General features: G+C 70.0%; 102 protein-coding genes, 3 tRNA genes, 1 other RNA gene and 2 pseudogenes (1 of these 108 cut by a window edge). 44 read left to right on the top strand and 64 right to left on the bottom strand.

Going from position 1 to position 113,956, the window contains the following annotated elements; genetic code table 11:
• Positions 1–278: the 5' portion of a proteasome assembly chaperone family protein gene (locus LOK55_RS06745; RefSeq protein ID WP_141379675.1), read on the bottom strand. It extends 646 nt beyond the left edge of the window; the window shows 278 of its 924 coding nt (coding positions 1–278); it begins with the start codon at positions 276–278; its stop codon lies beyond the left edge, outside the window.
• A gap of 113 nt (positions 279–391) precedes the next feature.
• Here LOK55_RS06745 and LOK55_RS06740 point away from each other — a divergent pair, with 113 nt between their 5' ends.
• The 3 genes from LOK55_RS06740 to sucB all read left to right on the top strand — a co-directional run bounded on the left by LOK55_RS06740 (position 392) and on the right by sucB (position 5,063).
• Positions 392–1,861 carry a leucyl aminopeptidase gene (locus LOK55_RS06740; protein WP_229934762.1) on the top strand — a complete coding sequence of 490 codons (1,470 nt, stop codon included), beginning with the start codon at positions 392–394 and terminating at the stop codon, positions 1,859–1,861.
• Positions 1,858–3,228 carry a dihydrolipoyl dehydrogenase gene (gene lpdA, locus LOK55_RS06735; RefSeq protein WP_229934761.1) on the top strand — a complete coding sequence of 457 codons (1,371 nt, stop codon included), beginning with the start codon at positions 1,858–1,860 and terminating at the stop codon, positions 3,226–3,228. Before LOK55_RS06740 ends, lpdA begins: the two co-directional genes overlap by 4 nt.
• 65 nt (positions 3,229–3,293) lie before the next feature.
• On the top strand, positions 3,294–5,063 hold the full coding sequence (gene sucB / locus LOK55_RS06730; RefSeq protein WP_229934760.1) for a 2-oxoglutarate dehydrogenase, E2 component, dihydrolipoamide succinyltransferase: 1,770 nt from the start codon (positions 3,294–3,296) through the stop codon (positions 5,061–5,063).
• 15 nt (positions 5,064–5,078) lie between these two features.
• On the opposite strand, the gene LOK55_RS06725 is transcribed toward sucB, so the two are convergent.
• On the bottom strand, positions 5,079–6,653 hold the full coding sequence (locus tag LOK55_RS06725) for a hypothetical protein (protein WP_229934759.1): 1,575 nt from the start codon (positions 6,651–6,653) through the stop codon (positions 5,079–5,081).
• 161 nt (positions 6,654–6,814) lie between these two features.
• Between LOK55_RS06725 and LOK55_RS06720 the strand changes: the two genes are divergently transcribed.
• Positions 6,815–7,525 (top strand): DUF4191 domain-containing protein, encoded by a 711-nt coding sequence (locus tag LOK55_RS06720; protein ID WP_229934758.1) that lies wholly within the window; start codon positions 6,815–6,817, stop codon positions 7,523–7,525.
• A 17-nt stretch (positions 7,526–7,542) separates the two neighbouring features.
• Here LOK55_RS06720 and LOK55_RS06715 read toward each other — a convergent pair whose 3' ends face one another.
• Positions 7,543–7,944 carry an RDD family protein gene (locus LOK55_RS06715; protein ID WP_229934757.1) on the bottom strand — a complete coding sequence of 134 codons (402 nt, stop codon included), beginning with the start codon at positions 7,942–7,944 and terminating at the stop codon, positions 7,543–7,545.
• Positions 7,945–8,097: 153 nt separating this feature from the next.
• Here LOK55_RS06715 and glnA (LOK55_RS06710) point away from each other — a divergent pair, with 153 nt between their 5' ends.
• Complete coding sequence (gene glnA / locus LOK55_RS06710; protein WP_196325364.1) at positions 8,098–9,522, top strand: type I glutamate--ammonia ligase; 1,425 nt, start codon at positions 8,098–8,100, stop codon at positions 9,520–9,522.
• Between the two features lie 151 nt (positions 9,523–9,673).
• On the opposite strand, the gene LOK55_RS06705 is transcribed toward glnA (LOK55_RS06710), so the two are convergent.
• The 16 genes and pseudogenes from LOK55_RS06705 to LOK55_RS06630 form a co-directional block, all read right to left on the bottom strand.
• Positions 9,674–10,567 (bottom strand): alpha/beta fold hydrolase, encoded by an 894-nt coding sequence (locus LOK55_RS06705; protein WP_229934756.1) that lies wholly within the window; start codon positions 10,565–10,567, stop codon positions 9,674–9,676.
• Positions 10,564–12,279 (bottom strand): cyclic nucleotide-binding domain-containing thioredoxin-disulfide reductase, encoded by a 1,716-nt coding sequence (locus tag LOK55_RS06700; protein WP_229934755.1) that lies wholly within the window; start codon positions 12,277–12,279, stop codon positions 10,564–10,566. The genes LOK55_RS06705 and LOK55_RS06700 overlap by 4 nt, the downstream gene beginning before the upstream one ends.
• Positions 12,276–12,476, bottom strand: coding sequence for a UBP-type zinc finger domain-containing protein (locus tag LOK55_RS06695; protein WP_268252382.1), 201 nt, complete (start codon positions 12,474–12,476; stop codon positions 12,276–12,278). The genes LOK55_RS06700 and LOK55_RS06695 overlap by 4 nt, the downstream gene beginning before the upstream one ends.
• Positions 12,477–12,532: 56 nt before the next feature.
• Positions 12,533–12,985, bottom strand: a complete 453-nt coding sequence (trxA, locus tag LOK55_RS06690; protein ID WP_229934754.1) for a thioredoxin — start codon at positions 12,983–12,985, stop codon at positions 12,533–12,535.
• Positions 12,982–15,606 (bottom strand): ATP-dependent chaperone ClpB, encoded by a 2,625-nt coding sequence (clpB, locus tag LOK55_RS06685; RefSeq protein WP_229934753.1) that lies wholly within the window; start codon positions 15,604–15,606, stop codon positions 12,982–12,984. The genes trxA and clpB overlap by 4 nt, the downstream gene beginning before the upstream one ends.
• Positions 15,597–15,908, bottom strand: a complete 312-nt coding sequence (locus tag LOK55_RS06680) for a chaperone modulator CbpM (RefSeq protein WP_229934752.1) — start codon at positions 15,906–15,908, stop codon at positions 15,597–15,599. Before LOK55_RS06680 ends, clpB begins: the two co-directional genes overlap by 10 nt.
• Positions 15,905–16,792, bottom strand: a complete 888-nt coding sequence (locus LOK55_RS06675; protein ID WP_229934751.1) for a DnaJ C-terminal domain-containing protein — start codon at positions 16,790–16,792, stop codon at positions 15,905–15,907. Before LOK55_RS06675 ends, LOK55_RS06680 begins: the two co-directional genes overlap by 4 nt.
• A gap of 3 nt (positions 16,793–16,795) precedes the next feature.
• Positions 16,796–17,338: a nucleotide exchange factor GrpE gene (locus tag LOK55_RS06670; protein WP_229934750.1), complete on the bottom strand. Its 543-nt coding sequence runs from the start codon at positions 17,336–17,338 to the stop codon at positions 16,796–16,798.
• A 19-nt stretch (positions 17,339–17,357) separates the two neighbouring features.
• Complete coding sequence (gene dnaK / locus LOK55_RS06665; RefSeq protein ID WP_229934749.1) at positions 17,358–19,226, bottom strand: molecular chaperone DnaK; 1,869 nt, start codon at positions 19,224–19,226, stop codon at positions 17,358–17,360.
• Between the two features lie 666 nt (positions 19,227–19,892).
• The gene (locus LOK55_RS06660; RefSeq protein WP_229934748.1) at positions 19,893–20,120 is read right to left on the bottom strand and encodes a hypothetical protein; all 228 of its coding nucleotides are present in this window, start codon (positions 20,118–20,120) and stop codon (positions 19,893–19,895) included.
• A gap of 200 nt (positions 20,121–20,320) precedes the next feature.
• A complete protein-coding gene (locus LOK55_RS06655; protein ID WP_229934747.1) occupies positions 20,321–20,677 on the bottom strand; it encodes a helix-turn-helix domain-containing protein in 357 nt (118 codons plus the stop codon).
• 77 nt (positions 20,678–20,754) lie between these two features.
• A complete protein-coding gene (locus tag LOK55_RS06650) occupies positions 20,755–21,249 on the bottom strand; it encodes a tyrosine-type recombinase/integrase (protein WP_374107627.1) in 495 nt (164 codons plus the stop codon).
• 287 nt (positions 21,250–21,536) lie between these two features.
• Positions 21,537–21,653: pseudogene (locus LOK55_RS14405) on the bottom strand (hypothetical protein); the annotation flags it as partial.
• Positions 21,654–22,454: 801 nt separating this feature from the next.
• Complete coding sequence (locus tag LOK55_RS06640) at positions 22,455–25,451, bottom strand: bifunctional [glutamine synthetase] adenylyltransferase/[glutamine synthetase]-adenylyl-L-tyrosine phosphorylase (RefSeq protein WP_229934744.1); 2,997 nt, start codon at positions 25,449–25,451, stop codon at positions 22,455–22,457.
• A gap of 6 nt (positions 25,452–25,457) precedes the next feature.
• Positions 25,458–26,795, bottom strand: coding sequence for a type I glutamate--ammonia ligase (gene glnA, locus LOK55_RS06635; RefSeq protein WP_229934743.1), 1,338 nt, complete (start codon positions 26,793–26,795; stop codon positions 25,458–25,460).
• Positions 26,796–26,846: 51 nt separating this feature from the next.
• Entirely contained in the window at positions 26,847–27,077 is a 231-nt protein-coding gene (locus LOK55_RS06630; protein WP_229934742.1) for an SPOR domain-containing protein, read from the bottom strand.
• A gap of 70 nt (positions 27,078–27,147) precedes the next feature.
• Here LOK55_RS06630 and ppgK point away from each other — a divergent pair, with 70 nt between their 5' ends.
• Positions 27,148–27,915, top strand: coding sequence for a polyphosphate--glucose phosphotransferase (gene ppgK / locus LOK55_RS06625; protein WP_229934741.1), 768 nt, complete (start codon positions 27,148–27,150; stop codon positions 27,913–27,915).
• 5 nt (positions 27,916–27,920) lie between these two features.
• Here ppgK and rnpB read toward each other — a convergent pair.
• Positions 27,921–28,294, bottom strand: an RNA gene (gene rnpB, locus LOK55_RS06620) — RNase P RNA component class A.
• A 101-nt stretch (positions 28,295–28,395) separates the two neighbouring features.
• Here rnpB and LOK55_RS06615 point away from each other — a divergent pair.
• Positions 28,396–29,055 (top strand): LPXTG cell wall anchor domain-containing protein, encoded by a 660-nt coding sequence (locus LOK55_RS06615; RefSeq protein ID WP_229934740.1) that lies wholly within the window; start codon positions 28,396–28,398, stop codon positions 29,053–29,055.
• Positions 29,048–30,817: a DUF4012 domain-containing protein gene (locus tag LOK55_RS14235; RefSeq protein WP_229934739.1), complete on the top strand. Its 1,770-nt coding sequence runs from the start codon at positions 29,048–29,050 to the stop codon at positions 30,815–30,817. The genes LOK55_RS06615 and LOK55_RS14235 overlap by 8 nt, the downstream gene beginning before the upstream one ends.
• Positions 30,818–30,829: 12 nt before the next feature.
• Here LOK55_RS14235 and LOK55_RS06605 read toward each other — a convergent pair whose 3' ends face one another.
• Both LOK55_RS06605 and LOK55_RS06600 read right to left on the bottom strand, forming a co-directional pair.
• Positions 30,830–32,605: a bifunctional 3'-5' exonuclease/DNA polymerase gene (locus LOK55_RS06605; RefSeq protein ID WP_229934738.1), complete on the bottom strand. Its 1,776-nt coding sequence runs from the start codon at positions 32,603–32,605 to the stop codon at positions 30,830–30,832.
• 13 nt (positions 32,606–32,618) lie between these two features.
• Positions 32,619–33,350: a zinc ribbon domain-containing protein gene (locus LOK55_RS06600; protein ID WP_229934737.1), complete on the bottom strand. Its 732-nt coding sequence runs from the start codon at positions 33,348–33,350 to the stop codon at positions 32,619–32,621.
• A 106-nt stretch (positions 33,351–33,456) separates the two neighbouring features.
• On the opposite strand from LOK55_RS06600, the gene LOK55_RS06595 reads away from it, so the two are divergent.
• Both LOK55_RS06595 and LOK55_RS06590 read left to right on the top strand, forming a co-directional pair.
• A complete protein-coding gene (locus LOK55_RS06595) occupies positions 33,457–34,959 on the top strand; it encodes an amino acid permease (protein WP_229934736.1) in 1,503 nt (500 codons plus the stop codon).
• 13 nt (positions 34,960–34,972) lie between these two features.
• Positions 34,973–35,045: transfer RNA gene (locus LOK55_RS06590), tRNA-Val, on the top strand.
• A gap of 29 nt (positions 35,046–35,074) precedes the next feature.
• On the opposite strand, the gene LOK55_RS06585 is transcribed toward LOK55_RS06590, so the two are convergent.
• The gene (locus LOK55_RS06585) at positions 35,075–35,869 is read right to left on the bottom strand and encodes an MOSC domain-containing protein (RefSeq protein WP_229934735.1); all 795 of its coding nucleotides are present in this window, start codon (positions 35,867–35,869) and stop codon (positions 35,075–35,077) included.
• 159 nt (positions 35,870–36,028) lie between these two features.
• Here LOK55_RS06585 and aceE point away from each other — a divergent pair, with 159 nt between their 5' ends.
• The 6 genes from aceE (at position 36,029) to LOK55_RS06555 (ending at position 43,769) form a co-directional block, all read left to right on the top strand.
• A complete protein-coding gene (gene aceE / locus LOK55_RS06580; protein ID WP_229934734.1) occupies positions 36,029–38,758 on the top strand; it encodes a pyruvate dehydrogenase (acetyl-transferring), homodimeric type in 2,730 nt (909 codons plus the stop codon).
• Between the two features lie 8 nt (positions 38,759–38,766).
• Positions 38,767–39,978 (top strand): CdaR family transcriptional regulator, encoded by a 1,212-nt coding sequence (locus LOK55_RS06575; protein WP_229934733.1) that lies wholly within the window; start codon positions 38,767–38,769, stop codon positions 39,976–39,978.
• Positions 39,979–40,130: 152 nt separating this feature from the next.
• The gene (locus tag LOK55_RS06570; RefSeq protein WP_229934732.1) at positions 40,131–41,063 is read left to right on the top strand and encodes an ACP S-malonyltransferase; all 933 of its coding nucleotides are present in this window, start codon (positions 40,131–40,133) and stop codon (positions 41,061–41,063) included.
• An 11-nt stretch (positions 41,064–41,074) separates the two neighbouring features.
• Positions 41,075–42,076 (top strand): beta-ketoacyl-ACP synthase III, encoded by a 1,002-nt coding sequence (locus LOK55_RS06565; protein WP_141379541.1) that lies wholly within the window; start codon positions 41,075–41,077, stop codon positions 42,074–42,076.
• Between the two features lie 97 nt (positions 42,077–42,173).
• Entirely contained in the window at positions 42,174–42,422 is a 249-nt protein-coding gene (locus LOK55_RS06560; RefSeq protein ID WP_141379469.1) for an acyl carrier protein, read from the top strand.
• A gap of 108 nt (positions 42,423–42,530) precedes the next feature.
• On the top strand, positions 42,531–43,769 hold the full coding sequence (locus LOK55_RS06555; protein ID WP_229934731.1) for a beta-ketoacyl synthase: 1,239 nt from the start codon (positions 42,531–42,533) through the stop codon (positions 43,767–43,769).
• 181 nt (positions 43,770–43,950) lie between these two features.
• Here LOK55_RS06555 and LOK55_RS06550 read toward each other — a convergent pair whose 3' ends face one another.
• The 3 genes from LOK55_RS06550 to LOK55_RS06540 all read right to left on the bottom strand — a co-directional run bounded on the left by LOK55_RS06550 (position 43,951) and on the right by LOK55_RS06540 (position 46,131).
• Positions 43,951–44,463, bottom strand: a complete 513-nt coding sequence (locus tag LOK55_RS06550) for a DUF3145 domain-containing protein (protein ID WP_229934730.1) — start codon at positions 44,461–44,463, stop codon at positions 43,951–43,953.
• Between the two features lie 127 nt (positions 44,464–44,590).
• Positions 44,591–45,547 (bottom strand): PDR/VanB family oxidoreductase, encoded by a 957-nt coding sequence (locus tag LOK55_RS06545; RefSeq protein ID WP_229934729.1) that lies wholly within the window; start codon positions 45,545–45,547, stop codon positions 44,591–44,593.
• Positions 45,544–46,131 carry a helix-turn-helix domain-containing protein gene (locus tag LOK55_RS06540; protein ID WP_229934728.1) on the bottom strand — a complete coding sequence of 196 codons (588 nt, stop codon included), beginning with the start codon at positions 46,129–46,131 and terminating at the stop codon, positions 45,544–45,546. Before LOK55_RS06540 ends, LOK55_RS06545 begins: the two co-directional genes overlap by 4 nt.
• Before the next feature lie 235 nt (positions 46,132–46,366).
• On the opposite strand from LOK55_RS06540, the gene LOK55_RS06535 reads away from it, so the two are divergent.
• The 10 genes from LOK55_RS06535 to LOK55_RS06490 all read left to right on the top strand — a co-directional run bounded on the left by LOK55_RS06535 (position 46,367) and on the right by LOK55_RS06490 (position 56,441).
• Positions 46,367–47,608, top strand: a complete 1,242-nt coding sequence (locus LOK55_RS06535) for an amidohydrolase family protein (RefSeq protein ID WP_229934727.1) — start codon at positions 46,367–46,369, stop codon at positions 47,606–47,608.
• Positions 47,605–48,342, top strand: a complete 738-nt coding sequence (locus LOK55_RS06530; protein ID WP_229934726.1) for an ABC transporter ATP-binding protein — start codon at positions 47,605–47,607, stop codon at positions 48,340–48,342. Before LOK55_RS06535 ends, LOK55_RS06530 begins: the two co-directional genes overlap by 4 nt.
• On the top strand, positions 48,342–49,235 hold the full coding sequence (locus LOK55_RS06525) for an ABC transporter permease (protein ID WP_229934725.1): 894 nt from the start codon (positions 48,342–48,344) through the stop codon (positions 49,233–49,235). Before LOK55_RS06530 ends, LOK55_RS06525 begins: the two co-directional genes overlap by 1 nt.
• Before the next feature lie 64 nt (positions 49,236–49,299).
• Positions 49,300–50,475 carry an ABC transporter substrate-binding protein gene (locus LOK55_RS06520; protein WP_229934724.1) on the top strand — a complete coding sequence of 392 codons (1,176 nt, stop codon included), beginning with the start codon at positions 49,300–49,302 and terminating at the stop codon, positions 50,473–50,475.
• A gap of 45 nt (positions 50,476–50,520) precedes the next feature.
• Positions 50,521–51,264: an SDR family NAD(P)-dependent oxidoreductase gene (locus tag LOK55_RS06515; RefSeq protein ID WP_229934723.1), complete on the top strand. Its 744-nt coding sequence runs from the start codon at positions 50,521–50,523 to the stop codon at positions 51,262–51,264.
• 40 nt (positions 51,265–51,304) lie between these two features.
• On the top strand, positions 51,305–52,639 hold the full coding sequence (locus LOK55_RS06510) for an FAD-binding oxidoreductase (protein ID WP_229934722.1): 1,335 nt from the start codon (positions 51,305–51,307) through the stop codon (positions 52,637–52,639).
• Complete coding sequence (locus LOK55_RS06505; protein WP_229934721.1) at positions 52,636–53,415, top strand: creatininase family protein; 780 nt, start codon at positions 52,636–52,638, stop codon at positions 53,413–53,415. Before LOK55_RS06510 ends, LOK55_RS06505 begins: the two co-directional genes overlap by 4 nt.
• A gap of 2 nt (positions 53,416–53,417) precedes the next feature.
• A complete protein-coding gene (locus tag LOK55_RS06500; protein ID WP_229934720.1) occupies positions 53,418–54,059 on the top strand; it encodes a pyridoxamine 5'-phosphate oxidase family protein in 642 nt (213 codons plus the stop codon).
• The gene (locus LOK55_RS06495) at positions 54,049–55,125 is read left to right on the top strand and encodes a methylenetetrahydrofolate reductase C-terminal domain-containing protein (RefSeq protein WP_229934719.1); all 1,077 of its coding nucleotides are present in this window, start codon (positions 54,049–54,051) and stop codon (positions 55,123–55,125) included. The genes LOK55_RS06500 and LOK55_RS06495 overlap by 11 nt, the downstream gene beginning before the upstream one ends.
• Positions 55,122–56,441, top strand: a complete 1,320-nt coding sequence (locus LOK55_RS06490; RefSeq protein WP_229934718.1) for an amidohydrolase family protein — start codon at positions 55,122–55,124, stop codon at positions 56,439–56,441. The genes LOK55_RS06495 and LOK55_RS06490 overlap by 4 nt, the downstream gene beginning before the upstream one ends.
• Positions 56,442–56,567: 126 nt before the next feature.
• Here the strand turns inward: LOK55_RS06490 and LOK55_RS06485 are convergent, their stop codons facing one another.
• From LOK55_RS06485 to LOK55_RS06475, 3 genes are all read right to left on the bottom strand, one after another.
• Positions 56,568–57,767, bottom strand: a complete 1,200-nt coding sequence (locus LOK55_RS06485) for a glycosyltransferase (RefSeq protein WP_229934717.1) — start codon at positions 57,765–57,767, stop codon at positions 56,568–56,570.
• Positions 57,768–57,986: 219 nt separating this feature from the next.
• A tRNA-Ile gene (locus LOK55_RS06480) sits at positions 57,987–58,060 on the bottom strand.
• A 28-nt stretch (positions 58,061–58,088) separates the two neighbouring features.
• On the bottom strand, positions 58,089–59,150 hold the full coding sequence (locus LOK55_RS06475; protein ID WP_229934798.1) for a DMT family transporter: 1,062 nt from the start codon (positions 59,148–59,150) through the stop codon (positions 58,089–58,091).
• A gap of 58 nt (positions 59,151–59,208) precedes the next feature.
• On the opposite strand from LOK55_RS06475, the gene def reads away from it, so the two are divergent.
• Positions 59,209–59,775, top strand: coding sequence for a peptide deformylase (gene def, locus LOK55_RS06470; protein ID WP_229934716.1), 567 nt, complete (start codon positions 59,209–59,211; stop codon positions 59,773–59,775).
• Between the two features lie 59 nt (positions 59,776–59,834).
• Here the strand turns inward: def and LOK55_RS06465 are convergent.
• The 5 genes from LOK55_RS06465 to dusB all read right to left on the bottom strand — a co-directional run bounded on the left by LOK55_RS06465 (position 59,835) and on the right by dusB (position 65,290).
• Positions 59,835–59,907: transfer RNA gene (locus LOK55_RS06465), tRNA-Asn, on the bottom strand.
• A gap of 81 nt (positions 59,908–59,988) precedes the next feature.
• A complete protein-coding gene (locus LOK55_RS06460; protein WP_196383837.1) occupies positions 59,989–60,753 on the bottom strand; it encodes an ATP-binding cassette domain-containing protein in 765 nt (254 codons plus the stop codon).
• A 127-nt stretch (positions 60,754–60,880) separates the two neighbouring features.
• Positions 60,881–62,776: a DNA primase gene (gene dnaG, locus LOK55_RS06455; RefSeq protein ID WP_229934715.1), complete on the bottom strand. Its 1,896-nt coding sequence runs from the start codon at positions 62,774–62,776 to the stop codon at positions 60,881–60,883.
• On the bottom strand, positions 62,776–64,164 hold the full coding sequence (locus LOK55_RS06450) for a deoxyguanosinetriphosphate triphosphohydrolase (protein WP_141379482.1): 1,389 nt from the start codon (positions 64,162–64,164) through the stop codon (positions 62,776–62,778). Before LOK55_RS06450 ends, dnaG begins: the two co-directional genes overlap by 1 nt.
• On the bottom strand, positions 64,154–65,290 hold the full coding sequence (gene dusB, locus LOK55_RS06445) for a tRNA dihydrouridine synthase DusB (RefSeq protein WP_229934797.1): 1,137 nt from the start codon (positions 65,288–65,290) through the stop codon (positions 64,154–64,156). Before dusB ends, LOK55_RS06450 begins: the two co-directional genes overlap by 11 nt.
• Before the next feature lie 128 nt (positions 65,291–65,418).
• Between dusB and LOK55_RS06440 the strand changes: the two genes are divergently transcribed.
• The gene (locus LOK55_RS06440; RefSeq protein ID WP_229934714.1) at positions 65,419–65,928 is read left to right on the top strand and encodes a glutathione peroxidase; all 510 of its coding nucleotides are present in this window, start codon (positions 65,419–65,421) and stop codon (positions 65,926–65,928) included.
• 25 nt (positions 65,929–65,953) lie between these two features.
• On the opposite strand, the gene LOK55_RS06435 is transcribed toward LOK55_RS06440, so the two are convergent.
• The 3 genes from LOK55_RS06435 to recO form a co-directional block, all read right to left on the bottom strand.
• A complete protein-coding gene (locus LOK55_RS06435) occupies positions 65,954–66,616 on the bottom strand; it encodes a DsbA family protein (RefSeq protein WP_141379486.1) in 663 nt (220 codons plus the stop codon).
• A gap of 113 nt (positions 66,617–66,729) precedes the next feature.
• Positions 66,730–67,533: an isoprenyl transferase gene (locus LOK55_RS06430; RefSeq protein WP_141379488.1), complete on the bottom strand. Its 804-nt coding sequence runs from the start codon at positions 67,531–67,533 to the stop codon at positions 66,730–66,732.
• On the bottom strand, positions 67,530–68,267 hold the full coding sequence (gene recO / locus LOK55_RS06425; protein WP_229934713.1) for a DNA repair protein RecO: 738 nt from the start codon (positions 68,265–68,267) through the stop codon (positions 67,530–67,532). The genes LOK55_RS06430 and recO overlap by 4 nt, the downstream gene beginning before the upstream one ends.
• A gap of 91 nt (positions 68,268–68,358) precedes the next feature.
• Between recO and LOK55_RS06420 the strand changes: the two genes are divergently transcribed.
• Positions 68,359–69,066 (top strand): trimeric intracellular cation channel family protein, encoded by a 708-nt coding sequence (locus LOK55_RS06420; protein ID WP_196324949.1) that lies wholly within the window; start codon positions 68,359–68,361, stop codon positions 69,064–69,066.
• A gap of 124 nt (positions 69,067–69,190) precedes the next feature.
• Here LOK55_RS06420 and leuA read toward each other — a convergent pair whose 3' ends face one another.
• The 9 genes from leuA to hrcA all read right to left on the bottom strand — a co-directional run bounded on the left by leuA (position 69,191) and on the right by hrcA (position 78,561).
• On the bottom strand, positions 69,191–70,951 hold the full coding sequence (gene leuA / locus LOK55_RS06415; RefSeq protein ID WP_229934712.1) for a 2-isopropylmalate synthase: 1,761 nt from the start codon (positions 70,949–70,951) through the stop codon (positions 69,191–69,193).
• Positions 70,952–71,182: 231 nt separating this feature from the next.
• Positions 71,183–72,076, bottom strand: coding sequence for a GTPase Era (era, locus tag LOK55_RS06410; RefSeq protein ID WP_229934711.1), 894 nt, complete (start codon positions 72,074–72,076; stop codon positions 71,183–71,185).
• Positions 72,073–73,413, bottom strand: a complete 1,341-nt coding sequence (locus LOK55_RS06405) for a hemolysin family protein (RefSeq protein WP_229934710.1) — start codon at positions 73,411–73,413, stop codon at positions 72,073–72,075. The genes era and LOK55_RS06405 overlap by 4 nt, the downstream gene beginning before the upstream one ends.
• A complete protein-coding gene (gene ybeY / locus LOK55_RS06400; RefSeq protein WP_229934709.1) occupies positions 73,410–73,874 on the bottom strand; it encodes an rRNA maturation RNase YbeY in 465 nt (154 codons plus the stop codon). The genes LOK55_RS06405 and ybeY overlap by 4 nt, the downstream gene beginning before the upstream one ends.
• Complete coding sequence (locus LOK55_RS06395) at positions 73,871–74,947, bottom strand: PhoH family protein (RefSeq protein ID WP_141379545.1); 1,077 nt, start codon at positions 74,945–74,947, stop codon at positions 73,871–73,873. The genes ybeY and LOK55_RS06395 overlap by 4 nt, the downstream gene beginning before the upstream one ends.
• 61 nt (positions 74,948–75,008) lie before the next feature.
• Positions 75,009–75,356: an HIT domain-containing protein gene (locus tag LOK55_RS06390; RefSeq protein WP_196324199.1), complete on the bottom strand. Its 348-nt coding sequence runs from the start codon at positions 75,354–75,356 to the stop codon at positions 75,009–75,011.
• A gap of 157 nt (positions 75,357–75,513) precedes the next feature.
• Positions 75,514–76,317, bottom strand: a complete 804-nt coding sequence (locus LOK55_RS06385; RefSeq protein WP_229934708.1) for a 16S rRNA (uracil(1498)-N(3))-methyltransferase — start codon at positions 76,315–76,317, stop codon at positions 75,514–75,516.
• Between the two features lie 5 nt (positions 76,318–76,322).
• Positions 76,323–77,435, bottom strand: a complete 1,113-nt coding sequence (gene dnaJ / locus LOK55_RS06380) for a molecular chaperone DnaJ (RefSeq protein ID WP_229934707.1) — start codon at positions 77,433–77,435, stop codon at positions 76,323–76,325.
• A 64-nt stretch (positions 77,436–77,499) separates the two neighbouring features.
• On the bottom strand, positions 77,500–78,561 hold the full coding sequence (gene hrcA / locus LOK55_RS06375; RefSeq protein WP_229934706.1) for a heat-inducible transcriptional repressor HrcA: 1,062 nt from the start codon (positions 78,559–78,561) through the stop codon (positions 77,500–77,502).
• 79 nt (positions 78,562–78,640) lie between these two features.
• Here hrcA and LOK55_RS06370 point away from each other — a divergent pair, with 79 nt between their 5' ends.
• On the top strand, positions 78,641–78,823 hold the full coding sequence (locus LOK55_RS06370) for a carboxylesterase family protein (RefSeq protein ID WP_229934705.1): 183 nt from the start codon (positions 78,641–78,643) through the stop codon (positions 78,821–78,823).
• Between the two features lie 128 nt (positions 78,824–78,951).
• Here the strand turns inward: LOK55_RS06370 and hemW are convergent, their stop codons facing one another.
• Positions 78,952–80,169, bottom strand: a complete 1,218-nt coding sequence (gene hemW / locus LOK55_RS06365; protein ID WP_229934704.1) for a radical SAM family heme chaperone HemW — start codon at positions 80,167–80,169, stop codon at positions 78,952–78,954.
• Positions 80,169–80,819: a DUF1990 family protein gene (locus LOK55_RS06360; protein ID WP_229934703.1), complete on the bottom strand. Its 651-nt coding sequence runs from the start codon at positions 80,817–80,819 to the stop codon at positions 80,169–80,171. Before LOK55_RS06360 ends, hemW begins: the two co-directional genes overlap by 1 nt.
• Positions 80,820–80,899: 80 nt before the next feature.
• Between LOK55_RS06360 and LOK55_RS06355 the strand changes: the two genes are divergently transcribed.
• Positions 80,900–81,634: an AAA family ATPase gene (locus tag LOK55_RS06355; protein ID WP_196324193.1), complete on the top strand. Its 735-nt coding sequence runs from the start codon at positions 80,900–80,902 to the stop codon at positions 81,632–81,634.
• Between the two features lie 4 nt (positions 81,635–81,638).
• Here the strand turns inward: LOK55_RS06355 and lepA are convergent, their stop codons facing one another.
• Entirely contained in the window at positions 81,639–83,483 is a 1,845-nt protein-coding gene (lepA, locus tag LOK55_RS06350) for a translation elongation factor 4 (RefSeq protein WP_229934702.1), read from the bottom strand.
• 251 nt (positions 83,484–83,734) lie between these two features.
• On the opposite strand from lepA, the gene LOK55_RS06345 reads away from it, so the two are divergent.
• The 3 genes from LOK55_RS06345 to rpsT all read left to right on the top strand — a co-directional run bounded on the left by LOK55_RS06345 (position 83,735) and on the right by rpsT (position 90,205).
• The gene (locus LOK55_RS06345; RefSeq protein WP_308066645.1) at positions 83,735–88,516 is read left to right on the top strand and encodes an ExeM/NucH family extracellular endonuclease; all 4,782 of its coding nucleotides are present in this window, start codon (positions 83,735–83,737) and stop codon (positions 88,514–88,516) included.
• 90 nt (positions 88,517–88,606) lie between these two features.
• Positions 88,607–89,353 carry an alpha/beta fold hydrolase gene (locus LOK55_RS06340; protein ID WP_229934701.1) on the top strand — a complete coding sequence of 249 codons (747 nt, stop codon included), beginning with the start codon at positions 88,607–88,609 and terminating at the stop codon, positions 89,351–89,353.
• A gap of 591 nt (positions 89,354–89,944) precedes the next feature.
• Positions 89,945–90,205 (top strand): 30S ribosomal protein S20, encoded by a 261-nt coding sequence (gene rpsT / locus LOK55_RS06335; RefSeq protein WP_196324190.1) that lies wholly within the window; start codon positions 89,945–89,947, stop codon positions 90,203–90,205.
• Between the two features lie 165 nt (positions 90,206–90,370).
• Here the strand turns inward: rpsT and holA are convergent, their stop codons facing one another.
• The 5 genes from holA to LOK55_RS06310 all read right to left on the bottom strand — a co-directional run bounded on the left by holA (position 90,371) and on the right by LOK55_RS06310 (position 98,785).
• The gene (gene holA / locus LOK55_RS06330) at positions 90,371–91,417 is read right to left on the bottom strand and encodes a DNA polymerase III subunit delta (RefSeq protein ID WP_229934700.1); all 1,047 of its coding nucleotides are present in this window, start codon (positions 91,415–91,417) and stop codon (positions 90,371–90,373) included.
• Between the two features lie 9 nt (positions 91,418–91,426).
• A complete protein-coding gene (locus LOK55_RS06325; RefSeq protein ID WP_229934699.1) occupies positions 91,427–93,997 on the bottom strand; it encodes a ComEC/Rec2 family competence protein in 2,571 nt (856 codons plus the stop codon).
• Positions 93,994–94,602, bottom strand: coding sequence for a ComEA family DNA-binding protein (locus LOK55_RS06320; RefSeq protein WP_229661447.1), 609 nt, complete (start codon positions 94,600–94,602; stop codon positions 93,994–93,996). Before LOK55_RS06320 ends, LOK55_RS06325 begins: the two co-directional genes overlap by 4 nt.
• Before the next feature lie 172 nt (positions 94,603–94,774).
• Positions 94,775–97,372 carry a leucine--tRNA ligase gene (leuS, locus tag LOK55_RS06315; RefSeq protein ID WP_229934698.1) on the bottom strand — a complete coding sequence of 866 codons (2,598 nt, stop codon included), beginning with the start codon at positions 97,370–97,372 and terminating at the stop codon, positions 94,775–94,777.
• A 63-nt stretch (positions 97,373–97,435) separates the two neighbouring features.
• Complete coding sequence (locus LOK55_RS06310; RefSeq protein WP_229934697.1) at positions 97,436–98,785, bottom strand: anthranilate synthase component I family protein; 1,350 nt, start codon at positions 98,783–98,785, stop codon at positions 97,436–97,438.
• A 37-nt stretch (positions 98,786–98,822) separates the two neighbouring features.
• Between LOK55_RS06310 and LOK55_RS06305 the strand changes: the two genes are divergently transcribed.
• Genes LOK55_RS06305 through LOK55_RS06295 form a run of 3 tightly spaced genes read left to right on the top strand, consistent with a single transcriptional unit; the run spans position 98,823 to position 101,279 of the window.
• A complete protein-coding gene (locus LOK55_RS06305) occupies positions 98,823–99,497 on the top strand; it encodes a DedA family protein (protein ID WP_229934696.1) in 675 nt (224 codons plus the stop codon).
• Between the two features lie 4 nt (positions 99,498–99,501).
• Positions 99,502–100,536 carry an App1 family protein gene (locus LOK55_RS06300; RefSeq protein WP_229934695.1) on the top strand — a complete coding sequence of 345 codons (1,035 nt, stop codon included), beginning with the start codon at positions 99,502–99,504 and terminating at the stop codon, positions 100,534–100,536.
• Positions 100,537–100,568: 32 nt separating this feature from the next.
• Positions 100,569–101,279 (top strand): SOS response-associated peptidase, encoded by a 711-nt coding sequence (locus LOK55_RS06295; protein WP_229934694.1) that lies wholly within the window; start codon positions 100,569–100,571, stop codon positions 101,277–101,279.
• A gap of 9 nt (positions 101,280–101,288) precedes the next feature.
• Here the strand turns inward: LOK55_RS06295 and LOK55_RS06290 are convergent, their stop codons facing one another.
• Positions 101,289–101,705, bottom strand: a complete 417-nt coding sequence (locus tag LOK55_RS06290) for a PTS glucose transporter subunit IIA (protein WP_308066644.1) — start codon at positions 101,703–101,705, stop codon at positions 101,289–101,291.
• 167 nt (positions 101,706–101,872) lie between these two features.
• On the opposite strand from LOK55_RS06290, the gene LOK55_RS06285 reads away from it, so the two are divergent.
• Entirely contained in the window at positions 101,873–102,976 is a 1,104-nt protein-coding gene (locus LOK55_RS06285) for a magnesium and cobalt transport protein CorA (protein WP_141379535.1), read from the top strand.
• Here LOK55_RS06285 and LOK55_RS06280 read toward each other — a convergent pair.
• Entirely contained in the window at positions 102,954–103,493 is a 540-nt protein-coding gene (locus tag LOK55_RS06280) for a TIGR02391 family protein (protein ID WP_229934693.1), read from the bottom strand. The two genes, LOK55_RS06285 and LOK55_RS06280, sit on opposite strands and share 23 nt — an antisense overlap.
• A 163-nt stretch (positions 103,494–103,656) precedes the next feature.
• On the opposite strand from LOK55_RS06280, the pseudogene LOK55_RS14045 reads away from it, so the two are divergent.
• From LOK55_RS14045 to LOK55_RS06265, 3 genes and pseudogenes are all read left to right on the top strand, one after another.
• Positions 103,657–103,953, top strand: a pseudogene (locus tag LOK55_RS14045) (zinc ribbon domain-containing protein); the annotation flags it as partial.
• Positions 103,954–103,971: 18 nt separating this feature from the next.
• Positions 103,972–104,418, top strand: coding sequence for a hypothetical protein (locus LOK55_RS06270; protein WP_229934692.1), 447 nt, complete (start codon positions 103,972–103,974; stop codon positions 104,416–104,418).
• Complete coding sequence (locus tag LOK55_RS06265) at positions 104,419–104,853, top strand: hypothetical protein (protein ID WP_229934691.1); 435 nt, start codon at positions 104,419–104,421, stop codon at positions 104,851–104,853.
• A gap of 492 nt (positions 104,854–105,345) precedes the next feature.
• On the opposite strand, the gene LOK55_RS06260 is transcribed toward LOK55_RS06265, so the two are convergent.
• From LOK55_RS06260 to LOK55_RS06225, 8 genes are all read right to left on the bottom strand, one after another.
• Entirely contained in the window at positions 105,346–106,017 is a 672-nt protein-coding gene (locus LOK55_RS06260; RefSeq protein ID WP_196323960.1) for a trans-aconitate 2-methyltransferase, read from the bottom strand.
• A gap of 134 nt (positions 106,018–106,151) precedes the next feature.
• Positions 106,152–106,679, bottom strand: a complete 528-nt coding sequence (locus LOK55_RS06255; RefSeq protein WP_196323961.1) for a CPBP family intramembrane glutamic endopeptidase — start codon at positions 106,677–106,679, stop codon at positions 106,152–106,154.
• A 110-nt stretch (positions 106,680–106,789) separates the two neighbouring features.
• Positions 106,790–107,611, bottom strand: coding sequence for a SagB/ThcOx family dehydrogenase (locus tag LOK55_RS06250; protein WP_196323962.1), 822 nt, complete (start codon positions 107,609–107,611; stop codon positions 106,790–106,792).
• A gap of 14 nt (positions 107,612–107,625) precedes the next feature.
• On the bottom strand, positions 107,626–108,972 hold the full coding sequence (locus LOK55_RS06245; RefSeq protein ID WP_229934690.1) for a YcaO-like family protein: 1,347 nt from the start codon (positions 108,970–108,972) through the stop codon (positions 107,626–107,628).
• Entirely contained in the window at positions 108,969–109,967 is a 999-nt protein-coding gene (locus LOK55_RS06240; protein WP_196323966.1) for a TOMM precursor leader peptide-binding protein, read from the bottom strand. The genes LOK55_RS06245 and LOK55_RS06240 overlap by 4 nt, the downstream gene beginning before the upstream one ends.
• Positions 109,968–109,970: 3 nt before the next feature.
• Entirely contained in the window at positions 109,971–110,690 is a 720-nt protein-coding gene (locus LOK55_RS06235; protein WP_196323967.1) for a hypothetical protein, read from the bottom strand.
• A gap of 10 nt (positions 110,691–110,700) precedes the next feature.
• Positions 110,701–111,489 (bottom strand): ABC transporter permease, encoded by a 789-nt coding sequence (locus tag LOK55_RS06230; protein ID WP_196323968.1) that lies wholly within the window; start codon positions 111,487–111,489, stop codon positions 110,701–110,703.
• Positions 111,486–112,370: an ABC transporter ATP-binding protein gene (locus LOK55_RS06225; RefSeq protein WP_196323969.1), complete on the bottom strand. Its 885-nt coding sequence runs from the start codon at positions 112,368–112,370 to the stop codon at positions 111,486–111,488. The genes LOK55_RS06230 and LOK55_RS06225 overlap by 4 nt, the downstream gene beginning before the upstream one ends.
• 218 nt (positions 112,371–112,588) lie before the next feature.
• Between LOK55_RS06225 and LOK55_RS14400 the strand changes: the two genes are divergently transcribed.
• The 3 genes from LOK55_RS14400 (at position 112,589) to LOK55_RS06210 (ending at position 113,885) form a co-directional block, all read left to right on the top strand.
• The gene (locus LOK55_RS14400) at positions 112,589–112,723 is read left to right on the top strand and encodes a plantazolicin family TOMM peptide (RefSeq protein WP_196323970.1); all 135 of its coding nucleotides are present in this window, start codon (positions 112,589–112,591) and stop codon (positions 112,721–112,723) included.
• 144 nt (positions 112,724–112,867) lie between these two features.
• Positions 112,868–113,524 carry a hypothetical protein gene (locus LOK55_RS06215; protein ID WP_196323971.1) on the top strand — a complete coding sequence of 219 codons (657 nt, stop codon included), beginning with the start codon at positions 112,868–112,870 and terminating at the stop codon, positions 113,522–113,524.
• Entirely contained in the window at positions 113,517–113,885 is a 369-nt protein-coding gene (locus LOK55_RS06210; RefSeq protein ID WP_229934689.1) for a transcriptional regulator, read from the top strand. The genes LOK55_RS06215 and LOK55_RS06210 overlap by 8 nt, the downstream gene beginning before the upstream one ends.
• Positions 113,886–113,956 lie beyond the last annotated feature (71 nt).

Genomic DNA, 113,956 nt, shown 5'->3' with positions numbered 1-113,956 from the left:
TCGTGCGCGAGCGACAGCTCGAGACGCGGCGGGCGGTAGTCGACGAGGTGGTCGCCGTCGAAGGTGACGATGGGGCGGCGGGCGCGGAAGTCGAGCAGCACGTCGGCGGAGAACGTGACGACCGGCGACGGGTCGAGGTCGTCGCGGAACAGCTCGATCATGCGGGAGACGGCGCTGCCCGCATCCGTGAATCCGGTCAGCGCGACGACTAGGGGAAGGCCCGCGGGCACGGGAGGTGCCGACGCGACGCGCTCGTAGAGGGGACCGCTCAAGGGCATGCATCCACTGTACGAGCCGCGCGAGGGGGTGCGGCGCTGTGCCGCTGACAGCGAACACGCCCCGCTGCGGCGCGGCGGGTCGCCCGCGGGGCGGCAAACCTAGGATGGGATCCATGGCGTTTCCTGAGCTGTCGATCTCTTCCACTCCGCTGACCCAGGCCGATGCCGACGCGCTCGTGCTGGCACTGCCGCCTCTCGATGAGACCGAGGAGCTGCTCGCCGAGTGGCCCGGTCTCGCGGCCGCGCTCGCCGGCGCCGGCTTCGTCGGGTCGCCCGGATCCACCACCCGCGTCGCGCTGCCCGACGTGACCGCCCTGCCCGTGTTCGCGGTCGGCACCGGCGCCGACCCGAGCGCCGCCGCCGTGCGCGACGCCGTCGGTGCCGCGGTGCGCACCACGACCGGCTTCGCCCACCTCGCCGTCGGCGCGCCCGGTCTCCGCGACGACCGCTGGCCCGCCGTCGCGGAGGGCGCCCTGCTCGGCGGCTACCGGTTCGACGACTACAAGAAGACGACCGGCCCCGCGCGCGCCGAGCACGTGAGCCTGCACGGCGCACCGGCCGAAGCGGATGCCTCGCTCCCCCGTGCCCGCACGGTGGCCGCCGCGGCCGCACTCGTCAAGGACCTCGTGAACACCCCCGCGCAGTGGCTCGGCCCGCAGGATCTCGCCGAGGCCGCGCAGGGCGCCGTGGCGGACCTTCCCGTCGAGGTGACGGTGCTCGACGAGACCGCGCTCGAGGAGCAGGGCTTCGGCGGCATCCTCGGCATCGGCCAGGGATCCGACCGGCCGCCGCGCCTCGTGCACCTCGACTATCACCCGGAGGGCGCCGACCACCACGTGGCGCTCGTCGGCAAGGGCATCACCTTCGACACCGGCGGGCTCTCGCTGAAGCCGCCGGCGGGCATGGTGGGGATGAAGTTCGACATGGCGGGCGCGGCGACCGTGCTCGCGGTCGTGCGCGCCGCCGCGGAGCTCGGACTGCCGATCCGCGTGTCGGGCTGGCTGTGCGTCGCCGACAACATGCCCTCGGGCCGCGCCCTCCGCCCGGGCGACGTCGTGCGCATCGCCGACGGCCAGAGCGTCGAGGTGCTCAACACCGACGCGGAGGGCCGCGTGGTGCTCGCCGACGGCCTCGTCGCGGCGAGCCGCACCCGACCCGACCTGATCGTCGATGTGGCGACGCTCACCGGGGCGATCATCGTCGCGCTCGGTCACCGCCACACGGGCGTGATGGGCGACGACGACGCGGTCGCCGCGTACCTCGCGGCCGCCGAGCGCGCCGACGAGCTCGCCTGGCGCCTGCCGCTGCCCGCGCACATGGAGGACGAGCTCGACTCCCCCATCGCCGACCTGCAGAACGCCAAGATCGGCGACACCTCGGGCGGATCGCTGTTCGCGGGACTGTTCCTGCAGCGCTTCGTCGGCCGCGTCTCGGACGACGACGACGCACCGCGGATCCCCTGGGTGCATCTCGACATCGCCGGCAGCGGCACCGCCAAGGCATCCTTCGGCGCGACCGACAAGGGACCCACCGCCGCGACGGTGCGCTCGCTCGTCGCTCTTCTCGAGGAGGCAGGGCGATGACCGAGCACACCTTCGACCTCGTCGTCCTCGGCGGCGGCAGCGGCGGATACGCCACCGCGATCCGCGCCACCGAGCTCGGCCGGAGCGTGGCCGTCATCGAGAAGGACAAGGTCGGCGGCACCTGCCTGCACCGCGGCTGCATCCCCACGAAGGCGCTGCTGCACACCGCCGAGGTCGCGGATCACGTGCGCAGCGCCGCGGGCGTCGGCGTGACCGCCTCCCTCGAGGGCATCGACGCGACAGCGGTGACGGCGTACCGCGAGGGCATCGTCGCGAAGAAGTACGCGGGGCTGCTGGGGCTTCTGAAGGCCCGCGGCATCACCGTCGTCGAGGGCGAGGGGCGTCTCCTCGCCGACCGCGGGGTGGCCGTCGGCGACGACGTCTACCGCGGCGCGGACGTCGTGCTCGCCACCGGGTCGTACAGTCGCACGCTGCCGGGTCTCGAGATCGGCGGCCGGGTGCTGACCAGCGAGGGCGCGCTGGCACTCGACGTCGTTCCCGAGCGCGTGATCGTACTGGGCGGCGGGGTCATCGGCGTCGAATTCGCGAGTGTGTGGCGCTCGTTCGGGGCCGAGGTCACGATCGTCGAGGCGCTCGACCGCCTCGTCCCCAACGAGGACATCGCCCTCAGCAAGGGTCTCGAGCGGGCGTTCCGCAAGCGCGGCATCGGGCAGAAGCTCGGCGTGCGTCACGCGAGCGTGTCGCAGACGGATGCCGCGGTCTCGCTGACCCTCGAAGACGGCACCGTGCTCGAGGCCGACTACCTGCTCGTCGCCGTCGGTCGCGGGCCCGCGACCGACGGACTCGGATTCGATGAGGCCGGCGTCGCGCGGGAGCGCGGCTTCGTGACCGTCGACGAGCGACTGCAGACGTCGGCGGCGCACATCTGGGCGGTCGGCGACATCGTGCCGGGCCTCCAGCTCGCCCACCGCAGCTTCCAGCAGGGCATCTTCGTCGCCGAGCAGATCGCGGGCCTGTCCCCCGTCGCGGTGCCCGAGGCATCCATCCCGCGCATCACCTACTCGAGCCCGGAGGTCGCCTCCGTCGGACTCACCGAGGCGCAGGCGCGGGAGCTGCACGGCGAGGGGGTGCAGACGTACGAGTACAACCTCGCCGGCAATGCCAAGAGCGAGATCATCGGCACCGCCGGCCTCGTCAAGGTCGTGCGCACGGAGAGCGGACCGATCGTCGGCGTGCACCTCATCGGCGACCGCGTCGGGGAGCTCATCACCGAGGGCCAGCTCGCCGTCGGCTGGGAGGCACACCCCGAAGACCTCGCGCCGCTCATCCACGCGCATCCGACCCAGAGCGAGGCTCTCGGCGAGGCGTTCCTGGCGCTCGCCGGCAAGCCGCTGCACGCCCTCTGACACCCGCCCCGTGCGCGGGTCACTAAGCTAGAACGACATCGGACTTTTTTGAAGGAGACACAGTCATGAGCACATCCGTGGTCCTCCCCGCGCTCGGCGAGAGCGTCACCGAGGGTACGGTCACCCGCTGGCTCAAGAACGTCGGTGACACGGTTCAGGCCGATGAGGGCCTGCTCGAGATCTCGACCGACAAGGTCGACACCGAGATCCCGTCTCCCGTCAGCGGCGTCATCGAGGAGATCCTCGTGAGCGAGGACGAGACCGTCGAGGTCGGCGCGATCCTGGCCAAGATCGGCGACGGCAGCGGTTCTGCGTCCGCCGGTGACGCGCCCGCCGCCGAGGAGCCGCAGGCCGAGGCCGCCCCGGCTGCCGAGGCGCCCGCCGCCGAGGCACCCGCCGCCGAGGCACCCACGCAGGTCAGCGAGCCGGCCCAGCCCGAGACCGCCCCCGAGCAGGCCGTCGACACGCCTGCGCCCGCCGCCTCCGGCGACGCGAAGGACGTCGTGCTGCCCGAGCTCGGCGAGAGCGTCACCGAGGGCACCGTGACCCGTTGGCTCAAGCAGGTCGGCGACGACGTCGCCGTCGACGAGCCGCTGCTGGAGATCTCGACCGACAAGGTCGACACCGAGATCCCGTCGCCGGTCGCCGGAACCCTGCAGGAGATCGTCGTCGGCGAAGACGAGACCGTCGCCGTCGGCGCCGTGCTCGCCCGCATCGGCTCGGGTGCACCGGCAGCCGCGCCGGCCGCCGAGGCTCCCGCGCCGGCCGCCGAGACTCCCGCGCCGGCCGCCGAGACTCCCGCGCCGGCCCCCGCTGCGGCTCCGGCGGCTGCCCCGGCCCCGGCCGCTGCTGCTCCCGCCAACGCGCCCGCCCCGGCTGCCGCTCCGGCCGCTGCGGCTCCCGCTGCCGAGGCATCCGACGACGACGTCACAACGTACGTGACGCCGCTCGTTCGCCGCCTCGCCCAGCAGCAGGGCGTCGACCTCGCGAGCGTGACCGGCACCGGTGTCGGTGGCCGCATCCGCAAGGAAGACGTGCTGAAGGCGGCAGAGGCGGCCAAGACGCCGGCCGCCGCCTCCGCACCCGCCGCTCCCGCCGCCCCGGCGCTCGAGGTCTCGGAGCTCCGCGGCACGACGCAGCCGATGTCGCGTCTGCGCAAGGTGCTCGCCGAGCGCGCGGTCGCCTCGATGCAGCAGACCGCTCAGCTGACCACGGTCGTGAAGGTCGACGTCACGAAGGTCTCCGCCTACCGTGGCGCCGTGCAGTCGGACTTCGTGGCGAAGACCGGCGGGAAGCTGTCGTTCCTGCCCTTCTTCGTGCTCGCCGCGGCGGAAGCCCTCCAGGCCTACCCCGTGATCAACGCGACCGTCAACGGCACCGACATCGTCTACCCCGCCACCGAGAACATCTCGATCGCGGTCGACACCGAGCGCGGCCTGCTGACGCCCGTGCTGCGCGACGCGGCCGGCAAGTCGCTCGCGGAGATCTCCTCGGAGATCGCCGACCTCGCGGCCCGCACGCGCGACAACAAGCTGAAGCCCGATGAGCTGGCCGGCGGCACCTTCACGGTGACCAACACCGGCTCGCGCGGCGCGCTGTTCGACACTCCGGTGGTCTTCCTGCCGCAGTCGGCGATCCTCGGCACGGGCGCGGTCGTCAAGGAGCCCGGTGTCGTCAAGGTCGACGGTGTGGATGCCATCGGCATCCGCTCGTACGTCTACCTCGCACTGTCGTACGATCACCGCATCGTCGACGGCGCCGACGCGGCCCGCTTCCTCGGTGCGGTGAAGAGCCGCCTCGAGACGGCGGACTTCGCCCCGCAGCTCGGGATCTGATCCGATCCCACCCGGTCATGGCTGATCCGCGACGTCGTACACGTCGCGGATCAGCCATTTTCCGTCGACGCTGACGAGCACCAGGATCTGCGCCGCCCCGCTGCCCGTCGCCTCTGCCTCGGCCGGCTCGGTCGGAGGCTCGGTGCCGGCCGCGGCCGGCTCGAGCCGGAAGACGGCGACCCCGCCGTACTCGTCGACGAGCGTGATGACCGGTTCGGTGGGGCTCGTGACCAGTCCGGACAGCGGCTCCGCCGTGGCATCTTCGCGCAGCACCGCGCAGGACTCCGGCTCGGGAGTGCAGGCCGCGACCGCCCGCACGATCTGACGCGCCGCCTCCTCGAGGTCGCCGCCCTCCGAAGGCGGGGTCGTCGCCGGGGGCACCACGGCATCGGGCGCCGCCGGATCGCCGGCCGCCGGCTCCGTCGCGGGGTCGGCAGACGCGTCGGCGGGGGCGGTCGCCGCGGGATCGACGGCTGCCGACGCGGAGCCGGGTGAGGGCGAGACGGATGCCCCGTCGGCGGCGCGCGACCCGGGTTCGGGCCACAGCAGCCCCCCGAGGAGCACGACGGTGCCCACGGCCGCAGCGATCAGCAGCGGCGCTCGTCTCTTCGCGCCCGTCGCGGACGTCGCGGCGGCGGGCTGCGTGGCACTGCCGCCGCGGCTACTGCGGGCGTCGACCCCACCCCGATCCGCGGCGCGGGCCGCGCGCCCGCCCCTCCGCGCAGACCCCGCCGCGCGCACCGATCGCTCGCGTCGTCGCTCGCCGATGCGGGCGGGAAGGGCGACCAGCGAGCGCAGCGCCTCCGCGACCCGCGCCGCCCACTCCGCGTCGGTGAAGCGCGCAAGCCACGATTCCGCGGCCTCCGGCGTCGCCGTCCGCCGCAGCGAGTCCGCGCGCCGCGGCGCGATCGACTCCTCCGCGCCGTCCGATGCCGCCCGCGCGAGCGCTTCGGGCGCTGCCGCCGCGAACAGGGCCTCCTCGCAGGAGGCGACATCGGCCGCGTGCAGACGGGGCGCCGCCACGAGCCGCGCCGCATCGTCGAGCGCGTCGGCGACCTCGCGAGCGGTGCGGTGCTCTCCCCGCGATGCCGGCGGCGCCCACAAGGCCGGCGCCTCCCGTGCTTCCTGCGCGCGCATCAGCTCGGCGAGCTCGGCCAGGAGGTCGGCGGCGTCCCCGGCCCACCGCCGGTCTCCGCCGGCGGCGAGCACCGGGCGACCACCGGCATCCACCCACCACGCGCCCGCCTCGATCCCCGCGCGACGCGCCTCCTCCGCCGCGCGCAGCACACTCACCGCGATCGTCACGGCCTCGCCGGGCCGGGTGGCGGCGCCCACGAACGAGACCAGACGCTCGGGGCAGTGGATCATCACCGCGGCGTGACCGTCCGCGGTGCGGGCGAGGTCGTGCGGCACGAGCAGGTGCCCGTCCAGCCGGCACCGCCACACCGCCGCGGGGAGGAGGTCGACGTCGACGTGGACGGTCTGCGGGTCGCCCGCGTGCAGCGTGCCCGGGTAGGGTGCCTCGTCGGCGCGCAGCCGCCGGAGGGCCGCGGGCGGGTCGAGCAGAACGATCGGGGCGATGACGGACATGCCCCGAGTGTGGCGCGCCCGGCCGCGGCGCAGAGCACGGAACGGCCCGATTGTGGACAGATCCGCTCGGGCGCGCGTTGGGGAGGAGGCGCCGCTCGAGCGCCCCCGACCGGCGCGAGGTCCGGTGAGTGGGACGGGGCCCGCGAAGGTAGGCTGTCTGCATGGCCTCCCGCAGTACCGCGCCCGAGAAGCGCCCCGGATTCTTCGCGCAGTTGCGCTCGCTGTTCACGTTCACGAAGGCAGAGTTCTCGTGGCTGGGCTGGGCACTCATCGGCATCGTCGTGCTCGGCGTCGCGATCGGGCTGCTCATCGGCTTCCTGATCCCGCCGGTCGCGGTGTGGAGCGTCATCCTCTGGGCCCTCACCGGTCTGATGTTCGGCATCCTGGGCGCGATGGTGCTCCTCACGCGTCTGTCGACGCGCGCGATGTACAAGAAGCTCGACGGGATGCCGGGAGCTTCGGGCCACGTGCTCTCGACCTCGCTCGGGCGCAACTGGGTGGCATCCGACATGCCCGTCGGCGTCAACCCGAAGACGCAGGACGCCGTCTACCGCGTGATCGGCCGGGGCGGCGTCGTCCTCGTCGCGGAGGGTTCGCGCGGGCGCCTCACCCGTCTCGTGAACGACGAGAAGATGAAGGTGCAGCGCGTCGCCTCCGGTGTGCCGATCCAGGTGATCTACGTCGGTCACGGCGAGGGCGACGTGCCGATCTCGAAGCTCTCGTCGACGATCAAGTCGCTGCCGAAGAAGGTCGACCGCACCACCATGGCCGCCGTCGTCAAGCGCGTCGACTCGGTGTCGCAGTCGGTGACGTCGCTGCCGATCCCCAAGGGGATCGACCCGATGCGCGCGCGCGCGCCGCGTCCGCGCTGATCCGCGAGCGGGTCCCGTCAGCGGCGGAGAAGCACCGTGCCGGCTACCTTGTCGTGCAGCCCGCGCTGGTCGGCATCCCAGATCACCGCGGGGATCACGAGGCACAGGAGCACCGTCCGCACAATCGGACGCCAGAGCCCCACCCAGCCGCCGGTGACGAGCTGCACGCGCATGCCGAGCAGGCGATGGCCGGGGCTGCCGCCGAGCGTCGGGATGAACACGATCTGCACGATCGCGAACACCACGAGGGTCGCGAGCGAGTCGTAGGCGAAGAACGCGATCGACACGATCACGGCGCACGCCCAGTCGATCGCGAGGGCCGCGATACGTCGTCCGGGGCGGGCGATGCTGCCGCTTCCCGCCGACCGCAGGCCCAGACGCTCGCCCGGATAGGAGTTTTCGGCAGCGGCATCCGTCACTTCATCAGCCTACCCGCGGCCTCGCGCGCTCCGAGCCGGGGGGCTCGTAACATCCTCGAAACACGGGGGATACTGGGGAGCAACCCTCCCCCGCTAGCGTGAGCGCGAGCCTGATCCCGTCAGCTCAGTTCCGCACCCGATCTTGGAGACTCCATGTTCAAAGATTCATCCGAGGTGCTGAAGTTCATCCAGGACGAGGACGTCAAGTTCCTCGACATCCGTTTCACGGACCTTCCTGGTGTGCAGCAGCACTTCAACATCCCCGCCTCGACCGTCGACGAGGAGTTCTTCACGGTCGGTCAGCTCTTCGACGGCTCGTCGATCCGCGGTTTCGCGAACATCCACGAGTCGGACATGCAGCTGATTCCGGATGTCTCCACCGCGTACCTCGACCCGTTCCGCGAGGCGAAGACGCTCATCATGCTCTTCGACATCTACAACCCGCGCAACGGTGAGATCTACTCGAAGGACCCGCGTCAGGTCGCCAAGAAGGCGGAGAAGTACCTCGCCTCCACCGGCATCGCCGACACCGCGTTCTTCGCTCCCGAGGCGGAGTTCTACATCTTCGACGACGTGCGCTACGAAGTGAAGCAGAACAGCTCCTTCTACTCCGTCGACTCCGAAGAGGGCGCCTGGAACACCGGCCGCGCCGAAGAGGGCGGCAACCTCGCCAACAAGACCCCCTTCAAGGGCGGCTACTTCCCCGTCTCCCCCGTCGACAAGACGGCCGACCTCCGCGACGACATCTCGCTGCACCTGATCGACTCGGGCCTGATCCTCGAGCGTGCGCACCACGAGGTCGGCACCGGCGGCCAGCAGGAGATCAACTACCGCTTCGACACGATGGTGCATGCGGCCGACGACATCCTGAAGTTCAAGTACATCGTCAAGAACGTCGCCGAGCAGTGGGGCAAGGTCGCGACCTTCATGCCCAAGCCGCTCTTCGGCGACAACGGCTCGGGCATGCACACCCACCAGTCGCTGTGGCTCGAGGGCAAGCCGCTCTTCTACGACGAGAAGGGCTACGGCGGCCTCTCCGACATCGCCCGCTGGTACATCGGCGGCCTCCTCGCGCACGCACCCGCGGTGCTCGCCTTCACCAACCCGACGCTGAACTCGTACAAGCGCCTGGTCAAGGGCTACGAGGCCCCGGTCAACCTGGTCTACTCGGCCGGCAACCGCTCCGCCGCGATCCGCATCCCGATCACCGGCTCGAACCCGAAGGCGAAGCGCATCGAGTTCCGTGCGCCGGATGCCTCGGGCAACCCGTACCTCGCGTTCGCCGCGCAGATGATGGCGGGCCTCGACGGCATCAAGAACCGCATCGAGCCGCACGAGCCCGTCGACAAGGACCTGTACGAGCTTCCCCCCGAGGAGGCGAAGAACATCCCGCAGGTGCCCAACTCGCTGCTCGACTCGCTCGAGGCGCTGCGCGCCGACCACGAGTTCCTGCTCGCGGGTGGCGTGTTCACGCCGGAGCTCATCGAGACCTGGATCGAGTACAAGATCGAGAACGAGATCAAGCCGCTCGCCGCGCGCCCGCACCCGTTCGAGTACGAGCTGTACTTCGGGGTCTGATTCCGGGAGGCCCTCAGAGCCACACTTCCGGTTCTTGAGACCAGCGATTTACTGAGCCCCAGGCGGCAGTTGCCGTCTGGGGCTCAGTCTATCTCTGGACGTTTACGGACGGCTACGGGCAGTAAACGGACAGGTTTTCGGACAGGGTGGTTCACCGCTTCCGCCCACGCGCAGCGATGGCAGGAGTCACGAGCTGCGGGCCTGACCCCCGAGAGTGCCACTCATTCTTGGCAATATCTGAGGGAGATTGGGTTAGCACCGTTTGAGCGACAGCCCGTGCGAGCCGCTTGCCGATGAGATGGTTGGTCGCGCGGACTCGCCGGACCCGGATGCCCCGCATCCGTTCGACGATGCGCAGCGCGGCTTCTGACCGGAATTCGTCGAGGTCGCCCATGATGACGTCCACGGGCGCCTTCACGTGAGCGAGATCACTGAGAGTGGTCTGCGACTCGATAGAGTGCTGTAACGATTTGACGAACGGCTCCCAGTTGCGTTCGGTGATGTCCACGGCCTTCGGGATGGGAAGAAGTCGCTGGACCAGGGCGGCATGACGAAGCGTGAACTCTCGGTTCGTTCGCAGGTACTCGTAGAGCCGGAGGTAGAAGCCCATTCGTGCGCGCTCGAATGTATCGCCGATCTCCGTCGGGGAGAGGTAGATAGGCGGGCTGACCATAACGAGTCCAGAGACTCGCCGTGGATTACGTGCGGCATACCGGGCGGCGATGAGCGCGCCCATGGAGTGGCCGACGACCGTGAACGGTTCCCGCAGCCGCAGTGATGCCACCGTGCGCTCAATGGCAGCCGCGTGCTCGGCGAGGGTGTAGTCCGCCCAGGCGGGGGCAGGTGACTCCCCGAAACCGAGCAGGTCGATGGCGATGCAGCGGCGCGTGCTCTCAAGCAGCGGAAGGACGTTATGGAACGTCACCGATGAGGAGGCGATGCCGTGCAGCAGAATGACCGTCGGGCCCTCCCCCCGCTCCGCGGCGATGTGAAGGACCGGCATTCGCCGTGCCAGGCGCAGCGGCCAGGTGAGCGCCGCCCTCATGCGCCCACCCGGTTGTGACGACCCTTGGAGAGGTACTCGTGGATCTGTCTGACCGCGCTGGCGCCCTCCCCAACCGCTGAGGTCATGCGCTTCACCGAACCATGCCGCACATCGCCGACTGCAAAGATGCCCGGGACGGTGGTTTCCAGCGAGAATCGGGCGGAGCCGGACGAGTGATAGCCGGCGAGCTCGGCGTCCGATCCGGTGAGGATGTATCCGTCGGCATCGCGCTGCACCCCGACGGTCAGCCTGTCGGTGGCGGGGACGGCGCCGATGAACACGAACACGTACCCGACCTCAAGTTGCCGCAGTTCACCGTGTGCACTTCGGACGGTGATTCGTTCCAGCCGACCGTCGCCGTCCGCGTCGACGACTTCCGATGACAGCAGCACCTCGATGCGGGGGTGATTCTGAATCTGGTCCACGAGGTAGCGTGACATCCCCGCCTCCAGCTCCGCCGCCCGCACCACCAGGTACACGCGGGAGGAGGTGCGGGCAAGGAACAGCGCCGCTTGGCCGGCGGAGTTCCCGCCGCCGACGACGGCGACCGGCGCGTCCCCGCACACCCGCGCTTCCTGCGCGGTCGCGGCGTAAAAGACGTTGGAGGTCTGGAACCTGTCCAAACCCGCGGCGGAAAGCGACCGGTATCTGACTCCTGTGGCCAGCACGACGACCTCCGAGGTCACCTCACGGCCGTCATCGAACACGACCCGTAACCTGTCGTCATCCTCGACGATCTCCATCACAGTAGCGGGGATGTCCAAGGTGGCTCCGAACTTCCGAACCTGCAGGACGCTGCGGTCCGCAAGCTCGGCACCGGAGATCCCGGCGGGAAAGCCGAGGTAGTTCTCGATCCTCGCCGACGTGCCCGCCTGCCCGCCGGTTGCCACCGAATCGCACAGGTACACTGACAGCCCGTCCGACGTCGCGTACACCGCCGATGCCAACCCGGCGGGTCCTGCCCCGACCACGACGACGTCGCAGGTCGTCGGCGGTGCCGGGGGTCGCATTCCGAGTTCAGCGGCCAGCCGGGCCGGCGTGGCGGCCAGCACCGTGCGGGCGCCGCCGAGGATGACCAGGGGGAAGTCGGCTACCGTCGCGCCCAGCCGGCGGACCAACTGCTCCGCTTTCTCGTCCTTGTCCAAGTCGACCAGCCGGTGGGGGAGCCGGTTGCGGGCGACGAAGTCCAAGAGCTCACGGGTCTGAGGGGAGAAGCACGAGCCCACGACCCGCAACCCGGCGCCGACACCGATGGCGAGGGAGCGTCTGATGAGGTAGGCGCGCAGGATGATCTCGCCCAGAAGCGGGTCGGAGGTGACGATGGCCTCCAGTTCCTCCACGGGGATCTCCGCGACCTCGGCGGCGTCGATGGCGGACACGAACGCGAACGAGGGCTGCCCTTCCAGCAGCCCCACATCCCCGACGAACCGTCCCCGGCCGTGCACGCCCACCGTCGACGGCTCGTCCGCTGGGCGCGGGTCGTCTGCTGGTTCGGTATCCGTGGTCAGCAGGTACCCGTCCAGCACGACGTACAGCGACGAGGGGTGATCTCCGGGTCGGATGAGCACCTCGCCCTTGGCGAGCCGCCGCCGCCTCCCGCGTTCAAGCAGCACGTCGATCTGTTCATCAGACAGGCGAGGAAACGCGCCGACGGGGTCGGGGGTTTCGGTCTGCGGGAGGTGGGTGTCGGAGGGGTCGGGAGCGTCGCTCATAGGTACGCTTCGTCCAAATAGCACCAGCTCCAGTCCTCCCCCGGTTCCAGGGAGCGCACGATGGGATGCCCTTGCGTGAACGCGTGCGCGCGGGCGTGGCGCATCGGGGATGAGTCGCAGCAGCCGACCTTCCCGCACGTCCGGCACATCCGAAGGTGCACCCACCGCGTACCGGCGGCTACGCAGTCCTCACACATGCCGGGGGTGCGGGGCCGGACGGGGCGGATGAGGGGAGCGTGCGGGTCGACGTACCTCATGTGGTCGCGGCTGAGGAGGCGGGCTGGTTCTCGAGGGTTTCGTCGACCCACCGCAGCAGCACGTCCGGGGGTGCCGCGCCGGCTTGGCGGGCGAGGACCTTCCCGTCTTTGAGGATGAGGAGGGTCGGTACTGCCTGAACGGAGAACTTCCGCGCCGTTTCCGGTGCAGCGTCCACGTCCACCTTCACGAGCTTGAGCTTTCCTGCCCGCTGCGTGGCGACGTTCTCCAGTGCGGGGCTGACCTGCCGACACGGTCCGCACCAGGACGCCCACAGATCGACGAGCACCACCTGCGGCGCCTGCTCCACGACCCGGGAGAAGTCATCGTCGCCGGCATTCACGATCCACGGGAGCGTGGTCTTGCAGACCCCGCACCGAGGGTACCCGGATGCTGCAGAAGGGACGCGGTTCTTCTTCCCGCAGTTCGGGCACGAGACGATGGCGCTCATGCCGTCTCCTCGGATGCGGAGTTGTCGATGTCGAAGACAAGCTCACCCTCGCGAACATCGAGAGTGACCGTCGCCCCGTCCGTCACCTCGCCGCTGAGGAGCGCCCGCCCCAGCCGTGTTTCGATCTCATGGCTGATGTAGCGCCGCAGCGGCCGGGCGCCGTACACCGGGTCGTAACCCCGGTCGGCGATGAACTGCCGCGCTTCCGGGGTCAGTTCGAGGCGGATATTACGCTCCGCCAGTCGGGCGCGCAGGTCGTTGAACTGCAGCTCCACGATCTCCTGGATCTGCTCGCGCCCCAGCGGCGCGAACACCACGATGTCGTCCACACGGTTGAGGAACTCCGGGCGGAAGTGGCCGCGCAGCTCAGCGAGCACGCTGTTGCGGATATCGTCGGGGATCTCGCCTCCATCGGAACCAAGCAGGTGATGGGCACCGATGTTGGAGGTCATGATGATGATGGTGTTGCGGAAGTCGACGGTACGGCCCTGACTGTCGGTGATCCGTCCGTCGTCGAGGACCTGCAGCAGCGTGTTGAACACGTCCGGGTGGGCCTTCTCGATCTCGTCGAACAAGACGACGCTGTAAGGGCGACGGCGTACGGCCTCGGTGAGCTGGCCGCCCTCGTCGTAACCGATGTACCCGGGAGGCGCCCCGACCAGGCGGCTGACGGTGTGCCGTTCCTGGTACTCGCTCATATCGAGGCGGACCATCGCGGACTCGCTGTCGAACAGGGCCTCCGCGAGCGCCTTTGCAAGCTCGGTCTTCCCCACACCGGTGGGCCCGAGGAAGATGAACGACCCGATGGGGCGGCGCGGGTCGCGGATACCGGAGCGGGCGCGGATGATCGCGTCGGTGACCAACGCGATTGCTTCGTCCTGGCCGACCACCCGTTCCTTCAACTTGGTGTCAAGGGAGAGGATCTTGTCGCGCTCTCCCTCCTGCAACCGGGCGACCGGGATGCCTGTCCACGCTGCGACGATCTCGGCGATCTCATCCTCGGTGACCACTTCGCGCAGCAGCCGCTGCCCGCCCTGCTTGCGGGCCAGCCGTTCCTCCTCCGCCTGGAGGCGGCGCTCGACGTCGGCCAGGGCCCCGTACCGCAACTCGGCGGCACGGTTGAGGTCGTAGGAGCGTTCGGCGGCCTCGGCTTCGCGGCGCAGCCGCTCCAGCTCCGCGCGCAGCTCCTGCACCTTGCGGATCGCCTGCCGCTCCGCCTCCCACTGCGCGCGCTTCGCGTCCGCTTCTGCCCTCAGATCGGCGAGCTCGCGGCGCAGCTCCTCCAACCGTTTCTTGCTGGCAGCGTCGGTCTCCTTGGACAGTGCCGCTTCCTCGATCTCCAGGCGTGTGACGCGACGGGTGAGCTCGTCCAGCTCAGCGGGCATCGAGTCGATCTCGGTGCGCAGCCGCGCGCAGGCTTCATCGACGAGGTCGATCGCCTTGTCCGGCAGGAACCGGTCCGGGATGTAACGGTAGGACAGCGTGACCGCGGCTACCAGGGCACTGTCTTGGATGCGGACGCCGTGGAAGACCTCCAGACGTTCCCGCAGTCCGCGGAGAATGGAGATCGCGTCCTCCACGTCCGGTTCTTCGACCATCACCGTCTGGAACCGTCGCTCCAGTGCGGCGTCCTTCTCGATGTGCTTGCGGTACTCGTCGAGAGTGGTCGCCCCGATCAGGTGCAGTTCACCGCGGGCAAGCATCGGCTTGAGCATGTTGCCGGCGTCCATCGCTCCTTCCGTGGCGCCCGCACCGACGAGGGTGTGCAATTCGTCGATGAACAGCAGGATGCGCCCCTCGGCTGCAGTGACCTCAGCGAGCACGGCCTTCATCCGCTCTTCGAACTCGCCCCGGTACTTTGCCCCCGCTACCAGCGAGGACAGGTCCAGGGAGAAGATCGTTTTGTCCCGCAGCCCCTCGGGGACATCCTCGTTGAGGATGCGCTGGGCCAGCCCCTCCACAATGGCGGTCTTTCCGACACCGGGCTCCCCGATGAGGACGGGGTTGTTCTTCGTCTTGCGAGAGAGGATCTGGATGACCCTGCGGATCTCCGAGTCCCGGCCGATGACCGGGTCCAGACGCCCCGCGCGGGCGTCAGCGACCAGGTCTCGGCCGTACTTCTCGAGCGCTTCGTAAGTCTGCTCGGGGGTGGCAGAGTTCACATTCTGGTTGCCTCGGATCTTGCTGAGGGAAGCCAGGAAGTTCTCCCGGGTGATGCCGTGCTCACGGAGGATCCGCGATGCGGCCCGGGAAGACGAGTCATCGGCGAGGGCGAGCAGCAGGTGCTCGACGGAGATATACGAGTCCTTCAGCCGCTTCGCTTCCCGCTCGGCGCGTTCAAGAGTGGCCGCGAGGCTGCGGCTGAGGTAGACCTGCGTGGGTTGCGGGGAGGCTCCGGACACCCTCGGCTTCCGGGCTATCTCCGCCTCCACCGCCGCGCGCACCGAGTCCGGGTCAGCGCCGGTCGCCTGCAGCAGCCGGGGTGCCAGCCCCTCCTCCTGCTGCAGCAACGCCAGCAGGAGGTGCTCTTCGTCCGTCTCAATCTGCCCGGCTAGGACAGCGATGTTCTGCGCGGAGGCGAGAGCTTCCTGCGACTTCTGGGTGAGCGAGTTCATGTCCACGAGGTGTCTCCTTCAAGTCGAATAGGGCGTTGCTGCTCGAGCTGCTCGATGCGAGCGAGTAGATCCAGGACAAGCGCGATGCCGGCGTAATTGACGGCGAGATCCGAGTGCAGCCGCACGATTGTGTGCACCCGGTCGGGCACGGTCCGCGCAAACCAGAGACTTCCGGTGCGATCGGTGTGCGCGGTAACAAGGCCGAGGTCGACGAACTTGCGCAGCGTGTCGGGGTGGATGCCGGCGGCGACAGCAGCGGCCTGCAGGTCGACCCGGGCAATCCGAACGGGCAGGTGACGTGAGGTCATGATCCTCTCCTCGCATCGAACGACGACACATCGCGGAGCTTCTCGAACAGCTCCTTCTCCTTTTTGGTGAGGGTGCGGGGGACGACGACCTTGACCCGGGCGTACAAGTCGCCCGGCTGTCCACGTCGCGGCATACCCTGACCGCGAAGCCTCAGCCGCCTGCCGGTGGAAGAGCCGGGCGGGACGTGCACGGTGACCGAACCGCCAGGGGTCGGCATGTTCACATCCGCGCCCAGCGCCGCCTCCCACGGGGCGATGGGAAGGTCGGTTTCGATGTTCGCGCCATCCAGTCGGTACCTCTTGCTGTCTTTCACGCGCAGCGTGACCAGCAGATCGCCGTCCTGCCCGTCCGCACCGGCCCCACCTGCGCCGGGAATCCTCAGCCGCTGACCGTCGACGGCGCCAGCGGGGATGTCGATGACGTATTCCCGCGTCCCGCCGAACGGCGATCCGATTTGCACGGTGCGCTTCCCGCCCCGGTAGGCCTCTTCGACAGTGAGTTCCAGCTCGGCGGAGTGGTCCACTCCTCGGCCGAAGCCGCCGAAGCCCCCGCCGAACAGATCCTCCCAGTTCACATTCTGGGCACCCGTCCCACCGCGGGTGTACCGGGTGCCGCCGCCGCGACGCGGGCCAGAAGCGGAATGCGCGGCATCGGCGGCGGCGTACTGGCGGAAGTTCTCCCCGAACCGGTCGTACTGGGCGCGGGTCTCCGGGTCGGAGAGCACATCGTGGGCTTCGCTGATGCGCTTGAAGGTCTCCTCCGCGCCCGGCGTCTTGTTGACGTCCGGATGGAATTTGCGGGCCTTCTCCCGGTATGCGCGGCGGATCTCTTTCTGGTCTGCCGTCCGAGAGACCCCCAGGGCGCCGTACAGGTCGTCCGCCATGGGCTAGCCCCCGTCCGGAAGGCGAGTGACGACCACCGCAGCGGGGCGAAGCATGCGTTCAGCTGTGCCGAACCCCGGCCGAGTGACGGCGATAACGGTGCGCGCGGGCATTTGGGAATCTTCGACCACTGACACTGCTTCGTGCAGCTGCGGGTCGAAGACCGCGCCTTCCACAGCGATCTCCGGGTACCCGAGAGCGCGCAGCGCACCGGCAGCCTCAGCCCGGACCGCTTCGATCCCGCCGCGCACACCTTCACCCAGGTTCTCGGCAAAGCTCAACGCCCTGTCCAAACCGTCGATGACCGGCAAGAAAGATTTCGCTGTCCGCCGCCGCTCCTGCTCCTGGGCCGTTTCGATCTCCCGCGCCGTCCGCTTGCGGAGGTTGTCCAGGTCCGCGGCCGTCCGCCGCCACCGGTCCTCAGCAGTACGCAGCTGCTCCGCGAATTCCGCCGTCGCGGTGCCCGCGTCAGAGAGCGCCTCCGCGGTTCCGGTGTCGACCTGGTCCAACGGCGTGGTGTGGTGTTCGTGATCGTGTTCGTCGGGCATCGAGGTGTACTCCTTCCCGTTACTTGTCGAACTCGGCGTCAACGACGTCGTCTTCGTCTTCGTCTACGGATGCGGAGTCCTCGTTCTGGCTGGTCGCGCGGGCCGCTGCGAGAGACTGGGCCATCTGCAACAGCTCACCGGTGAGATCCTTCGCCTCCTGCTCGCTGACGTTATTTGCCACCGCTTCACGCGCCTGAGTGATGAGCATCTCTGCTCGCGCCCGCTCATGCCCGGGCGCCGACTCACCGAGCTCGCGCAACACCCGCTCCACCTGGTAGGCGGCGGAATCCAGCTCGTTGCGGGCATCGACGGCCCGCCGCAGCGCCTGGTCTTCGTTGCGATTCTGCTCGGCTTCTTTGATCATTCGGTCGATCTCACCCTGGTCGAGGTTCGAGGTGCCGCTGATCGTGATCCCCTGCTCGGTGCCGGTGTCCTTGTCTTTAGCGGTCACATTCAGGATGCCGTTCGCGTCGATGTCGAAGGTGACCTCCACCTGCGCTTCGCCGCGAGGCGCCGGACGGATACCGGTGAGCTGGAACCGGCCGAGCACCCGGTTGTCCGCCGCGTTCTCACGCTCACCCTGCAAGACGACGATGTCCACCGAAGGTTGATTGTCTTCGGCTGTTGAGAAGACCTCGCTGCGTCGCGCGGGGATGGTGGTGTTGCGCTCGATGATCTTCGTCATCACTCCACCGCGAGTCTCCACCCCCAGCGACAGTGGGGTCACGTCCAGCAGCAGCACGTCATCGACGTCGCCCTTGAGCACACCGGCTTGAATGGCGGCGCCGACTGCGACCACCTCGTCGGGATTGACGGTCATATTGGGCTCTTTGCCCCCGGTCAGCCTCTTCACCAGCGACTGCACGGCGGGAATGCGGGTGGAGCCCCCGACGAGAATCACCTCGTCGATATCATTCTCACTCACCTTCGCGTCAGCCATCGCCTGACGCACCGGGCCCAGGCAGCGCTCCACCAGGTCGGCCGTGAGGTCGTCGAACTTGGACCGCGTGACCGTCAATGTCAGGTGCTTCGGCCCGTTGGCGTCAGCCGTGATAAACGGCAGGCTCACCTGCGTCTGGCTGACCGAGCTGAGCTCGACCTTGGCCTTCTCGGCCGCTTCGAACAGTCGCTGCAGCGCCTGCGGGTCGTTGCGCAAGTCGATGCCGTTCTCGCTCTTGAACTGCTCGGCGAAGTAGTCCACAAGGCGGCGGTCGAAGTCGTCACCGCCCAGGTGAGTGTCACCAGCGGTGGAACGGACCTCCACCACCCCGTCGCCTACGTCGAGGATGCTGACATCGAACGTGCCACCGCCCAGGTCGAACACGAGGACCGTCTCGTGCCCTTTTTTGTCCATCCCGTACGCGAGAGCGGCCGCGGTGGGCTCGTTGATGATGCGGAGCACGTTCAGGCCCGCGATGCGGCCGGCGTCCTTCGTGGCGGTCCGCTGTGCGTCGTTGAAGTATGCCGGAACGGTAATGACGGCTTCAGTTACTTTCTCACCCAGGAATTTGCTGGCGTCGTCGACGAGCTTGCGCAGCACCATAGCGCTGATTTCCTCCGGCGCGTAGAGCTTTCCCCGGATGTTGAAGCGGGCCTCGCCGTTTGGTCCTTCGACCACGTCGAATGTGACGGCGTGGGCCTCGTCCTTGACCTCGTCGAAAGAACGACCGATGAACCGCTTCGCAGAGGTGATGGTGCCCTTCGGGTTCAGAATGCTCTGCCGGCGGGCCAGCTGCCCGACCAGCCGCTCGCCGTCCTCTGTGAACGCGACGACGGACGGGGTGGTGCGGGCGCCTTCAGCGTTGGGAATCACTTTCCCCTCGCCAGCCTCCCAGACGGCGATGACGGAGTTGGTGGTTCCGAGGTCGATTCCTACTGCCTTTGCCATGTCGGTTTCCTTTCTGTTGCGGTGAGCGCCCGGATTCCGGAGACGCCGAACCTGGCGCCCGGACGGCGCTGAGCGAGTGAACTGCGGGACTCTAGTGGGTGTTCGAGGGGATCCTGCGCACAGCTAGTGTTGCCAGCGACATCCCGATGAGCAACACGGTGTTGTGGTAGCGGGCAGTGATCCGCATGTTTAGCGTCGAGAATGTACTGGTCGTGATCGCGAGATGGATCCACCGGCACCGGCTGCTCGGTGTTGCGTCCGACTGCATTTGCGATCACCTTAGCTACCTCCTCGTACACGGAGAGTCGATATGGCTCGACTTCAGCATTCTCCGCGTGCCCGTGTCAGAAAGCTGGGGCTGTTGTCACCATCCTGGACCGCCGTTTTCAGATGCGCAAGGCATCTGCCCGACGAACTTTCTCGCCATGCTGGTCCGCGTACTTCGAGCCAGGTAGGAAATCTTATGGTGGCTCTTCACCGTCTTGAGACCCGGCGTCGCTGTGACACCAGGCGCTGTGACACCAGGCGCTGTGACACCATAGGTCGCCGAGATGGTGGTCTCTGGATCAGCGGGCGAAGCCGCGCGACCGGCGTGCGCGAGGAACGCCGTGACAGCACGATGACAATGGCTTGAGCCCCGCTGATCGGGGACCCGGTTGATGTCTGTCACCCGTTCCGCTGGACTTCGCCCGGCTCGTCGTCGCTCTCCAGGCCCGCGCCCAGGGCTCCGCCGACCGTTGCCAGGGCGCTGGCCAGCACCGCCAGCTTGAAGTAGTCGCCGACTTGAACCGCGTCTCCGAGGTTCTCCTCCAGCAAATGTGCAGGCACCAGCAGTGGGGTGATCAGGAGTGCGAGGAGCAGGAGCGCTGCGTACAGGAAGGTCACACCCAGCACGACCGTTCCCGAGCAAGACGTCGAATCGCTCCCGGACACTCGACGGCGGCAACGCCCTCGGGCGCATGTGCACCTGGGCCCCCCGCTCGGCAGCCCGGCTCCAGAAGGCGCGGAAGCCGCTCGGCACCCCGCCGACGACAAGCAGAGTCCGAGTGACGGGCTTAGCGATGATGTTCGCGTCCAGGAGAACGCGCGTCAGCTCACTGATCGTCGAAGAGGTCGTCACGGAGTTCATCGCGCGTCAGCACCACGAGGTCGCCCATCGTCTTACGCCAGTACCGCTCGAACTCCTCGTAGGGGATGCGATTGCGATTGCCGACCTTGACCGCGCGAATCTCCCCCGCCTTGATCTTCCGCGAGATGGTGGGACGAGACACGCCCGTCGCGTCGGCGACCTGCTCGGGGGTCATCATGCGGCGCTTCGCCGTCAGCGTCACCGTCTCCCCATCGGCTGCCGCCTGCTGCACATATGCGGCGACCTGCTCCAGCCAAGCCGGGCGCGCCCCGGCGCCGGAGCGCACATCCTCCGGGTTGATCGTCAAGCTCGTCATGGTCATGACCCCATCCTATCTCCACCTGCACACTCTGGACAATATAAGTGTTCATGCGGCATCCCCTTCTTGAGCCTTTCAGTTCATGCGTCGATGCCCGCGAACGCCTCGTCGAGCGCGTCGGCCGCGAGCTCGACGATGAGGTCGGGACGCTTCGCATAGTGCCCTTCCGTGATGTCGGTACTGCTGTGCCCGAGCAGGTCGCGTGCGACCTCGACACCAGCCGTGTCCGATACCGCGGCAGCGACCGCCTTGCGGGGACTGCGGAAGGTGAGATGCTCGGCGTCGACCCCGATAGCCAGCAGTTCCGGCTCGAGCTCGCGGCGGAACATCCTGAGCAACTCGCCGACCGCGCTCGGGTCGCGCGGACGGCCGTGCTCGGACGTGAACAGCACGTCGTGTGGATTGCGTTCGGGGTCGGGAACGTGGCTCGCCACGAGTTCGCTCAGAACCTTCGCCGCGAACTTCGGCACGCGAACCCAACGCTTCTGCCGCTCCGCCTTGGGTGAGTCCTGGCGGAACAGGCCGCGGGACTTGGTGCGAACCATCGTCCCGCCGACCCAGACGAGCGCCTCCATCGTGAGGCTTCCATCCGGTTGTTCCACCGCCTCGAACCGCACGTCCTGGAACCGGATCGCAATCGGTTCCGCGGTCCTCTCGGAGGTGCCGAGCGTGATGAGGATGTAGCCGGCGAGCAGCTTATCGTTGGGCCGTCGGCCCACGGCTCGTCCGCTCGCCTGGCGGCACGGATCGGGTTCGCCACGACGACCGCTCCGTACCGCGTGTTCTGGATCGACCCGGCAGCCGAGAAGCGCCCCTGAGGGATCGCCCAGTCGAACATGAGCGACATCACGTTCCGAACCTTGTTCCCGGTCGTCACCGACTTCTCCCGTGCGATGTCCATAAGCAGCCCATCAGCACGGTCGGCGGTGATGTTGGCGATGGGGATGGCCCCGGCGCGCGGGATGACATGCGCGCGCACCACCGAGGCGTATCCATCGACGGTCTGCTCGCGGCGCTGACGCAGCACCCGCGGATCGTCGTCGTGGTACGCCGTCTTCAGCCACGTCGTCGCCAGCTCAGCGACGGTCGTGAGCTGTGCCGTTCGGCTCGACGGTGTAGGTCACCTTGCCGAGTTCGCCGAGCGCGCGCTTCGGCCGCGCCATCAGTCGCCCGCCCTATCCGTCGGGGCCACGATCCGCCGCGCGATGAACGCCTCGACATCCTCATCGCGGTAGCGGACGTTGTGCGACGAGAGTGCGACGAGCGGCAACCCGAGACCTCGGCTGCGCGCACGCTCTGTCCGCCAGTCAGCGAGGTCCTGATCGGGATGCCCGTGTACTCCGCAAGCTCGTGCGGAGTCCAGAGGCGGGGGCGGTCGTCGCTCATACCAATGAGGTAGGCGGCACCACCCGCAGACCTCCAGCGACCCCCGTAGGACGGCCAAGAATCGAGTAAACGGACGGGTTCTCGGACAGCCGCAGCAGCGACCCCACCCATACACCATTGCACTTCCCTGTGTTTGCAGGGAAGTGTGAGCCTGCGGAACCCCCTCCGGTTCTCAGATCCTCAAGCCGAGCTGTACTTCGGCGTCTGATCTCCCAACGCACCGCGTTGCGGTGGGGGTTTGGCACGTGGGCACGGTCAAGGCTGGATGCCTCGCGCCCCAACTGCAAGGCATCCTGCGCGACACGCCGCCTGCGCGGCCCGATCGTCGGCGTGTCGCCGCCGCGGCCTTGCAGTTGCGGCGGCCGGGCGCGCGCACACAACCGCGGCTGGGGCCTCACCCGTAGAAGAGCTTCTCGAAGTCGCGGCGCGCACGGCGCGCGGTGCGCAGCCACTCCTCCTCGACGAGCGTCGCGGACCGGGCCGGGTACTCCAGGAGCCGCCCGATGCCGTCGAGCTTGGCCCGGTCGGTCGGGAGCACATCGCTCGTCTGCCCGGACAGGAGGGTGTTCGCCGAGCGCAGCCGGCTCGCGAGACGCCACGATGCGGCCAGGCGCGCGGCCGCGGCATCCGGAACCAGCCCCGCCGCGCGGGCCGCCTCCAACGCATCCAGCGTCGAGCTCGTCCGCAGGCCCGGCAGGGCGTGGGCGTGCTCGTGCTGGATGAGCTGCACGAGCCACTCGACGTCGCTCAGCCCGCCGGGGCCGAGCTTCACGTGGCGCGCACGGTCGACGCCCTGCGGCAGCCGCTCGTTCTCCACGCGGGCCTTGATCCGCTTGATCTCGCGAAGATCCTGCACCTGCACCTGCGCCGGATACCGCACCTCGTCGGCGATCGCCATGAACCGCCGGATGAGGTTCACGCTGCCGGCCACTCCGCGCGCCCGCAGCAGGGCCTGCGCCTCCCACGACAGCGACCAGCGGCGGTAGTACTCGGCGTACGAGTCGAGCGAGCGCACGAGCGGGCCGTTCCGGCCCTCCGGGCGGAGATCGGCGTCGAGGTCGAACGGCACGCGCTGATCCTCCGAGTAGGTGCGCAGGCCTGCCACGAGCTGACGCGACAGCTCGTGCGCACGCTCGGGGTCGAGCCCGTTCGCGTCGTAGACGTAGAGCACGTCGGCGTCGGAGCCGAACCCGAGCTCGCCGCCACCGAACCGGCCCATCGCGATCACCGAGAAGTCGAGGGCCGCGTCTTCCGGCGGCACCACCTCGCGCCGCACGGCGCGAAGAGTCGCCTGGATCGTCACCTCGCTGACCGTGGTGAGCCCCTCGGCGAGCTCCTCGATCGTGAGGGTGCCGAGGATCGCGCCGAACGCCAGGCGCAATAGCTCGCGCCGGCGGAGGTTCCGCACCGCGCGCATCGCGTCGCCGATGGTCTCGTGACGGGCCTGGATCGCCCGCGCCTCGTCCTGCAGGGCGACACCGCTCCGCGGCCGCAGCTGGTCGTCCGAGTCGAGCCACGCGACCGACTCGGGGATCCACTCCATCAGCTCGCCGATGTATCGCGATCCGGAGAGCACGTGCGTGAGCCGCTCGGCCGCGCCCGACGAGTCGCGCAGCATGCGCAGGAACCAGGGGGTCTCCCCCAGCCGCTCGCTGATGCGCCGGTACGCGAGAAGTCCGTAGTCAGGATCGACCCCGTCGGCGAACCAGCGGATCATGATCGGCATGAGGTGACGCTGAATGGATGCCTTGCGGCTGATGCCGCCCGTGAGCGCGCCGATGTGGCGGAGCGCGCCGGCGGGGTCGCGGAACCCGATCGCCGCGAGTCGGTCGTGCGCCTGCGCCGTCGACAGCTGCTGCTCCTCGGCGGGGAGTGCGGCGACGGCGGAGAGGAGCGGCCGGTAGAACAGCCGCACGTGGATCTCGCGCACCTCGCGGTTGATCCCCTCCCAGAGAGCCCAGACACCCGGGCCGTCCGAGGCCAGCCGCGAGGCGCGAGCGAGCACGCGGAGCCCCTCGGGCGTCTGCGGCATGAGGTGCGTACGACGCAGCTCCCGCAGCTGCATCCGGTGCTCGAGCACCCGCAGCATGCGATAGTCGCGGGCGAACGCCGCGGCATCCGCCCGCCCGATGTACCCCTCCGCGACGAGCGCCTCGAGCGCGTCGAGCGTGCCGCGCTGCCGGATGCGATCGTCGGCGAGTCCGTGTACGAGCTGCAGCAGCTGCACCGTGAACTCGATGTCGCGGATGCCTCCGGGGCCGAGCTTCAATTGGTACGCGACCTCGTCGGGGGGGATGAACTCGGTGACACGCTCGCGCATGCGCTGCACGCTGTCGACGAAGTTCTCGCGCGCGGCGCTCGTCCACACCTTCGGCTGAAGCGCCTCGACGTATTCCGCTCCGAGAATGCGATCGCCGGCGAGGGGGCGCGCCTTGAGTAGCGCCTGGAACTCCCAGCTCTTCGCCCAGCGGTCGTAGTAGGCCAGGTGCGAGTCGAGGCTGCGAACGAGAGCTCCCTGCTTGCCCTCTGGGCGGAGATTGGCGTCGACCTCCCACAACGGCGGTTCGATCTCCATGCCAGAGATGCCGCGCATCGTCTGGACCGCGAGGCGCGTCGCGATCTCGATCACCCGGCTCTCCCCGATCTCGGAGGTGAGCTCCTCGGTGCCGCCGCCGACGAAGATCACATCGACGTCGCTGACGTAGTTGAGCTCACGAGCACCGGTCTTGCCCATTCCGATGATCGCGAGCCGTGTCGCCGCAACCTGATCTCGCGGAAACAGACCCGTGCCGGCGGCACCCGCGACACGCGTGCGGGCGACGCAGAGGGATGCCTCGAGCGCCGCCCCCGCCGCATCCGCGAGTGCCGCCGCGACTGCCGGCAGCACCGCGACGGGGTCGTCGGCGGACAGGTCGAACGCCGCGATCCGGGCGAGCAGACGCCGATAGCGCACGCGTAGGGCGACCCACGCCGACTCGTCGCCGTGTGCGGCGAAGCCGGAGGCATCCGCGTCGACTGCCGCGCGCAGCTCGGCGACGAGGTCGTCACCGCTCGGGAGCGCCCCACCCGGTTCGGGCAGCTCGGCCAGTTCCTCGGGATGCCGCTGATAGAACTCGGCGAAGCCGCTCGACGCGCCGAGAAGCAGCCAGAGCGTCGGGCCGACCCGGCGGAGCGCCGAGCCGACCGCCGCCGGATCACGGCGCGCGATCCGGGCGAGGGCCGACAGTGCGGCATCGGGATCGGCGGCCGACGCCGCGCCGACGAGGATCTCCTCGCGCGGCATCCCGACCGCGTCGGAGAGCTCGGTCAGGAGGCGATCGGCGTCGCCGAGCTCGCTGAACCCGTCGCGCGCGAGGGTCGTGCGGCCCGATGCTCGCTCTGTGCCGGCCATCGCGGGTCAGAGCATCTCCAGGTTGCTCTTCAGCTCGAAGGGCGTGACCTGGGCGCGGTACTCCTGCCACTCGCGGCGCTTGTTGAGGAGCACGTAGTTGAAGACCTGCTCGCCGAGCGTCTCGGCGACGAGTTCGGACTCCTCCATGTACTCCAGCGCGTGGTCGAGGCTCGCGGGCAGCTGCGCGTAGCCGAGCGCCCGGCGCTCGGCATCGGTCAGCGACCAGACGTTGTCCTCCGCCTCGGACGGCAGGTCGTACCCCTCCTCGATGCCCTTGAGGCCCGCGGCCAGCAGGAGCGCGTAGGCGAGGTAGGGGTTCGCCGCCGAGTCGAGCGCGCGGTACTCGACGCGGGTCGACTGTCCCTTGTTCGGCTTGTACATCGGCACCCGCACCAGCGCGGAACGGTTGTTGTGGCCCCAGCAGATGAAGCTCGGCGCCTCATCGCCGCCCCACAGTCGCTTATACGAGTTCACGAACTGGTTCGTGACGGCCGCGATCTCGTTGGCGTGCGTCAGCAGCCCGGCGATGAACTGACGACCGACCTTCGACAGCTGGTACTGCGCACCTTCTTCGTAGAAGGCGTTGCGGTCGCCCTCGAACAGCGACATGTGCGTGTGCATGCCGCTGCCGGGCTTGCCCGAGAGGGGCTTGGGCATGAATGTCGCGTAGACGCCCTGTTCGATCGCGACCTCTTTGACGACCGTGCGGAACGTCATGATGTTGTCGGCCGTCGCGAGGGCGTCGGCGTAGCGCAGATCGATCTCGTTCTGGCCCGGGCCGCCCTCGTGATGGCTGTACTCCACCGAGATGCCGAGGTCTTCGAGCATGCGCACACTGCGCCGGCGGAAGTCGTGGGCGGTGCCGCCGGGGACGTTGTCGAAGTAGCCCGCCGAGTCGACCGGTTCGGGACCTTCCGGGCCGAAGGACGACGACTTCAGCAGATAGAACTCGATCTCGGGGTGCGTATAGAACGTGAACCCGGCGTCCGCCGCCTTCGCGAGCGTGCGCTTGAGTACGTGGCGGGGGTCAGCGACGGCGGGTTGTCCGTCGGGCGTCGTGATGTCGCAGAACATGCGCGCGGTCGGGTCGATCTCGCCGCGCCAGGGAAGGATCTGGAAGGTCGTCGGGTCCGGATGGGCGAGGAGGTCCGACTCGTACGAGCGGGTGAGACCCTCGATGGCCGAGCCGTCGAACCCGAGACCCTCGGTGAAGGCACCCTCGACCTCGGCGGGGGCGATCGCCACCGACTTGAGCGTGCCGATCACATCGGTGAACCACAGCCTGACGAACTTGATGCCCCGCTCCTCGATCGTGCGCAGTACGAAGTCCCGCTGCTTGTCCATCGCGTCCTCTCCCACACGGCCCGCGCACGCGCGACCGACTCGAAGGCCAGACTATCGGGCCGCGGTGCCGTCCTGGTCACTCGCGGGGCCCGAACCCCACGCGTCTTCCGCGGCATCCTCCTCCGCCCAGGCCCGCGCGCGCTCCGCGAGGAGCTTCGGTGCGTTCGCGGCCTCCTCCGCCGTGTCGAAGGGACCCGCGCGATCGATCGCCGGCGACTCGAATCCGCGCTCGACGGCGCCCGTCGTGAGGTTGTACCAGTACTTCTCTTCGCCACCGGACATCGCCGACTCCTTCTGTGTCGTTGCGTACGATCCTACGGACCGATGCCGCGGGCTGGATAGGCTGGTCGTCATGACGACGAAAGCGACCCGTGCGGTCGGAGTGGACATCGGCGGCACCGGCATCAAGGGAGCTCTGGTCGACCTCGAAGAGGGTGTGCTGCTCACCGATCGCGTGAAGGTCGCGACGCCCGCGGGCGCCGAGCCGGATGACGTGCTGGCGGCCGTGCGAGTCGTGCTCGACACGCTCGGCGTGGCGGATGCCGAGGTGCCGCTCGGTGTCGCGTTCCCCGCGATCGTGCGACGCGGCCGCACCATGTCGGCGGCCAACGTCTCGCAGAAGTGGATCGGATTCGAGGCAGAGGAGTTCTTCGAGGAGGGGCTCGGCCGCGAGATCCACTTCGCCAATGACGCCGACGTCGCCGGGATCGCCGAGGTGCGCTACGGCGCGGCCCGCGATGTCGACGGGCTCGTGATCCTCACGACCCTCGGAACGGGGATCGGCACGGCGCTGCTGTACAACGGGGTCCTCATCCCGAACTCCGAGCTCGGTCACCTGCAGCGCGCGGAGAAGAAGAAGGACTTCGAGGCCGTTGCCGCCTACTCCGCGATGGAGCGCGAGTCACTGTCGTGGAAGGAGTGGGCAGGCCGCCTGCAGGCGTACTACAACCACCTCGAATTCCTCTTCAGCCCGGACCTGTTCATCGTCGGTGGCGGTGTCTCCAAGCACGCCGACGAGTTCCTGCCGCTGCTGGACCTGCAGACGCCGATCGTGCCGGCACGCGACCGCAACAACGCGGGGATCATCGGCGCCGCGGCGCTGTCGCTGACGGCCGACTGAGGGGGCGAATGGGCCGGCCTGTACGCCGGGTTCTGTCCGGGGGTCTTCACCGAAGCGAGGCCCCGTGGACGGTCATCTCTCTCGGCGACACGTTGCCGTGCCGCTCCAGCGGTCTACCCGGGGACTCGGCGGGCCGCGTCCACATCCCCTGTCTGACCTTGCTCCGGGCGAGGTTTACCGTGCGGGTCGTGTCACCACGACCCCGGTGGTCTCTTACACCACCCTTTCACCCTTACCCCGGAAAACCGGGGCGGTCTGCTCTCTGTGGCACTGTCTCGCGGATCGCTCCGGGTGGGTGTTACCCACCGCCCTGCCCTGTGGAGCCCGGACGTTCCTCGGCGCGGGGTCTCCCCCGCCACGCGACCGTCCAGCCGACCCATTCGCCCGTCGAGTCTACTGTCCGCCGCCTCTCCGGCGTGCTACGGTGTTCGCGCGGGCCCGGCTGGGGGGTTGGGTCCGATTGCCATTGGGGAGGCAGTCATGCGCAAGTTTCTTCTTTCCGTTGCGTGCGCCGCGTTGCTGGTGCTCGGCGTGTCCAGTGCCGCCGCGGCGGCCACCGATTCGGACTCCTACGCGCCGTCACCGCCGGTGACACCGTCGCTGAGCGGGTCGAGCGTCTCGCCCGCCTGCTCCGCGGACGTGCCGTGGATCACGTACTCCGTGGCCCTCAACAATCCGAGCAACGTCGCCACGGGGCACACCGCCCGGCTCGTGCTCTCCAACGGCAGCGACAGCGTCACGATCCCGCTCGGCGAGCTCGTCGACGGCCGACTCTCGGGCGCCGTGCTGTGGCCGGGCGCCTCGGTCGGCGACGACGGACGCGGCAACGGCTGGCCGGGCTGGGAGTACACGAACGGCGAGTGGGTCGAGACCGCCGGCAACTTCGCGTGGACGCGCGGGGAGATCACCGCGACGATCGAGGTGAACCCGACGCTGTCGGTGCCGCTGTCGTACCCGCCGTCGACGCCGCAGTGCCTGACCTCGCCTCCCGGGGCGACCGTCACGACGGCCGGGCTGAGCCTGCCCTCCACTGGTGGCGACGCGGCCGCGGTACTCCCGTTCCTCTGGGGGGCGGGCGCACTCGTCATCGCCGGAGGGACGCTCCTCGTCGTGCGACGCTCCCGTCGCGCGCGTGGCTGACGCTCCGACGACCGCTCCGCCGCGCACGGGTCGCCGGCGCTGGCTCCTCCCCGCCATCGGGGTGGTGCTCGCCCTCATCGTCGGCATCGCCGCGTGGCTCGGCGTGCGGGCGTGGCTCGCGAAGGGCGAGCTGGAGAAGGTGCAGGCGGAACGGACGACGCTGACGGCGGCGATCGGCACGCGCGACATGCCGGCCGCGCAGACGGCACTCGACGACGTGCACGCCCACGCCGCCCGTGCCGCCGAGCTCACCTCCGACCCGCTCTGGCGCGCCGCGGAGGTGCTGCCGTTCGCCGGACCGAATGCCGCGGCGGTGCGCGTGTCAGCGGAGTCGGTGCGCGACCTGACAGCCGCGGCCGACCCGCTCCTCGAAGCCATGCATGCAGGCACTGGCACCGAGCCGGGCGTCGATCTCGCCCGCATCCAGGGGCTCACCGCGCCGCTGCGCCAGACCGCCGACGCGGCCGCCCATGCGCAGACCGAACTCGACCGCATCGACCCCGGCGCCCTGCTGCCGCCGTTGCGCGAGGGCGTGACAGACATCCGCGCGTTCGTGACGGATGCCGCGCCGCTCCTCGACGACGCGGCGTCGGCCGCGTCGACCCTGCCGGCGATGCTCGGAGCGGACGGCGACCGCACGCTGCTCGTGATGGTGCAGAACGCCGCGGAGGCGCGCACCGGTGGCGGCATCACCGGTTCGTTCATCGAGGTGCGCGCGACGGACGGAAAGCTGAGCGTCGGAGCGCACGCCGACTCGGCGAGCTTCGCACGGAGCGCACCGCCGGCCATGGAGCTCCCGACCGAACTCACCGCTCTGTACGGCCCGACGTTCGGTCGATACGTCACCAACATCACCGTCACCCCCGACTTCGATCTGAGCGCCCGTCTCGCGTCGGCGTGGTGGCAGACACTCGCCCAGCCGGCGCCCGATGCGATCGTGTCGATCGACCCGATCGTGCTCCGTGCGCTGCTGCGGATCACCGGCCCGCTCACGCTCTCCGACGGCTCGGTCGTCGACACCGCCTCGGTGATCGAGCAGATGCTCGTGCGTCCGTACCTCGAACGCACCCCGCTCGAGCAGACCGCGATGCAGAGCGACCTCACCCCGCACCTCTTCGAGACGCTGCTCGACACGCCGTTCGACGTGGCCGCCTGGGCGCAGGCGCTGGCCGAGCCCGTCGCGCAGGGCCGCGTCTCGGTGTGGAGCGCGCACGCCGACGAACAGGCGGTGCTCGCCGAGGGCCCGCTCGCCGGCACGCTCGCCCGGTATCGGGCCGCCGGAGACGACGCCATCGGCGTGTACTTCAACGACGCGACCACCGGAAAGCTCGACACCTTTCTCGATGTGCAGGTCGATCCCTCCACGCGCGTGTGCCGGGCCGACGGCGTCGCGGAGGTCGAGGTCGCCGTGACACTGCAGAGCACGCTGACGGATGCCGCGCGCACCTACCCCCCGTCGATGACCGGCGCCACGAACCCGGGAGCGCCGGGCGACATCACGACCGACGTGACCGTCATGGTGCCCAGCGGCTGGTATTTCGGCGGAGTCGAGAGCGGCGGCGCGGCCGTCGTCTCGACCGATGTGCCCGGCGCGAACCCGGCATCCGTCGTCCGCATCGCGCTGACACCGGGACAGTCGCAGACGACGACCTTCCGGTTCCTTGCGGGCAAGGACGGACAGGCGCCCCACCCGGTGATCGTGCACACCCCGATGATGAACCCGGTCACGGTCGCGCCGGTCGCCGCGGCGCCCTGCGACTGACCGCGCCGCGTCTCACCCTTTCGCGGCGTCGATCGAGATGCGGAGGTCCAGCGGGAAGTCGATCGGGAAGCCACCGAACAGCAGCCGTGCGGCCCGCTCGGCGCTCCGCGCGACCGCATCCGCCACCGCCTCCGCCTGCGCGAGCGGCGCGTGCACGATGATCTCGTCGTGGAGGAAGAAGCACAGATGCGCGCGCCGGGAGAACACCGGCCCGGATGCCTCGGCGCCCTGTTCGACCGGCACCGCCGGCAGCTCGGCGAGAAGGCCCCGGAGGTCGGCGAGCCACGCGAGCGCCCACTCGGCCGCGGTTCCCTGCACGACGAAGTTGCGCGTGAAGCGACCTCGATCGCCCGCGGAGCGGCGCGCCTGCGCGCGGTCGGCGTCGGCGGCATCCGGCCCACCGGCGCGCGCCTGCACCTCGTGCCACTCCGAACCGGCCGGCGCGCTCGACCGGCCGAGCCAGGTCGTGACGGCGCCGCCGCTCTCTCCCGTGCGGGCGGCGGCGTCGACCAGCCCCATGGCACGCGGATACGCGCGGCGCAGAGCGGGGACGAGCCGCCCGCTGTCGCCCGTGGTCGCGCCGTACATCGCGCCGAGCATCGCGATCTTCGCCTCGGCGCGCGTGGCGATCGCGCCCGACGCGACGATCCCGTCATAGAGGTCGCGGCCCCGCGCCGCCTCGGCGAGGGCCAGATCGCCCGACATCGCGGCGAGCACGCGCGGCTCGAGCTGCGCGACGTCGGCGACCACGAGCGTCCACCCGGGGTCGGCGTGCACCGCGGGTCGCAGCGCCCGCGGCAGCTGCAGCGCTCCCCCGCCCGACGACGCCCAGCGCCCGGTCACGACGCCGCCGGGCACGTACACGGGCCGGAACCTGCCGCCGCGCGCCCACTCGTCGAGCCATGCCCAGCCGTTGGCGCTCATGAGGCGCATCAGCTTCTTGTACTCCAGCAGCGGCGCGATCACGGGGTGGTCGTACTCCGCCAGCTCCCACCGGCTCGTCGAGCGCGCGTGGATCCCGATTCGGTGCAGGCTCCGCAGCAGCTTCGGCTGCGAGTCGAGGCTCGCCGCCGGGTCGCCGAGCGCGTCACGGACCGCCCGCGCGACCTCCTGCACCCGCGCGGGCGCGGCCCCGCCGGTCGGACGCGCGCCGAGCGTGGCCTCGAGGATGCCTTCGTGCACGTCGAGGCTCCACGGCACCCCGGCAGCCTGCATCTCGGCGGCGAGCAGCGCGCCCGCCGACTCGGCGGCGAGCAGCAGTCGCAGGCGACCGGGGTCGCTCGCCGCGCGGAGGGCGTCCTGCTGGCGGCGAAACTCGGCGAGCACGTCATCGATCCCGTCGGGCACGCCGACCGGTGCCGCCGGGGCGTCGTCGAGGTCGAAGAGGGCGGGCTCCCCCGCCGGGGCGACAGCTGACGAGGCATCCACCGGCGCGGCATCCCACCGCTCGTCGCGAGACGCGTCACCGGGCGCGTCAGCGGACCGGTCTGCGCGCGCGGCCGGGGGGACGAGGGTGCTCGCGCGCAGGATCGCGTGGCACAGCCGGAGGTCGTGGCACCGCGCGATGACCACCCCGGCGGCGAGCATCGCGGGGTACCAGCGCGCCGTGTCGCTCCACACCCAGCGCACGGACGCAGGCGACCCGGACGCCACGACGGCGCTGTCCGCTCCGTCGACCCGCGCGCGGCCGACTTCGGTCAGATCGGCCATCAGCTCGACGACGATCACCGCGTCGCCCTCGCGACCGACCACCCGCCAGCGGATCTCGTCCGCGTCGGCGGCGGTCATGGCCGCGATCGGTTCACAGACCGGATTCGTCGGTGCGCACGAGGATCGCGCCGCACTCGGGGCACGTGACGACGTCGTCGTCGGCCGCCTGGCGAAGCGCCTGCAGATCGGTGCCGGAGAGCACCATGTGGCACGCCTCGCAGGTGCGGCGACGCAGGAGACCGGCGCCGACACCGCGGGCCGCGATCCGGTCGTAGGCGGCGAGGAGCTCTGCCGGCACCTGGGCCGCGAGCGCTGCGCGGTCGCGCGTGGCGGCCTCCCACGTCGCCGTCGCGGCGGCGACGGCGGCCTTCCCTTCGACACTCGCCTGCGCGCCGGCCTCGTTGATCTGCGCGATCACCGTCTCCTGTGCGGCGACCGCCGCATCCGCCGTCTCGAGCCGTTCCATGAGGGCGAGCTCGGCGTCCTCGAGCGCGCTCTTGCGGGCCGCGAGCGACGCGAGCTCGTGTTCCAGCCCCTGCGCTTCCTTCACGTTCGACGTCGAGGCGAGTCGCTCGCGGTCGCGTGCGGCACGGGCATCGACGAGCGCCACGTCGGACTCGAGCCGCCCGAGCTCGGCACGGGCGTCGTCGCGTTCGCCAAGCAGCCCCGTGAGCACCGCCGATTCCGACTGACGCTGCGCGAGCAGCTCGTTCACCCGAGCCGTCTGGGTGGGGTTGCGCCGCTGGTGGTCGGACGAGCGGATGGTCGCGTCGAGGCTCGCGACCTCGAGCAGGAGGAGCTGGTCGGCGGGGCGTGCTTTCACCCGTCCAACCTACCGCGCCGGTCGGGCATCGACCCTTTCCGCGGCGCGGCGAGGCGGTTAGCATGTGGGCTCTGACGTCCGTCGGAGATCCCCGCCAGGAGGACCCATGAGCGTGATGCGCACGAAATCGGTCGAGCGGTCGATCGCCGACACCGAAGCGCCCGAGTTCCGACTGAAGAAGTCGCTCTCCGCCCTCGATCTGACGATCTTCGGCGTCGGCGTGGTGATCGGCGCGGGCATCTTCACCCTCACCGGCCGCGCCGCACACGAGGTCGCCGGTCCTGCGATCGTCGTGAGCTTCGTCGTCGCTGCGATCGCGTGCGCCCTGGCGGCGATGTGCTACGCCGAGTTCGCCTCGACGGTCCCGGTGTCGGGGTCGGCGTACACGTTCTCGTACGCGTCGCTCGGCGAGCTGTTCGCGTGGATCATCGGGTGGGACCTCATCCTCGAGATGTTCCTCGGCGCGAGCGTCGTCGCCCAGGGCTGGAGCGCCTATCTCGGCGCGCTCATGGCCCAGCTCGGGGCCCCGATCCCCGCCGAGATCGGATACGGCGGCACGGTCGATCTGATGGCGATCCTGCTCGTGCTCGTGCTCGGCGCGCTCATGACCCTCGGCATCCGTGAATCGATGCGCGTCAACCTCGTGCTCGTGGGCGTGAAGCTCTTCATCGTGCTGTTCGTGATCGTCGCGGGCATCATGTTCATCAACCCGGCCAACTACTCGCCGTTCGTCCCCGACCCCGCGCCGCGCGAGAGCACGACGGGGCTCACGCAGCCGCTCCTGCAGTTCCTCGCCGGAATCGAGCCGACCGCGTTCGGTGTCGGCGGCATCTTCGCCGGTGCGGCGCTGGTGTTCTTCGCCTACATCGGCTTCGATGTCGTCGCCACGACCGCCGAGGAGACGAAGAACCCGCAGCGCGACATGCCGATCGGCATCATCGCCTCCCTCGCGATCTGCACTCTCCTCTACTGCGCGGTCGCGTTCGTCGTCACCGGCATGGTCCGCTACGATCAACTCGACCCCGCCGCCGCCCTCGCCAACGCCTTCGCGTATCACGGGCAGGACTGGATGGCGACCGTGATCTCCGCCGGCGCCGTGGCCGGTCTCACCACGGTCGTCCTCACCCTCCTCATCGGCGCGACGCGCATCATCTTCGCGATGTCCCGCGACCATCTCCTGCCGGGCGCCCTCGCCAAGGTGCACCCGACGCGTCGCACGCCGTGGCTCATCTCGATCATCGTGACCGTGGTCGTCGCCCTCGTCGCCGGGTTCACGCCCGTCGGCATCCTGGAGGAGATGGTCAACATCGGCACGCTGTCGGCGTTCGTCCTCGTCTCGGTGGGCGTCGTCGTGCTGCGACGCACCCGCCCCGATCTCAAGCGCGGGTTCCGCGTGCCCTGGAGCCCGTTCCTGCCGCTCCTGTCCGCCGCGATCTGCACCTACCTCATGCTGAACCTGACCGTGGAGACGTGGCTGCGGTTCCTCATCTGGCTCGCCATCGGGATCGTGATCTACTTCGCCTACTCGCACCGCCACTCGCGCCTGGGCAAAGATGCCGAGACGTATTACAACCCCGCGGAGCCGAGGGTGGTCGGGCGCGACTCGTAGACTGGTCGCGTCAGGGCCTTTAGCTCAGCTGGTAGAGCGCCACGTTTACACCGTGGATGTCGTCGGTTCGATCCCGGCAGGGCCCACATCCGCCCTCGCGGGAGCGCGACGCCCGCTAGTCGACTCGCACGTCGTCGCCCACCCGGATGCGGCCGGCGCCCGAGACCGGCAGCAGCAGGCGCCCGAGCGTCGGCTGCTGCTGGCCGAACCGGCGGGTCAGGGTCGTGAGGATCGGCGCGTCCCGTTCGCCGGTGTCGGGGTTCGCGTGCGTGGCGAGGCAGCGGACGATCGGCCCCTGCGGGACGAAGAGCACGTCGCCGATGCGCACCGGTCCGCTCCAGTCGAGCTCGGACCAGGCCGCGGCGCCGGCGATGACGACGTTCGAGCGGAATCGCCGGTCGTCGACGGATGCCGGGAGCGCCGCGTCCAGGGCCTCGGCGCTCTCGCGGGTGTGCACCGACACGAAGCCGCGCGCTCGGTCCTGGAACCGGGACGTGACCCCGTCGCCCACGAGCACGAGAGGCAGCCGTCCCGGCGCGTGCAGGCGCGCGGCATCGGGCGAGGAGAGCACGTACTGGGTGACGGTGTCCACGACGAGGCGGCGTCCCGGCTCGTCGATGCCCGCCTCGACGAGCACCTCCGACCCCAGGGCGACCCGCACGCGACGCTCGGCGTCGTCGTACGCCACCGACAGACGCGCGAGCGAGGGGAAGTCCTGCAGCGCGAGACCCTTCGATTTCGGCCAGTAGTCGAGACCGTCGCGCTCCTCCGGCCGGGCGGCGTCGGCGAACCGGAACGCGAGCACCCGGTCCCCCGCGATCCGGCCGTCCTCCTGCACCTCGAGCTCGTCGCGCGTCTCGGGCGTGAAGCCCTTGAGGGGGTGGCGGAAGAGGGCGACGACGTGCGGCACGACGTCCAGTCTGTCAGCCGCGTCGGAGTCGGGAAACGCATCCGACCGGTCTCGGATTATGACTAGGCTGATCCAGGGACGCGTCGTGGACGCTGCACAACGCCGCGCGCTCCCGAAGCCCCTACCTGGCACGATCTGCCAGATGACGAAAGGTGTCTCGTGACGGTCAACGATCAGGATCCGTACTCGCAGGGCCCGCAGGACAGCGATCCCGAAGAGACGCACGAGTGGCAGGAATCGCTGCAGCAGCTCGTCGACGCGAAGGGCGCCGGTCGCGGTCGCGAGATCATGCTGAGCCTGCTGAACAAGTCGCACGAGCTGCAGCTGAACGTGCCCCAGGTCCCCGTCACCGACTACATCAACACGATCGCCCCCGAGAACGAGCCCGAGTTCCCCGGTGACGAAGAGCTCGAGCGCCGCTACCGCCGCTGGATCCGCTGGAACGCCGCGATCACCGTGCACCGCGCGCAGCGACCCGGCATCGGCGTCGGCGGCCACATCTCGACGTACGCCTCGTCGGCGTCGCTGTACGAAGTCGGCTTCAACCACTTCTTCAAGGGTCTGGACGACCCGAACGGCGGCGACCAGATCTTCATCCAGGGCCATGCCTCGCCCGGCATCTACGCCCGCTCGTTCCTCGAGGGCCGCCTCAGCCAGGACCAGCTCGACGGCTTCCGTCAGGAGAAGTCGGCGGCCCCCAACGGCCTCCCCTCCTACCCGCACCCCCGCGTGTTCCCCGACTACTGGCAGTTCCCGACGGTGTCGATGGGCCTCGGCCCGATCAACGCCATCTACCAGGCGATGAACAACAAGTACCTCACCAACCGCGGGATCAAGGACCTCTCCGATTCGCACGTGTGGGCCTTCCTCGGCGACGGCGAGATGGACGAGGTCGAGAGCCGTGGCCAGCTGCAGGTCGCCGCCAACGAGGGGCTCGACAACCTCACGTTCGTCATCAACGCCAACCTGCAGCGCCTCGACGGCCCCGTGCGCGGCAACGGCAAGATCATCCAGGAGCTCGAGGCGTTCTTCCGCGGCGCCGGCTGGAACGTCATCAAGGTCGTCTGGGGCCGCGGCTGGGACGACCTGCTGAAGAAGGATGTCGACGGCGCGCTCGTGCGCCTCATGAACACCACTCCCGACGGCGACTTCCAGACGTATCGCGCCGAGGACGGCAAGTTCATCCGCGACCACTTCTTCGGCCGCGACGAGCGCACCGCCGCGATGGTCAAGGACCTCTCCGACGACTACATCTGGGGTGGCCTGCGCCGCGGCGGCCTCGATTACCAGAAGCTCTACGCCGCCTACAAGGCCGCCGTCGAGCACAAGGGCCAGCCCACGGTCATCATCGCCAAGACGATCAAGGGCTACGGTCTCGGTCACCACTTCGAGGGCCGCAACGCGACCCACCAGATGAAGAAGATGACCCTCGACGACCTCAAGCACTTCCGCGACTCGATGCGCATTCCGATCACCGACGCGCAGCTCGAGGAGAACCCCTACCTGCCGCCGTACTTCAACCCGGGTCTCCAGGACGAGACGATCGAGTACATGGTCGAGCGCCGGCGCGCGCTGGGCGGCTTCCTCCCGGAGCGCCGCACGCACCACGTGCCCATCGAGCTGCCCGGGGACGCGGCGTACGCGCTGCCGAAGAAGGGTTCGGGCACGCAGGAGGTCGCCACGACCATGGCGTTCGTGCGCCTGCTGAAGGACCTGCTGCGCGCCAAGGGCTTCGGCAACCGCATCGTGCCGATCATCCCCGACGAGGCACGCACGTTCGGCATCGACGCGTTCTTCCCGACCGCGAAGATCTACAACCCGCACGGCCAGAACTACACCTCCGTCGACCGCGAACTGCTGCTGGCGTACAAGGAGAGCCCGCAGGGCCAGATCGTGCACGTCGGCATCAACGAGGCCGGCGCGACCGCTGCGTTCACCGCTGCAGGCACGTCGTACTCCACGCACGGCGAGCCGCTCATCCCGGTCTACATCTTCTACTCGATGTTCGGCTTCCAGCGCACGGGCGACGCCCTGTGGGCGGCCGGTGACCAGATGGCGCGCGGCTTCCTGATCGGCGCGACCGCCGGGCGCACGACGCTCACCGGCGAGGGCACGCAGCACGCCGACGGCCACTCGCCGCTGCTGGCCTCGACGAACCCGGCCGTGATCTCCTACGACCCCGCATACGGCTACGAAATCGCGCACATCGTGCGCGCGGGCCTCGACCGCATGTACGGCGGCAATCACCCCGACCCCGACGTCATGTACTACCTCACGGTGTACAACGAGCCGCTCGTGCAGCCCGCCGAGCCGGAGGGCGTCGACGTCGACGGCATCATCCGAGGCATCCACCGCATCTCGGAGGGCACGGGCGAAGGCCCGCGCGCCCAGCTGCTCGCCTCGGGCGTCGGCGTGCCGTGGGCGCTCGAAGCGCAGCAGCTGCTGCGCGATGACTGGGGTGTCGTCGCCGACGTCTGGTCGGTGACCAGCTGGTCGGAGCTGCGCCGCGACGGCCTCGCCGTCGACGAGCACAACTTCCTGCACCCGCTCGACGAACCGCGCACCGCGTACCTCACCGAGAAGCTCCGCGATGCCGAAGGCCCGGTGCTCGCCGTCAGCGACTTCGAACACGCTGTGCAGGACCAGATCCGCAAGTGGGTTCCGGGCTCGTACGCCACCCTCGGCGCCGACGGATTCGGCTTCTCCGACACGCGCGCCGCGGCACGTCGTTTCTTCAAGATCGACGGTCCGTCGCTCGTGGTGCGCACGCTCCAGTCGCTCGCCGAGGAGGGCAAGGTCGACCGCGCCCTGTCGGCGCAGGCGATCGAGAAGTACCGCTTGAACGACGTGACGGCGGGAACGAGCGGCAACGCCGGCGGCGAGAGCTGACCGGATCGATGCCCGCCCGCCCCACCCCGCAGGAGAAGGCGGAGACCCTCGCCTGGCTGCGGCGGATCTCCGGAGACCTGGCGACGGCCACGATCAAGCGACTCGAAGACTCGCTGCCGTGGTACGCCGACATGCCGCCGGCGCGCCGCTCGGCCGTGGGGCTCGTGGCGCAGGCGGGCATCGCCTCGTTCATTCAGTGGTACGACGACCCCGGCTCGACCCCGTGGATCGCGGCCGACATCTTCGCCGCGGCGCCCCGTGAGCTGTTGCGCAGCGTCAGCCTCACGCAGACGCTGCAGCTCATCCGGGTGACGGTCGAGGTGACCGAGGAGCGCGTCGCCGGGCGCGGCGAGGACCTGCGCGAGAGCATCCTGCTGTTCTCCCGTGAGGTCGCGTTCGCCTCCGCCGACGTGTACGCCCGCGCCGCGGAGGCGCGCGGCCTCTGGGATGCCCGGCTCGAAGCCCTCGTCGTCGACTCGATCCTCACCGGCGAGGCCGACGAAGAGCTGCCGAGTCGGATCGCCGCGCTCGGCTGGCACGGCCACGGCGAGGTCGCGGTGCTCGTCGGCACCACGCCTCCGCAGTTCGACGTCGACCAGCTGCGGCGGATGGCCCGCAAGATGGGCGTCGACGTGCTGATCGGCGTGCAGGGATCGCGCCTCGTGCTCGTGATCGGCCGCGCCGACACGCCCGCCGGCGAGGAGAACCGCGCCGAGCTGACCTTCCCCGAGATCGCCACCCGCCTCGAGCCGGGGTTCGGTGCCGGGCACCTCGTGCTCGGCCCCACAGTGCCCGCACTCGTCGACGCCGGGCAGAGCGCCCGCGCCGCCCTCGCCGGGTTCGCCGTGGCCGGAGCGTGGCGCGGCGCCCCGCGGCCGGTCGAGGCCGACGATCTCCTCCCCGAGCGCGCGCTGGCCGGCGACAGCGCGGCCAAGGCCACCCTCGTCGAGCGGATCTACCGTCCGCTGCAAGCGCACTCGTCCGACCTCGTGACGACGCTGTGGAGCTACCTCGACAACGGGCGGTCGCTCGAGGCGACGGCCCGCGAGCTGTTCGTGCATCCCAACACCGTGCGCTACCGGCTCAGGCGCGTGTCCGACGTGATCGGGTGGGATGCCACGGGGCCGCGCGAGGCCCTCATCCTGCAGACCGCGCTCATCATCGGCTCGATCGGCACCGAGGTCACCCGTCGGCGCGCGGGCATGCGCCGCCCGTCCTGACCGACGCCGAGCTCCACAGCGCCGCCGAACCGCCGCACCGCGGCCCCCGCACCGCACGATCGCGCCACCGTTGTACGGTGGACACAAGGCATCCGGCGTTTCTTGTGACATGAGCCCCAGCACACTCCGACAGATCTTGGCAGGATAGAGCAGTGATCATCACCGTCTTCCCCGGACAGGGCGCGCAGACCCCCGGGTTCCTCGGGCCGTGGCTGGCCGTTCCGGGCGTTCGCGAGCGCCTTGAGCGCTACTCCGCCGACAGCGGCGTCGACCTCATCGCCGCCGGCACTGAGTGGGACGCCGACCGCATTCGCGACACGCAGGTGGCCCAGCCCCTCATCGTCGCCGCGAGCCTCGTGTCGTACGCGGCGCTGCTGGATGCCACGGCCATGACACCGCCCACGACGCCGGACGGCGTCGCCGGCCACTCGGTCGGCGAGATCGCCGCGCTGGTCGCGGCGGGCGTGCTCAGCGACGACGACGGCATGCGTCTCGTCGGCATCCGCGGCCGCGCGATGGCCGACGCCGCCGCAGCCGCCCAGACCGGCATGAGCGCGATCATCGGCGGCGACCGCGACGCCGTGCTCGCGCGCCTCGACGAGCTCGAGTTGACCCCGGCGAACCACAACGGGGCCGGGCAGATCGTCGCCGCCGGCACCCTCGACGCGCTCGAGGCCCTCGCCGCCTCGCCTGTCGCGGGCACCCGGGTGATCCCGCTGCAGGTCGCCGGCGCCTTCCACACGCGCTTCATGGCCCCGGCCGTCGACGCGCTCCGGGACGCGGCCGCCCGCATCGAGGCATCCGACCCCACGCTCACCCTCTGGTCGAACAGCGACGGCGCACCCGTCGCCGCCGGCCGACCGGCCCTCGACCTGCTCGTCGCGCAGGTCGCCTCCCCCGTGCGCTGGGACCTCGCCATGGAGTCGTTCGCCGCGCACGAGGTGACCGGCATCATCGAACTCGCCCCGGCCGGCACGCTCACCGGGCTCGCCAAGCGCGCCCTCCGCGGCGTGCCCACCGTCGCGGTGAAGACGCCCGACGACCTCGCGGCTGCCGCCGCTCTGCTGACAGGAGAAGGCGCGTGAGCACCTCGACCATCCGCCCCGCGCTCCACCAGCCCACGGGCCCCGCGCACACGCGGATCTACGCCTACGGCGCCGCCCGCGGCGAGAACGCCGTGCCCAACGACGACCTCGTCGGCCCGATCGACTCCAGCGACGAGTGGATCCGGCAGCGCACCGGCATCATCACCCGCACCCGCGCGAACGCCGAGACCACGGCGATCGAGCTGTCGACCGACGCCGCCGCCGAGGCGATCGCCCGCTCCGGCGTCGACCCGGCCGACATCGACGCGGTCATCGTCGCGACGATCTCGAACCCCAAGCAGACCCCGTCGGTCTCGGCAATCGTCGCCGACCGCGTGGGGGCGAACCCCGCCGCGGCCTACGACGTCAACGCCGCGTGTGCGGGCTTCGCCTACGCCGTCGCGCAGGCCGACGCACTCATCCGGGGCGGCGCCGCGCACTACGCCGTCGTCGTCGGCGCCGAGAAGCTCAGCGACGTCGTCGACCCGACCGACCGCTCGATCTCGTTCCTCCTCGGCGACGGGGCGGGCGCGGTCGTGATCGGGCCGAGCGACTACGCCGGCATCGGCCCGACCGTCTGGGGCTCCGACGGCTCGAAGGCCGACGCGGTGGGCATGAACCACACCCTCGTCGAGTTCCGCGACGGGCTCGCCCCGTGGCCGACGCTCCGCCAGGAGGGCCCGACGGTCTTCCGCTGGGCGGTCTGGGAGATGGTGAAGGTCGCCCGTCAGGCGCTCGAGGCGGCCGGCGTCGAGGCATCCGATCTCGCCGCGTTTGTGCCACACCAGGCGAACATGCGCATCATCGACGAGTTCGCCAAGCAGCTGGGTCTGCCCGAGTCCGTCGTCATCGCCCGCGACATCGAGACCACCGGCAACACGTCGGCCGCCTCCATCCCGCTCGCGACGCACCGCCTGCTCGAGGAGCACCCCGAGGTCTCGGGCGGGCTCGCCCTGCAGATCGGCTTCGGCGCCGGTCTCGTCTTCGGAGCGCAGGTCGTCGTGCTCCCGTGAGGGAACGCCGCCCGCACCTAGACTGATCCAGGACCTTTCCGGGTCCGCGTCCTCGGTGGACCACACCGCGAAACACCCCGAAAACAAGGAGAATCCCATGGCATTCAGCAACGACGAGGTCCTCGCCGGGCTCGCCGAGCTCATCACCGACGAGACGGGCATCTCGGCCGACGAGGTCGCGCTGGAGAAGTCGTTCACCGACGACCTCGACATCGACTCGATCTCGATGATGACGATCGTCGTCAACGCCGAGGAGAAGTTCGGCGTCACCATCCCCGACGAAGAGGTCAAGAACCTCAAGACCGTCGGCGACGCCGTCACCTTCATCACCACCAACCAGGGCTGATCGCCTCCGGGCGTCACCCAGCTGACCCGCCTGAACCGGTGGGGGCCTCGCGGCGGCCCCGCTGCAGCCTCGCCCCCACCGGAGCACCCCCACACGCGTGAGGACATCATGAGCAACCCCCGAATCGTCGTCACCGGCATCGGCGCGTCCAGCCCCATCGGCGGCACCGCCCCCGAGAGCTGGTCGGCGCTGCTGGCCGGCGCCTCCGGCGCGCGCACGCTCGAGTACGACTGGGTCGAGCAGTACAACCTGCCGGTCACGTTCGCCGCGCAGGCGGCCGTGCGGCCCGACACCGTGCTGGAGCGCCCCGTCGCCAAGCGCCTCGACCCGTCGTCGCAGTTCGCGCTCGTCGCGGCCCTCGAGGCGTGGGCCGATGCCGGATCGCCCGAGGTCGACCCGGAACGGCTCGGCGTCGACTTCGCGACCGGCATCGGGGGTCTGTGGACGCTGCTGGATGCCTGGGACACGCTGCGCGAGAAGGGCCCGCGTCGGGTGCTGCCGATGACGGTGCCGATGCTCATGCCGAACGCGGCGGCCGGCAACCTCTCGCTGCACTTCGGTGCGCGCGCATACGCGCGGACCGTCGCGAGCGCCTGCGCCTCGAGCACGGAGTCGATCGTCAACGCCGTCGAGCACCTGCGCGACGGCCTCGCAGACGTCGTGATCGCCGGCGGCACCGAATCGGTGATCCACCCGGTCACGATCGCCTCGTTCGCCTCGATGCAGGCGCTGTCGAAGCGCAACGAGTCCCCCGAGACCGCATCGCGGCCGGGCAGCATCGACCGTGACGGGTTCGTCATGGGCGAGGGCGCGGCGGTGCTCATCCTCGAGACCGAGGAGCACGCCAAGGCCCGCGGCGCGAAGATCTACGCCGCCGTCGTCGGCGGCGGCGTCACCGCCGACTCGTACCACATCACCGCGAACGACCCCGAGGGCTGGGGAGCGGCGCGCGCCGTGAAGCTGGCGCTCGACATGGCGGATGCCTCGCCGGACGATGTCACGCACATCAACGCGCACGCGACCTCCACCCCGGTCGGCGACCCCAACGAGTACGTCGCCCTGCACCACGTGTTCGGCGACCGGATCGGCGAGATCCCGGTGTCGGCCACCAAGGCATCCACCGGTCACCTCCTCGGCGGCACCGGAGCGCTCGAGGCGATCTTCACGGTTCTGGCGCTCCGCGACCGCGTCGCGCCGCCGACGATCAACATCACCGAGCAGGACCCGGCGGTGCCGTTCCTCATCTCCGGCGAGCCGAAGCCCCTGGGCGAGGGCCCGCAGCTCGCGATCAGCAACTCGTTCGGATTCGGCGGGCACAACGCCGTGGCGGCGTTCGCCTCAGTGTGACCCGCCGTCCGACCTCGACCGCGCGCATGTGACGCGCCGGTGAAAGGGCCCCTCCGCGAAACCAGCGGAGGGGCCCTTCTCGGGTGAGGCGAGCGGTACGCGATCCCCATCCCCGGGAAGCCGTCCGAGGTGGGTACGAGCGCCCCGCGTCGCCCGGTTTGTGTGGTGGTCTGTGCGGCGCTCAGCCCACCTTGTGCAGCCATACGACGGGAGTGTCGTCGCTCGCGTGGCGGAACGGCTCCAGCTCGTCGTCCCACACGGTGCCGAGCGCGACCTGGAGCTCGCGCTGCAGTTCGAACACGTCGCCGGCGGCGATCTCCATCGCGTACCGCACCCGGTCTTCGCCGATGACGATGTTGCCGGCGGTGTCGGTCTGCGCGAAGTGGATGCCGAGGTCCGGGGTGTGCAGCCAGCGGCCGCCGTCGCTGCGCGGCGTGGGGTCTTCGCTCACCTCGAAGCGCAGGTGCTCCCAGCCGCGGATCGCGGTCGCCAGCGCCGCACCCGTGCCGGCTGGGCCCTCCCAGTAGAACTCGGCGCGGCGGCTGCCGGCGAGCACGGGCTGGTCGGCCCAGTCGAAGTTGACCGCACGCCCGAGGGCACGCCCGACCGCCCACTCGAGGTGGGGGCACAGCGCTCGCGGCGCGGAGTGGATGTAGATCACTCCGCGCGCCAGTGTGGTCGCCTGTGTCGCCATCGGACTCTCCGTTTCTTCAGGTACGTCTTCCCCTACGACCTGTTCGCCGGAATGTCTGGCGGGCTATGCGGTTATGCGCCCATTATTGCCGATGCCGCGGCGGAATCACAACCGTGTCATTCCGCGGTCACAGCTCCAGCACGAGCCGGGGGCAGGCAGCGCGCGAGACGCACACGAACATGGTGTCGTTGCGTGCCCGCTGGGCGGGACTGAGAATCGCATCACGGTGATCGACCTCGCCTTCGAGCACCGGCGTCTCGCACGTGCCGCAGGTTTCTTCCGTGCAGCTGGAGAGCACGAGGGCGCCCGCTTCTTCGGCAACCTGCAGGATCGAGCGGTCGGGCGGGACCTCGACGGTGACACCCGTGAGAGCAAGCTCGACCTCGAAAGGTCCCGCCCACACGGGCGCTGACAGGGCCTCGGCCTCGAATCGTTCCATGTGCACCTCGACACCGCGCGCGGCGCCGGATGCCTCGAGGGCATCCAGCAGGCGCGCGGGACCGCACGTGACGATCTGCGCCCCGACGCGGCCGGCGTCAACGACCAGGGCGTCGACGTCGAGCCTGCTCCCCACCTCGCTGACGTGCAGGGTCAACCGGTCACCGTGCACCGCGCGCAGCTCGTCGACGAACGGCATCCGTCCTTCGTGTCCGGCGTAGTGGACCCAAACCCCTCGACCCGCCGCACGCGCGGCGGCCGCCAGCGGGAGGATCGGCGTGATGCCGATGCCGCCGGCAACGAAAACCAGCGGCACGCCGGCCGCGGTCTCGGGCAGCGAAAAGTGATTGCGTGGGCCCGCGGCACGCAGCACCGCTCCCTCTCTCAGCCGGTCGGCGATCCAGCGCGATCCGCCGCGGCCGGCCTCCTCGCGCAGGACAGCGAGCCGCCATGTGCCCGCCCCCGGCGCCCCGGCCAGCGAGTACTGTCGCACGAGCCCCGACGGCAGCACGAGATCGATGTGCGCGCCCGGTTCCCAGTCGGGCAAGGCTGCTCCGCGTGCGGCGAGCTCGATCTCCACGACATCAACAGCCGCCGCGCGGACGCCGACCACGTCGAGTTCGTAATCGCCCTTCGGGGCGCTCATGCGCCCGACTCCTTCACGACGATCAGGCGGTAGGGCTGTCCGTCGGCGCCGCGCCAGCGGTGGCCCGTGCCGCCCGGTGTATACGCCGAGTCGCGCGGCCCCAGTCGGTACACAACCCCACCCAGTTCAAGTTCGATCGTGCCCTCGATGACATGCAGGAACTCGTCTTCGGCGTGGGCCACGACCTCTCCCCATTCGGCGTTCTCGCCCGTGTACTCGATCGGTCGGAACGGACGCCGTGCGCCCGACACGAGCACGCGGCCCAGCCCGCTGCCGAACCCGCCGATGACGCCATCATCTGCCCGCACGATGCTGACGGCGGTCACCTCGTCGGCGGCGCCGCGCTCGTCGGCGAGCAGTTCGACGACGCTCGTGCCGAGTGCGCTGGCGATCTTCTCCAGCGAAGCCATCGACGGCCGCGCGAGGCCGCGCTCGAGCTGGCTCAGGAACGGGTGCGAAAGATCCGCCAGTGCCGCCAGCTGCACGAGCGTGAGCCCGCGCTGCGTGCGCAGGGCGCGCACGCGCGGCCCCAGGGGCAGCAGGGTGCCGGCGGTCTCCGCCGGGCTGGGGGGTGCGGTGGTCACATCGCCTCCTCGAAGGGAATCTGCATCATTTGGTATCACGTCGGACGGCGTCTGCGTGAATGCCGACGCCACGTGGCACAAGGGCCGGGCGCCGTGATTAACAGAGGGACACGATCATGTCACCCGCCCGAAACACGGCGGTCGTAGCGTCGCCAATGTTGAGGCTATCAACATCAGGCCGCGACAAAGGCACACCCGAGTGCCACGCACACACCCCACCGCCAAGAGGAGAATCGTGTCCCTTCCGCGTCCCCTCCACACCCTGCGCAACGCGATGCTGCCCGGCGGCTCGCGCGCCGACGTGGTGCTCGACGGCGAGACTGTCGCGCAGATCGTCGCGCCGGGGACTGCGCCGGTGACGACCGCAGATCTCGACCTGACGGGGTACGTCCTGCTGACGGCGGCGGCCGACCCGCACGCGCACCTGGACAAGTCGCGCACGTGGGATCTCATCTCCCCCACCTTCGGCGACCTGCCCACCGCAGTCGCGCAGTACGCCGAGTACGCGGATGCCGAGACACGTGCGTCGATCGCCGATCGTGCCCGCACAACGGCACTCGACATGCTCGCGCACGGCGTCACCGCGGTGCGTTCGCACGCGAACTTCCTGTCCGGCGACGACCCGCTGCGCGGCGTCGACGCGCTCCTGCAGGTGCGCGAAGAGCTTCGCGACCTCATCGACATCGAGCTGTGCACGCTCGGCGACGAGACCGTCACCGACGAGCTCCACACCGAGGCGATCGCCCGCGGCGTCGACCTCATCGGTGGGGCACCGCACCTCGCGACAGACCCGCAGGCAGAGCTCTCCCGCCTCCTCACCCTCGCCGAGCGCCTTGGCTGCGGCGTGGACATGCACACCGACGAGGCGTTGCACGGGCCGCTCACGATCGTCGAGCTGGCGCGGCGGACGGCATCCTGGACCCATGGCACGGCATCGGCCGGGCACTGCTCGCGCCTGGGCACGTTGACTGCCGACGAGCTCTCCCCCATCATCGATGCGGTCCGCGACGCCGACCTCGGCGTCATCACACTGCCGATCACGAACCTGTACCTGCAGGGCTGGGACATGCCGACGTCGACCCCACGGGGCCTCACTGCCGTCCGCGCGCTGCTGGATGCCGGCGTGCGGCTCGGTGCCGGTGCCGACAACGTCCGCGACCCCTTCAACCCGCTCGGCCGCTGCGATCCGCTCGAGACTGTCGCGCTGTTGGTGACCGCAGCACACCTCACGATCGATGAGGCGATCACGCTCGTGTCCGACGGCTCGCGTTCGGTGATGCGCCTCGCACCTGCGGGCGCGACAGCCGGCGCCCAGGCCGAGTTCGTCGCCGTGCGCGGCACGAGCGTCGCCGACGTCGCGGCATCCGCCGACCCCAACCGTCACGTCATCCATCGGGGACGACTTGTCTCGTCCACCGTCGCCACAGTGACCACGGCCGCGTGGTCACCCGCAACCGAAAGGCAGGTGACCGCGTGAGCGAGACCCTCCTCGACTTCACCAACGTCGAGATGACCTTCCCCGGCGGTACCGTCGCCCTGCGCGGCGTCGACCTCACCGTCGGCCGCGGCGAGTTCGTCACCGTCGTCGGCCCCTCGGGCTGCGGCAAGTCGACGCTGCTGCGCATCGCGTCGGGCCTCGAGACGGCCAGCGACGGCACTGCGCAGGTGAGCACCGACCGGATCGGGTACGTGTTCCAGGACGCGACGCTGCTGCCCTGGCGCGACGTGCAGGCCAACGTCGAACTGCTCGCCGAGCTCAACTGGCAGACGAAGGCCGTGCGCTCGAAGAAGGCGGCCGAGACGATCGAGCTCGTCGGTCTCACCGGCTTCGAGAAGCACCTGCCGCGGCAGCTGTCCGGCGGCATGCGCATGCGCACCTCGCTCGCACGCTCGCTGACGCTCGACCCGGAGCTGTTCCTCTTCGACGAGCCGTTCGGCGCCCTCGACGAGATCACGCGCGAGCACCTCAACGACGAACTGCTGCGTCTGTTCGTCGAGACCCGCTTCGCGGGGCTGTTCATCACGCACTCCGTCTCCGAAGCGGTCTACCTGTCGACCCGCGTCGTCGTGATGTCGGGGCGACCCGGCCACATCGTCGATCAGTTCGAAGTGCCTTTCGACATGCCGCGCGACCCCGACATCCGCTACACCGGCGCCTTCGCTGAGCTCGTCGGCCAGGTATCGCACGCACTGAGAGAGGGGCACCACTGATGTCCGAGACCGAACCGCTCGTCTCCACCGAGACGGCGTCGACGGATGCCGGCGCGCGCACCGCCGTCGACGCGGAGGAGATCGCGGCCGAACAGGCCACCGTGCCGCGCCGACGGACGTCGCTGTGGGCACGCCCGAGCTACTGGGTGCCGCCGATCCTGCTTCTCGCTGGGATCATCGGCGTCGTCTACCTCATCGGCGCGCTGCTCGGCACCCGCAGCTATCTCATGCCGCAGCCGCACGTCATCTTCGCCGTCTACACCGACCCCAAGACGGGCCCGGAGATCTTCGAAGCGCTGTGGAACACCGCCCAGGTAGCCCTCGTCGGGCTCGTCATCGCGATCGTCATCGGCGTCGTCTGGGCCGTCGCGATGAATCTCGCGAAGTGGGTCGAGCGCACGACCTTCCCGTACGCGGTCATCCTGCAGTCGATCCCGATCCTCGCCGTCGTACCGCTCATCGGCTTCTGGTTCGGGTACGACTTCATCGCCCGCACCATCGTGTGTGTGTTGATCGCACTGTTCCCGATCGTCTCCAACACCCTGTTCGGCCTGCAGTCGGTCGACCGCGGTGCGCGCGAGCTGTTCCAACTGCAGAAGGCGACGCGCTGGATCGTGCTGCGCAAGCTCGAACTGCCGACGGCCCTTCCCGCGATGTTCGCCGGAATGCGCATCTCAGCCGGTCTGTCGATCGTCGGCGCGATCGTCGGCGACTTCTTCTTCCAGCGCGGCACCCCCGGCATCGGCGCCCTCATCGCGAAGTACCAGTCGCGACTGCAGAGCCCCGAGCTGTTCGCCTCGATACTGCTGGCGTCGCTGTTCGGCGTCGTCATCTTCCTGTTCTTCGGCTGGCTCGCGAGGCGAGCCGTCGGCAAGTGGTACGACTTCGGCTGATCAGCCGCGGTTCGTCCGTCACAGCACCACCGTCCCGTCCGCACCACCAATCCCTAGGAGAACCATGCGCATCACCCGCAAAAGCGGCTTCGCCGCCGCCGGCCTCGTCGTCGTCAGCGCGCTGACCCTGGCCGGCTGTTCGTCCTCGTCGCCCGAGCCGGCGGCATCCGAGAGCTCCGACGGGCTCGCCATCGGTGCCGTCGACCTGGCGGCGGCCGGTTGCCCGGCCGACATTCGGATCCAGACCGACTGGAACCCCGAGTCCGAGCACGGTCACCTCTACCAACTGCTCGGCGACGACTACACGATCGACAGCGACGAGAAGTCGGTCACCGGCCCCCTCATGGCCTCGGGCGAGTACACCGGCGTCGATGTGACCATCCTCTCCGGCGGGCCCGCAACGGGCTTCACCCAGCCCAACGCCCAGATGTACAACGATCCGTCGATCTTCATGGCGTACGTCGGCACCGACGAGGCGATCGCCCACTCGGGCGACCTGCCGACCGTCGGCGTGTTCGCACCGCTGCAGAAAGACCCGCAGATGATCATGTGGGACCCCGAGACCTACCCCGACGTGAAGACCATCGCCGACCTCGGCACCGAGGGCGTCACGATCCGGGTGTTCCCCGGCGGCACGTACATCGACGCGTTCGTCGGTCAGGGCATCCTCTCGGCCGACCAGATCGACTCAACCTACGACGGCACCCCCGCGGTCTTCGTCTCGGAGGCCGGCAAGATCGCGCAGCAGGGCTTCGCCTCGGCAGAGCCCTACATCTACGAGAACGAGGTCGCCCAGTGGGGCAAGTCGGTGAGCTACCAGCTCATCAACGACGCCGGCTACCCGAAGTACGCCGCCGTGCTGAGCGTCATCCCGGAGAACATCGACGCCTACAGCGAGTGCCTCGCGGCCCTCGTGCCGGTGCTGCAGCAGGCAACCGTCGACTTCTTCGCCGACCCGCAGCCGACGATCGACCTCATCCTCGAGCTCGTCGACGCGTACGACACCGGATGGGTCTACAGCCAGGGCGTCGCGGAGTACTCCGTCGACACGATGCTCAGCGACGGCATCGCGGGCAACGACGCGGACGGTGCGATGGGCACGGTGGATGCCACGCGCATGACCGACCTGTTCGACCTGGTCACCCCGATCTACACCGAGCAGGGTCTGCCGGTGAAGGACGGCGTGAGCGTCGACGACATCTGGACCGACCAGTTCCTGGACTCGTCGATCACGTTCTGATCCAGCTCCGCACCATTCACTGATCCCCCACGAAAGGCCCCTCCGATGACGACATCCACGACACGCCTGCACGGCGCCACGGCCATCGTCACCGGAGGGGTCGGCGGGATCGGTGCCGCCATCGTGCGCCGCCTCGTCGACGAAGGCGCCGCCGTCGTCATCCTCGACCTCGCCAGCGAATCCTCAGCGACGCGTGCTGCCGAGATGGGCGCTCACTTCCTGCCCGTCGACCTCGCCGACCGGGCCGACACGCGGGCCGCCGTCGCACAGGCCGTCGACCTCCTCGGCGGTGTCGACGTGCTGGTCAACTGCGCCGGTGTGTTCCGCCTCGTGCCGGTCCTGGAGATCACCGACGCGGAGTGGGACCGCGTCATGAACATCAACGCCCGCGGCACCCTCCTGACCATGCAGGCCGTCGCACCCGTCATGATCGAACGCGGCGGTGGGCGCATCGTCAACCTCGCGAGCATGGCCGCGAAGGCCGGCGGCGCGATGGAGGCACACTACGCGGCATCCAAGTCGGCCGTCGTCGCCCTCACCCGCGCCGCCGCAATCGAGTGGGGCGGCCACGGCGTGACCGTCAACGCGATCTGTCCCGGCTACGTGCTCACCGAGATGGGCGCTGGCACCCGCACCGAAGAGCAGGTCGCCCAGTGGACGGCGAAGTCTCCCCTCGGCCGCCTCGGCGTGCCGGACGATGTCGCGGGCCTGGTCGCCTATCTCGCGACCGACGGCGGTTACGTCACCGGCCAAGCCCTCAACGTCACGGGCGGCATGGTCATGCACTGACGAGCAGGCCATCACCGTCATCTTCGAAAGGACCCACCCCATGCCTCACGCCGACCTCGATCAAGCCACGATCGACGCACTGGCCACAGAGCTGCGCGAACTTCTCGGCGCCGATGCCGTCAGCGATGAGCCGCAGGCTCTCGATCGGGCATCCATCGACGGATCGCATCTGTCGCCCGTCATCGCCGAGCAGCTGCCGCTCGGACGTGCGCAGCTGGTCTGCTACCCCGCCACGGCGGAGGACATCGCGGCGAGCGTCGGCGCAGCCGTGCGCCACGGCGTGCCGATCACGCCGCGCGGCAAAGGCACCGCCAACTACGGGCAGACGCTGCCGATGGCGGGTGGCCTCGTGCTCGACACGTCTCGTGCGCGGAAGATCCTCGAGGTCGGCGACGGCTGGCTGCGCGCCGAAGCCGGGGCGACGATGATCGCGATCGAACAGGCCGCGATCCGCAGCGGCCAGCAGGTGCTGCAGTATCCATCGACGGCGCAGTCGACCGTCGGCGGCTTCGTCTCGGGCGGATCGGGCGGCACCGGATCGATCGCGCACGGCATGATCCACACAGGTTTCGTCACGGCGCTCGATGTCGTGCACGCGGTACCCGACGCAACACTCATCCACGTCGAGGGCGAGGCGACCGAGCCGTATCTGCACAGGTACGGCACCGTCGGCGTGATCGCGACGGTGACGGTGCGGCTCGAGCCCCTGCAAGAGTGGCGCGCGTTCTTCGCGAGCTTCGACGACTTCCACGACCTGTTGAGCGTCATCCGGGCATTCCCCGAGCTCGAGCCGACGCCGCGCCTCGTGTCCGGCGACCTGCCGACGCTCGCCGAAGCGCTCCCCGCCGACCCGGCGATCTTTCCCGGGCGGGCGAGCCTGCGAGCCATCCTCGATGCCGACAGCATCGCCGCTGCGACCGCGCTCGTCGAGGCCGCTGGAGGTCGCGTCGACGACGTGCGCGAGGGCGCGCAGGCGTGCATCAAGCTGTCGATGACGAGCTACAACCACCCGATCGAGTGGCTGCAGAAAGCGTACCCGAACACGTACTTCCACGTCGAAGTGTGGGGCGACGCGATCATCGACCGCATCGACGAACTGCACGAGGTGTACGACGGCGGAATGCTGCACATCGAAGCCCAGCAGGGCCGCCCGATCGGCATGCTCGCGGGCGTCTACCACGGCGCCGACGAGGTGTACGCCGGCCTACCGAAGATCGAGGCCCTCGGCGTCGGCTGGCACAACCCGCACCAGTGGTACGTCGACTACGAGCCGGCCGCGACGATAGCGTTCGCCGCGGAGACCGACCCGCAGGGCCTCATGAATCCAGGCAAGCTCGTCGCGCCCGGCACGTTCCAGACCGGGAGCCAGATGTGAGCGCACCCTCATCGCGCCGGTGGGGCGACGCTCCGGGACCCGTTCTCGCGGACGCTCTGACCGAGGCATCCGTCCTCGTCGTGCCGGTCGGTGCCGTCGAGCACCACGGCCCGCACCTTCCCCTCGCGACCGACGCGATCATGGCCGCGCAGATCGCGGCGCGCATCGTCGATGCCGCCGTTGCGGCCGGCCATGACGCGTGGCTGCTGCCGACGCTCGCCGTCACGAAGTCGGACGAACACGCGTGGGCGCTCGGAACGCTGTGGCTGTCCGCTGACACCTTCTCGCGGGTACTGACCGACCTCGGCCGATCGATCGCGGCGACCCCCGCGCGAACCGTACTGTTCTACAACGGGCACGGCGGCAACATCGCACCGCTCACGGTCGCCCTGCGCGAGCTGCGGCGCCAGTTCGGGCTACGCACGTTCCTCGACGGTGTGCAGGTGCCCGCGGGGCCGACCGAGCGTGGCTTCCGCATCCACGGCGGCCACGGCGAGACCTCGCTGTTGATGCACCTGCGCCCTGATCTCGTCGACGAGGCTGCGTTCGCGCCCGCCGTCCCGGAGGCGATCGCAGGGTTCGAACGCATCGGGTTCGCGGGTCGCCCCGTGCAGTTCGGCTGGTGCTCGGACGACTTCGGCACCGGGGGCGTCATCGGCGACCCGACGACGGCGACCGCCGCGATCGGCGAAGCGCTGGCGGCACAACTGGTCGCCGACGGTGTCGCGACGATCGACGAGATCGTGCGCTGGCCCATCGGACCGAGGACGGTGTGACGATGTCGACCGACGAATGGGATGCCCTGACCGACGATCCGATGCCGCTGCTGAACGCGTGGCTGCCCGGCAACGACGAGCCCACACGCCCGCTCATGACCCTCGCCACACTCGACGAGAACGGCGCTCCGGATGCCCGCTCGGTGCTGCTGTCGGAGTGGGATGCCGACGGCTTCTACTGGCACACCGATGCCGCCTCTCGCAAGATCGCGCACGTTGCGGCGGCGCCGGCCGTCGCCCTCTGCATCCCGCTGCTGGGAGTGCCGCACGCCGACGCGAAGCACCAGCTCGTCGTCCAGGGCGTCGCCGAACCGGCGCCGCAGGCGGAGCAGGACCGTGCGTACGCGGCACGCCCGCCGTACCTGCAGCAGCTCGCCTGGCAGAACACTCCCGAGTTCGCCGCCCTCCCCCAGGGTGAGCGCATCGCCGCATGGGCCGAGTTCGCGGCCGCGCATGCGGATGGCTTCACCGCGCCGGATGCCTGGACCGGGTGCCTCGTGCGCCCACACCGCCTGACGTTCTGGTTCGGCAGTGAACACACCGCCAGTCGTCGCGTGGAGTACACGCGCGGCGAGAACAGCGCGGGCGGCACGGGCGGAGGCCGCGGCGCGCGCGGCTGGAAGCGGCAGATCCTTGCCGGTTGACGAGCTCGCGCGGGTGGATGCCACCGCCGCGTGTCCGAAGCGCATGGAGTACGGGCCGTGCGGCGGGGTCGGCTTCGACGGCTCGTGCGAGATCGACGCCGCGCATGCCTGTCCCTTCGTGCAGCTCGACACCGTGCGCTGGCACGGCGTCGTGGCGGAGCGAAGCCCGCGGCCGGCCGACCCCGTGCCCGAGCCGACCGTCTCCGCGGGCGCAGCGCGCGTGCGCGCACTGCTCGAGACCCGCCGGATCGTCGTCGCGGACTTCCCTGCCCGCGCCCTCGACCCACGGTCACTCGAAGACTGCGTCGCGGAGATGGTGGGCCCGGTCGATGCCGTGCTGTCGGGCGACGCGGGCCCTGCGCGCGTGCAGTTCGCGCCGACCTACCGCGCGCGGCTGATCGCCGACGCCGGCATCCTGCCGTTCATCGGCGTCAACTGCCGTGACCGCAACCGGGTGGCCCTTGAGGGCGAGCTCGCGGGCCTCGCCCACGCCGGCGCGGGTGTCGTGCACTGCGTCACGGGCGATCACACCGAGACCGGGTCGCGCCCCGATGCACAGCCGGTGTTCGATCTGGACTCCACCGAGCTCGCCGCCCTCGCCCGTGCCGCGGGACATCTCGTCTCGGTCGGCGAGTCGCCGACGACGCCGCCCATCGACCGGCGTGCCGCACGCCTCCGCGAGAAGGAGAAGGCGGGCGCCGAGCTGTGCTTCGTCAACCACTGCGGCGGCGCCGAGCCCGTCGCCCGCTTCATCGCCGCAGCGCGTGCGCTCGGCTCGACCTCGCGGTTCATCCCGTGCATCCCGGTCGTGCTCGACGAGGGGTCGGCGCAGTTGCTGCGCACCTTCACGACGCTCGTGCTGCCACCGGGCTACCTCGAGGGCATCCTGTGTGCTGCCGACCCACGTGAGGCCGGCATCGCCGCCGCTGTCGCGCTGTCGCGCGCGATGCTCGCGATCGACGGCGTCGCCGGCGTCGACCTCTCCGGCGGCGCGGCCCCGGGGCGCGAGACCACCCACGCACGCGATCTCGCTGAGATCGCCCGACGACTGGAGGATGTCCTGTGACCGAACGCGGATACCGCTTCACGGGAGCGGTCGCGATCGTGCTCGACGGTCACACCGAACCCGGCGACGGCGCAGAGCTGATCGTGCGTGACGGCGTCGTGCAGGAGTCTGCGCGCGGCGACGAGGTCGAGATCGACGCGACCGGGTGCGTCATCACGCCGGGTCTCGTCAACGCGCACCACCACCTGCTGCAGAGCGCGTTCCGCACGCTGCCCGGCACCCGCAGCGTGCCGATGGCAGTATGGCTGCCGACGATGGCCGCCGCGTATGCGCGCGTCGGGGTGGATGCCGAGCTCGCGGGAGCCGCGGCATCTGCCGGCGTCGCCGAGGGTCTGCTCGCCGGCGTCACGACCGTCGCGGACCACCACCTGACGTGGCCCGTGGGCGGCGACGGTCTCGCGATCGCCACGGCGACGATCGACGCCGCGGCGGAGCTCGGTGGCAGGCTCGTGTTCGTGCGCGGGTCTGCGCGCGACGATCCGCAGGATGCTGCGGCGGGCGCCGACGCGATCGCGGCAGCCTTTCTCGGTGGCGAACCGTCCGGTGGCGTGACCCGCGACGGCATGCTGCAGGTCGCGGTGGGGCCTGCGGGCGTGCACTCCGACGCTCCGGAGACGTTCGCGCTCATGGCCGAGGTCGCGGCGCGGTACGGCCTGCGCCGCCGCACCCAGGCGAACGAGCAGGTGGACGTCGCGATCGCCCTGGAGAAGTACGGGCGCCGCCCCCTCGATCTGCTCGAGGAGTGGGGCTGGCTCGCGGACGACGTCACGATCGCGCACCTGTGCGACGTCACGGCCGACGAGATCGCACGCGTCGCTGCGCACGGCGTGACCGCGACGCACGCACCCGGCTGCGACGTGCCGATGGGCTGGGGCGTCGCCCCCGTCGCGGACCTTGCCGACGCCGGCGTGACGGTGGGGCTCGGGACGAGCGGAGGCGGGTCGAACGACGCCGGGCACCTCTTGGCCGACGCTCGCCTCGCGATGCAGGTGTCGGGCCTGGTCGGCCCGACCCTGGCCGCGCGGACGGTGATCGCGATGGCGACCTCCGGCTCGGCCGCTGGGCTCGGACGCCCCGAGCTCGGCCACTTGCGCCCGGGCGCTGCTGCCGACCTGTGCCTGTGGGATATGTCGGGCGTCGCGGATGCCGGCGTCGCGGATCCCGTCGCGGGCCTGCTCTGGGCTTCGCCCGGCCGCCGCCCCCGCGACGTCTACGTTGCGGGCCGCGAGGTCGTGCGGGGCGGCACGCTCGTCACCACCGAGGCGCGTGCCGTCGGCACGCGCCTGCGCAACCTGCTCGCCGCACGCGGCGCCTGAGGGACCTGCTCGCCGAGTGCGCCGGTTGTTGCCGAGTGCGCCGCGTGATGCACAGGCACAACGGGCGCTCTCGACACCAGACGGCGCACTCGACGGCGTACGTGGCGCCGTCTCGGGGACGCCGACTCAGCCCTGTGGCACCAGCACGGGTGCGGTCTGAGAGGCGACCACCCCGGCGAAGCGCTCGTAGTCGTCGATCATCCGCCGGCGGTCGACGCGTGTGCGGGCTGCGACAGCGGCCTGGCGGCGTGCGCGGCGTTCCTCCCACGCCTGATCCCACGCGGCGGCGACGCCCGCGGGGTCGGGGCCCGTGACCAGTCCGACGCCTGCGACCTCGCGCGCCGCGTCACCGACGTCGGTCGTGACCGGGATCGCGCCGCTCGCGATGCCTTCGATGAGGCACAGCGGCGACGCTTCGCCGAAGGCGCTCGTGAGGGCGACGATGTCAGCTGCCTGGTAGATCGCCGGCATGTCGTCGCGGATGCCGAGCGCGTGCACGCGCGAACGGTCCGCAATGCCGACGCGGTCGGCCAGCTCGGCGAATGCCGGGTTGTCCCACGTCATGCCGGCGCCGCACAGCACGTAGTTGCTCACGCGGTTGGCCGCCATGTGGGCGCTTGCCGCCCGCAAGAACAGCTCGGGGTCCTTCATCGCGTCGAACCGTGCGGCGAGCAGGATGACCGGCCCACCGCCACGGATGCCGATCGCGGCGCGCCGGCGGCGCCGGGTGCGCGCGGACGGCGGCTGGAACCGGGTCGTGTCGATCCCGTTGGGGATGACCGCGGAGGTGCGCGCGATGACACCGGCATCCACGTACGCGTCCTTCGTGCTCTGCGCGCAGGCGATCACACCGGTGACGAGGCCGGTGGAGGTGGCGTCGCGCAGCCACTCAAGAGCCGGACCGGAGTGCTCGGGGTCGGAGCGGTGCAAGCACGCAATGACCGGAATCTCGGGCATGAGCCGCGCGCGCTGCAGCTCGAGCAGCAGAGCCAGCGGCTGCTCCTTCAACGTCAGGATCAGGTCGGCGCCGGCGACGGCTGCCGCCGCCGTGCGCAGCTCGTCCGCCGTGAACGCGGACGGCGGCTCGGCACCGGCCGTGCGATCGAGCGCCGTGATGCTGACGCCGGACGCGACCAGTTGCTGGTAGCGCAGGTCGTCTTCGGCGCGCTGGACCGTGCCTTCCCGGCGTGCTTCGTCAGTCAGCGACAGCACGGAATGCTGTTGTCCGCGCTGGTGCAGCGACGTCACGACATCGGTGTGGAGAATACGGGCGCCGCCCGCGAAGAAGCCTTCGTAAAGGGAGAGCACACGGCGTGTCTGAGGCATGATCCACATACCAACAAGACCGCGCCCGAGAGTCAACCGCGCGGAGGTAAACGTTCCCCGCCGGTCACCCGCGCGTGACCTCTCCGCAACATCCGCGCGCGGGCCGTGGGCGTCGAACGCGCTGGTTGGTGCCGGCTGAGCCCGCTCCTGCACGTCCGAAACCGGCGCACTCGGCATCAGCTGGCGCACTCGGCGTGAGAGGGAGGCCACGGCGGAGAGTAGGGCGGGTGGGACTTGAACCCACGATCGTCGGGTTATGAGCCCGCTGCCTTGACCAGCTTGGCCACCGCCCCGCGCCGGACGGATCCGGCGGGTTCGAGTTTAGCGGCGCCGGTCGTCTCCGCGTTCACGCACGGGCGGCTCGGGCCACACCTTCGACACCGCCTCGGTGAGGCGGATCGAGCCGGTCTTGGGATGCGCCGGATCGCCGCCGCTCCCCCGCGGGATCGGCAGCTCCTGGCTGTCGCTGATCACCTGCGGGTGATAGCGCGCCAGCCCGAATACGCCGATCACGGCCAGTGCTCCCGCCAGGACGAAACCGATATAGGCCCCGAGCGGGGCACCGTCGGCCTCGTGCAGGACCGTGAGGCCGATGATGATCGCGACGATCGGATCGACGACGGTGAGCCCCGCGATCACGAGGTCCGGCGGCCCCGAGGCGTATGCCGTCTGCACGAAGTAGGCGCCGACGGCGGTGCCGGCGATGAGTGCGACCGCGCACGTGAGCGTGAGCCAGTCGAAGTCGCCCGCCTGAAGCCGACTGATGACGACCTTCGCGAGCGTCGCGACGAAACCGTAGATGACGCCGGCCGAGACGATGTAGAACAGCGCCGACGTGCGACGACGCAACCGCATCCAGCCGCCGCCGAGCAGCACGATGACGACAGCGAGGATGATCAGCACCGTGATGAGCTGCTGATCGCTCACGGCCGTGTCGACGGCGTAGAGCGCGGCGATCGTCACGAAGATGAGGATGCCGACGACGCACAGCACGATCGCCGTGATCGACCGTACCGTGGGCTTGTGTCCACTGACGCGGGCATTGAGAAGTGTCGTGATGACGAGTGAGATCGCGCCGATCGGCTGCACGAGGATCAGCGGGGCGAACGACATCGCCGACAGCTGACAGACGATCGCGAGCCCCAGCATGAGCGTCCCCACGACCCACGATGGCCGCCGCAGCAGGTTGAGCAACTGGCTGCCCGTGAGACCCGTGTTGCCGGCGGTCGCGGTAAGCCGCTCGACCTTCTGGACGCCGCGATGCTGGTACTGCGCACCGAACGACATGAAGACCGCGCCGAGAAGCGCAAGCGGAATGCCGATCAGGATCGCGGGGTCTTTGAAGATGCCGACGAGGTCGTCGGTGATGTCGTCCAAGGCCATCAGCGCGGCATCCACTCTTCGACACTAACCGCACGGTGCGCTCGGTAGGCTCAGGGACGTGGCTGTTCTTCCGATTCGCATCATGGGCGATCCCGTCCTGCACGCCCCCGCCGAGCCTGTCGGGGAGATCACCGACGAGATCCGACAACTCGTCGCCGACATGTTCGAGACGATGGATGCCGCTCCGGGCGTCGGCCTCGCGGCGCCGCAGATCGGCGTCGGTCTGCGCATCTACACGTACACCTACCAGGACGACGAGGGCGAGCCGTGGCGCGGCGTGCTCATCAACCCCGAGCTGTGGATGACGCCGACGATCCCCGGCGCACCCGACCCTGACGACGAGTCCGAGGGATGCCTGTCGTTCCCCGGCGAACGGTTCCCGCTTCGCCGCTCCGATCGGGTGATCGTCACCGGCATCGACCTCGACGGCGAGCCGGTGCGGATCGAGGTCGACGGGTGGCGGGCGCGCATCATGCAGCACGAGTTCGACCACCTCGACGGCACGCTCTACATCGATCGCCTCGACGACGGCGACTGGAAGACCGTGCAGAAGATCGCCCGCAAGCGCGGCTGGGGGCGCCCCGGCGCCTCGTGGATGCCAGGCGTCGACGACATCGACGCCTGAGCGAGTCTTCCCGCCGCAACAATGAAGAACGGCCCCAGAGTGGAGTCTGGGGCCGTTCGCTCCCCGGCTTGGACTCGAACCAAGAACCTGCCGGTTAACAGCCGGCTGCTCTGCCAATTGAGCTACCGAGGATCAGTCACCCGCGAGCGGGCAACCCGTCCATATTAGCAAAGTCGGAGGGGTGCTCGTGACGCGCCCCACCCCGCGTGTCGCTCACGACGCGATCCGCGCACCCTCGTCGGGAGTCCACAGCACATCGGCGGTGCCATGGCCGAATCCGACCGGGCGCCCCGCGCGCAGCACGAGCACATCGGCATCGAGGTCGCGGACCGTCTCGGCGTCGTTCGTGACCACGAAGATCGCCATCCCGTCCTCGTCGCGACGGCGCAGCAGCGCATCGCGCGCGGCCTTGCGCACCTCCAGATCGAGGTTCGCGTAGGGGTCGTCCCCGACGAACAGCCGCGGGTTCAGCACGAGCGCCCGCGCCAGGGCGACTCGCTGCCGCATGCCCGAGCTGAGCTCGTACGGGTACTTCGCGGCGGCACCGAGCGGCAGCTGCAGCTCGTCGAGGAGACCCGCGACCCGCAACGCCAGGGCGCGCTCGTTGACACGTCGATCCCGGGAGGTCACGGGCTCGCCGATCACCTCGCCGACGGTCAGCCTCGCCGGCAACTCACCGCCGGCGCCCTGCGAGAGATAGCCCGTGAGGTACGTGCGGACGCGCTGCTTTCGCCCCCGCGCGCGCACCGGGATGCCCTCGACCGCAGCGGATCCGCCGACGACCGCCAGACCGGGCTCGTCGGCGCCGGCGAGCAGTGCGGCGAGACTCGACTTGCCGGCGCCCGTCGGTCCCATGATCGCGAGCGCGCGGCCGGCAGCGAGCCGGAGCGTCACGCCCTCGACGACACGCGTTCCGCCACGCGCGACCGACAGGTCGTCGCACTGGACGGCGAACTCGCTCGAGGCGCGGCGCTGCATGGCTTTCATCCTGCCCGCTCGGCGTCCGCTTCGCCAGCCGGACCCCCGACCGAGCCCGTCGACCGGCGCCACCGCACCGCCCGCCGCGCCGGCCGGGACCGGCTCGCGCACCGGGGGCGCCGAGCGCTCACAGCCCTTCGGCGAGCGAGCGGCGCCGGGCATCCAGGTCGCGCAGCGCGACCCGCACCGCGCGCCCCTCCTCTGACTCGGCGGGGAGGCGCTGGATCGCTCCGAGGAGCTCGGTCTTCTCCCGGTCGAGGGCGCGAATGCGCAGGCGCTGCGCGAGGGCCCGCGTCGAGGCGGTCGCCTCCTCCTCGGTGAGCGCCGGGAACGCCGCGGTGAGCAGCTCCACCCCGAGGGAACGGTACGGCTCGCGCACCGATTCGACGGCCGTGGACGCCCAGCCGATGCGTGTGCGGTCGGGCTGCCCCTGAATGCTCTGGCGCACCGCGTCGAGCGACGGCACCTGCATCGGCAGCGCGAGCGCCGCGTCGAGGTCTGCCGCGTCGATCAGATGCCCGTACTGGAGCACCCCCATGAGCGCGTCGCGCTCGAGCGCCGCGTCGGCTGTGCGCGGCAGCGCGGCGATCGTCGCACGGATCTCGGGGGCGGCCTCGCCCGAGCCTCCGTCCGCGGACGTCGCACCGTGCGCGGACGTTCCCGCGCCGGGCGCTGCTCCCCCGGCCGCGGCTCCCGCGTCGGTCCGGCTCGCGCGCGCCGCGGCGCGCTGCACCTCTCGGTGCACCTCGCGGAGGTCTTCGCCGAGGCGCCGGGCGAGCACGTGCTCGTACCGGCCGCGGATGCCGGTGTCCTTGATCTCGGCGACGATCGGCGCCGCCGCGGTCAGCGCCGCGACCCGACCCTCGACCGACGCGAGGTCGTGCCCGGCGATCCGCTGGTCGATGACGAACTCGAACAGCGGCGACTTCGTCTCGATCATCGAGCGCACCGCGCCGTCGCCGCGGTTGAGCCGCAGGTCGCAGGGGTCGAGCCCCTCCGGTCCGACGGCGACGTAGCTCTGCAGACCCGAGGTGCGGGCCTCGGCGAAGGCGCGCACGGCGGCCTTCTGACCCGCGGCATCCGGGTCGAAGGTGAAGACGACCTCGCCCGAGACATCCGTGCCGACGATGCGCCCCACGACGCGCATGTGGTCGGCGCCGAAGGCAGTGCCGCACGTGGCGATCGCCGAGGTGACCCCGGCGAGGTGGCAGGCCATCACGTCGGTGTACCCCTCGACGACGACGACCCGGTGCGAGCGCGAGATGTCCTTCTTCGCGAGATCGAGCCCGTAGAGCACCTGCGCCTTCTTATAGATCGGCGTCTCGGGGGTGTTGAGGTACTTCGGCCCCTTGTCGTCGTCGTACAGGCGCCGCGCGCCGAAGCCGATCGTCTGGCCGGTGACGTCGCGGATCGGCCACACCACGCGCCCACGGAACCGGTCGTAGACCCCCCGCTGACCCTGCGAGAGCAGCCCCGCGGCGAGCATCTCCTCGTCGGTGAAGCCCTGGCTCTTCAGCGCGTCACGGACGCCGTTCCACCCCTTCGGCGCATACCCGACGCCGAAGTGCGCGGCGGCGCCGGCGTCGAAGCCGCGCTCGCCCAGAAACCGCCGCGCGGTCTCGGCCTCGGGGCTCGCCAGCTGACCGCGGAACCACTCAGCCGCGGCGGTGTTCGCCTGATAGAGCCGCGTGCGGCCGCTCGTCTCGGGGGCGGCGCCGCCGTCCTCGTAGTGAAGGGTGTAGCCGATGCGCGCCGCGAGCCGCTCGACCGACTCCGTGAACGACAGGTGGTCCATCGCGCGCAGGAACGAGTAGACGTCGCCCGACTCGCCGCAGCCGAAGCAGTGGTAGTAGCCGACCTGCGGGCGCACGTGGAAGCTGGGGCTGCGTTCGTCGTGGAAGGGGCAGAGGCCCTTCAGTGAGCCGACGCCGGCCGATTTCAGAGCGACGCGCTCCCCGACGATGTCGGCGATGTTCGTCCGCGCCTTGACCTCGTCGACGTCGGCCTGCGCGATCCGCGCCATCAGAAGCCCTCTCCGGACCAGAGCCCGTCGATCGGCTCGGGAAGTGCGAAGCCGGTCGGTGCCACCTCGCGGCGCGCGCTCGACCACAGACCGAGCTCGCGCAGGTCGACGGGGCCGACGAGGCGCGCGTGCCATTCGATCGCGAACCGGTCGGTGAGGCTCGCCACCTGGTCGACGATCACCCGGCGACGCGCCGCATCCGACTCCGCCGCGCGGAAGTCCTCGCCATGCAGTCGGTCGAGGTGCTCGGGCTGCTCCTCGAGGGCGGTCGCCAGGCGCTTCAACACGCGACGCTGCTCCTTGTAGAGCCCCTTGCGGCCGTCGATCGACACCACGAAGGCGCCGATGATGCCCTTCAGCACCGCCATCTCGGCCTCGACGACGCGCGGCACGACCACGCGACCCCGATACCGGGTGAGCACGGGCGCGGAGTAGTGCTCGCGGGTCGCCGTGGTGGCGGCGCGCGCGAAGCGCCCGATGAGGTCGGAGGTGAGGTTCTTCAGCCCCGCGACCGAGGCGCGGTCGCCCGTGAACGAGGTCAGCCACTCCGGCAGCTGGGTCAGGCGATAGAGCGCGTCGGCCAGCTCGTCGCGGCTGAACCCGTAGCCCACCCAGGTCTGGATCGCGGTGAGCAGCGCCTCGCGCTCACGCCCGTCGGAGAGCCGGGCCGGGTCGAGGTAGCCGTTCAGCACGGCGTCTTCGAAGTCGTGCACCGAGTAGGCGATGTCGTCGGAGAGATCCATGACCTCGGCTTCGATGCAGCGGAGGCGCCCCGGGGCACCCTCCCGCATCCACCGGAAGACGTGTTCGTCCTCGGGGTACACGCCGAACTTGTCGCGGCCGCCCGGGTCGGGCACGGCGTGCTCGACCGTCCACGGGTACTTGCAGGTCGCGTCGAGGCTCGCGCGCGTGAGGTTCAGGCCGACGCTCTCGCCGCCGGGTCCGATGACCTTCGGCTCGAGGCGCGACAGGATGCGCAGGGTCTGCGCGTTGCCCTCGAAGCCGCCGATGTCGGCGGCCCACTCGTTGAGCGCGCGCTCGCCGTTGTGCCCGAACGGGGGATGCCCGATGTCATGACTCAGGCAGGCGGTGTCGACGACGTCGGGTGAGAGCTCGAGGGCGATCGCGAGCTCGCGACCCACCTGCGCGACCTCGAGGGAGTGCGTGAGCCGGTTGCGCGCGAAGTCTGCCGGGCTCGCCGGACTCAGCATCTGCGTCTTGGAGGCGAGGCGTCGCAGCGCGGCGGAGTGCAGCACGCGCGCACGGTCGCGGGCGAAGCTGTCACGGCGGGAGCGGTGCGTCTCGGGGAGCAGGCGCGCGGCGTCGTGCTCGTCGTATCCCGCGGGGCGACCGGGCAGCGCGCCGAGCCCGCCGCCCTCACCCGCCACTGGTGTCCAGTTCGGCTTCGGCGAGGGTGCGCGAGGCGTCGCCCGACATCTCGCGGGTCGCGAGCCAGCCGTCGGGCAGGGCGGGGCGCTTGGGGGTGCCGGCACGGCCGCGCTGGCCCTCCGCCGCGGCGCCCGGGTATGGGGCGTCGTGGTCGAGCGTCGCGAGCAGGTCGTCGTACTCGGCGAGGGTGGATGCCGTCGCGAGCGCGGCGCGGGTGTCGCCGCCGACGGGGTAGCCCTTGAAGTACCACGCGACGTGCTTGCGGATGTCGCGGCATCCACGCCCCTCGTCGTCGAAGAACTCGACGAGCAGTTCGGCGTGCCGGCGGAACGCGCCCGCGACGAACCCGAGGGTGGCATCGGGCCGGATGCCGGGGGCGCCGAACGCGTGCGCCAGGTCGCCGAAGAGCCACGGCCTGCCGAGGCAGCCGCGGCCGACCACGACGCCGTCGCAGCCGGTCTCGGCCATCATGCGGACGGCGTCGGCGCCCGACCAGATGTCGCCGTTGCCGAGCACGGGGATGCTCGTCACCACCTGCTTCAGCTGGGCGATCGCGTCCCAGTCGGCGGTCCCGGAGTAGAACTCCGAGGCGGTGCGCGCGTGCAGCGCGACCGCGGCGACGCCGGCGTCTTCGGCGATGCGGCCCGCGTCGAGGAAGGTCAGATGGTCGGCGTCGATGCCTTTGCGCATCTTCACCGTGAGCGGGACGTCGCCCGCCGCGCGCGCCGCGCGCGTGACGATCTCGCGGAACAGCTCGGTCTTCCACGGCAGCGCCGCTCCCCCGCCCTTGCGGGTGACCTTGGGCACGGGGCATCCGAAGTTCAGGTCGATGTGGTCGGCCCGGTCTTCGTCGACGAGCAGCCGCACCGCGGCCTCGGTCGTCGCCGGGTCGACGCCGTAGAGCTGGATCGACCGGGGGGTCTCCGACTCGTGGTGCGTGATGAGCCGCATCGTGGTGGCGTTCCGCTCGACGAGCGCGCGCGTCGTGATCATCTCGCTCACGTACAGGCCGGCGCCGTACTCGCGGCACAGCCGCCGGAACGCCGTGTTGGTGATGCCCGCCATCGGCGCGAGCACGACCGGCGCATCGAGGGTGATCGGCCCGATCCGCAGCGCGCTCGGCATCGCCGACGCGTCCGCGGGCGGCGGGGTGCGGTCGGTGACGGCGGGGGCGGCGGTGAGCGTGGACATCCTCTCCATTCTCCCAGAATCCGCCGCACCGCGGCGCCGACGGCGGGCCTATCGTGGACAACATGGCCGACACGCTCACCGCAGACCTCCGCGACATCCCGTACCAGGGCGCCGACGGCGCCGAGCACACCCTCGCCGAGTTCGGCGACAAGGCCGTGCTCATCGTCAACGTGGCATCCAAATGCGGTCTGACGCCGCAGTACGAGCAGCTCGAGCAGCTGCAGAAGACCTACGGCGACCGGGGTCTGCAGGTGATCGGATTCCCCTGCAACCAGTTCATGGGGCAGGAACCGGGGTCGATGGACGAGATCCTCGAGTACTGCTCGGTGACCTACGGCGTCACCTTTCCCATCGCCGAGAAGGTCAAGGTGAACGGCTCGCACGCCGCTCCCCTCTACAAGGCGCTGAAGAAGACGCGCAACGCGGAGGGTGCGAAAGGCCCGGTCATGTGGAACTTCGAGAAGTTCCTCGTCACCGCGGACGGCACGGTGCACCGGTTCCGCCCACAGACGAAGCCGGATGCCCCGGAGGTCGTCGCGGCGATCGAGGCGGGTCTGCCCCAGCCCGAGTGACTGCGGGGGCTCTCCGCCCCGTGCGTCAGGCCTGCTTCTCGCCCCAGACCTGGCGGGCGATCTGGGCGAACGCCTCCGGCGGCTGCGCGCCGCTGACGCCGTACTTGCCGTCGATGACGAAGAACGGCACGCCCTGGATGCCATAGGCCTGCGCCTGCGCCTGGTCGGCGCGCACCGCCGGCAGGTATTGACCCGACTCGAGCGCCTCGCGCGCGGCATCGGCGTCGAGCCCCGCTTCGCCGGCCAGGTCGACGAGGTCGTCGACGCGGCCGACATGACGGCCCTCGGTGAAGTACGCGGCCATGAGTCGCTCGGCCATCGGCAGCTGCGCGCCCTGCGCCTTGGCGAAGTGCAGCAGCTCGTGCGCCTTCACCGTGTTGGTGTGCTGCAGCAGGTCGAACCGGTACTCGAGACCAGCGTTCGCGGCGACGCCGGTGACGTTCTCGAGCATCTCGCTGACCCGCTCGCGGGGCATGCCCTTGTGACCGGCGAGGAAGTCCAGCTCGTCGCCCTCGAAATCGACGGGCGTGTCGGGGGACAGCTCGAACGAGTGGTAGGTCACCTCGACGGCGGGCGCGTCGGCGTCCGACGCCGTCTCGGCAAGTCCCTTCTCGAGATTGCGCTTCCCGATGTAGCACCACGGGCAGGCGATGTCACTCCATACGTCGATCTTGATGGCATCCGTCACACCAGGGACAACGGCGCGGGTGCCGGGGTCTATTCCCGGATCGGCATGATCCGCGCAGACGGGTCTCGCGCAGGATGCCTCGGGCATCCCCGACACGAACCGCTCCGCTCCGCTCAGGCGGTCGGCGCGTCGACGGCGCCGCCGAATCGGCGGTCGCGGTCGAGGTAGAGCTCGATGGCGTGCCAGAGGTCGGTGCGTGAGAAGTCGGGCCACAGCGTGTTGAGGAACACCATCTCGGCGTACGCCGACTCCCAGAGGAGGAAGTTCGAGGTGCGCTGCTCGCCGCTCGACCGCACGAACAGGTCGACGTCGGGCATGTCGGGCACGTAGAGGTGCCGGCGGAGCGCCTTCTCGGTGATCGCCGACGGCTTCATGCGACCCGCGGCGATCTCCTCGCCCATCGCCCGCATGGCGTCGATGATCTCGTGCCGGCCACCGTAGTTGATGCACATCGTGAGGGTGAGGGTGTCGTTGTCGGCGGTGAGCTGCTCGGCGTACTGGAGCTCCTTGATCACCGAGCCCCACAGCCGGGGCTTGCGCCCCGCCCACCGGATGCGCACGCCCCATTCGTTGAGCTGATCGCGGCGGCGGTGGAGCACATCACGGTTGTACCCCATCAGGAATCGGACCTCGTCGGGTGACCGCGTCCAGTTCTCGGTCGAGAACGCGTACACGCTGAGGTGCTTCACACCCGCCTGGATCGCCCCCGCGACGACGTCGAGCAGGACCTCCTCCCCCGCCCGATGCCCCTCGATCCGGGTAAGCCCGCGGCGGTTCGCCCACCGGCCGTTGCCGTCCATCACGAGCGCGACGTGCCGCGGCACGCCGCCCTTCGGGAACGCCGGCGGGTGGACGCCGGTCCAGTCGAGCGGCCGGTAGGGCACCGCGTCACGGTGCGTATAGGGCTTCGGTGTCACCGACGGGTCTCCAGGTGCGAGAGGTGCGAAAGGGAACGGATGCCTCGTTCGAGGTGGTACTGCGTGTAGGCGGCCACGAGGCCGGACGCGGCGGCGGACGCGTGCTCGGTCGCGGCATCCACGACCTCCCACTCCCCCGCGATCAGCGCCCGCAGCAGCTGCCGCGTCTCGGGGCGCACGCGCGCCGAGCCGGCGGGGGCGCACTCGCCGCAGACACTGCCGCCCAGCTGCGCGACGAACCAGTCGTGCGGGCTCTCGGCACCGCACCGGGCGCACGCGTCGAGCGCGGGCGCCCATCCCGACAGCGCCATGGCGCGCAGCAGATACGAGTCGAGCACCGACCGGGGCGCGTGGCCGCCGAGTGAGAGAGTGCGCAGCCCCCCGACGAGCAGCAGGTACTGCTGCGGCGTCGCCTCGGCCTCGTTGAGCCGATCGGCGGTCTCGACCATCGCGTGCGCGGCGGTGTAGCTGTCGTAGTCGGCCGCGATGGGGGCGCCGTAGGATCCGAGCGACTCGGCCTGCTGCACGATGTCGAGGGTGCGACCCTGATACAGCTGCACGTCGGCGACCATGAACGGCTCGAGCCGTGCGCCGAACCGCGACGACGTGCGCCGCACTCCCTTCGCGACGGCGCGCACCTTGCCGTGCCGACGGCTGAGCATCGTGACGATGCGGTCCGCCTCCCCCAGTTTGTGGGTGCGCAGGACCACGACCTCGTCGCGGTATGTCGGCATTGCTCCATTATCTCCGCGGTCGCCGACACCGGCCGCAGCGGCACGGCCCCGATGCACCGGACGGCACGGCGAGAGGGGCGAGAATGGAGGGGTGAACGAACCCGTCTTCGTGATCCCGCTCTGGGCCGACCTCCTCGCCGTCGGTCTCGGCGGCGTTCAGGGGGCGCTGTTCGCGTCGGGGTTCTCCGACGACGGCACCGGCGGGCGCCGCCTCGACCTGCTCGGCGTCGCGATCATCGGCATCCTCATGGGCATGGGCGGCGGCCTCATCCGCGACCTGCTGCTGAACGTCACCCCGACGACGCTGCAGAGCAACTGGTACCTGCTCACCGCGACGGGCGCGGCGCTCGTCGGCATGCTGCTCGCGAACGTCTTCCAGCGGTTGAACGGTGTCATCGTCGCCCTGGATGCCGTGGTGATCGGCCTCTTCGGCGCGTTCGGCACCTCGAAGGCGCTCGTCCTCGGCCTGCCGGTCGTGCCGGCGGTGTTCGTGGGCGTCTGCGCCGCCGTCGGCGGAGGCATCCTGCGCGACGTCATCATGGGACTGCCGGTCGCCGTGATGCACGTGGGATCGCTCTACGCGGTCGCTGCGGGCGCCGGCTGCGCCGTCCTCGCCGGCGCCGTCACGCTCGGCGCGCCGGTGGCTGCGGCGGCCGTCGCCGGGGTGATCGTGACGACGGTCATCCGCCTGCTCGCGGTGATCTTCGACATCTCGCTGCCCGAGCAGCGGGCCCTGCACCGCCGCAAGGTCGCCCTCGAGACGACCTCGATCCCGGTCATCCGCCCCGCCGCCGACTGACCCGCCCCCGGCGAGACACCGGTTGTGCGCCGAGACACCGGTTCATCCGCGGTGTCTCGGCGCACAGAAGGTGTCTCGGCGCAGAGGCGCGCTGGGCGCACGGGGTGGCCGTGCGGGCGGGCGGTCAGACGGCGGCGAGGGCGCCCGCGGCGGAGCGGGTGCGGATCGCGCGGTTCACGCCCGACACGATCGCCTTCAGCGACGCGGTGGAGATGTCGCCGTCGATCCCGACGCCCCAGAGGCGTGCGCCATCCACCTGCAGGTCGACGTAGGCCGCGGCCTGCGCGTCGCCGCCCGCCGAGAGCGTGTGCTCGACGTAGTCGTACAGCGTGATCTCGAAGCCCTGCTCGCGGACGACCTCGAGGAACGCCGACACGGGGCCGTTGCCGACACCGCGGGTCGCGACCTCGCCCTCGCCGTCGCGCAGGGTGACCTCGAGGGTCACCTCGCCCGACATGTCGCTCTGGGTGCGCGTCGACAGCAGCTCGAAGCGGCCCCACTTCGCGGCCACGTCGTCGGCCGGCAGGTACTCGTCGGTGAACGCCGCCCAGATCTGCTCGCTCGAGACCTCGCCCCCCTCGGCATCGGTCTTCGCCTGCACGACGCCGGAGAACTCGATCTGGAGCTTCCGCGGCAGGTCGAGCGCGTGGTCGGTCTTCAGCAGGTACGCGACACCGCCCTTGCCCGACTGCGAGTTGACGCGGATGACGGCCTCGTACGAGCGTCCGAGGTCCTTCGGGTCGATCGGCAGGTACGGCACGGCCCACGCGATCTCGTCGACGGTGACGCCGGATGCCTGTGCCGCGGCATCCATCGCCTCGAATCCCTTCTTGATCGCGTCCTGATGCGATCCGGAGAACGCGGTGAAGACGAGGTCGCCTGCCCAGGGGCTGCGCTCGTGCACGGGCAGCTGGTTGCAGTACTCGGCGGTGCGCTTGACGCCGTCGATGTCGCTGAAATCGATCTGCGGGTCGATGCCCTGGGTCAGCAGGTTGACACCGAGGGCGACCAGGTCGACGTTGCCGGTGCGCTCGCCGTTGCCGAAGAGGCATCCTTCGATGCGGTCGGCTCCGGCCATGTAGCCGAGCTCGGCCGCGGCGATCGCCGTGCCGCGGTCGTTGTGCGGGTGCAGCGACAGGATGATGTTCTCGCGGTGCGCCAGGCGACGGCTCATCCACTCGATCGAGTCGGCGTAGACGTTGGGCGTCGCCATCTCGACGGTCGAGGGCAGGTTGATGATGACCTTGCGCTCGGGCGTCGGCTCGAACACCTCGATGACCTGATTGCAGATCTCGAGCGCGAACTCCAGCTCGGTGCCGGTGTACGACTCGGGCGAGTACTCGTAGTAGACCTTCGTCTCGGGGATGCGCTTCTCGAACTCGCGGCACAGCCGCGCGCCGTTCAGGGCGATGTCGATGATGCCCTGCTTGTCGCTGCGGAAGACGACCTCGCGCTGCAGCACGCTCGTCGAGTTGTACAAGTGCACGATCGCCTGCTTCGCGCCGGCGATCGCCTCGTAGGTGCGCTCGATGAGGTGCTCGCGGGCCTGCGTCAGCACCTGGATCGTGACGTCGTCGGGAATGGCGCCCTCGTCGATCAAGTGGCGCACGAAGTCGAAGTCGGTCTGGGATGCCGAGGGGAACCCGACCTCGATCTCCTTGTACCCCATCGAGACGAGCAGGTCGAACATGATGCGCTTGCGCTCGGGGCTCATCGGGTCGATGAGGGCCTGGTTGCCGTCGCGGAGGTCGACCGCGCACCAGCGCGGAGCGGTCGCGATGCGGGCGTCGGGCCACGTGCGGTCGGGCAGCTCGACGCGGATCTGCTCGTGATAGGGGCGGTACTTGTGCACCGGCATGCCGGAGGGCTTCTGGGTGTTCTCCATGATGGTCGCTTCTCTCGTCTGATGAGGCGGGCCAGGTGTCGCACCGACGACGAGCTCCGCGACGAGGAAGGCCCTAGATCGAGGCCTCGTCGCGGCAGCTAAGAAGGAGCTGGCCGAAGCGCATGGGGACAGAGTACACCGTTCGCGGCGAGGGAGATGTCACGGCGAACGGCAGCGGGGCGCCCAGCCGCGACGTCCGGAGAGCCAGACGGTCTGTACTGCCGCGCGCTATCAGAACCCGAGGCGGCCGAGCTGCTTCGGGTCGCGCTGCCACTCCTTCGCGACGCGCACGTGGAGCTTCAGGAACACCTTGGTGCCCACGAGCGGCTCGATCTGCGCCCGGGCGCGGGCGCCGACCGCCGCGAGGCGCGACCCCTTGTGGCCGATGATGATCGCCTTCTGGCTGTCGCGCTCGACGACGATGTTGGCGTAGATGTCGGTCATCGAACCGGTCTCGCGCTCGGCGATGTCGTCGATCGTCACCGCGATCGAGTGCGGCAGTTCGTCGCGCACCCCGTCGAGCGCCGCCTCGCGGATGATCTCGGCGATGCGGTCCTCGATCGACTCGTCGGTCGTGACCCCCTCCTCGTAGAGCGCGGGACCCTCGGGCATGAGCGCGAGCAGCTCGTCGGCGAGCACGTCGAGCTGCTCACCGGCAACCGCGGAGAGTGGGATGACCGCCGCCCAGTCGCTCCGCAGGCTGTCGACCTCCATGAGCCGCTCGGTGATCTGCTCGCGCGAGGCGATGTCGGTCTTGGTGACCACGGCGACCTTCTTGGCGCGCGGATACCCGTCGAGCGACGCGGCGATCCGGCGGTCGCCGGGGCCGACCTTCTCGGTCGCCGGCACGAGGAAGCAGATCACGTCGACATCGCCCAGAACCTGCTCGACGAGGTCGTTCAACCGCTGGCCGAGAAGCGTCCGCGGCTTGTGGATGCCGGGGGTGTCGACGATCACGAGCTGCCCGGACGGGCGGTTCAGGATGCCCCGGATCGCGCGCCGGGTCGTCTGCGGCTTGTCGGAGGTGATCGCCACCTTCTCGCCCACGAGGGCATTCGTGAGCGTCGACTTGCCGACGTTCGGGCGCCCCACGAACGTGACGAAACCTGATCTGTGCGCGCTCACCTCTCGTCGCCCTTCTGCGTCGATGTCTGGATCGGGATCGGTCCCGTGCGGGTGCCGCGCGATCCGAAGGCGGCATCGGCCGCCTCGAGAGCGTCGCTGCGCTCCACGAACACGGTCGCGAGTCCCCGACCTCGGCCGCGTGAGGTGCCGCCGGTGAGGATGAGCCCGCCGTATTCGGCGCGGTCGCCCGGCATGGGCACGCGCTCGAGGAGCTTGCCGAGCAGCCCGCCGATCGAGTCGACGTCGTCGTCTTCGAGCTCGATGCCGAACAACTCCCCCACCTCGTCGAGGCCGAGGCGGGCGCTCACCCGGTAGCGACCGTCACCGAGGTCGACGACTTCGCTCTGGCGGGCGTCGTACTCGTCGGAGATCTCGCCGACCAGCTCTTCGATGAGGTCTTCGAGCGTCACGAGCCCCGACACGCCGCCGTACTCGTCGACGACGAGGCACACGTGCACGGCATCCCGCTTCATCTGCTGCAGCAGCGTCTCGGCCTTCATCGACTCGGGCACGAAGGCCGCCGGCCGGGCGATCTGCGCGACCGGCGCGTCGCGCCACGCGGATTCGTCACGGAACGCGAACTGCACGAGGTCTTTCAGGTAGACGACGCCGGTGATGTCGTCACCGTCCGAGATCGGCACCCGCGAGACCCCTTTGTCGAGGAAGAGGCGCATCGCCTCCTGGGTGGTGGCCGAGGCATCCATCGTCACCATGTCGGTGCGGGGCACCATGACGGCGCGCACGAAGGTGTCGGTGAAGTCGAAGACCGAATGGATGAGCTCGCGGTCGTCCTCTTCGATGAGGTCCTGCGAGGCGGCCTCGTCGACCATCGACAGCAGTTGCTCCTCGCTCGCGAACGACGCGCCGCGGTGGATGCCGGGGGTCACGCGGTCGCCGAGGACGACCAGCAGGTGGGCGAGCGGCCCGAGCAGGACGCGGGCGGCACGGACGATCGGCGCGGCGCCGCGGAGCAGCCCGCGTGCGTGCTGGCGCCCGACGGCTCGGGGGCTCGCCCCGACGAGCACGAACGAGACCGCGGTCATGAGCACCGCGGCGGCCAGCAGCGCCCACCAGATGTTGTCGAAGATGATCGTGAACGCCGCGGTGACGAGCACGGCGGCGGCCGTCTCGGCGAGGATGCGGATGAAGACGACGGCGTTGCCGTGCGCCTCGGGATCGGCGGCGATGCGACCGAGCGCGGCGCTGTTCCGGCCCGAGGCGGCCAGGTCGTGCAGGTCGGCGCGGGAGGTGACCCCCAGGGCGGCGTCGAGAGCGGCCATGAGTCCGCCGAGGGCGACGAGCAGGCCCGCAGCGACGAGCAGGAGGACCGCGGTCACGGGCGTCGGCGTTCGTCGGAACGGAACGAGGCGATGAGCTCGCGCTGCAGGCCGAACATCTCACGCTCTTCGTCGGGCTCGGCGTGGTCGAACCCGAGCAGGTGCAGGGTGCCGTGGGTCGTCAGCAGGATCAGCTCGTCGAGCGTCGAGTGCTTCGCGGCCTGCGCCTGCGTCTCGGCGACCTGCGGACAGAGCACGATGTCGCCGAGGAGGCCCGCGGGGGTCGGCTCCTCCTGGGTGCCCGGCCGCAGTTCGTCCATGGGAAAGCTCAGTACGTCGGTCGGTCCCGGCTCGTCCATCCACTGCACGTGGAGCGCCTCCATGGCGCCCTCGTCGACGAGCAGGATCGCGATGTCGGCGTCCGGGCTCACGTGCAGCTCGGCGAGGTTGTGCTCGGTGAGGCGCAGCAGCACCGTCTCGTCGACGTCGACGCCCGACTCGTTGGTGATCTCGATCGTCATGACATGCCTCGCTTGGGGAGATGGTCTCGGGGGCCGCCGGGCCGGGACTGCTGGCCGCGACGCTGGGCACGATTGCCGCTCGCGCCCTTCGCTCCGCCCGATTTGTCGCGCGCAGCGATGAAGGCGGATGCCTCGTCGCGCTCGCGCCGGTCGGCGAGGCGCTGCTCGTCGTACTCGGTGTACGCGTCGACGATGCGGCCGACCAGGGTGTGACGGACGACGTCGTCGCTCGTGAGGTAGCTGAAGTCGATGTCGTCGATGTCCTTCAGCACGCGGGTGACGAGCCGGAGCCCCGACGCGCCGGCGGGGAGGTCGATCTGCGTGATGTCGCCGGTGACCACCATGCGCGTCCCGAACCCGAGCCGGGTGAGGAACATCTTCATCTGCTCGGGGGTGGTGTTCTGCGCCTCGTCGAGCACGACGAACGAGTCGTTCAGCGTACGCCCGCGCATGTACGCGAGCGGGGCGACCTCGATCGTGCCCGACGCCATGAGCTTCGGCACGATCTCGGGGTCCATCATCTCGTTGAGCGCGTCGTAGAGCGGCCGGAGGTACGGATCGATCTTGTCGTTGAGGGTGCCGGGGAGAAAGCCGAGCCGCTCCCCCGCCTCGATCGCCGGGCGGCTGAGGATGATGCGGCTGACCTCTTTGCGCTGCAGCGCCTGCACGGCCTTGGCCATGGCGAGGTAGGTCTTGCCGGTTCCGGCCGGGCCGATGCCGAACGTGATCGTGTTCTCGTCGATCGCGTCGACGTAGGCCTTCTGGCCGAGCGTCTTCGGGCGGATGATCCGCCCGCGCGAGGACAGGATCGCCTCGCCGCCGAGGACGTCCGAGGGGCGGTCACCGGTGTCGGCGCGGAGGATCCGGTCGCTCGTGACGACGTCGGCGGGGTCGAGCCCCTGCCCGCTGCGCGAGAGCGCGATGAGCTCGTCGACGAGCGCACGGGCGCGCGCCACGGCATCCGCGGGTCCCGTCAGGGTGATCTCGTTGCCGCGCACGTGCACCTGCACGTCGCGGTGCTCGCGTTCGACGACGCGCAGCAGCCGGTCTTGCGGCCCGAGCAGCTGCACCATCGCGATGCCGTCGGCGTAGATGCGCTCGACGACGTCTTCGGAGGGGTTCGATGCGGCGTCGTCAGCCACGGAGGCTCCCTTCGGAGAGTCCGCCGGCGAGCACGTGGGCGTGCACGTGGAAGACGGTCTGCCCGGCGCCCTCCCCCGTGTTGAACACGAGCCGGAAGTCGCCGTCGGCGTATTCGGCGGCGAGCGAGTTCGCGAGCCCGATCATCTCGGTGAGCAGCGTCGGGTCGCCGGCGGCGAGCTCGACGACGTTGCGGTACTCGTCGGTCTTCGGGATGACGAGCAGGTGCACGGGCGCCTTCGGCGCGATGTCGCGGATCGCGAAGACGTTCTCGGTCTCGGCGATGATCTCGGACGGGATCTCGCCCCGGTAGATGCGGCTGAAGATCGACGACTCGCTCATACCCTCAGTCTATGGCGCGGGCTCTCCGGCGCGGGTGGGTGCGCACTCGGGAGGAGATCGGCACTCGGGAGGACGCGTCGGGCCGTAGAGTCCTCCCGAATGCAGATCACCTCCCGGACAGCGGCGCCCCGAGGTGCTGCGGGCCCGCTGCGCCCTCCTACCAGCGCCCGAGGCGCGCGTTGAGCACGGCCAGGGCCGCCGGCCCCGCCGTGGAGGTGCGGAGCACGGTGTCGCCGAGACGGACGAGCTCGGCGCCCGCGGCGGACAGTGCGTCGAGCTCGCTCGGGTCGATGCCGCCCTCGGGGCCGACCACCAGCACGAGGTCGCGCTCGTCACCGGGGGCGATCTCGAGCTGCGCGAGCGGGGTGGATGCCGTGGGATCGAGCACGAGCACGCGATCGGTGCCCGCCCGGGCGACGAGCACGGGTGTGGCGACGGGGCTCGTCACGGTCGGGACCCAGGCGCGGTGGGCCTGCTTGGCGGCCTCGCGCACGATGCTCTGCCAACGCGCGACGCCCTTGACCACTTTGGCGGCGTCCCAGCGCGAGACGCTGCGGGATGCCTGCCACGGCACGATCTCGTCGGCGCCGAGCTCGGTCGCCGCCTGCACGGCGAGCTCGTCGCGGTCACCCTTCGCGAGCGCTTGCACGAGCATGAGGCGGGGGCGTGCCGCGGCGATGTCGGCGCGCGCGGTGACGCGGACGACGACGCGCTTCGGCGCGGCATCCCGCACCTCCCCCTCGAGCCAGGTGCCCGCCCCGTCGCCGAGGGTGACCGCTTCGCCGACCCGCACCCGGCGGACGACCGCGGCGTGGTGCGCCTCGGCGCCGGTCAGGGTGACCGTGTCTCCCGGCTCGGCACCGGCGAGCGTGCCGCGCAGGGCGACCTCCGCGTCGGCGGCGAGGTCGCCGCTCGCGCGAGAGAGCTCGGCGCCCTCGTCGACGAGGAAGTGCAGGGCCATCGTCGTCAGCCGCGGAATCGGTCGCGGAGCTTGGAGAACAGGCCCTGGTGGAACTGGGCGAGCTGCGGCTCCGGCGACTTGGTCTTCTTCTTGAAGTCCTCGATGAGCGCGCGCGCCTTGGCATCCAGCTTCGTCGGGGTCACCACCTGCACGCCCACGCGCAGGTCGCCGCGGTTGCCGCCGCGCAGCGGTGTGATGCCGCGTCCCTTGATCGTGAGCACGTCGCCCGACTGCACGCCGGGGCGCACCTCGAGGTCGACGTCGCCGTCGAGCGAGGTGATGGTCGTGTTCGCGCCGAGGATCGCGTCGGGCATCGACACCTCGAGGGTCGCGAGCAGGTCGTCGCCGTCGCGGCTGAAGACGTCGTCGTGCGCGACGGTGACCTCGAGATACAGGTCGCCGTTCGGGCCGCCCGCCGGGCCCACCTCGCCCGAGCCGGGCAGCTGCAGCCGCAGCCCCGTCTCGACGCCAGCGGGGATGTCGACCGAGACCGTGCGGCGCGCGCGCACGCGGCCCTGGCCCTGGCAGCTGGCGCACGGGTACGGGATCGTCGTGCCGTAGCCCTGGCACGTGGTGCACGGTTGGGAGGTGACGACGTTGCCGAGGAGGCTCCGGACCGTGCGCTGCACCTGGCCCGAGCCGTGGCAGATGTCACAGGTCACCGGCTGGGTGCCGGGCTGGCAGCACGAGCCCTCGCAGGTCTCGCAGAGCACGGCCGTGTCGACCTCGAGGTCGCGGTGCGTGCCGAAGACGACGTCCTTGAGGTCGAGGGTCACGCGCACGAGGGCGTCCTGCCCCCGCTCGCGCCGCGAGCGCGGCCGCGCGGTGCGCGCCCCGCCGCCGCCGAAGAAGGTCTCGAAGATGTCGCCGAACCCGCCGAAGCCCGCTCCCCCGCCGCCGCCGAACGGCGACCCGTCGCCGCCGAGGTCGTAGCGCTGACGCTGCTCCGGGTCGCTCAGCACGTCGTAGGCGTGGGTGACGAGCTTGAAGCGCTCGGATGCCTCTTCGCCGGGATTCACATCGGGGTGCAGCTCCCGCGCGAGGCGCCGGTACGCCTTCTTGATCTCTTCGGGGCTCGCGTCGCGCGAGACGCCCAGGACTTCGTAGTGGTCGGCCACAATCGCCTTTCGGCGCCCCTGCGGGCGCGGTGGGTAACGCGGTGGATAAGGGGCAGCGGGCCGCTCAGCGGGACGATTCGTCCTCGTCGAGCAGCCGGCTGAGGTAGTGCGCGACGGCGCGGACCGCCGCGAGGTTGGTGGCATAGTCCATGCGCATCGGACCGAGCAGTCCCACGCGCGAGCGCGTGCCCGCGCCGGCGTAGTCGCTCGTGACGATGGATGCCTCTCCGAGACCGAACGGCGCGTTCTCGCGCCCGATGCTCGCCGCCAGGCCCTGCTCGTCGGCGACCATCTCACCCATGAGGCGGAGGAGGGTCACCTGCTCCTCGATGGCTTCGAGGAGCGGGTAGATGCTGCCGCGGAAGTCGCCCTCGCGGCGGGCGAGAGTCGCCGTGCCGGCCATGACGAGCTTGTCCTGGCGGAACTCGTCGAGCTCTTCGGCGACGATCCGCGCGACGGTGCGCATAGCCGCGTCGACGGGCGTGGATGCCTCGGGCGATGCCTGTCCCGACTCCTCCGGCACGGCGATGAGGTCGGCGATCGCCTGCGCGGCTTCCGCGACGGGCTTGCCGGTGACGAGGGCCGCCAGGCGCCCCTTGACCTCGGCCGCGCCGCTCTCGTCGAGATCGCCCTGCAGGAAGGCGACCCGCTGCGAGGCGCGGCCGGTGTCGGTCACGGCGATCACGACGACGCGGGCGCCGCCGAGGTGCACGAACTCGACGTGCGACACGCTCGCCCGGGCGAAGGAGGGGTACTGCACGATCGCGACCTGGCCGGTGAGCTGGGTGAGCGCGCGGACGGTGCGGGTGAGCATGTCGTCGAGGTCGACGGTGTCGGCGAGGAAGGTCGAGATCGCCGCGCGCTGCGCGCCGGAGAGCGGGCGCAGCTGCGACAGGTGGTCGACGAACACGCGGTAGCCCTTGTCGGTCGGCACGCGGCCGGACGAGGTGTGCGGGGCGGCGATGAGCTCTTCGTCTTCGAGCAGGGCCATGTCGTTGCGGATCGTGGCCGCCGAGACGCCGAACTGGTGGCGGTCGACGATCGTCTTGCTGCCGACGGGCTCGTTGGTGTCGACGTAGTCCTGCACGATCGCGCGGAGGACCTGCAGTCCGCGCTCCGAGACCATCGCTCCTCCTCCCGCCCGGGCATTGGCACTCCGGGGCGTCGAGTGCCAATCCTATCGCGCTCACCCTACGATGAGCCGTATGCGCGCCGATGCCCACCCCCGCCCCACCGTCTCGACGTCGACCGGGGCGGTCCGCGGCACGCGACACGACGGCGTCGACCGTTACCTCGGCATCCCGTACGCGCTGCCGCCGTTCGGGGCGACCGCCGTTTCGCGCTGGGACGGGAGACCCGGGCTGGCCGCGCTACGGCGCGGGTCGTGAGGTGCAGGTGTACGACGTCACGTCGCGCGTGACGCCGCTCCGCCGCGCCGCGGCGGTCGATTCGCTGCCCGGCTGACCCGCGGCTCCGGCCGCGGCCGTCGCGCCCCGGACGCCCGCGCGATCAGTGCTCATGCGGTCAGCGCGCGCACCACGGCGTCGGCGAGCAGGCGCCCGCGACGGGTGAGCACGACGCGGCCGCGCACGGCGGCGGCGCCGTCGATGAGGCCGTCGGCGATGAGGGAGGCCACCGCATGACGCCCCTCGCCCTCGAGTTCCGACACCGCGAGGCCGTCGGAGATGCGCGAGCGCAGCAGCACATCCTCGAGGCGGCGCGCCGCGGCATCCGGTCGCTCCCGGGCGGCCGCGGGCGACTGCCCCGCGGCGAGGCGCTGCGCGTACGCGGCGGGGTGCTTGACGTTCCACCATCGCAGCCCGTCGACGTGGCTGTGCGCGCCGGGGCCGTACCCCCACCAGTCGGCGCCTCGCCAGTAGGCGAGATTGTGGCGGGAACGGTGCGCGGGCGCGGTCGCCCAGTTCGACACCTCGTACCAGTCGAAGCCCCCGTCACCGAGCAGATCGTCGACGAGCTCGTACATGTCGGCCTGCAGGTCGTCGTCGGGCGCGGGCACCTCGCCGCGCCGGATCCGACGGTGCAGCTGCGTGCCCTCCTCGATGATGAGCGCGTATGCCGAGACGTGGTCGGGGGCGAGCGCGATCGCGGTGCGCACCGAGGTCTCCCAGTCGGCGAGCGATTCGCCCGGCGCGCCGTAGATGAGGTCGACGCTCACGTCGAGACCCGCCCGACGGGCGGCGGCGACGGCCGTCGCGACGTTCGCGGGATCATGGGTGCGGTCGAGCGCGGCGAGCACGTGCGGCACGGCCGACTGCATCCCGATCGACAGCCGCGTCACGCCGGCGGCGGCGAGCTCCTCGGCGAGCTCCGGCGTCACGGTGTCGGGGTTCGCCTCGACGGTGACCTCGGCATCCGGCGCCAGCGCGAACGTGTCGCGGATGCCCCCGAGCATGCGCGCCAGGTCACCGCCGGGCAGCAGGGTCGGGGTCCCGCCGCCGAAGAACACCGTCTGCGCGGGCCGGAGCGCGCCGCGCGCGGCCAGCGCATCCTGGGAGAGGGCGATCTCGCGGAGCACCTCGTCGGCGTACGCGTCCTGCCGCGCTCCGCGCAGCTCCGTCGCGGTGTACGTGTTGAAGTCGCAGTAGCCGCACCGCACACGGCAGAACGGCACGTGCAGGTAGACGCCGAAGTCGCGCTGCGCGTCGATCGCGATGTCGTCCGGCAGGGCGCCGTCGAGAGGCGCCGGGTCGCCCAGGGGCAGAGCCGACCCCATCAGGCGGGGGTCGTGAACAGCGGCGAGATCGCGCGCAGGTAGCCCTGGAAGAGCTCGCGACGACGACGCTTCACGAGGGGCGGCAGCAGGCGGTAGAGCGGCGAGACCGGCCGGTCGAACGCGCGCACGACGAAGCGCACCTCGTCGGAGTCGGTCCACTCGACCGCGAACGATTCCTCGCCGCTGACGACCGACGAGCCGACGGTGCCGAGGGCGAAGGCGACCCGGCGGGGCTCTTCGGTCGCCGAGACCACCCGCAGCTCGCCGTCGGCGTTCATCCCCTTGACGCGCCCGTGCACCCGGATGGTCGTGCCCGCCGCGACGTACGGCGTGCCGTCGACGTCGAACCGCTGGTCGGCCTCGAGTCGGCTCGGGGCGACGGGCGCCCCCTCCGCGTCGAAACCGACACCGGAGTACATCGGCCCCGCGGCCGGGCGCACATCGGTGATCTCGAGCCCGGCGCCGCGGAGCGCGGCCCAGGCGAGGAGTGCCTCGGCCGACGAGGCGAACCGGGCCTCGCCGCTGCCGAGCCGCCACGACGCTTCGGCCGGAACGCTCCGCTCCGGCGGGTACGACATGAGATCGTGCGCGCTCGTCGCACCGACGGCGGCGTAATCGACCGTGCCTTCTTGGAAGTTCCCGCGGCGCATGGCGTCCAGCCTACCGAGCGACGCTGACGCCGGAGGCCACGGCCCGGCGCGATGTCGCCGCCCCGTGCGATGATCCTCGGATGCCCCGGAGTCCGTTCGACCAGCCGCCGGTCGCGGCCGTGCGCGTCATCGACGATCCGATGCGCGCGCCCGGAACATGGCCGCTCAGCGTGCCCGCCGTCGTCCAGCTGATGGACGGCGGCCTCGAGCTCGGCCCCGGTGTGACGTTCCTGGTCGGGGAGAACGGCTCGGGCAAGTCCACCGTGCTCGAAGGCATCGCGCTGGCCTACGGGTTCTCGCCCGAGGGCGGCTCGAACCAGGCGCGCCACACCACGCGCCGCAGCGAGTCGCCGCTGTCCGAGTGGATCGAACTCCAGCGCGGCATCGGGGCGAGTCGATGGGGCTTCTTCCTCCGGGCCGAGACGATGCACTCGTTCTACACGTATCTCGAGGACAACCCCGGGAAGACCGTCGAGCCCGTGTTCCACGAGATGAGCCACGGCGAGTCGTTCCTCGCGATCCTCGACACGCGCTTCGACCGGCCGGGCTTCTACTGCCTCGACGAGCCCGAGGCTGCGCTGTCGTTCTCGTCCACCCTGGCGCTCATGTCGACCCTGCAGCGGATCGCCGACCGGGGCGGGCAGGTGCTCTGCGCGACGCACTCCCCCGTGCTCGCGTCACTGCCCGGCGCGACGATCCTCGAGCTGGGTCCCTGGGGCATGCGCCGTGCCGCGTGGGACGACCTCGAGCTCGTCCACCACTGGCGCGCCTACCTCGACGCTCCGCAGCGCTACCTGCGGCATCTGCTCGACTGAGCGCCTACTTCTTGGTCTCGACGTCGCCGGAGAGCGCGGCGATGAACGCCTCCTGGGGCACCTCGACGCGGCCCACCATCTTCATGCGCTTCTTGCCCTCCTTCTGCTTCTCGAGCAGCTTGCGCTTGCGGGTGATGTCACCGCCGTAGCACTTGGCGAGCACGTCCTTGCGGATCGCGCGGATGTTCTCGCGCGCGATGATCCGCGCGCCGATCGCGGCCTGGATGGGCACCTCGAACTGCTGGCGCGGGATGAGCTTGCGCAGGCGCTCGGTCATCAGGGTGCCGTAGGCGTAGGCCTTCTCGCGGTGCACGATCGAGGAGAAGGCATCCACCTTCTCGCCCTGGAGGAGGATGTCGACCTTCACGAGGTCGGCCTCCTGCGAACCGGCGGGCTCGTAGTCGAGCGAGGCGTAGCCCTGCGTCTTCGACTTCAGCTGGTCGAAGAAGTCGAAGACGATCTCGCCGAGCGGCATGTTGTAGCGGAGCTCGACGCGGTCCTCGCTCAGGTAGTCCATGCCGAGGAGCGTGCCGCGACGCGACTGGCAGAGCTCCATCACGGTGCCGACGTAGTCCTTCGGCAGGAGGATGCCCACCTTCACGACCGGCTCGGAGACGGAGGCCACCCGGCCGTCCGGATACTCGCTCGGGTTCGTCACGACGACCTGCTCGCCCGTGTCGGTCGTCACCTCGTAGGTCACGCTCGGCGCGGTGGTGATGAGGTCGAGCCCGAACTCACGGGCGAGCCGCTCGGTGATGATCTCGAGGTGGAGGAGGCCGAGGAATCCGGCGCGGAACCCGAACCCGAGGGCGACCGAGGTCTCGGGCTCGTACTGCAGCGAGGCATCCGACAGCTTCAGCTTGTCGAGCGCTTCGCGGAGGTCGGCGTAGTCGCTGCCGTCGATCGGGTAGATCCCGGAGAACACCATCGGCTTCGGGTCGGTGTATCCGGCGAGGGCTTCGGAGGCGGGCTTGCGCTGGTTCGTGATCGTGTCGCCGACCTTCGACTGGCGCACGTCCTTCACGCCGGTGATGAGATAGCCGACCTCGCCGACGCCGAGTCCCCTCGTCGGCACCGGCTCGGGGCTCGACACGCCGATCTCGATGAGCTCGTGCGTCGCCCGCGTCGACATCATCTGAATGCGCTCGCGCGGCTCGAGCTTGCCGTCGACCATGCGCACGTAGGTCACCACACCGCGGTAGGCGTCGTAGACCGAGTCGAAGATCATGGCGCGGGCGGGCGCGTCGGCGTCGCCGACGGGTGCGGGGATCTGCTCGACGATCCGGTCGAGCAGCTCTTCGACGCCCATGCCGGTCTTGCCCGAGACGCGCAGCACGTCCTCGGGCTTGCCGCCGATGAGGTTCGCGAGCTCCGCCGCGTACTTCTCCGGGTCGGCGGCGGGCAGGTCGATCTTGTTCAGCACCGGGATGATCTGGAGGTCGTTCTCCAGCGCCAGGTAGAGGTTCGCGAGCGTCTGCGCCTCGATGCCCTGGGCCGCGTCGACGAGCAGGATCGCTCCCTCGCACGCGGCGAGCGAGCGCGACACCTCGTAGGTGAAGTCGACGTGACCGGGCGTGTCGATCATGTTGAGCGCGAACGTGCCGGCATCCGTCTGCCACGGCATCCGCACGGCCTGGCTCTTGATCGTGATGCCGCGCTCGCGCTCGATGTCCATACGGTCGAGGTACTGCGCGCGCATGTCGCGGTCGGAGACCACGCCGGTGATCTGCAGCATGCGGTCGGCCAGCGTGGACTTGCCGTGGTCGATGTGGGCGATGATGCAGAAGTTGCGGATCAGCTCGGGAGGGGTCGCAGACGGCTCGAGAGGCTTTGAGGCACGGGGTGACATGTCTCGTCGAGTCTACCGGCGCGTGGCCCTGCGAACGTCGGATGCCTCGGCCACCCGTCTGCGCGAGCGCACAATATCGACCCGCGCGCGGACACGCCAGCAAACGCCTGCATGAGAAAGAGTTAACCGATCTGTCTCTTGTCAGCGGGTGCCGCGGGCAAGAATGCTCGATCTGGCGGCCGTCCTCTGCGCGAAACCCCCAGTCGTGCCCGGCCGTCCCCGGAGAGATCATCGTGACGAACGCGCACCCCGTGCCCCCGCCCCTTTCCTCCCGATCGCACCCGACGCCGCGTTCGCACGCACGGCGCGGGTTCGCGATCGCGACCGTGCTCACGACCGTGGCGGCGGGCGTGATCCTCGCCCCGGCCGCCCACGCGGCCGCCGGCCCCGGCGCACCGGTCGTCATCTCGGAGGTGTACGGCGGCGGCGGCAACAACGGCGGCGCGTTCAACCGCGACTTCATCGAGCTGGCGAACGTGTCGGATGCCGCGGTCGACCTCTCCTCGTTCAGCGTGCAGTACGCCTCCGCGACCGGCGGCTCGTGGCAGGTGACGCCGCTCAGCGGCATCACGGTGCCCGCCGGCGGCCAGGTGCTCATCGGCGAGGCGGCGGGCGCGGATGCCTCGCAGCCGGGCTTCACCGCCGACGTCGAGGGCTCGATCGCCCTCGCCGGGGCGCAGGGCAAGGTGGCCCTCGTCTCGACCCAGACCGCGCTGTCGGGCGCCACCGGCATCGCCACGCGCGACGACGTGATCGACTTCGTCGGCTGGGGCGGGGCGACCCACTTCGCCGGCACCGCCGCAGCGCCGGGCACGACCAACGGCACGAGCGTGGCCCGCTCGGCCGCGTTCGACAACACCGGCGACAATGCCGCCGACTTCACCGCCGGCGTCCCGACGCCGACCGGGCTCGGCACGGATCCGACCGATCCGACAGACCCCACCGATCCGACAGACCCCACCGATCCGACGGACCCCACCGATCCGACGGACCCCACCGACCCGACCGTGGTCGCGATCGCCGACATCCAGGGCACCGGCGACGCCTCGCCGCTGGCCGGCCAGACGGTCACCACCGAGGGCGTCGTGACGGCGCACTACCCGACCGGCGGATTCGACGGCTACGTCATCCAGACCGCGGGCACCGGCGGCGCGCTCGACCTGGCCGCGCACGCGGCATCCGACGCGCTGTTCGTCTACGCGCCCGGCGCCGTCTCGGAGGTCTCCCCCGGCGACACCGTACGCGTGACCGGCGTGGTCTCGGAGTGGAACGGACTCACCGAGCTGACCGTCGCGGCCGGCGCCGCGCAGCGCATCGACGCGCAGCCGGCGCCCGCTCCGGCGACCGTCGCGTGGCCTGCCGACGCCGCGCCGCGCGAATCGCTCGAGTCGATGCTCGTCGCCCCACGGGGCGCGTTCACCGTCTCGAACACGTACTCGACCAACCAGTACGGCGAGGTGGGCCTCGCCGCCGGTGACGCGCCGCTCCGTCAGCCGACCGACGCCGCGCGCCCCGGCACTGCCGAGGCGGCCGCCGTCGCCGCCGACAACGCGGCCCGCGGCATCACCCTCGACGACGGCACGAGCATCAACTACCTCTCCGCCGCGAACAGCGCCCTGACCCCGGCGTACGTGTCGCTGGTCGAGCCGATCGTCGTCGGGGCATCCGTCACGTTCACCGACCCGGTGATCGTCGACTGGCGGAACAACTCGTGGAAGCTGAACCCGACCGCACCGCTCGCCGGCGACGGCTCGGGCACCGACGGCGTCGCGTTCTCCGACCCCCGCACGGCCGCGCCGGACGCCGTCGGCGGCGACGTGCGGCTCGCGTCGTTCAACGTGCTCAACTACTTCACGACGCTCGGCACCGACTCGGCGTCGTGCGTGGCGTACAAGGATCGCTTCGGCGACGGCGTGACCGTCCGCGAGGGCTGCCCGCAGCGCGGCGCGTGGGATGCCGCCGACCTCCAGCGCCAGCAGGACAAGATCGTCGCCGCGATCGGCGACCTCGATGCCGACGTCGTCGGCCTCATGGAGATCGAGAACTCCGCCGCGCTCGGCGAGCAGCCCGACGAGGCCACCGCGACCCTCGTCGCGGCGCTGAACGCCGCCGAGGGCGCCGGCACGTGGGCGTTCGTGCCCTCGTCGGCCGACCTGCCGCCCGCCGCCGAGCAGGACGTCATCACCAACGCGATCATCTACCGCACCGCGGCGGTGAAGCGCGTCGGCGACTCCCGCGCGCTCGGGGACCAGAGCGATGAGGGCGAGGCGTTCCAGAACGCGCGCGAGCCGATCGCGCAGGCGTTCGCGCCCGCGGCCGGCGGCGACACGTTCCTCTTCGTGGTCAACCACTTCAAGTCGAAGGGCTCGGCGGGTCCGTGGCCGGGCGACGCCGACGCGGGCGACGGCCAGGGCGCCTCGAACGAGTCGCGCGTGCGCCAGGCGACGGCGCTCCGCGACTGGGTCGACGGCATCCGCGGCGACACCGCATCGGTGGCCCTCGCGGGTGACTTCAACTCCTACACGCAGGAGGACCCGCTGCAGGTGCTCTACGACGCCGGCTACGTCGACGCAGCCAGCGCGTTCGGCGTGCCGACCTCGTCGTACAGCTTCTCGGGGCTGTCGGGCTCGCTCGACCACATCCTGCTGAGCGGAGCGGCGAAGGACCGCGCCACCGGCGCCGACATCTGGAACATCAACTCCGGCGAGTCGGTCGCCCTCGAATACAGCCGCTTCCGCAGTCACGGCACCGAGTTCTACGCGCCCGACGCGCACCGCTCGAGCGACCACGATCCAGTGCTCGTGGGCCTCGCCGCCGCCGCTCCCCCGGTCGAGCTGACCCTCCTCGGGATCAACGACTTCCACGGCCGCATCGACGCGAACACCGTCGCCTTCGCCGGCACGGTCGAGCAGCAGCGCGCCGAGGCATCCGGACCCACGCTGTTCCTCTCGGCGGGCGACAACATCGGCGCCTCGCTGTTCGCCTCGTCGGTCGCGAAGGACCAGCCCACGATCGACGTGCTGAACGCGCTCGGGCTGCAGGCCTCCGCGGTCGGCAACCACGAGTTCGACCGCGGGTTCGACGACCTGTCGGGCCGCGTCTCCGAGGCATCCGACTACCCCCAGCTCGGCGCCAACGCGTACCTGAAGGGCACGACGACGCCGGCGCTGCCCGAGTACGAGTTGGTGGATGCCGGGACGCTCACCGTCGGCGTCATCGGCGCCGTGACCGAGGAGACCCCGACGCTCGTGACGCCGAGCGGCATCACGGGGATCGACTTCGGCGATCCCGTCGAGGCGGTCAACCGCGTCGCCGCGCAGCTGACCGACGACGACCCGTCGAACGGCGAGGCCGACGTGCTCGTCGCGCTCTACCACGAGGGCGCCGGAGCGGGCACGCCCGACGGCGCGACCCTCGATCAGGAGCTCGCCGCGGGCGGAGCGTTCGCGTCGCTGGTGAACGACACCGACCCGAAGGTCGCGGCGATCTTCACCGGCCACACGCACAAGGAGTACGCCTGGTCGGCGCCGATCCCGGGCACCGACCGCACGCGTCCCGTCGTGCAGACCGGCTCGTACGGCGCGAACCTCGGCAAGATCACCCTGACGGTCGACCCGGGCACGGGCGCGGTCTCGGCGCACACCGAGCAGCTCGTGAAGCGCGCGACGACGCCGGCCGCCGAGCTCGTCGCGACCTACCCGAAGGTGGCCGAGGTGGATGCCATCGTGAAGAAGGCCCTCGCGGCCGCCGCCGAGGTGGGCAACACCGCCATCGGTGAGGTCTCGGCCGACATCACCACCGCGTTCGCGGGCGGCTCCTTCGTCGACGGCGTGTGGACCGGCGGCACGCGTGACGACCGCGCAAGCGAGTCGGCGCTCGGCAACACCGTCGGAAACATGCTGCGCGACAGCCTGTCGTCGCTGCCGAACGGCGCCGTCATCGGCGTGACGAACCCGGGCGGCCTCCGCTCGGAGCTGTGGGACACGCAGGCCGAGTTCGGCGCCGCCGCGGTGCCGGGCCTCGCCGATGGGACGATCTCGTTCTCGCAGGCGAACGCGGTGCTGCCGTTCAACAACACGCTCGCCCTCGTCACCCTGACCGGCGCGCAGTTCGAGACTATGCTCGAGCAGCAGTGGCAGCGCGCCGCCGACGGCACCGTGCCGCAGCGGCCGTACCTCCAGCTGGGTCTGTCGGACAACGTCTCGTACACGTACGACGCCGCGCTCCCCGAGGGCCAGCGCATCACCTCGGTGACGGTCGACGGCACGCCGCTCGACCCCGCGGCGAGCTACCGGATCGGCACGTTCTCGTTCCTCGCGACGGGCGGAGACAACTTCCGCGTGTTCACGCAGGGCACCGACTACGTCGACACCGGGCTGCTCGACTACGAGGCGTGGATGGACTACATCGCCGACGGCTCGCCGCTCGCGCCCTCGTTCGCGAAGCAGGGCGTGCAGGTGAGCGGCGTGCCCGAGACGGTGACGGCCGGTGACGCGGTCACCTTCCAGGTCGGCGGGCTGAACCTCACGAGCCGCGGCGCTCCGGAGAACACCACGCTGCAGGTCGCCCTCGGCGACACCGCGCTCGGCGAGTTGCCGGTCGCGGCGGGTGCGGCGACGGTCACGGTGACGCTCCCGGCGGGCACCCCCGCGGGCGCGGCGACGCTGACGCTCACGGCACCGGCATCCGGCACCGTCGTCCGCGTGCCGATCGAGGTCGAGCAGGCGGTGGTGGCCGCCGCCACGACGACGCGCCTCGTCGCGATCCTGCCGGTGCACATCAACCGGATCCTGCCGTCGACGCTCGTCGCCACCGTGCGACAGGACGACGGCGCGCGCCCCGACGGCGTCGTGGTGTTCCGCGAGGGCGACACGGTGATCGCGACTGTGCCCGTCCAGCGCGGCATCGCGACCCACCGCCTCGGGCGGCTCGGTCTCGGCGTCCACACCTACACGGCGACGTTCGAACCGGCCGACACGACCGTCGCGACGGGCTCGACCAGCGGGCCAGTGCGGGTGCGGGCGCTGTTCTGACCGGCTCTGCGATGAGACGCGTGCGGCGTCGGGCTTCATGCCCGGCGCCGCACGCGTGTCCCTGTCGGCGTGGATGCCTAGGCTGAGACCGTGACGACGACGGTGGTGATGGTGCACGGCATCCGCACGTCTGCGACGATGTGGCGCTCGCAGCTCGCGCACCTCGCCGAGCGCGGCGTGCCGGCCGTGGCGGTCGACCTCCCCGGGCACGGCACACGGATGACCGAGACCTTCACGCTCGAGGGCGCTCTCGCGACGATCGACGATGCTGTGCGCACGGCCGCGGCGAACGGCCGCGTGCTCCTCGCCGGGCACTCGATGGGCGGGCTCGTCAGCACCGCCTACGTCGGCGGAGAGCAGAAGCCGCCCGTCGACGCGTTCATCGCCGCCTCGTGCACCGCGATCCCCCGCGGGGTCGGACTCGCCACCTACCGCACCCTCGCGCGCGGCTTCGATCGCCTGCCCGGTCGCGGCGCCCGGATCGCGGAGTGGGTGCTCGACCGCACGCTGCCCGATGAGACCCGCGCCGATTTCGGGGCCGGCGGCTACGCCTACGACGCGCAGGACGTCGCCCTGCGGAGCCTGTCGGTGCTCGACCTGCTCGCCGCCCTTCGGCGCATCGACGTGCCGACGTGGTTCATCAACGGGCAGTACGACCAGCTCCGCCTCAACGAGCGGTTGTTCGTCTCGCTCGTGCCCGGGTCGGAGCTGATCGTCGTGCCGCGCACGAGTCACCTCGTGACGGCGATGCGCCCGCGGGTCTTCAACGCGCTGCTCGATCTCGCCCTCGCGACGATGGATGCCGAGGCATCCGCCGTCACGTCATCGAGCCGCTGAGGTCATTCCGCGGCCGCCGTCACCGAGCCGCTCGACGGGGTCATCGCGGCGCTGAGGACACCGCGGCGCTGAGGACACCGCGGCGTCGGCGGGGCGGCGGCGGATTTCCAGGGTCATGAGGCCGCCGACTATCGAGAGCACTCCCCCGCCGGCGAACAGCAGCCAGAAGCCGCCGACGAGCGCGACCAGCGTCGTCGGGGGTGTCGAGCTGCAGCGGGATGAGTAGCTGCAGGGGCGTCAGCTGGACGGTCCACAGCGCGAGCCAGGCGAGCGTGAACAGAACAGGGTGAACCAGCGGGCGCCGGCCCGGAACGACGCTGCGGCGGTCGACCCCGAGTGGCGTCGGCGGGTGCCGGCGGTCTGATCATGCCGCACGTCGCGCCCGGCGCCCCGCATCCCTCGCCCGCACGGCGCGCCCTGGATGCCGCGCACGCGCGCCGCACGGCCGCGACACCGATTGGAGGCGTCAGGCGCCCACCTGGTAGACTCGGTGATTGGCTTGCGTGTGGGTCCCACCTCACACGCCGCCGGAGGCGCCCCTCTACCGCCACCCCGGCACATCCACCGAAAACTCCGAACGAAAGAGCCGTCGTGGCCAACATCAAGTCGCAGATCAAGCGCAACAAGACCAACGAGAAGGCGCACGAGCGCAACAAGGCCGTCAAGAGCGAGCTGAAGACCGAGGTGCGTCGCACCCGCGAGGCCGTCGCCGCGGGCGACAAGGCCGCCGCCGAGAAGGCCCTCGCTAAGGCGACCAAGAAGCTCGACAAGGCCGTGAGCAAGGGCGTCATCCACGAGAACCAGGCCGCGAACCGCAAGTCGGCCATCGCGAAGCAGGTCGCCGCTCTCTGAGCCGCCCCCGTCGTCGAAGAGCCCGTCCCCTCGTGGGGGCGGGCTCTTCGCTGTGAACGGGAGTATCTCGCGGGGTGATCGCGCATGGCGCGGGTCGAGTGCCGAGGGCGCGTTGCTGCGGGTCGGCGACCTCGGGCGGCGAGGGCGCTCGCGCGAAGGCGCGGGTCAGGCGCCGAACGGAGCGCGCGTCGCGATCACGGTGACGAGGCGCTCGATGGCGAAGACGGGGTCGCGCGACGCGCCCTTGACCTCGGCATCCGCTCGTGCGGCCGCCTGGATCGCCATGCCGAGCGAGGTCTCGTTCCAGCCGGTGAGGTCGCGGCGCGCGCGATCGACCTGCCAGTCCTTCATGCCGAGGCGGGCGGCGAGGGCCGACGACGATTCGCGGGTGCCGGCGACCCGCGCCATGGCGCGGAGCTTCGACGCGATCGCCGCGACCAGCGGCACCGGGTCGGCCCCGCTCGCGAGCGCGTGGCGGAGCGCCACGAGCGCGTCGCCGTAGCGGCCGGCGATGGCCGTGTCGGCGACGGTGAACGCGGATGTCTCGACGCGACCGCCGTAGTAGCGCTCCACGATCTGCTCGGTGATGTCGCCGGGCACGTCGGCGATCAGCTGCTGGCACGCCGCCGCGAGCTCGGTCAGATCGTCGGAGAACGCCCCGACGAGCGCGCGGAGCGCGACCGGGGCGATGCGCTTGTTCGCTGACTGGAACTCGCCCGCGGCGAAGTCGAACCGGTCGGAGTCGCGCTTGACCGCCGGGCAGGCGATCTCGATGCCGCCGCCCGTGCCGGCGCGGATCGCGTCGAGGAGCTTCTTGCCGCGCACGCTCGACCCGGTGTGCCGCAGCACCACGGTCGCGCCGTCCTGCGGCGCGTCGAGGTAGGCGAGCGCCTCGGTGAGGAACGCGTCGGAGCACTTCTCCACGCCCGACACACGCACGAGGCGCGGCTCACCGAACAACGAGGGGGAGGTGAGCGCGAGGAGGCTGCCCGACGCGTAATCGTCGGCACGCAGGTCGGAGACTTCGAGGCTGTCGTCCTCGGCGCGAAGGAAGTCGCGCACACCGGCGATCGCCCGCTCGGCGCACACTTCTTCGGGCCCCGAGACGAGCACGATCGGAGCCGGTTGCGGCGTGCGCCACGACACCTGCGGGATCGCCGACGCGCTCTTTCCGCCGCTCCGGGCAGGGGCTCGGCGGGGTGCGGGTGTCATGCGCCCAGCCTATCCGCCGGGTGCGACAGCGGCCGGCGGCGGGGCCGCACGCTCGTGCCAGAGACGCATGCCGTCGGCATCCCGCCACAGCGCGACGAGACCCTCCCGATCGGTGCGCGCGACGCGGGCGCCCGCGGCGGTGAGGAGGGTGAGCGTCTCGCCGCGCGGATGACCGTAGTCGTTCTCCCCCACCGTGATCAGCGCGACGGCGGCATGCAGCCGCCCGTACAGGGCCGCGTCCTGATCGGCGCTGCCGTGATGGGCGACCTTCACGACGTCGTATCCGGCGAGCAGGTCCGCCCCGGCTTTCATGGCCTGCTGGCCCGCAGCGGACAGGTCACCCAGGAAGAGGGCGGTCGGCACGCCGCCGCCCCGGAACTCCACGACGACGCTCGCGTCGTTGCCGGGCGCGGTCGTGGCCCGCGGCCAGAGGACGCGCCAGTGCGCTTCACCGAGCAGGCCGCTCATCCCCCGGCTCGCGAGGGTGATCCGCGCTCCGCCGGCGGCCAGCTCCTCGAGGACGCGCACGTCGGAGGGTCCGCTCGTCGGCCCGTGCACGAGGTTTCCGACGCGGCCGCGCACCGCGTCGATGCCGCCGCGATGGTCGAGGTCGAAGTGGGTGAGCACCAGAAGGTCGACGCGCGCGATGCCGAGCTCATCGAGGCAGCGTGCGAGGGGCGCGGGGTCGGGTCCGGTGTCGATGAGGGCGACGCTCCCCGCCGAGCGCACGACGACCGCGTCACCCTGGCCGACGTCGCAGGCGGCGAGGGTCCATCCCGGCGGGATGCCCGCGCGCGTCATGGCGTCGGCGATCGGGCCGAGGGCGAGCGCCGCGCCGGTCGCCGCGGCGACCAGGAGCACCGCGGCGGCGCGGACGCGCGGATGCCCCGGCACGATCAGCGCCGCGACGGCGCCGCCGAGCACGGCCAGAGCGGCGAGCCCGCCGAATCCCTCAGGCCAGGCGACGACGGCGCCGGGGAGGTCCGCGAACGTCGTCGCGGTGCCCGCGATCCAGGCGGCGGGAAGCCATGCCAGCGCGGCGAGCCCGCTCCCGAGCAGCGGGATCCCGGCGCCGACGCACGCCGCGAGCCCCACGATGGTGCCGAGCGGCGCCGCGGGCGCGGCGATCATGTTCGCGACGACGCCGTACACCGACAGCTGCGGCGAGATCAGCACGATGAGCGGACCGCACGCAAGCTGGGCCGCAAGCGGCACCGACACGCCGAGAGCGAGCGGGCGTGGCATCCATCGCGACAGCCCGTCGGCGAGGGGGCCCGCGCCCACGAGCAGCGCGCCGGTCGCCGCCGCCGACAGGGCGAAGCCGAGCGAGAGCCCGAGCCACGGATCGGCGAGCAGCAGCACGACCACGGCGGTCGTGAGGAGGGACAGCCCCGCGCCGGGGCGGCCGAGCAGGATGCCGAGCATCGCGATCGCCGCCATCGACCCCGCGCGCACGACGCTCGGCTCGGGTGAGACGAGCACGACGAACGCGGTCAGCGCGCCGAGACCGGTGAGCACGCGCACGCCACGAGGAGCCCGGCACAGCGCCGCGGCGCCGAACGCCAATGCGACTACGAGCGCGCAGTTGGCCCCCGAGACGGCGGTCAGGTGCGAGAGCGACGACGTCTTCATCGCGGCATCCAGCGCCGGATCGACGGCGCTCGTGTCGCCGACGGCGAGCCCCGCGATCAATCCCCCGCCCGGCGGCGGCAGTCCGCTCGTGACGGCGACCAGCCCGCGGCGCAGAGCGGATGCCGCGGCGAGGGCGCCGTGCGGCGGCGCCAGCACCTCGACGGGCCCGTTCGCATCGATCACGAGCACCGCCCGGTCCCCCGGGTCGGCCCGCCACGCGGTGCCCGTCACGCGCAGCCGCGCGCCCAGGTCGATGTCATCGTCGAGGCGGCCGGGCAGCGCTGCGGGCGCGTCGCCACGGGTGCCGGCCGCGGAATCGTCACCTCGCCACGCGGCACCGTCGCCGTCGCGTGTCTCGCCCGCGCCGCCGGGCTCAGTGCCCGCCACGCGCACGAGCACCGGCACCCCGGCACCGGCGAAGGCGGTCTCCTCCGACCCGCGGCCGCCGAGCAGGGCGCGGTGCAGCGCGGCGTCGAAGCGCCAACCGTCGGCGCTGCGCTCGATCTTGCCGACGGCCGTGAGCTCGACCTTCAGTGCGCGGCCGCCGTCGATCTTCAGCGCGCTCGCGGCGTCGCGCGCCGGGAGCGACACGGCGACATGGGTGGCCACTCCCGCCGCCACGGCGAAGACGACCGCCACGAGGGCACCCCCGCCCCGCCCCGCCCCGCGGAGGCGCAGCGCCGCGGCGATCGAGACGGCCGCAGCGATCCACAGCACGACCGCGACGGGAACGGCGGCATCCGGATGCAGGGTCGAGAGGGCGGCGGTCGCCCACGCCGCGGCGGCGACCGGCACGAGCCGCGCGTCCCGGCGGCGCAGGCGCCGAAGGCTTCCTGCGGGCGGGGCCGCGCCGCGCTCCGCGACGGAGGCCTGCGCGCCCGGCGGCGGCGCTGCCGGCGCCGCCGCCCGCGACACGGCCTCGACCGCGGCATCCGCCCGCGTGCTCACACCGTCACCAGGTCTCGGATCGACGCGAGCATCTTCTCGCCGATCCCGGGCACCGCCAGCAGGTCGTCGACGCTCGTGAACGCGCCGTTGGTCTCCCGCCACTGGATGATCCGTTCCGCGATCGCCGGGCCCACGCGCGGCAACGTGTCGAGCGCGGCGATGTCGGCGGTGTTGAGGTTCACGCGCCCATCGGATGCCACAGCGCCCGCTCCCCCAGCCGCGCCGCCGGCTGGAGGCGGCACCTCGCCGATCGCGGGCAAGCGCAGCTGCTCACCGTCGGCGACCCGGCGGGCGAGGTTCACGGCCGTCTCGTCGGCCTCGGGGGTCAGTCCGCCCGCCGCCGCGATGACGTCGACGACCCGCGCGCCCTCGTCGAGCCGGTAGAGCCCCGGCCGCTGCACGGCGCCGAACACGTGCACGTACACGGGCGGCAGCTCGGCCGCCCCGGTCGCGGCGACCACCTGCTCGCCGGAGACGTCGGGAGCGCCCGCGGAGCGCACGACCCCGATCAGCACCGAGACCGCCGCGACGACGAGCACCAGCACGATGGCCGCGCCCACACCCAGACGCCGCCGTGCCGGTCGGTCGATCGTCGCTGCGCTCACCCGGGAAGACTGTCAGCGCGCGGGCGACCCTTTTGCCCGAAAGGGCGGATCGGTGGATGGATCCCGAAATCGGCCGTCGGTGGAGGAGGCGATGACGCGAGGCATCCCGCACCACCACCGACGCCACAGGGCGCACCCGACGGGCGCGCCCTGTGGCGTCGACGATGACGAACTACGCGGTGGTGAAGCTCACGACCTTCGGCGCGCGGACGACGGCGCGCGCGATCTCACGACCGGCGAGCGAGCGCACGATCTTCTCATCGGCGCGCGCGAGCGCCTCGAGGTCGTCGGCCGAAATGCGGGCGGGCACGGTCAGCGTGCCGCGCACCTTGCCGTCGATCTGCACGACCGCGGTCACCGAGTCCTCCACGAGGAGCGTCGGGTCGGCCTGCCGCCAGGTCGCGAGCCCGACGAACGGCTCGTACCCGAGCATCTCCCACATCTCCTCCGCGGTGTGCGGGGCGAACAGGTCGAGGATCATCGCGATCGCCTCGGCCGCCTCGCGGACCGCCGGGTCGCCGGGGCCGGCGGCGCCGTCGATCGCCTTGCGGGTCGCGTTGACGAGCTCCATCAGGCGCGCGACGACGACGTTGAACTTCGTCTGCTCGATGAGCGCCGGAGCATCCGCCCACAGCCGGTGCGTGACGCGGCGGAGGCTCTCGTCGCCGTCGGCCCATACGACCTCCGGGGCGCTCGTCACATCGTGCGCGATCCGCCAGGCGCGGGCGAGGAACTTCTGGGCGCCGGTCGTCGAGACGTCCTCCCAGTTGATGTCGTCCTCGACGGGGCCGGCGAAGGCGATCGCGGTGCGCACGGCATCGGCGCCCGGGTCGACCATGCTCGGGGCGAACTCGACCAGGTTTCCCTTGCTCTTCGACATCTTCGAGCCGTCGAGCAGCACCATGCCCTGGTTGACGAGGCTCGAGAACGGCTCGGTGAACTCGATCATGCCCATGTCGAAGAGCACCTTGGTGATGAAGCGCGCGTACAGCAGGTGCAGGATCGCGTGCTCGACGCCGCCGATGTACGAGTCGACCGGCGCCCAGCGGTCGGCCTCGGCGGGCGAGAACGGCTGGGTCTGGTCGCCCGGGTTCAGGAACCGCAGGAAGTACCACGAGCTGTCGACGAACGTGTCCATCGTGTCGGCGTCGCGGAGGGCGGGCTCGCCCGTCTCGGGGTCGACGGTGTGGATCCAGTCGGTCGCTCCGCCGAGCGGCGAGGTGCCCTTGGGCTTCAGGTCGAGCTTCCGCGCGTCGGGCAGCTCGAGCGGCAGCTGCTCGTCGGGCACCGGCACGACGCGACCGTCGGAGGTGTGGATCATCGGGATGGGCGTGCCCCAGAACCGCTGCCGCGAGATCAGCCAGTCGCGCAGGCGATACGACTTGGCGGCGCGACCGGTGCCGGATGCCTCGAGCCGCTCGATCATTCGCGTGATGGCGTTGCGCTTGCTGAGCCCGTCGAGCGGGCCGGAGTTGATCAGGCGCCCGTCGTCGGTGAGCGCGACGCCGGTGACGGCGGGGTCGAGCGATTCGAGGCCGGGCTCGTCGGCGCCCGGGTCGATCGGCACGCCCTCATCGTCCAGTTCGATGACGGGGATGGCGCCGGTGACCGGCGCCGTCGTGTCGACGACGATCTTCACGGGCAGATCGAACGCCCGCGCGAAGTCGAGGTCGCGCTGGTCGTGGGCGGGCACGGCCATCACGGCGCCGTGGCCGTAGTCGGCCAGCACGTAGTCGGCGGCCCAGATGGGCAGCCGCTCCCCGTTCACCGGGTTGATCGCGTAGCGGCCGAGGAAGACACCGGTCTTCGGCCGGTCGGTCGACTGGCGCTCGATGTCGGTCTGCTTCTGCACCTCGTCGAGGTAGGCCTGGAAGCGCATACGCACGTCGGCGTCCGCTCCCGCGGCCAGTTCGGCGGCGAGGTCGCTGTCGGGGGCGACGACGAAGAACGTCGCGCCGTACAGCGTGTCGGGGCGCGTGGAGAAGACCGTGATCTTCTCGGCGCGGCCCTCGATCTCGAAGTCGATGTCGGCGCCGACCGAGCGGCCGATCCAGTTCCGCTGCATGCGGATGACCTTCTGCGGCCAGAACCCCTCGAGCTGGTTCAGGTCGTCGAGCAGGCGGTCGGCGTAGTCGGTGATCTTGAAGTACCACTGCGTGAGCTTCTTCTTCACCACGACGGTGCCGCAGCGCTCGCAGCGGCCGTCGACGACCTGCTCATTGGCGAGCACGGTCTGGTCGTGCGGGCACCAGTTGACCGGGCTCTCCTTGCGGTAGGCCAGGCCCCGCTCGTAAAGGCGCTGGAACAGCCACTGGTTCCAGCGGTAGTACTCCGGGTCGGAGGTGTGCAGCACCCGGCTCCAGTCGTACGACGAGCCGAATTCGCGGAAGCTCTTCTTGTGCTGCTCGATGTTGCGGTACGTCCACTCGCGCGGATCGCTGCCCGCCCCGCCCTTGATCGCGGCGTTCTCGGCGGGGAGGCCGAACGAGTCCCAGCCGATCGGGTTGAGCACGTTGTAGCCGCGGTGCCGCCAGAAGCGCGCCACGACGTCGAGGTAGGCGTAGTTCTCCGCGTGCCCCATGTGCAGGTCGCCCGACGGGTACGGGAACATGCCGAGCACGTACTTGCGCGGGCGGGTGTCGCTCTCGCCGCCGGCGCGGAACGGGTCGGCGTCCTTCCAGCGGTCCTGCCACTTCTGCTGGATGGCGTGCGGGTCGTAGCCACCGCCGGGCGCGGCGTCGACGGAGATCGAGGCGGGGTTGGAGGACACAGGTCACCTATTCGTGAAGTTCGGGTACGCGCGCACGCGTCCTTCCAGGTTACCGGACCCGCCTCACCACCCCGCCGGAAGAGTCGCACCGAGCGCGCGGAGCGGTCCGCGCGCCTTGACGACGACCTCGGCGACCTCGTCACCCGCCTCGGACAGCCACGTGATCCCGCCGCCCGCGCCGACGTCGGCGCCGTCCGGGTGCACGACGATCGAGCGGATCGTCATCGCGAGATCGAGGGCGCCGTCGGCGCAGACCCGCCCGAAGCATCCCGCGAACACGCCGCGCGGGGTCCGCTCGAGGCCGTGCAGGATGCTCATCGCCGAGAGCTTCGGCGCGCCCGTCATGCTCCCGGCGGGGAAGGTCGCCTCGAGCAGCTCCCCGAGGGTCGTGCCGGCGCGGAGGCGTCCGGCGACGGTGCTGACCAGCTGATGCACGGCGGGGTACGACTCGACGGCGAGGAGGCGCTCGGCGGCGACCGTGCCGGGGTGGCACACCCGCTGCAGATCGTTGCGCATGAGGTCGACGATCATCACGTTCTCCGCGCGCTCCTTCGGGCTCTCGACGAGCTCCCGGGCCGCGGCGGCGTCCTCGGCCGGGTCGGCGGAGCGCGGCCTCGTCCCCTTGATGGGCTTGGTGCGCACGACGCCGTCCGCGACGTGCAGGAACTGTTCCGGGCTCGCGCTCAGCAGCGCGTGCCCGCCGGAGCGCACCCAGCCGCCGTGGTGCGAGGGCAGCGCACGGCGGAGCCGCAGGTAGGTCTCGACGTCGTCGACCGGCGCGGCTCCCGCCGACACCGAGAACCGCGTCGTGAGGCAGAGCTGGTACGCCTCGCCCGCGCGGATCGCAGCGCGGCAGCGTGCGATCAGCGCGGCGTACTCCGCCGGGGTGTGCCGGGCGGTGGCGTGCCGGGGCGAGTGCGAGGACGCGCCCCGGTGGCCGCGCTCCGCGCCGGAGGGGGCAGGATGCCGCGCCGCACCGCGCTCTCGCCAGCTCGCCACGTCGGCGGCGAACGCATCGATCACCGCCGCCGGGGCGACGAGCCACGCCTCGCGAGCGGCGTGATCGAACGCGACGAGCCGTTCCGCGAGAAGAGCGACCTCCTCCGGCGGCTCCGCCTCGAACGCCGCCGGAGCGCCGGCGGCACGGGCGCCCGCGTCGTAGCCGATCCATCCCACCCATCCCCCGGCGAAGCCGCCGGGCACCGCCGGTGCCGGGGCGCCCGCCGCACCGCCGACGATCAGGTCTCGCGGGAACGTCCCCACCGCCGAACCGACCCCGAGCCAGCTCCAGCCCGACGTGGCATCCGGCCCCGCATCGAGCCAGAACGCGTGCTCGGCCGCCGCTGGGCCGCCGAGAAAGAGCACCTCCGGGTCGACCCACGCGAGACGCTGGGCGACGGGGCGGGCGGACACCCTCTCAGGTTAGAGCGCCGCACCGTAGGCTTGAACGGTGAACGACGTCCTGACGTGGTTGCTCGAAGCCGTGCAGAGCGTCGATCCGGTGTTGCGCACCATCCTCGCCGGTGTGGCCATCATGCTCGAGACGAGCGTGCTCGTGGGCCTCATCGTGCCCGGCGACACCGTCGTGCTCGTCGCAGCGACCGCGGTCGGCTCGGTCGCCGAGGGCGTCATCCTGGCGCTCGTCGTGATCGTGGGCGCACTGATCGGCGAGAGCATCGGCTTCTGGCTGGGCCGCTGGCTGGGGCCGCGCATCCGGTTCTCGCGACTCGGCCAGCGCCTCGGCGAAGACAACTGGACGCGCGCCGAGCTCTACCTGCGCCGCCGCGGCGGCCCCGCGATCTTCCTCTCCCGGTTTCTGCCGGTGCTGCACTCCCTCGTGCCGCTCACCGTCGGGATGAGCGGATTCTCCTATCGCCGCTTCATGGCGTGGACGACGCCCGCGTGCACCGTCTGGGCGATCGCGTACGTCGGGGTCGGCGCGGCGGCCGCGGGCACGTATCGGGAGCTCTCCGATCGGCTGCACTACGCGGGCTACCTGTTCGTGGGCATCCTCGTCGCGTTCCTCCTCGCCGCCTACGTCGTCAAGCGCCTCATCTCGCGCGGCGAAGCGCGTCACATGCGCAGCCGCGACGGCGACGAGCCGCCGTCGCCCGTGGGAGACTGAGACGATGTCTGCCGAACCCGCACCCCGCACCAAGGTGCTGTGGATCGCACGCCTCGAGTACCGCTTCCACGCGTGGCGCGAGCGTCGGGCGCGCGCCCGGGGCAACCGCGCCAGCATCGCCGCCTACCCCGGGTACGGCAGCGAGGAGTGGGTGCGCGTGCTCGGCCGCGTGCTGATCGTGCCTCCGCTGCCGACGAAGTACCGCGGTGAATACGCGAACGTGCGGGGCTGGCGCTCCTTCGCCGCGGTGCCGGTTGGCTACGCCCAGGTCACCGTGACGATCGACGGCGTGAGCCACGAGGTCGTCGCCGACCGCGGCGGCGTCATCGACACCGTGCTGCCGGCGCGCCTGGCACCCGGCTGGCAGCCGATCACGATGAGCGTCGAGGGCTCGGAGCCGGTCGAGACGCGCGTGTTCATCGTCGGTGCGGATGTCCGTTTCGGCGTCGTCTCCGACGTCGACGACACCGTGATGGTCACGGCGCTCCCCCGCCCGCTCGTCGCGGCGTGGAACTCGTTCGTGCTCGACGAGCGCGCGCGTCAGCCCGTGCCCGGCATGGCGGTGCTGCTCGAACGGCTCGTGCGCGACCACCCCGGTTCGCCGGTGATCTACCTCTCCACCGGCGCGTGGAACGTGGCGCCGACGCTGCAGCGGTTCCTGCGCCGGCACCTCTACCCGCAGGGGGCGCTCCTGCTCACCGACTGGGGGCCGACGCACGACCGCTGGTTCCGCAGCGGCCGCGAGCACAAAGAGGACAACCTGCGACGGCTCGTGCGCGAGTTCCCGCAGGTGAAGTGGATGCTGATCGGTGACGACGGCCAGCACGACGACGACCTGTACACGGCGTTCACGAGCGAGTTCCCCGATCACGTCACCGCCGTCGCGATCCGGCGCCTGTCCCCCGCCGAGGCCGTGCTCGCCGGCGGTCGCACCGCCGTCAACGACCACTCCGCCGCGTCGGTGCCGTGGGTGTCGGAGTCGGACGGCGCGGAGTTGCTCGACCGGCTGACCGAAGCGGGTGTCATCGACGGCGACTGAGCCGTGTCGGCGGCCGCGCGTAGGCTGGCTGCATGTGCGGACGTTTCGTCGTGGCCGCGAGCGACTCAGAGCTCGTCGGTGTCCTCCGAATCGACCTCGAGGGCGATGATCTGCCCGCGCCGTCGTTCAACGTGGCCCCGACCGACCGCGTCGCGATCGTGCTCGACTCGGCCAAGACCGAGCCCCCGACGCGGCGGCTCGAGGCGGCGCGGTGGGGCCTCGTGCCCGCGTGGGCGAAGGACCCCTCGATCGGTTCCCGAGCGTTCAACGCGCGCGCCGAAGAGGTGGAGGACAAGCCGATGTTCCGGCAGGCCCTCATCAAGCGACGCGCCGTGATCCCGGCATCCGGCTACTACGAGTGGCACACCGAGGACGGCGTGAAGACGCCCTACTACATCCACCCCGCCGACGACTCGCCGCTGCTGTTCGCGGGACTCTACGAGTGGTGGAAGGATGCTTCGAAGCCCGACGACGATCCGCATCGCTGGCTGCTGAGCTTCACGATCATGACCCGCGGGTCGACCGGCGCCCTCGGCTCGGTGCACGACCGCATGCCGCTGTTCGTCGACGCCGACTACGCCGACGTGTGGCTCGACCCGACGACCGACAACGTCGGCGACCTGCTCGACGCGACGATCGACGCGGCCCCCGCGCTCGTCGACGGCCTGGCGATGCGCGAGGTCGGGCCCGCGGTCGGCAACGTACGCAACAACGGGCCGGAGCTCATCGCCCCGGCCCGTTGAGGGTGCGGCTCAGGAGAACGCGACCGTCGCGTTCTCGTCGTTCAGCACGATCACCGGAGTGATCGGCGAGAGGCCGGCGGCGCGGATCTTCGCCGGATCGAACCGGATGAGCGGCGTGCCCGCCTCGACGTGGTCGCCGGTCTTCACGAGCGTCTCGAAGCCGTCGCCCTCCATCCCGACGGTGTCGATGCCGATGTGGATCAGCAGCTCGGTGCCGGCGGCGGGCGCCACCACGGTGTCCCCGGCGGGATCGATCGCGAGCCCCGGGCCCATCGTCCCCTGTGCGAATATCGCGTCGGGCACGTCGGCCAGCGCGACGACCGTGCCCGCGACCGGCTGGCGGAGGATCGCGGCGACCGGCAGCACCGCGACCGGCAGCATGCGCGATCTGCCCAGGCGTTGGAAGAACTTCGTTCTCGACTCCATCCGAGGAACGGGGAACGCACGGGACAGCCGTTCCCTCCGACGGTATCGAGAATCCGCCGTCACATACAGCCTTTTCCCAGGAATGTGGGCACCCCGTATCTTCGCCGTCGTGGGGCGGTAGCGTACGGGTGCTGTCCTGCAGCGAGCGGAGCGAGAGGATCACCGACATGGGCAACCCACCGCGCGACGAATCGGCGGCGCGCCGCAGCAACGTCTTCCGGCGCCGGCCGGCGGTCGGATCGGCGCCCGACGCACCGGCGACGCGACGGACGCGCTATGTCGAACGCGGCCACCTCGTCCGGGCACCCCGAGAGACGAGCGTCGCCGACGCGGAGGCGTTCGTCGAGGGAGCCCAGGGACGCACCGCGCTGCTGCTGTACCCCCGCCCCTCCCCGGAGGACGTGGATGAGCTCGCCGCCGCGTGGCACCTGCATCCTCTTCTCGTGGAAGACCTGCACCACGCCGGCCAGCGACCGAAGCTCGAACGCTACGGCGACACGCTCTTCCTCGTGGTGCGCTCGGCCTGGTACGTCGACGCGGCCGAAGACGTCGACTTCGCCGAGTTCCACATCCTGGTTCGGCCCCACGCCGTGGCCGTGTTCTGTCAGGACGGCCGGTGGATCGACGGTCACGACGCCGACGACGCGTCGGGGGCCGCCGACCGGGGCGATCAGACGCTGCTCGACGACGAGCAGCTGCTCGACCACGGTCCCGAGGCGATCGTCTACCGCCTGCTCGACGCGATCGTCGACGGATACGTCCCGGTGCTGCGCGGGCTGGAGATCGACAAGGAGCAGATCGAGCGGCAGGTGTTCAGCGGGGATGCGGGCGTCACCGAGCGCATCTATCGGCTCAGTCAGGAGGTGATCGACCTCCGTCAGGCCACGGCGGGACTCACCGAGGTGCTGCGTCTGCTGCGTCAGGGTTTCGAGCGGTACGGCATCCCCGCTCCCCTGCAGACCTACCTGCAAGACGTCGCCGACCACCTCAGCCGCGTCGACACGCAGGTCGTCGAGCTGCGGGAGTCGCTGACGCAGATCCTCACCGTCAACGGGACGCTCGTCGCGCAGCGGCAGAACGAGGACATGAAGAAGATCTCGGGCTGGGCGGCGATCCTCTTCGCGCCCACGCTCATCGGCGCGATCTACGGCATGAACTTCGAGAACATGCCCGAACTGAGCTGGACCTTCGGCTACCCCCTCGCGATCGGCGCCATGGTCGCGTTCGCGCTCGTGCTCTACCTCATCTTCAAACGCCAGAAGTGGATGTGAGCGGGCCGCTCAGGCCGCGGCGGTCTCGCTCGGCGCCGGCTCGTGCTCGTCGGTCGCCCGCCCGATCGAGCAGTCGCGCGAGATAACTGTAGGCGGCGAGGCGTTCCATCGCTTCTTGCTCTGACAGCTCAGTGCGCGTATGCGTCGTCACGTTGCGGACCGTCAGGTTCAGGCCGGTGGCCAGCAAATTGAGTGCCTTCGCGAGCGGTTCGAGACCGCCGCGCATGCTCCTCACCGTCTTGTCGTCCAACGCTCCTGGCCAGGTGAGTTTCGGTTTGCCTGGTTCCTGCGCACCGGGTGAGAGCGTCTGCTGCCAGAAGACCGTGTCATCGACATGGTTCCGGCCGAGCCGTTCCTTCCAGTGGACTGTGAGGCCTTCGGCTGCCTCGCGGACTGCCACTCGGTACTGGTGCGTAGTCCAGTGTGCGGAAGCGCCGGACCAGACCACAGGATGGAGCTGCGCGGGGGCGAAAGTCGGCAAGTCAGAGTCGGTGCGGGACTCTGCGTCCACGATCATCGCGTCCAGTCTGCCCTTGACGTTGGCGGTCGTCGTGCGAATGTCCCGAGGTGCAATCGGAGCCTTTGGTGCAGACATGAACGACCAGTTGGAGATCGGGTCTATCGCTCCGATGCCCGCGATCGCAATGTAGGCGCCAGTTACCGAAACCGCGCTCCGGGAACTGGAGCGTCAGCCAGCTCCACGACGAACTCACCTCCCGCGGACTGCGCAGCCTGCCCACGCCGAAGAGGCCGGCGAAGCCCTTGGCCGTGTCCACCATCCATCGCCTCCTGACCAACCCGTACTACAAGGGCGATGTCAGTGCGCCGTCGAGGCGACCCAAGTCCACGGCCGCTACCTCAAAGGCACTATCCACTGCGGCCAGTGCGGTTCGCGGCTCATCGTCTCCAACGCGAAGAACCGCCACGGCAACGTGCACTGCTACTTCGTCTGCTCCGGCCGACACTCCAAGCGGACCGACTGCACGCGCCAGGCGATGCTCATCGAGGATGTCGAGAAGCTCGTCGAGGACTACTACTCTCGCGTGCAGATCACGCCGGCTCAGCAGGACGCACTCGCGGGGATGCTCCACCACGAGTTCGACCGGCTCATGGCCGCCGAAACCGAGGAATTGGAACGCCTCACCACCAGCCGCGACCGGCTCGAAAGCGAGCAGGACCGGCTCATGCAGGCGCACTACGCCGACGCGATCCCGCTGACCGTGCTCAAGCGCGAGCAGGACCGCATCGTCGCCGAACTCGACAAGGTGACCCGACATATCGACGCGCACTTCGGCGACTACGCCGACGCTCGCGCCCACCTCGATGACGCGCTCGGCCTGCTCGCCAACTGCGCTGACATCTACGCCCGTTGCGACGACACCAACCGGCGGCCGTGCAACCAGGCGTTCTTCACGAAGGTCTTCATCGACGAGGACAACTAGTTGCGCGTCGAGCACAACCGGCCCTTCGAAATGCTCCTCGATCCGCAGGTCAACGCTAACGCGCTGACCTGGGCCGCAGACATGAACAAGGCCCGAACCTCTGCCAACGCTTCCATTGGCAAGGGTTCGAGCCTTGTGCGTGCGGTGGGCGCAATGGAGCGTTGCGGGAACAGACGACCACGGGTTCAGAAGCTCGTTTCCGCGTGGAATCAAGGGTTGCAGCGCGACAGCGACGCGGTAGGCGCGGCCGACGACGCTCTGATCGGTGTGTCGGCGGAACCAAAGAAACGACCTCGAACACGGCTCACGGAAAGCGAAGTGAACGCTATGCGAACAGCCCGCGCGAACGGCGTCAGCGTGCTCACGCTGGCGAAGCAGTACGGCATTCACCGGGGCACGGTCTGGGCCAAGACCCGAAGACAGCGGGGGAGTTGAACTCTTGCCCCACCCGAACAGGCACTCGCCCCAGGAGTCAGAAACCCCCATGAAATCAACTGTGAGTCTTGATTCGGCTGGTCTGGGATCGGCTGGCATGTGACCTGTGGATAACTCCACCGCGATGCCCCGACCGGGCCAGATGCGCAGGGTTGACTGCAAGCCTGCGAACCGAACGCGTTGCAACGAGGAGGCGAGCCAGAAGTCCGGCGGCCTCCGGTTCCGCACGACCTCGATCGATCGCGCGGTCGAAGCCGTTGAGCAGTGCATACGGCACGCCGTAGAGGAGTCGTGGACCGTCTGCGAGGTCTGGGGCGAACACGGTACGCGCACGATGTCGTCCACACAGTGCGAGATGCACTCGGTTGATCAGGCTCGCAGCGCCCCTGGTGTGATCGTCCGCGCACCGGGCGCGCCGCGGCAGTAGTGGTAACTGCGCTTATCCTTGCCTGGACCGCTCGCTGCGAGAACGAGTAGCAACCGTTGTCAGGGTCACGATTCGGGCCAGACCCAAGCGTGGAGCGGCCTCAGCGGTGCTCCGTTGTGCCGTTGCTGCCTCGATACCCCTCTCAGCGCCTTCTGGAAGGTGGGGCTGTTGAGCAGTGCGATCTGCTCGATGCTTCCGAAGGGGAAACCTGCGAGCCCGTCCGCCGCGACATGGGTGTGCAGCTTCCGTTCTGTGAGCGCAGAAGCCGCCGAGAGCAGCTGTTGGAGTTCATTCGGAAGGTAGGCGGCGCGATACTGATCGACCAGATAGCTTCGCTCGGCATGAGTGCGTGCTGCATCGAAAGCGTTCGGTTCATCGGCCCGGTTGACGTCGACGATGTAGAGCACGGACTCGGGTGGCATGACATCCATGATCGCTGTCAGTCCTTGTGCCGGCTCGGGCCAGAGCCCGAGGCAGAGATGGATGAGGGCGATCTCGGGTGGGTCGATCAGGTCCGCTGTCAGCGCCCCTGCGTCGATGTTGTGGAGCGTCGCCTGGGGATTCCGGCGGCGGGCAGCGGAGATGGCTTCGGCCGCGGGATCGATTCCCGACATGCGGAGCTCGGGGTCGAGGTGCTGCGCGTAGGCAAGGCCTTCTCCGCTGCCGCACCCGACGTCGAGGAGAGTCTTCGGAGCGCGTCCATGCAGATGAACGAAGAGGGAATGCAGTGCGGTCACCGCGAGGGCGCGGAGGTGGCCGGTCTCTCTTTCATCGAACGCCGTGCTGACTGCGCGCTTATCGGAGTCGGTGAACCAGGATTGGGCGCGAAGGGCGTTGTCAGCGCGATGCTCTGTCGCGCTTGTCGCGCAATCTACCATGTGGTCTCGCTCCTGACTGGGCGTATGCGGCTCTCTCGTGGTCTGGGCTGAACCAAGGCGATGATGAGGTTGTGCGCGAGGTGGAATCCGATGGCCGCGCCAATCCCGAGGAAGACGGTAAGGGCTACGGTGAGTGACGCGAATATGAGGAAGTACGGAATCGATCGTGCGCCGTGAAGTCCGAGATGAAGAGCCGCGAAACCTGCGATGCTGAGAACGATCCCGACCCAAGAGGAAGCGCCGAACCCGTCGTGGATCAGGCGGATGACCGTGAGCCGCCAGATGATCTCTTCCCCGGCGGCACTGAGTGCAAGAAGGGTCAGGGAGATGCTTCCGGGCCTCGGGCGTCTGATCGTCGGGGTCTTGCCGTACGAGCGCCAAAGAGCGAGAGGCGCCAAGACGCCGAGCAGCAGTCCGCACAGGGTTCCGAACGTGAGAATCTGACCGGTCGGGAAGAGGCCGAGTCTGAAGAGCGCGAATGCGCACGCTGTTGCGCCGATGAGGGTGAGGAGGTCGTACACGTTCTCCGAGCTGACGCGTCGTCGAACCCGCGCGGATCGTCCGACGACGTAGGCGAGCGTTGGAGCTGCGAGATGCAGGCTGATGCCCGCGGCGGCGGTGATAGACGCAGCTACGATTGGTCCCACGTGCCCATCACGTAGGTGTAGAGCGGAGCATCGTCGACGCCGTTCTGCAGTCCAATGATGCCTGACAACTCGTCGTCCACGAATCCACCGTAGGGGCGGCCCGCGAGTCCGAGCGCGGCTGTGCTGAGAGCCATGTTTTGGACGACATGCCCGGCCTCGATGAGGATGAAACGGGAGGACCGTGGCCCATACTTGAATCGCGAGCGCCAGAAGCTGGCCGCGACGATGATGGTCACGGCCGCTCCGGCGACGGCCTCCTCTTGGAGTAACGTGCTGCCGAGGTCTTCTTCGTCGAAGTCTCCGATCCTCGTGAGCCCGTCACGGCGGGCGTCGAAATACCATGCTCCGTGTTCGAGCCCTTCGACGCGGCAGGACAGGACATACAGGTCCAACGGGTAGAGGGCCCCTCCCGACGGAACGGGCCGGCGGATGCCTTCAGCGCGCCGCACTTCACCGTAGCTGTTCGCGAGCACGGTAGCGAGCTGTTCGAGGGTTACGGGGTCTCCGGAGAAGCGTTCGGCGCTCCTGCGCCGTGAGAGAGTCTCGTTGAGCGACATCTCGCAGGAGAGCGGAGCCGGTAACTTCAGCAGCGGGAGGTCGTCGAACTTCTTGCCGGCCCGCGTGGCGATCTCCTGGAGGATCGGTGATCGCAGCAGGCGGGACACCCCCGGTGCATCCCAGGCCATGGAAGGCCGATAGATCTTCGTGACCTCGAACCAGTTCTCCGTCGGGTCGTCGTATCGGAGGACTTCGTTGCCATAGACGACATCGACGAGATTGGTTGCATGACGTTCAAGCTCTGGCATGGGGACCTCTTTGCTTAGGGGAATGGGTGGGGAGCCGCGTTGAGCTCATTGATTTCGCGGGGCCGAGGCACGAGACCAAGCTCGTGTGGAAGCTGTCGAAGCCTGGAGCCGCCGAGGAAGCGGGCGTTGTAGGCGACATCGATGGGGCGCAGCCCAGGTATAACGGCCTTGACCACGGCTGCTCCTGCCTGCCGGATGTCCGGGCTCGTCACGTCGAACGTCAGCACGCGGTGCCCGAGTTCAGTCAGTCGATCCACAAGCGCGCTCCAGAGCCCTTGGGGGCCCTCGTCAGGGAAGCATCGGTGATCGTCGACATCGGTGGTCTCGGTGCTCGAGGTCAGGAAGTCGGCTTCAGCGACGAGCGGAGTGCCCGCGTAGAGTCGGATATGGTCCTCGAACGACTTCACGCTCTCGGAGTAATTGGTGCCGAGGATGGCTCGGCCTTCTCGCTGTTCGGTCTTCATCCAGGTTCTGGTGTACATCGCTTCTGTGACGGCCTTTTCAGCGGCGCGTTCGATGTTCGCCGCCGAAGCAGCACCGAGCGCGAAGGGCGCAAGGTCGGAATGACGGCTGCGAATGACCGCCAGGATTGTCGGAATTCCGGTGTAGACCGTCATGTCGACCAAGTAAGGGTCGAGATAGGTCGGAGACACATACCGCCTGATGTAGGCGTGTACCCGATCGCTGGACTCTATGCGAAGCAATGGCAACGACAGGCGGTTGTACCAGGTGAGCATGAACGCGTCTCGTTCGACGACCTCGAACAGCCCCGACAGCGCGGCCTCCACAGGGGTGAGGCCGCAAGCGAGCCCGTTGCTGGTCGCGTATCCGATGGGCTCTTCGCCGCGCCAAGGACCTGCCATGTGGATGAGCTGTGCGGGCGTCCAGACCGTCTCCCCAGAGATCGCATCGGTGCCGTTGCGCCACCAAAGCGACATATCGTCGCTCCATCGTGAGTACGGGAAGTGCGGCTCGGAGTACTGACAGTTCGCGAACAGCTCCCAGTCTTCGGCGCCGATCAGGTCCTTGCCTTCTGAACGGAGCGCGGCAGCTGTTCCTTCTGCGACCTTGGGCGAGTCGATGGGAGGATAGGAGGCGCTGTAGCGTTCAACGGTCTCTCCGATCGCGGCCAGCTCGGCAGAGATCGGGTCGGGCGAGCCACCGCCGTTGTACGTGTTGGAGGGGACCCCGAACACGACGCCGCTGTCGGTGCCGTGCGCACCGACAGAATGACCCCAGATGTCGTCGACGTCGCGCAGCTTTCGGTACTCGCGTCGAGCGATCCCCACGATTGGGTCGGCAAGCGGGCTGAGGACCTCCCAGCTTCGGGCAGTGGTGCTCCAGGTGTCGATGGCCTTCATGCGTGCGCCTCGTCTTGATGGAACCACACCTGCGGGAAGCCCGTGTCTGCTGCGGGTGAGCAATCGCGGCACCGGGGCACTCGGTATACACGGCGCGTGTCCATCGACACGCCACGGTCGTTTGCGGTGACGGTCGTGAGCCCGCCCGGCATGCAGCTCGGCGCGTAGTCGCGAAGCGTGATGTACTCGAAGGCGAAGTTGGTGACGATGCCCGCCTGGATGATGTCGATCGGCGTGAGGGCGGTATGCGAGACGACCGGTTCCAAGGGCCGGATGTTCTGGAGCGCCGGTCGCATCACGTCGTCGGAGAAGTTGGCGGACCGACGCGTGTTGAAGCACGTCAGGCAAGCTGACTGGTGGGGAACCACGAAGGGGCCGATCCAGGCGGTATCGCCGTCGTATGGCACGACGGGGAGCCAAGGGGTGCGCTCTTCCAGGGCGAGGCTGTTCGATGTCGTTAGGAGTCCATCCAGGTGCGTCGAGCTGATTACGAGTCGCAGTGCAGGCGGTTGACCCGCGCCGTCCTCCTCGACAGTGCGGACGGAGAGCCCTTGTTGGCGCATGAGACTGGTGATCAGCTCGGCGAGCTTGTTCGTAGGGCTGGCACAGACCTGGATCCAGTCCGATCGGAGCCTTCTGTCGATCCGGCTCTGTTCGATCTGCTCTCCCGTCCGTAGCGACGCCAGAGCCACCTGCACGTTCATCGGCTCCGTGGACGTGACTAGCATTTTGGCCTGGACGAGCATCTCCAGGACCGGGAGGAGGTCTTCGGCAGGGCTTCCGGTCCGTTGGGAAAGCTCGGCGAGGGTGACCTGATCGACTTTGCTCAACGCGTGCACAAGCGATGCGACGAAAGGCAGCACGTCGTCGCCGTCGATCTTGATGACGGACGGTCCGTAGATGGAGACGACGGCGTCCTCCAACTCTCCGAGTGACACGGTCGGATTCAGCCGGAAGTAGCGCGTCGGGTGGTCCGGCCGCGTCTGTATGGTCATATCTTAGGTCTCCTTTGGTCGCATCGGTTCCGGCACGAGCCGGGGAGATCTCGGGACGCGCCCGAGGATGTCGGTCAGCACACTCGTGGTCGGCGGCAGCCTGGGGTCGGACACAGCAGCCTGGTACCAGACAAGCCACGCTCCGACCTCGTCCGGCACCCCGTTCCTGCGGAGACTCCTCCACACGGATTCGGGGGTTTCGCAGTCAAGCGTGATCGGCACTTCGAAGACATCGGAGAACTCAGCGCGAAGCCGTTCCATCGGCACTCGCTGCGGGCCCGTGATGTCGAACGCCCGTCCGCCACGCTCCTGGATGGCGACTGGATTAAGACGCCGGACGGCTTCGACCAGATCCCCGGTGTGAACCCAAGCGGTGCCGTCTGGGTGGAAGGCGGTGAGTAGCACCCCGGTAGCCGTAGCCCAGCCCCAGTACATCTCGAGGGAGCGGTCGAGTGGGGCGGTGCGGAACACCGCCGCGGATCGCAGGTGCCCAAGCAGCCGGTGCTCCAGTTCACCCATCTCGTCGGTGAGATCATGTCGGCGCACTGACAGAATGACCGTGGCAGCATCCGGTGCCGCGCGCTCCTCGATCTGGTCGAAGCTGGGCGCGTCGATTCCCACGATGTCGACGACCTGCTTTGAGACGTGCCCGGTTCGGCCGTCTGGTCCTCCGAAAGCCTTGACCAGAGGCGGCCGGGCGCCGATGTAGGCGATTGCGGTCATCGTCGAGCTCCTATGCGGGCAGGCGGTACTCGCGGTCGGTATCGCGCCTGACCAGCAAGATGGTCGCCAGGAAGGCAACGGCCGTCCACACTGCCCAGCCGACGAGACCGGCGATCGGAACGCCGTCGCCAAGGTCTGCCGCCCAGGTCACGACCTCCAGCGCGGAACGTGACGGCAGCGCCAGGGAGATGACGTTGAGCCAATCCGGGAAGATCATGGGAGGAAGGAACAGGCCTCCCCCGAAGGCCAAGAGGAGCATGAGCACTTGGGCCAGCGCGACCGCGGCCTTCGAACCGGTGGAGTATCCGATGACCATGCCGATGAGCATGAAGGGGATCGAGGTCAGGATGAGCGCGAGGATCGCGCCGATGGCCGGCAGCGCCGACAATCTGGCTTCAGTGGTGAACGCGGCCAAGAGGGCCAGCGGGACCACGGAACCCAGAGCGAGGACGCCTGAGGAGATCAGGTACGAGACGATCCGCGCGGTCTCCGTTGCCGGAAGCGATCGGGTGTACGAGCCCCAGGGGCGCTCTCGGGCTTGGGCGACCTCGACGGCGAAGTGGAACAGAGAGTTCGCGAGGATCCCAAAGATCGCCAACGCGAGGACGGCTTGCGTGGCGCTGTCTGGATTCGTGGCGACCTGCCTTTGGGGGATGACGAAGAAGAGTAGGCCCATGCACGGCGCAGCGAGGGTCATCAGGATACTGATCGGGATCCTGACGGCTTCCGTGAGCTGGAACCTGGCCTGAACGAATGAGAGCGTCAGCGTGCTCTTCAGGGGTCGAATGGTGTCCGTCATCTTGTCTCCGTCAGGTTTCGAATGATGTTCTCCAGCGAATCCCGGTTCACCTCGACCCGGTCGAGAGTGCCGAACCGCCGGCGCAGCTCTCCCAAGGTCCGATCGACGTTGGTGGTCTCGATCTCGAAAGAGCCCTTGCGGGAGTTCTGCACCACTCCGCTCTCCAACCACGAAAGATCTTCGGGCATATCCGCCTGCACGGTTATCGTGACGGCTCGGCTGTTCTCACGGATGTCGTTGACCGATCCGTCGGAGACGATGCGCCCCTGGTGCAAGACGACGATGCGCTCGGAGAGCTGCTCAATGTCTTCCATGTAATGCGAGGTAGTGATGACGCTCGTGCCACTGCTGGTCTTGGCCCGGATGATCTGCCACAGACGTTCGCGGGCTTCGGAGTCCAATCCGGTCGTCGGCTCGTCCAGGAGGACAAGGCGAGGATTGCCCGCGAAGGCCAGACAGGCTCCGACGAGGCGCTTCTGGCCGCCGGAGAGGCCGCCGACCTGCTTGCGTGCGAGTGCTCCGAGATCGAAGTCGCGGATGAGCTCGCCCGCGGGGGCGGGGGCGTGGTAATGCGCTCTCACGTACGTGATGACCTCGTCGACGCGCGCAGTGTCAGGCAGGCTCAGAGCCTGTGGCGCGACACCCAACTCCGTGCGGAAGCGCGCCTTGGTCGGAGGGCCGCCGAACAGCGTGACCTTGCCGTTGCTGGGGCGACGCAGCCCTTGGATGATGCTGAGAAGCGTTGTCTTGCCTGCACCGTTGCGCCCTACGAGACCGATGGACTCGCCGGCGCGAACGCGCAACGAGACATCGTCCAGAACCGTGGTGGCTCCGTATGCCTTCGAAACTAGCGCGCAGTCAACGAGAGTCGAGGAAGTCATACCCTCGACTCTACCCAGCTACCGTGCAGAACCGGAAGCCCTGCACTGCCAGTAACCTTGTGCTGCAAGCTCCGGCCATCACTCTGTCGTCTGTGATGCACTGCTAGCACCTTGTGTTGCAAAGTGCCCGGCTTGACAGGACAGTCTGACGTGGTGATACTTCGCTTCAGGGGTTCGTCCGGTCTCCTATCCGCATCGATCAGAGAGTGAGGTTCGCAATGGAAATCGAGAAGGTTCCTGCTGCGGCGTCCATGACAGTCACGTTCTTCGGAGAGGGCCAGCATCTCTTCGAGCCGATGGCAGCACGCTGCACCACCACCACGATCATCTCCAGCTCCTCGTCCTGCTGGTAAGTTCGATCGCAGAAAACGGGGCTTTGGGCGACTCCGACCGGGGCCTCCCAAAGCCCCGTCGAGCGTGCGAGAGGAGCTCCATGCGGTCGAGGTACTGCGCGCGCATGTCGCAAAGCCCCGTCGAGCGTGCGAGAGGAGGCTACGGTGATCGACGGACAGTCGGCGGAGACGTCGTCGGTGTTGCGTCGCGCTGCTGAGGTCGAGAGGCGTGCACGCGAGGCCGTCTCCGTCAACGAACCTCTGCTCTTTGTTGTCTGGGGTGCTGTCTACCTTCTTGGGTATGGGTCGCTCTACGTCAATGTGCGTTGGGCCGACGGCAGCCCACCCGTCGTCGGCTTCGTCCTCTTTGGGGCGATGGCCGCTTTCGGGTTCCTCGTTACCTTCGCTGAGATGCGGAAGCGGTTCCGTGGTTTGCGCGGTGGCACGTACGAGACGGTGGGAAGGATGATCGCGCTGTGGGCGGTCCTCGTCGTCGCCTGGATCGCCCTGTTGGCCCTGGCCGTCACACAGTATAGGGATCGGGAGAACGCGATGTCGGAGATCGGCGCGGTCTCAGGGGCGACGGCGACGTTGCTCATCGGGGTAATGTATCTGTTGATTGCCCGCAACTTCCCCGCGTGGCAGACCGGGCTGGGTCTTGCTCTCGTATCCGTCGGGGCCGGAGGGCTTGTCGTCCCGCCAGAGCACTCGTCTCTTTTCGTCGCCGTCGGCGCAGGAGCGAGCTTCTTTTCCGCAGCGACATACAGTGCCTTTCGTCGACGCCTCGATCGCGCCGGTTCGGGGGCTCGTGGCCATGCCTGAACTCGCGGTGAACGAGGTCCTTCACGCACCGGTGCGGCTCAACATCATGGCCGCCCTGGCGAGCATTGGGCCGGGCGACAGGATTTCGTACACCCGGCTCCAGGAGATCCTCGAAGTGACCTCCGGCAACCTCACCTCACATCTTCGCAAACTGGAGGAGGCCGGATACATCCATCAAGACAAGCGGTTCGTGAAACGCGCACCTGTAACGGAGGTTCGTCCGTCCAAGCGCGGCCTTCGTGAGTTCGATACGTACATTGAGCAGTTGCGGGGCTTCTTGGACGGCATCGATGAGTCCAGGACGCAGGCAACGGATTATGCTCACGAGGCAACGGCAGGGCGTGTCAAGACTTTTGTGTAAGCGGCTTGGTGTCGGTTTGATTACAGGTGGGGTTCGATGCGGTCGGGGTAGGCGAGGGCGAGCTGTTCGAG

This window comes from Microbacterium sp. F2E (assembly GCF_020905435.1).
In the GTDB taxonomy this organism is placed as follows: domain Bacteria; phylum Actinomycetota; class Actinomycetes; order Actinomycetales; family Microbacteriaceae; genus Microbacterium; species Microbacterium lacticum.
This window is presented reverse-complemented; position numbering and strand designations above follow the sequence as displayed.

Excerpts from the sequence above, each read along its gene's own strand:
- dusB (WP_229934797.1), bottom strand. The coding sequence starts at position 65,290 with ATGCCGAGCGCGCTGCGGATCGGGCCGATCACCCTCGATGCGCCGGTC.
- LOK55_RS06390 (WP_196324199.1), bottom strand. The coding sequence starts at position 75,356 with ATGAGCGAGTCGTCGATCTTCAGCCGCATCTACCGGGGCGAGATCCCG.
- LOK55_RS06385 (WP_229934708.1), bottom strand. The coding sequence starts at position 76,317 with ATGGCCCTGCACTTCCTCGTCGACGAGGGCGCCGAGCTCTCTCGCGCG.
- LOK55_RS06650 (WP_374107627.1), bottom strand. The coding sequence starts at position 21,249 with ATGGAGGCGCTCGTCTGGGTCGGCGGGACGATGGTTCGCACCAAGTCC.
- LOK55_RS06520 (WP_229934724.1), top strand. The coding sequence starts at position 49,300 with ATGCGCATCACCCGCAAAAGCGGCTTCGCCGCCGCCGGCCTCGTCGTC.
- lpdA (WP_229934761.1), top strand. The coding sequence starts at position 1,858 with ATGACCGAGCACACCTTCGACCTCGTCGTCCTCGGCGGCGGCAGCGGC.
- LOK55_RS06670 (WP_229934750.1), bottom strand. The coding sequence starts at position 17,338 with ATGCCCGACGAACACGATCACGAACACCACACCACGCCGTTGGACCAG.
- LOK55_RS06630 (WP_229934742.1), bottom strand. The coding sequence starts at position 27,077 with ATGTCCGGTGGCGAAGAGAAGTACTGGTACAACCTCACGACGGGCGCC.
- LOK55_RS06595 (WP_229934736.1), top strand. The coding sequence starts at position 33,457 with ATGAGCGTGATGCGCACGAAATCGGTCGAGCGGTCGATCGCCGACACC.
- sucB (WP_229934760.1), top strand. The coding sequence starts at position 3,294 with ATGAGCACATCCGTGGTCCTCCCCGCGCTCGGCGAGAGCGTCACCGAG.
- LOK55_RS06300 (WP_229934695.1), top strand. The coding sequence starts at position 99,502 with ATGTCTGCCGAACCCGCACCCCGCACCAAGGTGCTGTGGATCGCACGC.
- LOK55_RS06615 (WP_229934740.1), top strand. The coding sequence starts at position 28,396 with ATGCGCAAGTTTCTTCTTTCCGTTGCGTGCGCCGCGTTGCTGGTGCTC.
- LOK55_RS06575 (WP_229934733.1), top strand. The coding sequence starts at position 38,767 with ATGCCCGCCCGCCCCACCCCGCAGGAGAAGGCGGAGACCCTCGCCTGG.
- LOK55_RS06250 (WP_196323962.1), bottom strand. The coding sequence starts at position 107,611 with ATGCCAGAGCTTGAACGTCATGCAACCAATCTCGTCGATGTCGTCTAT.
- LOK55_RS06655 (WP_229934747.1), bottom strand. The coding sequence starts at position 20,677 with ATGACCATGACGAGCTTGACGATCAACCCGGAGGATGTGCGCTCCGGC.
- LOK55_RS06560 (WP_141379469.1), top strand. The coding sequence starts at position 42,174 with ATGGCATTCAGCAACGACGAGGTCCTCGCCGGGCTCGCCGAGCTCATC.
- LOK55_RS06640 (WP_229934744.1), bottom strand. The coding sequence starts at position 25,451 with ATGGCCGGCACAGAGCGAGCATCGGGCCGCACGACCCTCGCGCGCGAC.
- LOK55_RS06230 (WP_196323968.1), bottom strand. The coding sequence starts at position 111,489 with ATGACGGACACCATTCGACCCCTGAAGAGCACGCTGACGCTCTCATTC.
- LOK55_RS06515 (WP_229934723.1), top strand. The coding sequence starts at position 50,521 with ATGACGACATCCACGACACGCCTGCACGGCGCCACGGCCATCGTCACC.
- dnaG (WP_229934715.1), bottom strand. The coding sequence starts at position 62,776 with ATGGCGCGGATCGCGCAGGCCGACGTCGACGAGGTCAAGGCGCGGACG.
- LOK55_RS06555 (WP_229934731.1), top strand. The coding sequence starts at position 42,531 with ATGAGCAACCCCCGAATCGTCGTCACCGGCATCGGCGCGTCCAGCCCC.
- holA (WP_229934700.1), bottom strand. The coding sequence starts at position 91,417 with ATGACACCCGCACCCCGCCGAGCCCCTGCCCGGAGCGGCGGAAAGAGC.
- LOK55_RS06510 (WP_229934722.1), top strand. The coding sequence starts at position 51,305 with ATGCCTCACGCCGACCTCGATCAAGCCACGATCGACGCACTGGCCACA.
- LOK55_RS06720 (WP_229934758.1), top strand. The coding sequence starts at position 6,815 with ATGGCCTCCCGCAGTACCGCGCCCGAGAAGCGCCCCGGATTCTTCGCG.
- LOK55_RS06225 (WP_196323969.1), bottom strand. The coding sequence starts at position 112,370 with ATGACTTCCTCGACTCTCGTTGACTGCGCGCTAGTTTCGAAGGCATAC.
- LOK55_RS06270 (WP_229934692.1), top strand. The coding sequence starts at position 103,972 with ATGCTCATCGAGGATGTCGAGAAGCTCGTCGAGGACTACTACTCTCGC.
- LOK55_RS06700 (WP_229934755.1), bottom strand. The coding sequence starts at position 12,279 with ATGAGCGACGCTCCCGACCCCTCCGACACCCACCTCCCGCAGACCGAA.
- LOK55_RS06485 (WP_229934717.1), bottom strand. The coding sequence starts at position 57,767 with ATGCCTCAGACACGCCGTGTGCTCTCCCTTTACGAAGGCTTCTTCGCG.
- recO (WP_229934713.1), bottom strand. The coding sequence starts at position 68,267 with ATGCCGACATACCGCGACGAGGTCGTGGTCCTGCGCACCCACAAACTG.
- LOK55_RS06285 (WP_141379535.1), top strand. The coding sequence starts at position 101,873 with ATGGGCAACCCACCGCGCGACGAATCGGCGGCGCGCCGCAGCAACGTC.
- LOK55_RS06460 (WP_196383837.1), bottom strand. The coding sequence starts at position 60,753 with ATGCAGCGCCGCGCCTCGAGCGAGTTCGCCGTCCAGTGCGACGACCTG.
- LOK55_RS06705 (WP_229934756.1), bottom strand. The coding sequence starts at position 10,567 with ATGAGGGCGGCGCTCACCTGGCCGCTGCGCCTGGCACGGCGAATGCCG.
- LOK55_RS06475 (WP_229934798.1), bottom strand. The coding sequence starts at position 59,150 with ATGGCCTTGGACGACATCACCGACGACCTCGTCGGCATCTTCAAAGAC.
- glnA (WP_196325364.1), top strand. The coding sequence starts at position 8,098 with ATGTTCAAAGATTCATCCGAGGTGCTGAAGTTCATCCAGGACGAGGAC.
- hrcA (WP_229934706.1), bottom strand. The coding sequence starts at position 78,561 with ATGGTCTCGGAGCGCGGACTGCAGGTCCTCCGCGCGATCGTGCAGGAC.
- LOK55_RS06210 (WP_229934689.1), top strand. The coding sequence starts at position 113,517 with ATGCCTGAACTCGCGGTGAACGAGGTCCTTCACGCACCGGTGCGGCTC.
- LOK55_RS06245 (WP_229934690.1), bottom strand. The coding sequence starts at position 108,972 with ATGAAGGCCATCGACACCTGGAGCACCACTGCCCGAAGCTGGGAGGTC.
- LOK55_RS06235 (WP_196323967.1), bottom strand. The coding sequence starts at position 110,690 with ATGACCGCAATCGCCTACATCGGCGCCCGGCCGCCTCTGGTCAAGGCT.
- LOK55_RS06500 (WP_229934720.1), top strand. The coding sequence starts at position 53,418 with ATGTCGACCGACGAATGGGATGCCCTGACCGACGATCCGATGCCGCTG.
- LOK55_RS06295 (WP_229934694.1), top strand. The coding sequence starts at position 100,569 with ATGTGCGGACGTTTCGTCGTGGCCGCGAGCGACTCAGAGCTCGTCGGT.
- LOK55_RS06725 (WP_229934759.1), bottom strand. The coding sequence starts at position 6,653 with ATGTCCGTCATCGCCCCGATCGTTCTGCTCGACCCGCCCGCGGCCCTC.
- LOK55_RS14400 (WP_196323970.1), top strand. The coding sequence starts at position 112,589 with ATGGAAATCGAGAAGGTTCCTGCTGCGGCGTCCATGACAGTCACGTTC.
- lepA (WP_229934702.1), bottom strand. The coding sequence starts at position 83,483 with ATGTCACCCCGTGCCTCAAAGCCTCTCGAGCCGTCTGCGACCCCTCCC.
- LOK55_RS06545 (WP_229934729.1), bottom strand. The coding sequence starts at position 45,547 with ATGAGCGCCCCGAAGGGCGATTACGAACTCGACGTGGTCGGCGTCCGC.
- ppgK (WP_229934741.1), top strand. The coding sequence starts at position 27,148 with ATGACGACGAAAGCGACCCGTGCGGTCGGAGTGGACATCGGCGGCACC.
- LOK55_RS06290 (WP_308066644.1), bottom strand. The coding sequence starts at position 101,705 with ATGGAGTCGAGAACGAAGTTCTTCCAACGCCTGGGCAGATCGCGCATG.
- hemW (WP_229934704.1), bottom strand. The coding sequence starts at position 80,169 with ATGGGGTCGGCTCTGCCCCTGGGCGACCCGGCGCCTCTCGACGGCGCC.
- LOK55_RS06740 (WP_229934762.1), top strand. The coding sequence starts at position 392 with ATGGCGTTTCCTGAGCTGTCGATCTCTTCCACTCCGCTGACCCAGGCC.
- LOK55_RS06240 (WP_196323966.1), bottom strand. The coding sequence starts at position 109,967 with ATGACCATACAGACGCGGCCGGACCACCCGACGCGCTACTTCCGGCTG.
- LOK55_RS06695 (WP_268252382.1), bottom strand. The coding sequence starts at position 12,476 with ATGTGTGAGGACTGCGTAGCCGCCGGTACGCGGTGGGTGCACCTTCGG.
- leuA (WP_229934712.1), bottom strand. The coding sequence starts at position 70,951 with ATGGAGAACACCCAGAAGCCCTCCGGCATGCCGGTGCACAAGTACCGC.
- LOK55_RS06680 (WP_229934752.1), bottom strand. The coding sequence starts at position 15,908 with ATGACCTCACGTCACCTGCCCGTTCGGATTGCCCGGGTCGACCTGCAG.
- LOK55_RS06605 (WP_229934738.1), bottom strand. The coding sequence starts at position 32,605 with ATGACCGCCGCCGACGCGGACGAGATCCGCTGGCGGGTGGTCGGTCGC.
- LOK55_RS06355 (WP_196324193.1), top strand. The coding sequence starts at position 80,900 with ATGCCCCGGAGTCCGTTCGACCAGCCGCCGGTCGCGGCCGTGCGCGTC.
- LOK55_RS06395 (WP_141379545.1), bottom strand. The coding sequence starts at position 74,947 with ATGGTGCAGCTGCTCGGGCCGCAAGACCGGCTGCTGCGCGTCGTCGAA.
- LOK55_RS06360 (WP_229934703.1), bottom strand. The coding sequence starts at position 80,819 with ATGCGCCGCGGGAACTTCCAAGAAGGCACGGTCGATTACGCCGCCGTC.
- ybeY (WP_229934709.1), bottom strand. The coding sequence starts at position 73,874 with ATGACGATCGAGATCACCAACGAGTCGGGCGTCGACGTCGACGAGACG.
- LOK55_RS06440 (WP_229934714.1), top strand. The coding sequence starts at position 65,419 with ATGGCCGACACGCTCACCGCAGACCTCCGCGACATCCCGTACCAGGGC.
- LOK55_RS06550 (WP_229934730.1), bottom strand. The coding sequence starts at position 44,463 with ATGGCGACACAGGCGACCACACTGGCGCGCGGAGTGATCTACATCCAC.
- LOK55_RS06525 (WP_229934725.1), top strand. The coding sequence starts at position 48,342 with ATGTCCGAGACCGAACCGCTCGTCTCCACCGAGACGGCGTCGACGGAT.
- dnaK (WP_229934749.1), bottom strand. The coding sequence starts at position 19,226 with ATGGCAAAGGCAGTAGGAATCGACCTCGGAACCACCAACTCCGTCATC.
- LOK55_RS06280 (WP_229934693.1), bottom strand. The coding sequence starts at position 103,493 with ATGATCGTGGACGCAGAGTCCCGCACCGACTCTGACTTGCCGACTTTC.
- LOK55_RS06370 (WP_229934705.1), top strand. The coding sequence starts at position 78,641 with ATGCGCGCCGATGCCCACCCCCGCCCCACCGTCTCGACGTCGACCGGG.
- trxA (WP_229934754.1), bottom strand. The coding sequence starts at position 12,985 with ATGAGCGCCATCGTCTCGTGCCCGAACTGCGGGAAGAAGAACCGCGTC.
- LOK55_RS06675 (WP_229934751.1), bottom strand. The coding sequence starts at position 16,792 with ATGGCGGACGACCTGTACGGCGCCCTGGGGGTCTCTCGGACGGCAGAC.
- glnA (WP_229934743.1), bottom strand. The coding sequence starts at position 26,795 with ATGGACAAGCAGCGGGACTTCGTACTGCGCACGATCGAGGAGCGGGGC.